Origin of the sequence: Paenibacillus polysaccharolyticus (assembly GCF_023714295.1) — a bacterium.
Classification (GTDB): domain Bacteria; phylum Bacillota; class Bacilli; order Paenibacillales; family Paenibacillaceae; genus Paenibacillus; species Paenibacillus polysaccharolyticus_A.
This window is the reverse complement of the sequence record NZ_JAMAUN010000010.1, coordinates 115,344-230,686: the sequence shown is the minus strand read 5'-3', so window position 1 is coordinate 230,686 and position 115,343 is coordinate 115,344. Positions and strand designations below refer to the sequence as shown.

The window sequence follows — 115,343 nt, the reverse complement described above, 5'->3', positions numbered from 1 at the left end:
TCTTCCTGATTTAGCTGCTTCCAGGAAGGCATATAAGGCAATACCGCATCCACATGCAGATCAGGTCTCGGCAAAGGATTCATCACTTGCTCCCGGTATTTGTTGATGACAAAATAAGTACGCTCCAGCATACTTCCAAGCACATCCGCTCGGGTACGCTCAGAGTGCTGCAGCCATTGCCCCCAGCGATGCATCGCGGCAATATCGTCCTCTACCAGCCAGATGCAGGTATCCGCCGCTTCCAGTATCCCATTGCTGCGTTCATCCCAGCCTGAATCTCCGTCCAGAATCAACACCTCATACTGTCCACAGTCGGCCAGATATCGGATTAGATCCATCGTGTCTGCTTTAGACATCTGCAACATTTCCTTGCGGTTAGCCAACGGCCAAAACACATCCGACTTCAATGGTTCATGTGGAACAACATACTCCATTGCTGCTTGCAAGCCTGAACCTCTTTCTTGTGTAGAACCGGATTCGTTCCTTACTCCCTGCCCTTGCGACTGGCCACCTGTCACTTCCTTTCGATGAGCCTTCAGATCGTATAACAGCCGTGATAAACCCGTCTCTGCGTCTGTATGTTGCCGCTGGCTGCCCTGCCTCAATCCTTTCTCCAGAAAAGGAAACGAGCTGTCCAGTGTCTCTAGATTGAGATACAACACAGCATATCCGGCAAGTCCCAACTGCTTGGCCATATGCAGAGCTACGGCCGTTTTACCACTCCCGCCCGATGCGGATAATACAGCGATGGCTACCGTTTCTTGACCCGGATGTAGACTTCGCTTACTACGTGGTTTCCTGCAAGCCCTCCTGACAGCTTCCAGCAACGCAGGCAACGGCTGATACTTCATGAGTCGCTTCGCCTCGTGTCCCTCGTCAGTCCCTTCGCTTAGCATAAGCCATGGGATACCCGAGGCATCCCCACCATTCATCAACCATGGATTCAGAAACTCCGGTTCAGCGATGATTAGATCAGGCAGCTCATGTTCATCCTGTTCCTCCATATGATTCCTGAATGCTTCCCACTGTGAAAAAGCAATAAATCGCATCGCGGAGCCTGACGAACTACTCTGCACATAGTCAAGCCAAGCACGAATATAGTCTTTGTCTCTCGATACCAGTACCGCCTTAAGTATGATCAATTTCTCCTTCCCTCCCTGCAAATAAGCACAAAAAAACACCGCCCATTACCCGCATAAGTTGCAGGATATGGACGGTGCTTCCGTCACGTGCTATGAATGTATGGATACTATAACATACAATTTTTGGACGAGCAAGGCATTTATTCTATCCCATTGATTTAGGAACCGTATGACGCGCCAAACTCGATAATATTCCGGTCCGGATCAAGGATAAAAATCTGTGCAAAACCGGCCACACTATCCGGTCTCGCTTCATATTCAATCCCTTGCTCTTCCAGCCAAGCTATCGTCTCCGAATAACTGACCACCCAAAGTGCAAAATGTCCGTCGGTTGTATCAATCCCCGCTTCCCGCAGCGTGTGACCTTCCGGATGTTGCAACAGATGAAGTTGCTGACTGCCGATCGCATACCAGATACCCGTGGAACGAAACGGAGGACGTTCAATCTCCTGCATTCCGAGCAAACCCGAATAGAATCTTTTTGCCGTTTCCAAATCTCGAACAGCCAGACTTACGTGATGAATATGTGCATATCTGATCATCTCGGCATCCCCTTCCCATTAAGACAATGATGCATTAACCTCAATAAAAATCATTCATGCCCATATTATAACACTCTAAAGAAATGCAAAAATAAAAAAACCTTTGATCCTTATCCGGTCTACCCGCAGGTATTCCGAAATCAGAATCAAAGGTGTTTAAAGCTTTACTTATTTTGCGCTGTCCAAAGCCTCTTGCGGGATTTTAATTTCCGCTACTTTGTCATGGTTGGAGAACGTAGTGTCCATTTTCATGTCCATCGTCATTTTCTGACTGTTTTGCTCCATTTCCATTACCATAGCTACATCCATCTTCTCGAGCAGCGATGTTTCTTTGTTAATCAAATATTTCATTTTCATGCTCTTGATATTCATTTGATCAAGCATAGCCTGCATTTGGGCATCTGAACCGTTTTGTTCCATAACGGACTTAGCCAATTCCTTGACATTGTCACCCGATACATCTGCGTTTAGAACATAGTTGTCGCCCTCTTCAGTAATCTTAACGTCTTCTTTTACTTTTTTGAATTGATCCAGCTCTTTTTCCGGATTCATGCTTGCTTTCATCTGCTCGATGAGTGCCTTCGTTTGCTCTTCTGGGATCGATACCCACTGGTCACCCACTTGGGAGTAAATTTTGTCTGAAGTAATATACTGTTTTATATTTTGCTTTTGTCCAGACATATCCATTTCCATCTCTTGATAGATCATCATTGGATCTTTGATGATATCCATTTTCAGGGATGTTTTTACCTGCTGATCCTGAGATTGCTCACCAGCATCCAATTTGATCTTTTGGTCGATGTTAGCTTCCGTAGTGAAGCTTTTCAGCGCTTTCGTTGCTTCACCTGTTTTGGCAAGCAATTCATCCAGTGTTGGAACAGCCGCATTCTGCTCCGCTGTATTATTGCCTTCATTCGTTGTTTCATTACCTGCTGGCGGCGTTGCAGATTTATCTGTGTCGTTTCCACATGCTGCCAAGCTCACTGCCAATAACGCCCCGATAATCATTGTTGTCCACTTCTTCAAGTTGTTATCCTCCCAATAATGTAAAAAATAATGTAACCCACAGTAATTACCCAGTAATTTCCGATATTAATCACCTTACATGAAACTTCTTTCTTATGGAAGCTTATCCTGAAAAACTGATACTTTTATACTTATAAAAATCGATCTTTAGTCTCAGGTGTAGGCAACATACATGCTCCGTCTTTCCCAAACCAGCGATACCGATTGCGCGCAACCCAGTTGTATACTGCATTACGAATGAATTTGGGCACAATAACAAACACATAGAGTAGCGGATAAGGAAACTTGAGACCTTTGGCCAACCTTAACGCTGCTGTGGAGCGTGTATAGTATTTTCCATTTTCAATCAACACAAACGTATCCATGCTGTCTGTTCTCAAGCCCCCCTTCTCCAGTAGTCCTTTCGCCACATCCGACTGCAGTGAAGCAAAGTGATATTTCCCTTCTGGGTCACGCTTGATAATCCATTTCGTTATTCCCTGGCAAAAGTTACATACGCCGTCTACAAGAACAATGGGGTGTCCCTGGTGCTTTTCCTCTTGGTCTACTGTCATTTGATCATGGCCTCCTCTATGGTGCTGTTAGATTACTTACCCATTTTGAGCCAACTTTCCTCGCCTAACCTGAATTTGATCCACCAAGTTTTCTAGCAAAATAGAAAAAAAGCGCAGGCTCAGTGCCTACGCTCATAACTGTCCGACAATTACTCAGCCAGTGCTTTTTCCATCCACTCGTCGTTAATCATTTGTTGATGCAGGTCACCTGACCATTGATCCATACATTTGCAGATGAAGTCTTTACGACATACAGGGCAAGGTGTTTTCTGCAGACGGCTGATCGCAGTCATTTTCCAATCCGGAGATTTGGAGTAGAATACACGGCACTGTGTACCATCCACCAGTTTCATCGTAAATTCGTACAATCCGTCTTTTTCGTTTTTGCTGGCTACTTGCAGTTGTGCAATGCTTGGTCTATAAGACATGGATATCACCCGTGAATTCAAATTTGGTTCATGCTAATGACACTGACACTTTCAGTACTAAATCATATTAAAGAAATTTCAGGTCGATGTCAACTCACGCATGTCTATCCGCCGAACAGAATATCCAGAATCGTACCAACTTGTCCCTGTTTCTTGCCTTTCAGCACATCCGGGTTACACACTTCCACATATCCACAGGCCGTACAGCCTACAAACAAATAATGATTATGCTGAATATCAAATACTTTGCTGAGCCCCGCTCCTGACATGGAAACCTCCTTGATGTTGCATTCCGTGCCCCGGCATTTGGTGCATACAAATTTTCGCTCAATCATCTCTTCAATACTCATCGCCGTTCCCCCTTATGGAATATGTAGCATGAAGTGACTGTACATTATGTAAAAAAGTACAACCTAACCCAAGGAAATTCTTCCCTGTTTCAGATTAGGTGATTCTTGGGTGTCATATGTCGGAAAACAAAACCCTGCTGAGCTACCAGCAGGGCTTGTGTGCTTGAAGATCAGATATCACTGGATACCTTGCTCTTTATTTCACCTATCACTCTCAAACAGAAAGAGTCAGGAATGATCCTATCTATTAAACGACGTTGAGTACAACGTCGATGTTACCGCGGGTTGCTTTTGAATACGGACAGAAGTCATGCGCCTTGCGGGCAAGATCCTCAGCCTGGCTGTGATCCACTCCCGGCATACTCACATCAAGACGAACCGCTAGCTTGAATCCGTCATCCGTTGGATCTTTGCCGATCGATACGTTGCTGGTTACAACGACGTTCTCCAATTTCACACCTGCTTTGCGTGCCACGTTAGCCAGAGCGCTCTCGTAACATGCACCGTATCCAGCTGCAAAAAGTTGCTCGGGATTTGTGCCTTCTCCACCTGCACCGCCCAGTTCTTTCGGCATTTTCAGATCATGTTGCAGTACACCGTCCGAAGAAGCCACCGAACCTGTTCGTCCACCTTTTACCGTCGCTGTTGCTGTATATAAAGCTTCCATCAGAATCTCTCCTTCGTTAATAAAGTTTTAACTGCCTACAATTCATTTTAAACTTCTGGCTCAATTTGAAACGTCTGATTGTGTACTTTATCAGCTTTTACATTTGGCTGCATTTCATGCGCAACTGGTAAAAGTCGTATCTTTTTACGTATTGGGTACTATACAAAGAGGTTATGAAAAGATAACGTCTGATTCGCCTCAAATTTTGTCCAGATACACAAAAGTTGCACTAGACAAAAATTATTGAGGGTGTACAATGTAAACATGAACATAAAATTTTAGATATATGAGTCCCCGTACTCATCCCGTTCATTTGCCGCAGTATTTGTGCCAGAGCACATTCTAACAATGAATTGATTCCGGCTACATGCCGGCCACATCTTATTGTAAAGTCAGGTGATCCATGTATGAGTCAAAAAAATCCGTTCAATTCTCCATCCAGCGAATATGCGTCTGCTTCACCAGCTACGATGGCCCCTTCGCTAGGTGAGGCACACAGTTCCATGAAAGTACCCCAGAATGCGGCATGGTGGAAAAAGTTCCTCGCTTTTGTCGGCCCAGGTTATCTTGTCGCTGTTGGTTATATGGACCCCGGCAACTGGGCTACGGATATCGCAGGCGGCTCGCAATTCGGATATACGCTATTGTCCGTCATCCTTTTTTCCAACATGATGGCCGTGGTGCTCCAATCCCTCGCGGGCAAGCTAGGTATTGTCACTGGGCGTGATCTCGCCCAAGCCTGCCGTGAACGTTTCAGCGCTCCCGTTGTCATGATGTTATGGATTCTATGCGAACTGGCTATCGCGGCTACGGATCTCGCTGAAGTTATCGGCTCAGCAATCGCTCTTAAACTCTTGTTTAACATTCCCATGTTGTACGGAGTGATTATTACCGCCGTGGATGTATTGCTCATTCTCGTACTACAAAATAAAGGATTCCGTGCACTGGAAACACTCGTCATCGTGCTGATGGCAACCATTGCTCTTTGTTTTGGCATCGACCTATTCTTGGCAAAACCGGATATGGGCGGTGTTCTTCACGGATTCGTTCCCAGCACCGAAATTTTGCAAAACCCGGCCATGCTCTACATCGCCATTGGCATCATCGGGGCTACCGTTATGCCACACAATCTGTATCTGCATTCATCCATTGTGCAGACCCGCCAGATTGAGCAGACGACCCAGGGCAAAAGAGAAGCTATTCGCTACACCACGATGGATTCAACCATTGCTCTGACGTTAGCCCTGTTCATTAACGCAGCCATCCTGATCGTATCTGCAGCTGTATTCCACAGCGCCGGCATGACACAGGTAGCAGAGATATCCGATGCCTATCATCTGCTAACTCCGCTTCTTGGCACAACCATCGCCAGCGTCCTGTTCGGCGTAGCTTTGCTCGCATCCGGTCAGAACTCAACGCTTACAGGTACGCTCGCAGGACAGATCGTCATGGAAGGATTCCTGAATATCCGTATCCCGGCCTGGTTGCGTAGACTGGTCACCCGACTGATCGCCATCATCCCTGCTGTCATCGTCACTGCTATTGCCGGTGAGCGCGGCACAGAAGAGTTGCTGATCTTGAGTCAGGTCATCCTGTCCCTGCAACTGCCATTTGCCGTCATCCCGCTTGTGATGTTCACAAGTGACAAAAAAAGCATGGGGTCTTTTGCAAACAAACTGTGGCTCAAAATCGTTTCCTGGACTATCGCGGCTATTATCGTTGTTCTGAATGTGTATTTGATTGTTCAGACCATCATGCTGTTCTAAGCTTATATATGAAAAGGCCGATTCGCTGTTGGTATTGATCCCAATGCAAATCGGCCTTCTGTATAACTTTATTTTGTATACTTCATTGCTCACATACATTTAATTTAATCCCATACGATCTAACCTGAGACTCATATAGATTTACCTGCATTCAGATCAGGTATGAGCAATGGCAGAAGTTCATCCAGCGACTCCACCGTCCAGTCCGCTCGCTCGCTATCCGAGAGCTCTGGCTGGAACCTTCCGTATCCCTGCAAAATACGAATGGTGTGTAAACCCAAACTACGTGCTGGCATGATATCATTATCGATTCGATCCCCAATCATAACCGCTTCTTCGGGTGCGCATCCAGCTTGCTTCAGAGCAACCGCATACAACTCCGGGTCAGGCTTGGACACCCCTTCTTCTGCCGAGCAGGCCAGGACATGGACATATTTACGAAGCCCGTAGCTTTCCAGCCTTGCTTCAGTCCCAGGACTCTGATTCGCGATGATGCCAATACGATAGTGATGCGAAAGCTGTTCAAGCACCTTCGTTGCAGAAGGAAACGGTTGCTCCAATTCTTTATGGAATTTCAGCTTGTCCTGAATCTGAATACGATGATCTTCATCATGAATATATGTACGTATGGCCACTTTCATAGGCCACTGTTCATAATTACGGTAACAGGTAGCAAACAGTTCCCTTACCGCCTCAATCTTTACTGGATAGCCGTAATCATTCGCCTCCCGAACGAACTGCCCAATAATATCATCTACAGGCTCCCATTCGTCCACCAGCGTATCCCCCACATCAAAAAACAACCACTTCAATCCGGCAATATCCGGCACGCTGATTCCTCCTCGTAAGCTACAGGTCACCCCTAGCTCCCATTCTGCGATACGGTTTCCATAAAAAAAGAAGACCCACGACAAGCATGAGTCTCCTCAAATTCCGTTAGTCTATACCTGCAATTATAACAGGCGTCCTACCTTGGATCAATGTCAATCACAAGCTACTCACTTCAGCTTCCGGTTTATTGCAACTATTGAGAAGAAATCCCACTTCTCCATTCAGTGAATATACAATTTTATCCGCGCCCATTCCACGATAGATCCCTTTAGGATGGCTCTGCTCTGTGATCACGCACAAGGACTTTGATGTCCAAGAGCGACAAATTTGAAGATAGCGGCAAGTCAAATTCAAACTGTTCTCAAAAATGAACACATTGCCTACACTGCCTTGCGGCAAAAACCATTTCTCAGCAGCTGCTGTATTCATACGGATGACGTGTTCTACACCAATACGGCGAAGTTTGCGCTCCTCATCAGCACTGTTCGTCAGAACGGCAAATGGCATTTTTTTATACATCAGCAATTTCACAAATTTACGTCCTGCTTCATTAGGAGCAGTTACCAAAATCATCTCTTTATCCATTCTTCGTTCCTCCCTTGGCGTGAAAAGACAACAAAAAAAGAAGCGTGGGGACCAAGGCCTCCGAAACGCTTCTTAAATAATCCATGACAAAAGCGCCATGAACCAGCGTGCGGTTTGTTGCCTCTCCCTTTAACGCTTACGAGGTTAGCTGACGGATTCGGGCGCGAGAGTCGCCCTATTTCGGCTTTCACCAGAAAATTCACCCCATGAATGTCTGCTGCTGTCATACAGCCCATTCTGTTGGTTCCCCCGTTTTCCACCCATAATTGAATGGAAACTCAGCGATTAAAACATCGTTCGTACATCTTGATTATAAGACCGATCGATATTATCGTTTGTTACGTTTTTCAGGTACAATTTAATTAAAATTCAAATTACGCTATGAATCATACACCCCGTGCCATGATCATGTAAAGTGCATAAAGATCACCGAATCGCCAGATTTCCGGCAATAACCGCCTATAATAACGCTTACAATCAGGTTATACGCTATCCCTCTCTTCCAAGCTATCTAATTCTCATCCGTACAAAAATTGATTCCGTGCATACCTCTCACATCTCGGAACCCAGCAAGCTAATGGTTATAACAACGATAAATCAAAATAAATTTTGCATTACTTAATTGTTTAAAATATAATAAGTATATTAAGAATAAAAGGATGGAGGTTTTTCCCATGTCAGTCTATGAATACAAAGTAAACACCCTCCGCGGGCAAGAGATCGAGATGTCTCAATATCGCGGCAAAGTGTTGTTAATCGTGAATACAGCAAGTCAATGTGGACTAACACCTCAATTCAAGGGCTTGCAAGAGTTGCAGGATAAATTCCAGGATGCACCGTTCGAAGTACTTGGTTTCCCAAGCAACCAGTTCGCGCAGGAAAAAGGATCTTCCGACGATATTGCTGAATTCTGTCAGATGAATTATGGCGTAAGTTTCCCGATGTTTGAAAAAATTGACGTTAATGGTTCCAGCGCTCATCCGCTCTTCCAGCACATTACAAAAGAAGCACCCGGCTTGCTCGGCTCCAAAGCCATCAAATGGAATTTCACCAAATTCCTTGTCGATCAAGATGGTAAAGTCGTGAAAAGATATGCTCCCCAGACTACACCAGACAAAATCGAAGAGGATATTCAGAAGCTGATTAACAAATAAACGTAGACTTTCGAACAAAAAAAACAAGCCACCTACAAAGCAAAGAGCCAGACACTGCTCTAGTTTTTTCGGTGGCTTTTTTACGTTTCCTTCCAACACGTCTTCATCCCCAATAATTTCACCTCTGCTGCTAATAAAACAAAAAGAAGCTCTCCATCACGGAAAGCTTCTCTCGTAACTCTTCATATAATGCGGTCGAGAGGACTCGAACCTCCACGGGCGTACGCCCACTACCCCCTCAAGATAGCGTGTCTGCCATTCCACCACGACCGCATGTCGTAAATTATCGGCAACAGAATTGATTATACCGGATTTTCAAACAAAAGTAAAGTCTTTATTAATCACTTTATGAATGACATTTTTCTGGAACCGGGTTTAGTCTAAATCAATAACCGTTTTTCTTCCCCTCCAGGCCACACTTCCTGCAAAATACAGTCATATTTCCTCGAAAAATACATATCATTAATCCGATTCCGTAAGAAAGGCCCGATGATTTTAAACATAAATATATAACACAACTAGAATGTTTAATGTAACTATATATAACATAAATTGAAAAAAATTTAGTTATACTTTTATTTTCTTCTAAATCATTGACAAAACACGGATATTTATGTGAATATATATATCATATAATTCGGATTTGCACATTAAACTAAAAAAAAGATTATCACACGTCACTAAAATTAACACAAAAAAATACAGGAGGCGAAAGATCGTGAACCGTGGGAATAAGCTACTCGATTATGCGAAACTGCTTGATCCCTCTGTCCAAGTGGGAGGATTCACCCATTTCTTCGGCATGGACACCCACATCAAGGAAGGTACCATTCGGACAGCTGAGGAACTCGAATCGTTTATGCGCTGCCAGTTACACCCCAGTCTCGTTCGTCTCGAAGGTATGGCCATTAAAGGGATTTATACTGCAACAGATCATAAGGACACTTGGCGAATTGCACTGATCGACAAACTTGTGCATGTACAGCGAACCCCACCTGAACTGAGGGAGCAAGCAACAATCATAGGTAAACGTTTAATCAAACTTTCTCGCGCTTTACATCCTTGGATCGACTTCAGCCCACTTGAACAAATGTTCGCAAAATACAATTCAGTAGGCTCTCTCCCCACCGTTCACGCCTGGATTAACCACCACCTTGATATCCCCGTCGAGGAGGCAGTTCTCGGTTACTTACATTCAGCCATGAATGCATGTGTATCCGAAGCTTTCAAGATTATCCCCCTAGATGAAAATACCTCTCGGGAATTGTTGGCTCGCCTGACCGCAGACCTCGAGAATGAATGGACTACCGTGAGCGCCTCCTCACCGGATGCACATCTGCACCCTACGTCCATGTCTATGAAATCGTTATTCCCCAGCTTCCACATGCTTGGAGCAGGCCTTCATGCTTACAGAGCATAAATTCCACACTCCTCTAATACTTTCTTCATAGCACATCAAAACACGCCGCAACCCCCTTGCTGGCGTGTTTTTTTATATTTCAGCACACATAAATTTACGTATTTACGTCATTATAATTCATAAAATACACTTATTTCCGTATTTTTTAATTGTTAGATGACGAATTTGCGTATATAATGGAGATCACAGCACGTATTTCTATCCATATTACACGAAGAAGGACCTGCTGAATACTATAAAATCCACTCAGGGGTGAACCCTAATGAACAAGAAAAAGCCAGTCACTCCGTTCGGATGGGCTATCAAACGACGGCTAACCGAACTTCAGGTCGACCAGAAAACCTTTTGCGAACAACACGGCATTCCGCCTTACCGTCTATCCAATCTTATTCATGGCACACGCAAAGCAACCCGATTCAGACATCAGGTCGCTGACATTTTGAATATCCCAGAGGAACTGAGATAAGATCACTTTCATCCATCATAAGGAGGACTTCTCCCATGAGACCTATTATATCCGACCTTGAAAGCCTATCGTTCCAAGCCACCAATCATCAGTTGATCATTATTGATCATCAATGGATGATACGAAGTTGCAATCGGGCCTGGCAGCACGGGCTTCATAAACTCTTCCTACAAGCTGCCAGCCCCCATAATCATTACCTTCACCTGATGGAAGCTTGGTCAGCGCAACAGAAGAACCTCTATCCAAGCAAGTTCGCGAGGTATCTCAGGCATAACGTTGTTCCTTTTAACAAAACCCATACATACGATATCTCTGTTACTACGCCTCTCAACGAAGAGAAATGGTATCGCGTAGAACTCACCCCCTTACAGGACGGGCCTGCAACGGATACAAAACTCGCTTTGGTTGCTCACACAGATATTTCAGAACAGAAGAAGACAGAGTTTCAGCTGCGACAAGCCTTGACTGAAGCACGAACCCTTTATGGACTGCTGCCAATTTGTGCCGTCTGCAAACATATCAAAGATGAGTCAGACGAATGGAACAGCGTTGAACGTTATCTGGAGAAACATACATCTGCGGAGTTCACCCATGATATCTGCCCAGATTGTATTCGTCAGTTGTACCCCCAATACTCCAACATACTTGATCAGCATCACTAAGCGGATATCTTCTACATAAAAAAACCTCCATTTGTACCGAAGGTTATTCTCTACGGCACAAATGGAGGTTCTTTGTCATCCAGAGGCACTTACGCCCCTTCCTACTCTGACTTATTTTCGTCTTCCGATTCAGGTTGGTAAAGGTAGTTTCCGGCATCTTTACTCTCTTTAAATTTGCGATAACGAGTGAACTCGATATATTCACTAATAAAAGACTGTTCCACAGTCGATAATTCACTCTCTTGGCAATTCAATTGCCGCAACACGTTAAAAAAATAATCTTCCCGCTTTTCACGCACAATGGCTTCTTTCGATAAACGTCCAATCATCAACCAGTCTAGACTTACATCAAAAAATGAAGCAATTTCAATCAGTTTATTTGTACTTGGGATTGATTTACCACGTTTCCAATCACCCAGATTGCCTGTGCTGATCTTCAGCTGTTGACAGAAGGCCTTCTTAGTCATCCCTCTTTCGGCAATCAGGTGTTCAATTCGCTCATAGATTGACTGCATGCAAGAACCGCCTTCCAACCGTAATAATCAACTCAAATGCCATATGATTGAATTATAGCACAATATTTCTGAATCCTCAGCCCTTTTATCCAGACGATCAGAGCCCTAACCAAACTTGAAATAAATACAAAATATAATTATAATTACCATTATATTTACTGGAAGAGTCCTAACATACATTTTATATCATGCTGAATAATACTTATAAAAATCAACGATATTCATTTTTTTCATGACAAAGATAACTACAACACATAGATGACCCCAACATAATAAACTAAAATATCATTTTAGGAGGGCACAATATGAAAGCGCTTCACCCATTAGAGATGGACTATTACTATACCCCTCAAGGAGAACCGAATCCTGAAGTACAGGCGCTTGGAAATTGTTATACCCGCAATATTTTCTTCATGTTAAAGAAAGAATTAAAAAATTCAAATCTTTCGTATAAAATGTTTCTCGATGATTTTAATCTTAAAATCGTAAAAGACCTAGCGAATTATCCTCTTGACGTTAAATTAAACGACATCAAATCTCCAGAAGATTATGTAATTAAATCAAACAAACACGCCTTTAACAATGATGCTCCATCCGCCATCGATAAATTAGAGACCCTTCTAGCTAACGGCGAGGTTGTGTTTGTTAACACTTTTATGAAGAAAGTCCCCTATTACAAAACATATGAATTAAATTCAACTTCTGAAACAGAAGCCGCTATTGACGGACATATATTCTTGGTTCTGGGACAAACCGATACAGACTTTTACTTTTTAGATAATTACATAAACTATAATCCACAATTCTTCAAACCCTACCTCGTCAACAAAGGCATTGGCCAAGATACCAAACATTCATTTATGAATGCCTTTAATCAGCAATTCAATTGTTTTACGATACACCCTAATCAAAACGAGCTCCAAGATTTACCTGATAGAGCACCCATGATTTTTAAGAGAACATTGGAAAATTATTATAGGTCCAACTCCGTTGTTGATGGACATATCGAATGTTTTGGAAGATCAGCGATTGTGGAATTGAGCGACTTATTGGCTAGCGGCCTCATCCCCCTTAATAGAAAAATACCTAACCGCACACATGATACCTATTCTCTGCTTCATACCATTTTAAACCGACACTCGGACAGAAAAAAAGTTCTACTATCGCTACTAAGTTCATCCACGAACCCCAATACATTAAATGAAATTTTTCAAACTACACAACAAACCATCAAACAATGGGATCTTTTGCGAAAATATTTGACCAAACAATATTTAACAAATAATTTCACACTCTCTCATTCGTTCGAAGAACGTATGAACAACGCACTTCTTGCAGAGGATCAATTTTTTCAATCCATTGAAAAAAATATAGATACCTTAAATAGAATCTAAGCTACAAATTTGTCCATAAACCATTTCTTTGATAAACAACTTTGAATTTCATAAAATAAAAAGAAAAAACCCTGGGTACCCAGGGTTTTTTCTTTTTAATCCGATGCGGTCGAGAGGACTCGAACCTCCACGGGTATACACCCACTACCCCCTCAAGATAGCGTGTCTGCCATTCCACCACGACCGCATATATAATTGTAAATGGTGAGCCATGAAGGGCTCGAACCTTCGACACCCTGATTAAAAGTCAGGTGCTCTACCAACTGAGCTAATGGCTCTCAATGTAATTCCACCTGATGTTATGCCATGCTTCCTATCGAATGTTACAGAGCAGTGACTTTCCAAAGAAATTCTGATTAAAGACGAATCTCTTAACGGTGAAAAATGAGGTAATACGATGACCCGTAGGGGATTCGAACCCCTGTTACCTCCGTGAAAGGGAGGTGTCTTAACCCCTTGACCAACGGGCCTCATGAACATTTTGTTTTCTTGGCGACAAGAATGAGTATATCACAGAAAAATAGAATAGTGCAACACTTTTTTAATAAACTTTTAAATTCCAAATTTTAACTTACATTTAAAGATCACTTTCCTTATCCAAGCGACTACCTCTCGTCCACTTATCTCACTTCCAGTTTATTTTAACTCTTTAAATCTTAAATCATATGCGTGTCATGACTATACTTTAAATTTGTAAATTAATGATCAAAAAACTTACAAAAACTTATTTAAACTTAAAACATTGCAGATCACATTATAATTACTTATAATTAATCTATAGTACAACGCACGGTCATCCATGAATATAAGGAGGCTTTACGTTTGTTTCAAGAAGAACGCATGCAACTCATTATTGAGCACCTGCGCAAGCATAATCGCATCTCAGCAGATGAGATCGTTTCTTTATTTGATGTCTCACGAGATACGGCACGACGCGATCTGATTAAACTTGAAGAACAGGAAGCCATTATTCGTACACGCGGCGGTGCCATCCTCCCCTCTCCTCCACAAGAATTCAAGTCTTATCAGGACAGGCTAAAATATGTTTCCGAGGAAAAAAGAGCTATTGGCAAACTGGCTGCGGCTCTAGTTCGTTCAGGAGAAACGATCATTTTGGATTCCTCTACAACCGTTCAATCCTGCGCTGAGAATTTGAATGGAAAATCCTGTACGGTCATCACCAATTCAATACACTCGGCTGACCTTTTATCTAATCACAGCGCAGTTCAGATTCGACTCTTAGGCGGCCAGTTAGATAAGGAACAGCGTTATGTTTATGGAACACCCGTTATTGAGACACTCTCCCACTACTATGTGGATAAAGCCTTTATTGGCATTGGCGGTTTCACGATGGATGGTTTCAGCGCTTCCGAAGAAGAAGGCAAGATCAAACATCAAATGATGAAATCCGCCAAAAAGATCATTGTGCTCGCCGATCATTCCAAGATGGGCAAACGTTACGGTTATCGCTTTGCAGATTGGTCACTGGTAGATGTATTAATTACAGACCAATGGCCCGATCAGGAATGGCTAGATTTTTTAAACGAGCACAAGGTTGAGATTTTAATTCCCGAACCTACACAAGATAAGGAGTTGTAAAGATATGAAGTTATTTGCCACCGATTTAGATGGAACATTGTTGAATCGAGACAGCCAGATTAGCCGTGAAAACGCCGATGCCATCCAGAAGGCGCAACAGGCAGGCATGAAAGTCACCATTGCGACCGGACGCGTATATTCAGATGTTGTGGCGATTAGCCGTCAAGGTGGAATCAAAACACCGATTATTGGCTCCAACGGCGCGACCATCCATGACGAGAATGGAGAACGCTTATTCCACCTCCCTCTGGAACGTGAAACAGCCGCTTCTGTGATGCAATGGCTGGAAGATCAGCATATCTACTATGAAGCTTCAACTCAGATGGGCATCTTCGCTGCAATCAGTACTCACGAAACGATGCTCGCGGAGCTGGAACGTGTCCTAGGCTCAAAACCCGGTGAAGACATCGAGCGCATGATCCATTCGATCAAGAAACACTACACTAAAAAAGACTATCATCGTGTGAACAGCCACCTTGAAATTCCGGCAGAAGCATGCATATACAATATTATGGCCTTCTCGATGAATCCTGAAAAAGTGCAACTCGGACGTGAATACTTCTCTTCCAGAACCGATGTTGCGATGGTTGTCTCCTTTGAGCATAACTTTGAAATGCAACATCCGGATGTATCCAAAGGCAATGCCCTCTCCAAACTGGCGGAGCACTTGAACATTTCAATGAAAGACACGGCCGCTATCGGGGATAATTTTAATGATGTTTCCATGTTGCAAATGGCTGGGCTAGGTATCGCAATGGGCAACGCCGAACCCGAAATTCGCGCAATGGCTAAAACGATAACACGTACCAACGTGGAGCATGGCGTCGCTCATGCGATTCATAGCCTGTTAGAAGGTAAACCGATTGCGCCTGAGGAAACCATTGTCTCGGAAGGCTGATAAAGTACCATTCAAAAGTTAGTAACATTAGTGAAATGAAAACAAGCACAGCAGTCTCGTTAACCGAGCCAGCCTGTGCTTGTTTTTTTGGTTCCGTAACATGCCAAGGAGTGCATCTCTCACTTAACCTCTCGCTCGACCTCTTATTTGCCCTCTTACTCAATCTCATCAGCCATTTATTTCTATGCCCGAAAATTCTCACCTTGTCTCTTCCCAAGTCCGTAATAATGCCTGAAATTATAAATCAACGGATGCCATTGCTTTGGATCAATCTTATTGAAATCTGAAATCAAATGAGAATGTGCATGCACCTTCACCGCTTTCACTTCTACAATCGCCATATTCGGCGTATGCTCCGGGATACGTATATGTTGTACAGCCGCTTCAATCTGAAGCGGGCATTCAGCTATTTTATCTGGCGCTACTTGAACTGAACTTTGAGAGGTCAGACCTACAGCCCTAAATTTATCTTGGCAAAACGTATATCCCATTTGTTTTTTAACTTCTGGCACGGGAGAGCTTCCCGTCAACCGCCCCAGCGCTTCAACTTTTCCCCACATCGAGTCATCCGGCAGATTAATAACACATTCAGGATGATGACAGAGATTCTCATAAGCCTTGCCCTGTGTACCTATCCCCAGTACCAGACAATCCCCCAGCGCCCAAGAAGACGATAATGGGGAAAGATTCGTAGACCCATCTTCGTTTAAAGTACTAAGGATGATCACGGGGGTGCCATAGTATAGAATACTGGGATTAATAGTCTCGTGCTGATTCACCCGAGCCGACTGGGTGGTTTGTTTTGTGCTATACTGCTGCATATCGTTGCTCACCTTATACCTCTCCTGTTCAATTCATGAATTGAAACCAATTGTAATACAGCATTATTTCAACTATCATCGAAGTATGAATGCATATCCGAATATCACTGTTATTGCTTCACTTATTGCTGATACAAGCCGTTCAATATTTCTCTCCGCTTTGCTAGATGGAAGGGCGTTGCCCGCCGGCGAGCTGGCCTATATGGCCGCAGTCAGCCCACAGACCGCAAGTAATCACCTTGCTAAACTTGTAACGGGAGGACTATTGGAAGTAGAACAGCAAGGTCGTCATCGGTATTATCGTCTCGCGAACGAGGACATTGCGGATCTGATTGAGAAAATGGCCAGCATTGCCCCAGCGGTACAGGTTCGCTCATTGAAGCAATCCAATCAATTGCAACATTTAAGCTATGCTCGCACCTGTTACGGTCATCTGGCTGGAAAACTCGGGGTTCTACTCTGCGAAGCATTGCTCAAGAGAGGTTATCTGGTTGAACCTAAAGAAGCGCAAGGTAAGGACTACCTAATTACAGAGGAAGGATCACGGTGGTTTAGCTCATTTGGAATTAAGCTGCAATTGAAGCCAGGATCACGCCGGGCCATCGCTCGTAAATGCCTGGACTGGAGCGAACGCCGTCATCACCTGTCCGGCTTGCTTGGCGAACAGCTCGTTCAACGATTACTTGAACTGGATTGGATTCGTCAAAAAACAGGAAGTCGCTCTGTAGAAGTAACCGAGGCTGGAAAATCAGGTTTGTACGAGCTTTTGGGTATTTCCCTGTAAACAGCTCAGATGCTAAAAAACCAAAAATCCTCTTTACATGAAGAATTTACTCATTCATGTAAAGAGGATTAAAAGTGTATATTCAGAACGGAGAGAGAGGGATTCGAACCCTCGCACCGCTTACGCAGTCTAACCCCTTAGCAGAGGGTCCCCTTATAGCCACTTGGGTATCTCTCCAAGAAATGGCTCCCCGAACAGGACTCGAACCTGTGACAACTCGATTAACAGTCGAGTGCTCTACCAACTGAGCTATCAGGGAAAATTAACTTGAATAACATTAATTTATCATGATTAATAATTCAAGTCAACCTGCCCTTGACTCCCTGTTTACAACAAATTATTCCTAGTGTTCGTCAGATGGTTTGAAGTGTCAGTTTGCCTGAACATCGACCGCAGCGATAACGCTTGGGATCTATTTTCCGTTTACGCAAATATTCCATCCCACAACTCTTGCATACCAGCTTGTACCGATACGGTAGCGGTTTTCTGCCCTTGTCTCCGGGGAGAGACTGACAGAACCTTGAACCACCTACTTTTTGCAAAAGTGCCTTGAATTCCGGGTCTCTATGCTGGTATCCCCGCCCTCGAATATGCAGATGATAGTGGCACAGTTCGTGCTTAATAATTTTCTCAACCTCGTCTTTTCCATAAACTTCAAGCTGATGTGGATTTATCTCGATCCGATGACTTTTGAGCATATAGCGCCCACCTGTTGTCGTCAGACGACGGTTGAATATCGCTTCATGAGTAAACGGAACTCCGAAATGTTCCAGAGAAATCTGCTCAATCCATTGTTGTAATTCCTTATTTTCCATCATTCTCCTCTCTCTCCACCCGCTCGGCCACATTGTTTTTCCCGTACAATACTTGAATTTTAACCGTTTCGTAGGCTACACTGTCAAGTAGAATGTATGAGGGGAGATTATTACTCGTTATGCCTACAATGCGCTATGTTATCCTGCAGCAGGAGCAACAATTACAGTTTGTCGAAATGCCCGCGGACTATGCTTATCAGCTCAGTGCGCTTAATCTGCGTCTGCACAAGGAAATTGACAAACTAACGGCAACAGATGTACCCGTTCTACCTTGGGCTATTGCCGAATGTGATCATCTCGATCTGTTAAACGAAAACTTGTCCATCATTGGCGGCCTTGATTATATCAATGCCCTTGAAGAGGGTTTTGCCGCTCTGCGCGAAAGCAATTATCCTTTGATTTCCCTGCTTACCGAGATCCGGGCACTACAGGCCCAATTGGAACAATGGTACGAAGAAGAGATGGAGTAGTTCTCCTTCATAGGGAAATTACTTCGGTTCAAAACCTGATGTATGACCATTTATGAACCGCAATATTGTAATTTTTCTCTTTTGACCGGTAAAATTCAATACAATACAAAAGGCGCACTTCCTCCATAGGGAATGTGCTTTTTTTCGTTCTGGTTCAACAGATTATGATCATTTTCAATGGACATGGAGTTATCTCGCACAGTCCAGGCTATTGCCACATATGCTAACGTACAGATGAATTAGCAAAAGGAGGAGATTCCTTTGCCTCAATGGCTCTGCAACCAACTCATGCGAGCGTTCCACAAAAAGGACAGTCGTCAAATCAAGCTGTTGAACGAATGCTGGTACTTCTATCGTAACAAACCTGCCGGCGGTTCACAGCGCAACATGGAGAACGAAATCTAAGCCTGTATGTTAACCAAACCAATCCATACCCGTGCATCATATTGGATAATACTTAACAGCAAACAGCCTTCCCCATGCGGGAAGGCTGTCCCATTATACGTGTACACGCTATACTTCTATAGCCGTATGTTTTGACATCACATTATGATGCCAAAACGCGATAATTAATCATGAATTTGCAGATGCAGGTTTTTTCATCGTCAGGCCAACACGACCTTTTTTCGTATCCACATTCATCACCCAGACGGTCACATTATCGCCAACGGAAACAACATCCATCGGATGTTTAACGTACCCGTTACTTAATTGAGAGATATGGACAAGCCCATCACTTTTGATGCCGATGTCAACGAAGGCACCAAAGTCAATGACGTTGCGAACGGTCCCTTGCAGTTCCATACCTTCTACCAGATCTTCAATCTTGAGAACATCGGTGCGGAAAATCGGCAACGGCATCTCTTCACGAGGGTCACGACCCGGACGCTGTAAGCTGTCCAGAATGTCACGTAATGTAGGCACACCGACATCCAATTTAACGGCCAACTGCTCGGTCTGCTGTTCAGACAAAAGAACAGACAATTCTTTGCTTCCGAGTTTGTCTAATTCGACCTGAAGCTCCATGAAGAGCTGATCAACCACCTTATACGATTCAGGATGAATTGGCGTACGATCCAGTGGATTCTCTCCTTCAGAGATACGCATGAAACCTACGCATTGTTCATATGTCTTTGCGCCCAGGCGCGGTACTTTCTGCAACTGGCGACGACTTGTGAAACGGCCGTTCTCTTCACGGTATTTAACGATGTTTTTGGCAATCGTTGCATTAACACCTGCAACATAAGACAACAAAGAAGGGGAGGCTGTATTAACATCCACGCCAACATGGTTAACTGCCGATTCTACAACGGCTTTCAGACTCTCTTCCAGAACCTTCTGGGATACGTCATGCTGATATTGACCGACACCAATCGCTTTTGGATCAATTTTAACGAGTTCAGCGAGCGGATCCTGCACCCGGCGAGCAATAGAAGCCGCACTACGCTCGGCAACATCGAGATCCGGGAATTCTTCCTGAGCTAGCTTGGAAGCAGAATACACACTAGCACCAGCCTCATTTACAATCAGGTAAACCAAACTCTCATCGCCATTTTCCTGAATGATCTCAGCTACAAACTGCTCTGTCTCACGCGATCCTGTTCCGTTACCAATAACGATCAACCCAATATCGTACTGCTTGATCATCCGGTGGAACACTTCAGCCGCTTCACGCTTCTTGTTATGCGGAGGTGTCGGGTAAGTAACAGCTACTTCGAGCAATTTCCCTGTATCATCGACAACTGCCAGTTTACAGCCTGTCCGGTATGCCGGATCGACACCCAGTACACGTTTGCCATGAATAGGCGGCTGTAACAGCAGGTTACGAAGATTCGCGGAGAACACCGAAATCGCCTGATTTTCCCCTTTTTCCGTCAACTCGGCTCGCACTTCACGTTCAATCGACGGTGCGATCAGACGTTTGTACGCATCTTCAACGACGGAACGCAAAATATCCTGGACAGCAGAAGCTCCGCGGATAATCTGCCCTTCCATATGACGATGAGCCGGTTCGGCCTGCACGTCGAGACCCACCTTGAGAATGCCTTCACGTTCCCCGCGGTTAATCGCAAGAATACGGTGCGGCGGCATCTTTTTGGCCAATTCCCGATAATCATAATAGTTCTCATAAACGGATTCCTGCTCGGCATCCTTGGCTTCTGAAGTCAGCATGCCGTGATCCAGTGTATACCTGCGAATCCAGGCACGAATAGCTGCATCATCGGCAATATTTTCAGCGAGAATATCCTTAGCCCCTTGGAGAGCCGACTCTGCATCCTCCACCCCGAGTTCTGCATTAATATAACGGGAAGCCTCCTGAAGTACATCGCCTTGTTTTGGCTGTTCCCAGATCCATACGGCGAGCGGCTCCAGACCTTTTTCCTTGGCAACACTAGCCCGTGTCTTCCGTTTCTGACGATAAGGACGGTACAGGTCTTCCACTTCCTGCAACTTGACCGCTTGCGTAATGGATTTCTGTAACTCTTTGGTCAGCTTGCCCTGTTCCTCTATAATACGGATAACTTCCAGTTTACGGTCTTCCAGATTACGCAAATACACCAGGCGTTCTTCAATCTGCCGCAGCTGGTTCTCATCCAATTCTCCAGTCATTTCTTTACGGTAGCGGGCGATAAACGGAATCGTATTGCCTTCGTCCAGAAGCTCCGATGTGGTGCGAATCTGCTTCAAGGACAGTGACAGTTCCTTGGCTACCTGTTTGATGATTCGTTCTTGGCGTTCCGCCTTTAGTGTTTCTTCATTGGGTTCCAGAACCGTTTCCTGTTCAGACAAATAAATCCCTCTTTCCTTCCTGAATCGTTCATAATACTCATTTCAGGGCAGCTGTGCTGCATAATAACAGTATGGTCGATCATCCGAAGTTGATCTCGAGCTTTCCAAGCTCTAAATAACACTCTTCTCTATATTATCACAAAATCATGTTGAAATTTCTATCATTCCTACTGCACGTCTGTCATTTGCGTTATTACACTCCTAACATCCTTCCCCGTTTAACGAAAAAAAGACCGAGAACGTCATCATGACATCCTCAGGTCTTCTTAAAAAATATCTAATTCATCTAAATAAGTTGAGAGTTTCTTTTACACGTTAACGGAGGGGACAGAAAAAAACTGGAAAAGCGAAGCGTTCGCCTAAAAGCTTTCTGCAGGAAAGCTGCATCGGAAGCATACGTTTATCACCGGATTTTCCCCTTTGGAAAAGGGAATCAAAAAATCTGGGGATAACAGCGAATGGAAGGTTATTCTGTCATCGGAGTGGACTGTGTAAAATCTCTAGTTCAACTTATCTACACCCGCTCAAACCGGAACATCTCGCTCAGGTAGTCTCCAGATTCACTACCCACAGCAATACCGCCATACATCAAGGCATCGCCTGTAAACGTCTCTGAGCCGCCTTTCAGGCGATAATCCGCGTTTGGATCAAGCCCTTTCAGCTTCAGACGCTGAAGCGGTGCATTCGGTTCAGAAAGTACACGGAAATAGAATACAATCACTTCGCTGCCATCTGGCGCAATGAACATCCATGCCGTTTCATTGCCTTCAAACGGACTCAGCAAACGACGGAAAGTACCGTATTGTACCGTACTGCGAATCTCTTTGTACAGCTCAACCTGTGCTTTTACAATCGCATTCTCTTCGTCTGTAAACTTCGTCAGATCCAGCTCATATCCAAAGTTGCCCGACATCGCAACATGACCGCGAATCTCCAGAGAAGTGATCCGGTTCACCTGATGGTTTGGCACAGCCGAAATATGTGAACCCATGGAACTTACAGGATATACAAGGCTTGTACCGTATTGAATCCGCAAACGGGAGATTGCATCCGTGTTATCGCTGGTCCATGCTTGAGGCATGTAATACAGCATTCCCGGGTCAAAACGTCCGCCGCCACCAGAGCAGCTTTCGAACAAAATATGCGGGAAGGAGGTAACGATACGCTCCATCACTTCGTACAGTCCGAGCATATAACGGTGCGCCGTTTCGCGCTGTCTGTCCGCCGGAAGCAATGCAGAGCCGACCTCTGTCATGTTCCTGTTCATGTCCCACTTCACGTAAGTAATCGGTGCAGAGCCCAGAACATCGGACAACATCCGAACGATCTCGTCACGCACATCCTGACGGGAGAAGTCGAGCACAAGCTGTTGTCTTCCTTCGGTACGGCGGCGATCAGGCACATGCAGACACCAGTCCGGATGCTTACGATACAGCTCACTATCCGGGGAGATCATCTCTGGCTCGAACCACAGCCCGAACTGCATGTCCAGACCTGTGACACGGTTAGCCAAGTCATCCAGTCCTTGAGGCAACTTGTTTTTGTCCACAATCCAGTCGCCCAAGGATGAATTATCGCTGTCTCGGTGACCGAACCAACCGTCATCCAGCACGAACAACTCAATGCCGAGCTTCTGCCCTGCACGTGCGATCTGCTCAATCTTATCGGCATTAAATCCGAAATATGTTGCCTCCCAGTTGTTCACCAGCACAGGACGCTCAGCATTGCGGAATTGTCCACGCGCCAGACGTTCGCGGTACAATTCGTGGTAGGATTGAGACATGCCATCCAGGCCCGTAGCCGAGTAGACCATAACAGTCTCAGGTGTCTGGAACGACTCCTGCGGTTCAAGCTTCCAGCTGAACTCAAACGGATTAATACCAACAGATACACGAGTGGTATAGAACTGATCCACTTCTGCCTGTGCAGTAAAGCTACCGCTATATACTAAACTGAATCCATACACTTCGCCTTGATCTTCATCCGTTCCCGGTGTCATCAGGGCAATGAACGGGTTTTGCTGGTGACTGCTGGAGCCACGGCGGCTCTCGATTCCTTGCAATCCGGAAGCGAGTGGACGACGAACGATGTCACGTTCACGAGTCCAAGCACCCGAGAGTTGCAGCAATTCATAATCTGCATGTGGCAGGTCTACAGAAGAGCTGAGTGCTCGCAGTACATTTACCACGTTAGCGCTCTCATTCACGATACGCATCGAGCGTGTAATGGCATTAAAGGCAGTAAACGCGGTATACGTTAACTCAATTTTCACACCCGACACCTGATCTTGCATTTCAATAATAAGCGTATCCGCTTCATCTTCGGATTCTACATACGTTGCCGGAAGTCCCGTTAACGCCTCTTTTCCCTTGACCAAACGATGGCCTGTATACGTAAACTCGGATACCGATGAACCGTTCTCCAGTTCCAGCTGGATAGCCGGGTTGCGAAAATCGCTCGTTCCATAGACCGGCAGTTCCACTGGCAGGGTGTCAAACGAAATCGTACGATCCTCCGGCACCGGATTTGGACTAAAGGATGCTCTTTCCGTCCGAACATGAAGCCAGCTTAGGTCGGTATCACGCAATTTTTTGCCATAATACAGATGTACCAAATATCCCGAAGGCAATACCTGCAACACGTAGCTCGCCTCGCGGGTCTGTAAATGAAACTGAAGTTTCTCCTGATTGATGTAAATGCTCATATGTCTCCTCCATCTATCTATATAGGTCTTTCGGGTAAACGGTTTCTCAGGTTCCATTATAACGAAAAGATCATCAATGTTCTACGCTTTCACCAAGTCTTAACCAAAAGAGCGCACAACACCCATAAAGGTATCGTACGCTCTTAAGGTAACATTCTGAAATTGTGTGTTCCTTCCAGGAACATCCGTTGTCGACGGACAGGCACATCAACGGATAAAATACCGTTCTGCCGCCCTAAAAATCAATTAAGCCCAGGCTGATCTGCAAGGCCTCGTTGACCAATTTCATGGTCTCCTCGTCCAAATGCGTAATCTTGTCGGTCAGCCTCTGCTTATCGATCGTCCGAATCTGTTCGAGCAAAATTACCGAGTCCCGGTCAAAGCCATGCGCCGCTGCATCAATCTCGACATGCGTCGGCAGCTTTGCCTTCTGAATCTGGGCGGTAATCGCCGCCACGATACAGGTTGGACTGAACCGGTTGCCGATATCGTTCTGGATGACCAGAACCGGCCTGACGCCACCTTGCTCAGAACCGACAACGGGAGAAAGATCCGCAAAAAAAACGTCACCACGTTTTACGATCACTGTCTACACCCCGCTAACTAAGCGGTCCAGAGTGCTGTCCGCATCTTCCTCCGCGTGAAAGGCTTCGGATGCCATGGTCAGGTTAATTTTCGCCATCTCCATGTACCCTCGCTGCATTGATTCACGGATGTAACGTTTCTTCCGTTCGGTCAAGTACAGCTTCATTGCTTGCCTAATCAATTCGCTGCGGTTGGAATTCTCCAGCGCTACGATGCCATCCACTTCCTGCAAAAGATAATCAGGCAAACTGATCATAATCCGCTTGGTGTTCTGCAAGTTGGCCACCTTTCTTCCACCCCCACAAACCTTTCGCCATTGTGAACCAGTATTACGCTTTTCCAGAACTTTTATACAAAGGAATATATATGCCCCGCGTATATCAAGTATGCTGTACTCCATTATAAACACGGGAATCATTATTCGTACAGACTAAACATCGCATTTCAGGATTTAATTCCTGACATCGTACATATTTCGAGATACTGCGACAGTATTCCTTCTGTTCTGAAAAAAACTTTACTGGTAATCGTGTCCAATTTGCGAATTACGTTGTCAAAAGGGGATTGATTCTGGCGACTACCTCTCCTCCCCGGGTATAGACCCGAGGAATACGATGTGCCATCATGCAGATCACTTCATAGTGAATCGTACCAAGCTGGTCTGCCACTTCACTAGCGGTAATTACACCACCAGACTGGTGACCGATGAGAACAACCTCTTCGCCGGCTTGAATTGCTTCCGCTTCTTCCGCGAAAGATTGTAGCGACACCATACACTGATCCATGCAGATCGTACCAACGACAGGAACGCGGCGGCCACGTACAAGCACTTGTGCTTTGCCTGTCAGCATTCTTGAGAATCCGTCTGCATAGCCGATAGGCAAGGTCGCTATTCGTTCATTTTCATGTGTAAAATAACGGGTTCCATAACTGACTCCCCAATGGGACGGCAGTGTTTTGACCAGAACCGCTTTTGTCTTCAGTGTCATTACCGGGAGCAGTTTCACTACCTGGTGATTCACCTCTACCGAAGGATACAGTCCATACAAACTTATGCCCACACGTACCATATCATAGGATAATTCAGGTGTATCAATAGTAGCGGCACTGTTCGCCGTATGTATAATCGGGATGACACATCCCTGATTCCGAAGCGTCTCTGTAACGCTTTGAAACCGTCGATACTGTTCCAGTGTATAGGTCTTGTCTTGTTCATCTGCTTTGGCATAGTGAGTAAACATACCTTCCAGCATTACCTGATCAAGTGAGGAAACCTCCTGTATAAAGTCAATGGCCTCATTGCCAGGTAGCAGACCCAATCTGCCCATGCCACTGTCGATCTTGATGTGAACTTTCAACTGATTTGCGAATGTGCCTGGATTCACCTGTTTGATTGCCTCAAGCACTTCTCTGCTAAACAATGTAATCGTCACATCATGTTGCCACGCTGCAGCGACCCCTTCGGGCGGCGTATACCCCAATACCAGAATGGGGCTTGTGATGCCGTGCAGACGCAGTTCAAGAGCTTCGTCCAGGAACGCTACACTTAAATAATCCACGCCTACTCGTTCCAATTCTCTGGCTGTCTCTACTGCACCATGCCCGTAAGCGTTGGCCTTTACACAAGCGAGAAATCTCGTACCCTGAGGTAACGCCTTACGAAAGGCGGTTACGTTGCCTCGCAAATGATCCAGATTGATTTCCGCCTGAGTCGGCCGATATTGTCCTTGCACGTTAAGTCACCTTCTCTAATCTTCTTAATCCGGCTCACGTCAGACTCCATCGTAATGCCCCAGCATGTCACTGTCAAATAAGCAGAAATTTCGCTTCTCAGATCATATGCTGTAATAGCCTTCAGAGAACCATAATCAAGTGCAGAAGACGGCCGATAAGCACAGTTATTACAGTCCGCTTGAGTCTCAATATACAGCTGTATATTACTTGCTTACATCAGCTTATTACCCGGTTCACTGCGCGTAGAAGCGTATTTTGTATTTTTAGACTGAACTAGGCATGTTCTTGGGCACTGTAAAAATAGATAAAGCACCGGAGAATTGAATTCTCCGATGCTCTATAGCATTCCTTGGGATAGCACGGCTATGCGTTCTCGTTTTATTTACCTGACTCTTCCTGCATGGAGGTCGCTATACGTACCATCTCATTCTCAGGCAGATCCGCGCTTGTAATTCGGTATTCCACGCCATCAGAAGTCCAGGTCAGCGTCTGCAAAGCATCTCCGCTAATCATACCCGCTGTAAATCCAAGATCAACCAGACGGGAAGGGGCAAGGGATACAGCACGATCCTGAGGTCTTGCTTCAAATATGGAGTAGTTATAGGTACCCTCATACCGGAGCAGAACAGAATAATTACCAGACTCCTCCAGAATTTGATCATCCTTCAACTTAACACCTTCCGGAGCATATGTCGGTTGGATGACACCAAAGCTCTCGCCTTCTTGCGGTTCAGCCACAGTAGGTTCTTCGGTACCCTGCCCACTTGCTGCCCCTTCTGAACCTCCTGCTCCTTGTGTTCCTTGTTGATCCGTACCCTCACTTACGCCTGTCTGCCCATCAACAGCTCCCCCGGTTCCCTCGGAGCCTGGCGTAGCCTGAGGATTAGCAGGTTGTTGTCCGGCGGCGTCATCCGTTTTCTCCGCTGGAGCCGCACCAGCATCAGTGCCTGTCTTATTTCCTTCTTCGGTTGCAGCCGTCATGTTGCGTTGCATATCAAAGGCATCTTTTCCAAATTCGGCTCCGAACTTGAAGCTGTCAAACTTCACGTCCACCACCACATTGGCATTGGAGTCGGACACCTCTACTTGTTTTGGTGCGTAATCACTCTTGTTCAGCCAGATTTTTTGTCTTACGAGAGCATGTGTATTGTAGTTGGCAGCAACATCGAATACATAGCTTTCCTTTTCATCTGCAAACTGACGGGTCGTATCCCCTGTAATGCTTCGAATCAACGTTTCATACAAGTAAACCTGACCCTGGTTATCTGGCCAATCACTTTGGAAACGGAAGCTTTTATTCTGGCTCGGTGTCAGTACAAACACACCTTCATCGTTACGAAGTACAATTTGCGTAACATCTTTCTTAGCATTGGTTAACGCAATGCGGTAATACGAAGGCTTCTGATGCCATACCTCGACCTTGTACTGCTGCGGTGTTTCTCCGGTATGCAGCGTCATAACGCCTTCTCCCTGGTAACTTTCCATCTCTCCAACGACTTCGTTCAGATCTTTGACCACAGCTGCCGCATCCTTCTTCCCGCAGGCGGCAAGTAAGGCCGATAAGACCAATACCATGGCAAGCATCCATGATATTCGGCGCATGACATCATCCCCTTTAGCACATGTTTTCACTTCAGGATTGTGCGTACAGCAGAACCCCTACTTGATTAGTACATGTTATGAGGGACTTGTTCGATATATGCGGACTAGTTTGACAAGCATGGCATGAAACGTTGTTGAAACGGATTTCTTGTCTACCACAGCGGGATATACACCGGATAACTTGTCTCCGTATTCGGCGCATCTGTTTTTCTTTTAATCCAAAGTTGCCGCAAATCCGGCAAACCATAGCCTGAAATTTTGTAATTCCGTAGCGAGACATCATGGGCGTGCACTTCTTTGAAAGCATATACCGGCAGTATAAGCGCCTCTTCAACCAGCCGCCCCTCCAGTTGAATTAATCTTTCCATACGTAGCACAGGTTCCTGAATCATAACGATATTTTCACATGCTTGGGCAAGCTCGGCTCTCCAATAATCATTCATTGCAAGCAGAAATAACGTATTTCCGAATGTATACATCGTTATCAGACTCCGCATCACATGCTCATCAAATACTTCTCCCGTATAGATCATCTCATAAGGCTGCAGTTCGTCATGATAGACCATATGAACAGGATCGCCAGTCACAACAGTTATGTTTAAACCCACTGTTTCACAACGCTTGGCAAACCAAGCCATATCTGCCTCCATCTGCTCCCCTTCTTCAACCCAGACTCGCAACGGTTGTCCCTGGTAAGCACTGCGCTCAAGCAACGTTGCTGCCTGTACAAGTCCCGACTTGTCCGATCCCGTCTGACCTGTCACAGCCTCTTCAGAAGGAATTACATTTTGTTGCTCCCGTGCTCGAACATGATTCAAACGATCGACCTTCTCCATGTAAGGATTATCCATTGATTCAACCAACTGATCCGAATCGAGTAACAGCCGGACAGCTTGACGGAAATAAAGATCATGATGCGGGCCTTCCTTTTGCATATTAAACGTCATAAATACACCGCCCTGAATCTCATGCTCCACAGAACGAAGTTCACCGTCTGAAAATAGACGCTTCTTAACTAAAGATTCAGTCAAGTCTGCTTGAGGAAGCTGCAAGAATTCAACCCGATCAATATATGCTCGGCCTCGGAAATAAGTCGGGAATACCTCCATTACCAACAAGGTCGCGTCATGATGCGTAATTCGATAAGGTCCTGTTCCAATCGGACGAAGGGGTTCCATCTGTACATCCCTAGGTACAATCGAAGCACACAAACTGCTCAGCAGATCAGGCAACATGAAGTTAGGCTTATGTAGCACAAAGCGTACGGTCAGGTTGTCTATCAATTCAACATGTTGAATTGAACCAAACATGGTTTTGCAAGGATTATCCGGATCAGTAACGATACGATCAAACGTAAATTTAACATCTGCTGCTTCCATCACACGACCATGATGAAACTGAACGCCTTTGTTCAGATAAAACGTCCACTCTCTACCCTCCTGATCACTCTCCCACGCTATAGCCAGACTTGGCTCACATTGCTGCCGCTCTGCATTGTAACGAACCAGACGGTCAAAAACCTCAGTGATAATAAAACCTTCCCCCCACATCGCCGTCTGCGTTGGGTCAAAGGTCTGGAAATGAGTATTCTGCGGAATTCGTAATGTATCCGTTCTACCTGCAACCCCTTCAAAGGAACGTAGTCCAAATTGAAGTTGCAGACTATGCAACAGCCTCTCTCTTAACTGAGGTGGCAGGGATGAGGACATTTCATAGGCTTCTTCCATCCTGTTTGCATGCAGAAGCTGATCAAAACGTTCTGCAGCAACTTCTGCCACTGGCTTGCAAAAGACCAGAATGGACTTTTTTCCTCTTCCGCGCTGCGGGCTCCATCTTGCCCAACCATGCTCCTGAAACTTGTTCATAATCAGATTCATGTTACGCATCGTACAGCACAGATAATCCGCAAGTTCACCCATAGTGATGTAAAGCTCTTGATCATCACGTACATGCTTAAGCTTCAAGCGCAATTGTATATAATGCTCCGATATATCCATGCGATTTATGTCCCTCCGAATGGTCCATTTTCTTTGTTCCCTAAAATACGAAACATGAACGACCATGTATACAGTTTTTCTTCAGGTTTTATTTTATTATACTCGATAATATCAACATGACCACAGGAAGGAAGACATACTTGCTATGAAATTTGCTGATTTGCACTCGAATATTAAAATTCGAATTGTTACTGATTTTTTTACTGATCTGACACAAAAGACTGTTCTTCCGTTTATGGGGATTTATTTGAGTATACAGATTGGCGTTGGATGGGCAGGGCTCCTACTGACCGTTAATATTGCTGCTTCCATGCTGGCGGGACTTGCCGCTGGATACTTGTCTGATCGAATGGGACGTAAAAAACTGATGGTCATCGCCCAAAGTCTGCAGGTATTTTCTCTATTCTGGCTCGCAGCTGCCAATTCACCCTGGATGAATTCTGTCACACTTACATGTCTTATGTTTCTACTTAGCAGTATCAGTTCAGGGATAACCGCTCCGATTGCAAGTGCCATGATTGTTGATGTAAGCAGTGAGCAGGAACGTCATTACATCTATGGTTTGCAGTACTGGACAACCAATGTAGCCATAACTTTCGGTGCATTGCTGGGAGGCCTTTTATTTGAATCATTTCGTTTTCTACTGTTTAGTCTGGTATGTGCGGAAAGTATCGTAACCTTGCTAATTCTACTATTTCTAATTCATGAAACAATGGTAAATAAACATTACGTTTCAATTAATTCAGCAAATGACCCATCTGTATCTCCACCATCTGAACCCTCTGGACAATTGAAGTCAGCTTTACAAAACAACATGTTAAACACGTACAAAAAAATACTTCGCGATAAACGTTTTATGGGCTTTTTTACAGCAACCGTTCTTGCAGTTGCCCTTGAATTTCAGTTGGATAAATATATTGCCGTAAGGTTAAAAAATGAATTTGCTTCAGAATTTCTCGGCTTTCATATATCGGGCCTTCACATGTTCAGCATAGTCATAATCATCAACACAGTAATGGTTGCCTTAATTGCCATTCCATTCGGCAAGTACATCAGACGCATCAGTTCCAAAACGATCATAACAGCCGGAATGCTCCTCTATACCTCTGGTTTTGTCGTTCTGGCTTTCAGTAACTGGGCATGGTTGCTTATAACTTCTGCTGTACTGTTCACCATTGGGGAGCTTATGTATTCACCTGTGCGTCAGGTTCTTCTAGCCGGCATCATTCCCGATTCAAACCGCGCGGCATACCTGGCAGCTGATGGACTCAGCTATAATGTTGCCGCTCTGCTGGGAAGTCTTGGCCTGGCAATAGGAGCTCTCTTCCCTTCATATGTGATGGCCGGTTTATACCTGACAGCAGGTTTGGGAGCCCTTTTCTTTTTTCGAATGTCACTTCGAGCAGAGGCCAAACGCAATCCAAACACTTCCTTTGCAGATGCCTCTTAAGCAATATCTATCCATAGACGCAAATAAACATTTGAGAGCCTTTCGGGGCTCTTTTTTACGTTTATTCGAGTTCTTTCATCATCTTTAACAGTAAACAATCATATTCATTTTGTATATTATACTTTACATTTAGTCGATTATCATATACATTGTATTCATGGAGGTGAGTACATGGAAGAATTACACAATCACGTTCGGGAGTTACGAGCCAGAGACCGATTGTCTCAGGCAGAGCTGGCGAAGCTCATCGGAGCATCAAGGCAAACCATTGCTCTGATTGAACGCGGAGATTATTCTCCCTCGGTCGTTCTGGCATTAAAAATAGCTCATGTGTTCGGCGAATCTGTTGAAAAAATATTTGAATTGAAAGGTGGAAATATAGATGAATCCAACCGCTAATACCTCATCCAAAAAAAGAAGAATGCGTCTTCCGCTCTATGCCGCTGGCGGTGCTGTTGTCGGATTTATTTCCTCAGCCGCAATCACCAAGCTTCCCTCTGATCTGAACTGGACCCTGTCCGTTTATTACGATTACGACCTGCTGTTTGCCCTGATCGCTCTGGCGGTGCTTGTTATGACCATTTGGAACAGCATTAGTCTGGCTCGTACTCCTTCTGCCCGTCCTGAAGAAGATGAAGCGGATGATGTAAGTGACCATCCCTCCTTGATGTCCCCTGCTGAACGTTCGCTGGGAAGCGCCATGATGCTTAGCACGTTCAGTGTGATTACTTCATTTGCATGGGTCGCCCTTGCCTTGTCGTTATACGCATCGAGTAGAGACTTGCCCAAGTCTAGCAATCTGTTTACGCTTGGAAATTTGGTCGCCGCCTGCATCGCTGTAATCATCGTCGTTGTCCTGCAGAGCGTGACGATCAAACGTTACAATCGCTACTTCCCTGATCGCGCACTGGACTTGAACTCCCGCAACATGCAGAAAAATCACTTCGAAAAGCTGGATGAGGGGGAGAAATGGATCGTGTATCGCGCAGCCTATCGCTCGTTTCAGATGATGAATCTCCTGCTTGGCGTCGGTATGGCCGCTTTAGTCGTATATTCGATCTTATTTTCCTTTGCCGCTTTCCCGATCATACTGCTGTCAGTCATCTGGATCATCAACATCGGCGTTTATTTTCGTGAAACTTATCGTGCTCAGAAGCAGTAATACACAGTGAACTACCTACTTTGGTAAAAATGACTAAAGGAGTGATGATGTGTATTTATTCAATCGAAATACCCGGTCCAAATGGACGGCGCTGACCAGCGCATGTATGGCAGTTGTTCTTTCTCTCAGCCTCTGGGCTCCCCAGGTTCAGGCTCAGACAGGGGCAACAGCCCCTGACTCTGACGGTTCGAAGCAGCCTGTAACACTGAATGCCGAATCGGCTAATGCTTTTCTGGATAAGTTCTTTGCCTCATCTGAAACCAAACCCCATTATGTTGGTGCATCTGTTGTCGTTGTGAAGGATGGTCAAGTTATTGCTGAAAAAGGATACGGTCATGCCGATCTGGACAAAAAAACACCTGTCGATCCGAAAAACACCGCTTTTCGTGTCGCCTCAGTCTCCAAAACCTTCACAGCTGCTGCGGTCATGCAGCTTGTTGAGCAAGGCAAGGTCGACCTGAAGGCTGATTTTCAGACCTATGTGAAGGGTTTGCACTTCGAGAATCCATTCGATGCGGAAGTAACCGTAGAACATCTGTTGACACATACCACCGGGTTTGAAATCCGTGATCCACAGCCGGAAGACATCCACACAGACCAAGGCAAGTACATAACGATGGAGGAATACGCCGAGAAGCACATGCCTCCTGTTGTGCGAAAGCCTGGTAGCGCCTACATGTACGATAACTTCTCGTTTTTGCTACTCGGGTTGATCGTGGAAAATGTCAGCGGCGAGCCGTTTGAAACGTACATGCAGGAAAATATTTTTAAACCACTGGGCATGAACAACAGCAGTTTTATGCTAGATGAAAAATTCCAGAAACAGCTTGCCACTGGTTATGATGCAGCTCACAATCCGGTTGACATGTACTTCATTGATCCCAATCCATTGCCACAAGGCGGCATGCTGTCTACCGCGGATGACATCGGCAAGTTTATGATTGCCTTTCTGAATGACGGCAAGAAAGATAACCAGCAGATTTTGAAACCAGCAACCGTGAAAAGTATGGAGCAGTATCGCTCTTCCATTCACCCGTTGCTGCCGGATAGCACGTACGGATTCGAAGCACCATTTCAGCTCCCTGGGGCGGGAAGCAGTTCCAAAGTAATCACCAAAGCAGGAGACCTGTCAGGTTACAGCTCTTATCTATTTTTTATTCCTGAGCAGAACACAGGCGTCTTCCTTACCTATAATCAGAATGGAGCTCTGCGTAACCTGCTCTACTCGGCCTTTATTCAAAACTTCTTTCCTCAGTACGCTAAACCCGTACAATTCAAGGATTACACACCGCAACCTGCGGAAGAGTTGCAACGTTTCAACGGTTTTTATGCCGACCTTCGGATCAGTGCACTCATCAGCAAATTGCAAACTGGCGGTGAAACGTCCAGTCAATTAAGCATTAGTGATCCGTATCTGGGTGAACGTAAGCTGATTCAAGTGGAAGACAATCTGTTCACGGATGAATTAACAGGACAGTTCACAGCCTTCAAAACCTATGAAGATGGAACAACCTACATGAGAGAGCCGTATCTCAACCCATTCGGATATGCCAAAAAAGGGCAAAAAGCGGCGGGCTTCCTGGATGTTAAGAAGAACAATCCTTATGCTCAAGCGATCCATAGCTTGCAATCGCTTGGATATTTCGATAATGAAGCTAACCAGTCTTTCATGCCTAAAACGACTGTAACTCGTGCGGAATTTATCGAGGATATTCTTAAATTAAGTGGACTCAAGCCTAGCAAAACACCAGCACCTGCAGACACCGACTGGGCTAGCCATGCCTCAGCTGGCTATATCCAGCTTGCTTATGAAATGGGTATGATTACAGGTGCAGACGAGAAACAGTTTAAACCCGATCAAGCCATTGTTCGGCAAGAAGCAGCAGTTATGATATGGAGAGTATTTCAGCTGCAGTATCCAAGCGAACTGTTTAAGGACGTTAAACTTGCAGGCCACACAGATGCTTGGGCTGTGCCTGCAGTGCAAATGATGGTGAAGCTGGGTATCTACGGCCCTGAGGTCAAAATGCTGGAGGACAATGCTTCAGATTACCTCTCACGCAAACCTCTCATTCGTCAGGAACACGCTGCGATCATGTATGCGTTAATCACACAGCCGACCGATCGTATTGTCGCTGAATTGATGGCTGCACAGCAACCAGAGCAGGCAGGATCTGAGAAGATTACTAAAGAAGCCGCGACGCCAGAGAGCAAAGCTGAGAATACGCCTAATCAAGCGACAGAAAGCGCTCCTCCAGCAACATCCGTTCAATAAATATGCCGTAAAAGCTAACAACAAAAAGGCTTGTTCGCAAGGGATTCCCCTTCACGAACAAGCCTTTTAAATTATGCAATTAACGAGGATACATGTGTGTTTCCGTTGCGCTGATCAAACTTGGCTGCCGTAGCTTGGGCATACTCTTCAAAGTAATCCGCAAGTTTGAGAAGATCTCCCGGGTCTCCCTCATATGGGAATGAAGCCGGCAGGCGCAAGCGATACCCTTCTGAGTCCTTTTCTTCAGCCCAGCGCCGCAATAACGAAGCTGCCTTCGCATAATACATCATTTTGGCATACGCATCCTCATGATCGGCTGCGAGCACCAGTGTTTCTTCAAGGATATCAATCCCTTTGGCAGGATTCGTAAGTGCGAGATACTCCATCTGCTCTGAAAAACTCTGCACGAAATCATTTTCACCTTTGATCAAACGATATCCTTTAACCTGATGTTTATCTGCCTCATCCTTCCGTCCCAAACGATACAGTGGCATCAGAACTTCGGACAAGGTCAGATGTGGGATCTCCGCACAGCTCATGCGTCCTTTGAGAATCGGCTTGGCGACTTCCAACACCTTCTCGTCGTCTCCCTTTAACATAAAATAACGCAAAATCTCGTCCTGCTCACACGCCTCGCAGTCACTCATGAAGTCACGGTCTAACGCTCTAAACTTGTCATAACTGCGCCCCGCTTCTTCCAGCTCTCCGAAATCCATAAAAATGCGGAAACGGTAGTACCAGTAAGAACGCTCGCTGTACCCATAGGACTTAAACCTTGCTCCGAAATCCTCGAGCAGCTCCATGATCTTTTCACGTGAGATTTCCGGGAAATCGGGCATTTTGCCAAGAATCCATTTATAAGACCACAATAACGTTTCTTCATCATACAGCTCTGGTTGCTGATCAAACTTGCCTAGTTGCCAGGAGAAAGCGATCAAAGCTTTCATCGGATATCCACAGAAGGTGGCGACATCCACAATCTCTGAACGTGCTTCGTATGCCTCCTCAACCATACCATTGAGATCAGCCACCCGCGCTGCTTCCTCCAAAAAACCAAGCTTTGCGGAACCATTCGGCAGCTGATAGGCCTCTTCCATCAAATCTTCGAAATCCATCTCTGTCTTCATCAGGCATCTCCCTCATGATTCGTATTTGCGCTTAAACCCCAATCAATAAACCGTACAATTCCCTGGTTCAATACTTCAAGCTCCTGCTTGTTCATGGCATAATGCCCCATCATCAGTGCGTTGACATACAACATTTCAATAGCAATCGGTGTCATCTGATTATCTGGTGACGTCAACACCCGTTTAATGATCGGATTGTTCACATTCAGATACAACGTTGAGTACCCTGCCGAATGAATGCCTGACGACAACGAACCAAGAACAGAGGAAAATAAATCCGTGCTCTCTTCGCTGGCCTTTTCCAGCGCACGCAGCGTGGATGATTCCTGAGAAAGGGTGAACAACACCGGCAAGTCAGCGGGCTTGAATCCTTTTACTTCTGCGCGGCAGCGGAAACGTTGTAACGCCGAATCTGCCAGACGCAATGCATCATAATATTGGTTGCGCTCAGCTGGTGCAATATCTGTGAACGTCATCGATACTTCATCTGGCTCGATTCGCTCTGTCTCTACATTATTCAGTATGACAGGCAACATCCCCATCAGTTCTTTATCGTAGATGTAACCTGCGTTAACGACCAACATGGACTGTGCAGAAGCCACATGGTTAATCTGGCGGTATTCATCAATGGTGCTGGTGTAGTACAGTGTCTCTCCTTCATCAATCAGTTCACCCAGCTCCCGGTGTCCACGCGTTGTTTCGAAAGGCAACCAGCGATGAATCATCGCGTAAAATTGCTCATCCTGAACAGCCAGCGCCTTCATCGAGAGAGCATGCAGACGAATCAGCTTCTGCAGACGTTCAGTCTGCTGTTCAGCCATCTCGGCCAGTCCCATCCGCAGGGCGTCTCCGAGCTCGGAGCGCACTTCTTCCAGCTTTTCATTTTCATAAAAATGCTCTCTTGATGCGGTCGGCTGCAGCTCGTCGGTCCAGATCAGACATTTTACAAAAAACGCCCACTCCGGCAAAATATTCTCGGCCTTCTCCGAAATCAGCATTCGCTTCAGATAGACCCGGTGAGAACGCTTGGCATTCAAATTCACGGCGTGCGGCAACACATAGGCAATGCCTCCCGTGCGCCCCGAAGCTGTTGTCAGCGGGATGAAATCCTGGAACTTCTCTCCCAGCAGACGTTCGCCAAAAGCAAGCACTTCCGCGCGGCAGGAACGAGCAAGCTCTGGACGTGTTAACCAGATTGGAGAATCCTGATTAACAACAGTCTGCTTCCCGTCATGAATCAACGTGACCGGATATGGAAGAAGCGCACCATAATAAAATAAAGCTTCTTTCACATACTCCGCTTCAAAATAATGTGCCGCTTCCGGCGTACAACGCAGATATACTTTCGTTCCGGGAGACAATTGCGTGTCCAGCTGCCTGATCGTATATGTACCATCCGGCTTGCCGCGCCACTCCATGGAAGGGCCGCCCTTCACCGATTGAGTCAGCATGACAATTTCATGACTGACCATGAAACAACTCAGCAGACCAATACCAAAACGCCCAATAAACGATGTCTCGCCATCCAGCAATGCCTGTTGTCCCCGCTTGGAGGATTGTCCAATCATCGCTAGAAACTCATGGATGTCGGCTTCAGTCAAACCAACTCCGTTATCCTCCACCATCATCGTCAACTGATCTCCGGTTCCGGTTAGCTCAATACGGGCTTCTCCCTGGTATCCCGGCTCCACTTCCTTGCGTGCCGTGATCGCATCTGTTGCATTCTGCATAAGTTCACGCAGGAAAACTTTTGGACTGCTGTATAAATGATTCGATAAAATTTGGATCATTCCGCTCAGGTTGACCTGAAAACGGTATTCATTGGGTGTACTCATGAATCACTTCACCTTTCCTTTGGGTCTAACACAGCGCTCAGGTGACTTTAATACCTTCACACTGAGTAAATGAATGTGTTAGACGAACTCATTATGTATATATTGGCCTATACTCTATTACTCCATTATCTATAGTAATGAAACAGCAATCAAACGGCCTTCATACCTTCTTTTCAAGGATACATTGTACAGCCTGCCAAAAAAACAAACCTTAGACCCGATTTGGTGGAATTTCCCGGGGAATTATGCACTAGGATTTCAGGACTATTGAAGCAATAATATATTTCTTTAGTCCTTAGTTGAACGATCAGGCACCGCTAGACGTATAATCATCAAATTAGAAAATGGACGGTGATTATACATGATTAAGGTACAGGATATAAATAAACATTTTGGTGAGCAGCAAGCTTTGCAGGAAGTCAGCTTTACGATTAAACAAGGCAGTATAACCGGGCTTATTGGCCCAAACGGCTCGGGTAAAACAACCCTCATTCGGATCATGAACGGAGTTCTGGGCGCAAACAGCGGGCAGGTTACCATCCAAGGCATGGATACATCGATAGAAACAGAAAAGGTGCTGGGAATCTGCGGAACGCTGACCGAGCAAAGCGGCTTGTACGAAAATATGAGTGGGCGGGATAATCTTCTATTTTTTGCGGATGCCTTTGGGCTAAAACGTGCAACTGAACGCATCGACGAGTTGGTGCATCTCCTTGAAATTCAGGATTACCAGCATCGTAAGGTCGGTACCTATAGCACAGGGATGAAGAAACGTTTAGGTCTGGCACGGGTGCTGTTGCACCGCCCTTCGATTCTGTTTCTCGATGAGCCGACCAACGGTCTCGATCCTGACGGAATCCAGATGGTTCTTCGTATCATTCGTCAGTTAAATACGGAGCTGAACCTGACGATTCTCATCTCCTCACACGTGCTTACTCAGCTTTCCGCCGTGTGTGATCATTATATTTTTATGGAAAAGGGTCGTGTTGTTGAGAAAGGGACTGAACAGGAGATCATTCAGCGTTATCAATCCGCACCTCGGCTAGAGGTCGAAGCAGATATGCCAAACGGTTGGAAGACGGGGATTTATTCGCCTGAGACGGTTACAGCACATACAGCAACATACCAACTCTCGTCTCGAGAGCATATTCCGTTGCTGCTTCGGGAGTTGACCGGGCATGGTCAGGTTTATCAGGCACGTATGGAAGGCAATGATCTGGAAAGCATCTATTTTGCGATAAGGGAGGCGAATGCACATGAATAATCGTCAGGCGATACGTGCACTCATTCGTAAAGATATTCGTTCTGTCACATCCAGTGTGCAACTATGGCTGCCTATGCTGATTGTACCGCTAATTATCGGAATCATTGTTCCCTCTGCTATGTTGTGGGTTGCATCCCGCGTGGATCTACACTCGATTAGTAACTTAAATGTTGTATTGGACACATTAGACAAGCTCATTCAGAGTGGACAGATGCCCTCCCTTGCTACCATGAGCACAGACAATCAACGCATTGTTTATTTTCTTGGCTTGTATATGTTCGCCCCCTTGTTTCTCATCATTCCAGTGATGGCTTCCAGCATCCTGACTGCCAACAGTTTCGCTGGCGAGAAGGAACGCAAGACACTGGAAGGTTTGCTATTTACACCAATGAGCATGAGTACACTGTTTAGAGGTAAAGTTCTGGCTGCTTTCATTCCGTCAGTGTTGTTGTCCTGGGTGACCTTCATCATCTATGGGGTCATTGCCAACATCCTGATGTACCCGATCTTCGGCACACTGATGTTTCCGAACTGGAACTGGATCATTCTGATCCTTTGGGTGGTCCCTACATGCAGTTTAGCCGTTATTCTCCTCAATGTGCTGATCTCGGCTAAAGTACGGGGATTTCAGGAAGCTTACCAGCTTGGCGGACTTGTTGTCTTGCCCCTGATTGCCCTGATTGCTGGTCAGGCTACCGGCATGTTAATGATTGGGCCATGGATGTTGCTGGGCACCGGTACAGCGATGCTGCTCACGAGCTTTATTTTACTCCGCCTCGTAACCATGTGGAACCGCCGTCAGCAACTTGCGGAGAGTCAGATCTGATTGAGAAATAAATAGACGCGAGTTATGATGTGGAGACATGTACTTGGGATGATTATAGAGAGGAATGGAACAACAGCATGGAATACAACCTACTCCAGAAATTAAAATATGCTTCATCATTAACGGCACAGGAGAAGCATATTGTGGACTTTATCCTGAACGACCCCGAAGTTGTATTCCACTCTACAGCCCATGAACTGGCTCAGCAGACTTATACAAGTGCGTCCACTATTGTTCGCCTATGCAAAAAGCTGGGTACCAAAGGGTACCCAGACTTTCAGTTAAAGCTTGCGCTAGAATATCAACAACAACCCTCTTCCCCCTTACGGACGCCGGATCATACAATCACAGAACAAGGCAATGTACTGGCTGCGATCGACTCGGTTCCCTACCTATATCACCAGGCGCTGGATGAGACACACCGTATGTTAAACGCTCCTGTTTTAGTACGAATCGCGAATTGGGTCAAAGAATCCGCACGGATCGATATCTACGGTAGCGATATGAATTATTATTTGGCACAGCAAGCTTGTGCCAAATGGAACGAGCTTGGCATTGCGGCGGTGGCACACAATGGTCCCAACATGCATTATTTAAATACAATGAATACCAGTCAGTTCATCCTGTCTTTTGTCATATCTCATACGGGAGAGAACTCATCCATGATTGAAGCCGCCAGAGTACTGAAGAATATGCAACGTAAAGTCATCGCCGTGACCGAAAACAATCTTTCAACACTGTCCAGACATTGTGATGAAACACTGCTAAGCTATGGTTATAACGAACAATTGAGGTTATCCAAAATGTCTTCCATGATCTCGGTACTCTATCTGTTTGATATGCTGTATATGGCGAGCATCAGCGACAACTACTGAGATTTATCCATAATTATTTATCCGCGGCAAACACAATTCCCGCATGCTTGCGAGCCTCCGCAAGTACGATCATTACAGAACGGCTGTGTTCGAGCAGTTCATAACAACGCTTATGATCTCCAGCTGAATAAATGTCTCTGAACGCTTCCCACTCATAGTACAGCCAATTGGCTTTGTTCTGCGCACTATACTCCTCAGATGGCTCTTTCCCGATCTGAAGCTTGATTTCCCGGCAACCGTTCGCTCCTCCTACAACCTGAAGGTACCCTTTTTCTCCCTGGATTAGCACAAAGTTCATGCCATTCGTATCTTTAGCACCTACACATTCTGCAATGAACTCGGGATACTTGAGGACCACAACTCCTGATGTATCAATGCCGTTCGCATGCTGATTCGCTGTATACGATACGGTATTCGGACTGCCAAACAAACTCATAACCAGATGCAGATTGTAAATGTTGATATCCATCAGCGCTCCACCAGAGAACTCGGGATTAAATACGTTCGGTGTCTGCCCCGCTAGAAGATCATTGTATTTACGGGAGTATTGACTGTAGTTACACTGAATCAGTTTGATCGCACCAAGCTTTGGTAGTTGCTCCTCGATGATTTTGATATTGGGCAAATGAATGTTGGAGATGGCCTCAAACAGCAGCAGGTTCTTTTCTTTTGCAAGTGCAATCAGCGTTTCTGCTTCCTGAAGCGTGGACGTGAACGGTTTTTCACATACAACATGTTTACCATGTTGAAGTGCCTGATAGGCCTGTTCATAATGCATACTATTGGGCGAAGCAATGTAAACGAAATCTACATTTTGATCCGAAAGTAAGGATTCCAGGTCTGTATAGATTGTACTTATCCCATATTTATCTGCAATCTCTTGTGCTGTCTCTCTCTTTCGGGAGTACATCGCTGTGACCATGACATCATGCAGTTCATTGATCGCGGATAAAATGGCATCTACAATGGAACCTGTACCTATGGTTGCTATCTTCATCATATCGTTTCTCTCCTGTCGTTGATGGTTCAGTCACAACCATGTTACCACGACCAAATTAGGTGGAGAATATTTCAGGGCGAGAATGGTAGCATCATGCGCAAATGGATTTCACGTTGAACCGAGTATGAAATTCAATTTCAATCTCTTGCTTTTTCTCCTTCTATCCCCGCTCTCATCCCCACTCTAGATCTAACATAAATTCCATAGTTTACCGATATAACATAAGAAATTGACGACATATATATCTAAGGGGAGGAAGCAAGAATGAATACAGGGTATACATACGTACAACGCACCCTCTGTGCATTGCTGTTATTTACACTCATTACAGCAGTTACATTAACAGGCGGAACCGCTGCCCAAGCAGCTTCGCTAAGCCAGTCAACCGTCTATTATGAATCTGATGGCGTACTTTACAAAGTATCCGGAGATGGTAGCAATCCAGCAGAAGTATTAATTGATTTTGAAGGCGTAGATTTGACTGCAGCGGGATCATATCTCTACTACACTCAGTCCTCTACTTCCACAACATTACTTCGCGTTCCAAATGACGGTTCCAGTGATGAACCAGAGACATTCGCTTCCGATGTCATCAATTATTATGCGGATAACGGATTTATCTACTACATAGACTCCAAGAGAAGCATATATCGTGCCAATGGCGACCAAGGTATATCATCTGCAACCAAAATTGCGGACAAAGTTAATACGGACTATCCACTTCTAATCGTGACCAAAGGACGTGTGTACTATAATGCCTTGGTTGGCGGGAATACGTGGGTGGCTTCCAAAGCATCAAACGGTACTGGAAACGTACAGAAACTGGCCCAAGGTGCTGTAGAGAGTCGTTATTTTGTGAATTTTGCCAAAAATGAATTACAATTCATGGTTAACACCAATCCTGATGAGCAATATTATTCTACGAAAGCGATTGTGATGTACAAGGCCAACTACAACACAGGTAAAGGCGCGGCCGTGAATGCAAAAGCCAAGCTTGATGTAAATGCCGTTTATTCCGGTGGCTGGAGCAACAATCTATATGTGTACAATAGCGGTATTAAGCTGGACAGCAACAAGGATTATAACTATACCCTGGGCAAAGCTTATGCATTGACAACATCCGGTAAAACATTTCAGCTTCACTCCAAAAGCGTGCGAGAAGTCAGTGCAGTTGGAACAGACAAGGTGGTAATCATTGATGCGGATCAAAAAGCGTACGCCAAAACGGTTACTGCGAGCAAGGTGAGTAAAACGTCTAATCTCAACTTGAGCAACGTAACCTACGTTACGAATCAATGGATGAATGATAAACCGGAGGTTGTCTACATTTCTGGCAAAAATGGTCTTTATGCAGTCAATCCCTCTCTAAAAGTAAGCAAAATAGCCGCTGACGAATGGGAAACGTTCCACTTGCGTGATGATGTCCCGGGAATTTTCTACATCCACGCGAAAGATGAGTTCCGTTTATATCATTCAGCAGCCAATGGAACAGGACAACAAGCACTAAGTGACATTTTTCTGGACAATATTCTTTTGATTACAACGAAATAAGTTCGTTCCAGTTCTCTTTCGATTTTCAGGTTTGATTAATAATGTAAGGATAAGATGGCTCTTCAGCTTTGGTGCTGTGTGTCATCTTTTTTTGTGCTTATATTTAACCTATACCATTTTGCATTTTTATCGTGTTTTCTAATTTGTCGAAACTAATTTTCCAAAATGCCTTCCATTTGAGAATGATAATTGTTATCATTGAGAAAATAAGACAAAAGGATGGTCCGTATGAATGAATCGTTTCCCGTACTAACCGAAACCTCTTCTTTACCGCTACTCTCTTCCATGTGCCGAGTATGTCGCGGGAAAAACTTCCGTATACAAGGCATTACGGTAAGCCGGGCCATACTTTGTCTTATTTTAAAAGGCAACGGTATTCTGGTTCTGGACGACAGCGTGTATGAAGCACAAGCTGGTGAACTATTTCTAATCAAACCCGGCGTGACCATCGATGCAGTGGCTCACTCAGGATTCACTGAATTCCTCATGTTGAGTATGGAGCAAGTCCATATGCAGCGAGTACGAGGCGAGTGGAAAATGACGACCTCTTCCTCTCTTCCATTGGAATGGCAGTCGGGCAAAATGCGCATCCGGCATGAACAGCAAGCAGCAGAACGAATGGCCAAGTTGTATGCTTCCTATCGAGGAGAACATGCAGATCACTATGTCAGCATACATAGCCAGTTACATGAACTGCTGCAATTCCTGTCAGAACACCGACTGGAAGAAAACCTTGAAAAGGTAGATCCAGCACTGGAGCGGAGCATTTATTATATGCGTCGTTTCATGAGTGAAGGCATCAGTATGGATCATCTAGCCAAAATTGCAGGGCTGACACCAAGCTCATATTCCCGTAGCTTCAAAAAAGCAAAAGGCATGTCACCTACCGATTATCTCAATCGGATACGAATTGAAGAAGCCAAAAAACAACTGACAGAGGAAAATTGTGTTCTCAAAGAAGTCGCAGAATCCGTTGGTTATGGCAATGAATATTATTTTAGCCGAAAGTTCAAGCAGATGCTCGGCATTGCACCTAGTATATATATGAAGAAACATCGTTTACGTGTAGGCATAGTATCTAGCGCTGGCTTTGATGAGCACCTACACTCCTTGGGATTGAAGCCAGTTGAATCACTGAATTTGGGCCATAGTCAGAATAAGAAGACAGCGGAGCAAGAACGTAATCTAACGAACCAACTGGAACAACTTCGCAAAGCTAAACCTGATCTGATTATTGGTGACGTGTCCTGTCAACCTTATACTGATCAACTGAAAGGTATTGCCCCTGTCGTCATTGTCGAAGTGACCGATGATTGGAAAGAAACTCATATTCGGTTGGCAGAGCTTATCGGGCGTGAGAAGCAAGCAAAATTGTATTTCAAGGAACTCGCACTTCATCGTTTGGAAGTCAGTCCATCCCCTACACTTACATCAAGTCGCGACCAGAAGCATGTCGCTTGGACGGACCAAATGAATACTCGGCATATTCATTCACATTCCAAAGACTCCACATTGCGAATTCCCTCACAACATATACAACGGAAAAAGAAAAACCTAATAAAGCCCGTTGTCATGCATCCTTCTACGGCACCGACACACGAAAACTTGAGTGTCATTGGGCGATAAAAAGAAAAGGGACCCTTCCTGACGGAATGGGTCCTTTGTTTCGTTCTTATAACTGTTCTTTCATTTCTTCTTTTGGAACAAGCTTATAGATTTCTTCATCTTCCATCGCATCAATAAGCCTGTCGAGCCATCGGTAGTATGCTTCCGCTTGCAATACTTTACGCTTGTCCTCATGTAGTACTCGCAGAAGATCGGCATCCGCCTGCTCATCAAGCTGGTCGATCAACCGATTCATCTCGTCAATGGATTTGCGAAGAATCTGAAGGTTACTCTCCACCGCTTTTCTCCATTTAATAGCGAAAAAATCAGTAAACGTCTGATGCCAGTCATACTCCACTTCATATAGATCTTTTCTGGAGCCTTTGCTCCACACCTTATTTACCATTTTCAGATCCAGCAGAGTTCGTACTCCGGTGCTCATGCTTGTTTTGCTCATTTCCATTTCCCGACCCATATCATCCAGGGTCATCGGTTTTTCTGCAAAAAATAGCAATCCATATAAATGTCCCGTGGACAACGTTACGCCGTATAGATCCATATTTCGTCCAATGGCTTCGATAACGCGTTTACGGATCTTCAGCACCGCTGTCTGCTGATCCTCTTGCAAATGGTCCAAGCTCATGCTTGCAACCTCCATTCTGACATTCCAGTCTTGGCAAAAAATCAACATGTTCAAGCTCTGCTTACATGGGAAAGCATGCAACTGGATATTCTATAAGCTAGAAAACACCTCACCCAATGGATTATATTGGGAACTTTACCATGCTTCAATTTGCCTACGATGTTCATTTAACCAAAAAAATAAGCTTTATTCAGCTCATTTTCTATTGTAGGAAAAGCAATAATAAATGTAAAGATGTCTGATTAGCCAGAAAAAGGAGATAAACAGAGCATTTGGGAGGAAAACTTTGTACAGTTTTTACTGTATAAACATTATGTACTGTTTATTCGGTTGCTATACTGGTTAACTATTGTTAGAATACAAACCGTTACCCAGAAAGACGGGAAGCGAAGCAAAAATTACCGGATTTCGTGGCTGGGCGCACAAGTGTATGGGCTTGTGACTGCTAAAAGCCGTTCGAAGTGCACAACACATCAGAAGGGGTGAAAACATGACCATACTTGAAGTGAAAAACGTAAGTAAACTGTTTGGCCCCCAAACCGAGCAAGGTCTGGAATTACTGGAGCAAGGTTGGGGCAAAGAAAAGTTGGCCAAAGAAAAACAGATAACGGTTGGTGTCAATCGGGTCAACATGGAAATCAAAGAAGGTGAAATTTTCGTAATTATGGGCCTGTCCGGTAGTGGTAAGTCCACACTCGTTCGGATGTTCAATCGTCTGATTGAACCAACATCCGGAGAAATTCTGGTTCATGGCAAAGATTTGCGAAAAATGAACAAAGAACAATTGCGAGAAGTACGCCGGAAAACGATAAGCATGGTATTCCAGAAGTTTGCATTGTTTCCGCACCGCACTGTTCTTGATAATGTGGAATATGGTTTGGAAGTTCAAAAGGTAGATAAGGACGTTCGCCGTGAGAAAGCCAAGACCTCACTCGAACTCGTTGGCCTCAAAGGCTGGGAAGATAAAATGCCGGATGAGCTGAGCGGCGGGATGCAGCAACGTGTCGGTCTTGCTCGCGCACTGGCGAATGACCCGGAAGTACTGCTGATGGACGAAGCTTTCAGTGCGCTTGATCCATTGATTCGTCGTGATATGCAAGATGAGTTGATTGAGCTTCAGGATAAGATGAAAAAGACGATTATTTTCATTACCCATGACTTGGACGAAGCGCTGCGCATTGGCGACCGGATTGCTCTTATGAAAGACGGCGCCGTTGTGCAGATCGGTACACCGGAGGAAATTATGATTCAACCGGCCAACTCATACGTGGCCCGCTTCGTCGAAGACGTGGACTTGTCCAAGGTCCTCACAGCATCACACGTTATGCGCCGTCCTGAGACCATTACAACCGATCGTGGTCCTCGTGTTGCTCTTGAGTTGATGCGTGAACGCGGGATATCGAACCTGTTTGTCATTGATCGCTCTAAAAAATTGCTGGGTGTCATTACAGCAGAAGACGCAACCCGTGCAATGCGCGAAAATAAAGTATTAAACGACATTCTCATTACAGATGGGCCGACAGTGTCTCCGGATACCCTGATTCATGAATTGTTTGAGATTGTAAGTTCAGCCCATGTGCCGCTCGCCGTTGTTAGCGAAACTGGCCGTCTGCAAGGTGTTATCGTTCGCGGTGCCCTGCTCGGTGCCCTAAGCGGTGAAGTTGCAGAAAAGGAGGAAGCTCTGAATGATACCCAAAATACCACTAGCATCGTGGATTGAATCCATCGTTGACTGGATGAGCTCCTCGCTCTCCGGATTGTTTAAAGTGATCTCTGTCGTTATTCAGGACGTGGTTGGATTTTTCTCGGGGCTGTTTATGCTTCCTCATCCACTTCTGTTCATCGCCATATTAGGCGTACTAGCTTTTCTGGTAGGCAGGTTGCCACTTACTCTGTTTACCGTTATCGGATTCCTTCTCGTGGATAACCTGGGCTACTGGTCCCAATCGATGGACACACTCGGTCTAGTTATAACGTCAGGATTGATCTCAATTCTGCTCGGTGTGCCTGTTGGTATCTGGCTCGCATACAGCAAAACAGCCGCGCGCATTATCACGCCTCTGCTGGACTTTATGCAGACGATGCCTGCATTCGTTTATCTGTTGCCAGCCGTTACGTTCTTCAGTCTAGGCGTTGTTCCCGGCGTTATTGCATCAGTAATCTTCGCTATCCCGCCAACCATTCGTCTTACTCACCTGGGGATTAAACAGGTTTCGAGCGAACTGGTTGAGGCGGCAGATGCTTTCGGATCAACTTCGGCTCAGAAATTGTTTAAGGTACAGCTTCCACTTGCCCTGCCTACGGTAATGTCCGGTATTAACCAGACCATCATGTTGTCCCTATCCATGGTTGTTATTGCATCCATGATCGGTGCACAGGGTATCGGTGCTGAAGTATACCGTGCTGTAACGCAGCTACAGATTGGTAAAGGATTTGAAGCTGGTCTCGCTGTCGTAGTTCTTGCCATCGTACTTGACCGCTTCACGCAAAACCTGTTTATGCCTGGCCGCAAAAAAACGTCCCGTTTCTCCGCGAAACAAAAAGCTTGGATTACTGCGGCAGCAACACTCGTTGTGTTGGTCGCTGGCTTCTCTCAATACTTCACAGGCAGCACAACATCTGCTGGTGGCAACAACGGGGCAGCCAATGCTGTAGGCAAGGAAGTAAACTATCAGATTATTGGTATTGATCCAGGTGCGGGCATTATGAAATCAACCGCCAAAGCCATCAAGGATTATAACTTGTTTGACTGGAACCTGATTGAAGGTTCGGGTGCCGCTATGACAGCTACACTTGACAAAGCAATCAAAAACGAACAACCGATTATCATTACTGGTTGGACTCCTCACTGGATGTTCAACAAGTATGATCTGAAATATTTGGAAGACCCCAAAAAATCGTTTGGTGATGCCGAAGAAATTCATACCATCGCTCGCAAAGGTCTGAAGGAAGATCATCCCGTGGCTTATGAATTCCTGTCTCGCTTCAAATGGACTTCGGATGAGATGGGCGAGATGATGATTGCCATTCAGGATGGAACATCCCCTGAACAGGCTGCCAAAGATTATGCAGAGAAACATGCGGATCAGATTGACGAATGGACAAAAGGTCTGACACCTGTCAATGGTGATGCGTTTAAACTGAGCTATGTTGCATGGGATTCTGAGATTGCAAGCACCAACTTGCTGAAATACGTCATGGAGAACAAGCTTGGATACAAAGTCAACGCACTTCAAGTTGAAGCTGGACCTATGTGGACAGGTGTGGCCTCAGGTGACGTAGATGCATCTCCTGCAGCATGGTTGCCACTGACACATGCTGACTACTGGGAACGTTACAAAGATCAAGTTGAGGACCTTGGAGCCAATATGACAGGTGTACGCACAGGTCTGGTTGTTCCTAAATATATGACGGACGTTAACTCGATTGAAGATTTGGAAACGGGGGCTTCAACTTCTGGTTCATCCTCTGAACCTACGGCAAATGCCAACGTTGGAGATGAAGTCAACCACCGGATTATCGGTATTGACCCAGGTGCCGGTATTATGAAATCCACCGCCAGTGCCATTGAAAAGTATGGCCTGACCAACTGGAATTTGGTAGAAGGGTCCGGCGCAGCCATGACGGCTACGCTGGACAAAGCTTACAAAAATAAAGAACCGATTATCATTACAGGCTGGACTCCGCATTGGATGTTCAACCAATATGACCTGAAATATTTGGAGGATCCCGATAAAGTCTATGGAGATGCCGAAGAAATTCATACGATCGCTCGTAAAGGTCTGAAAGAAGATCATCCGGTAGCTTATGAATTCCTGTCCCGCTTCAAATGGACTTCGGATGAGATGGGTGAGATGATGATTGCCATTCAGGACGGTACGTCACCGGAACAGGCTGCCAAAGACTATGCTGAGAAACACAAAGATCAGATTGATGAATGGACGAAAGGTCTGACACCCGTGAACGGTGATACGTTCCGTCTCGGTTATGTTGCCTGGGACTCCGAGATTGCTAGCACAAATCTACTGAAATATGTGATGGAAACCCAACTTGGATATAAAGTCAACGCATTACAAGTTGAAGCCGGACCAATGTGGACGGGTGTTGCGTCAGGCGACGTGGATGCTTCTCCGGCTGCATGGCTTCCTCTGACACATGCTGATTATTGGGCTAAATACAAGGATCAATTGGATGACCTTGGTGCCAATATGACAGGTGTAAAAACGGGGCTTGTTGTTCCAGCATACATGGATATCAAATCTATCGCAGACTTAAAGGATAAATAAATCTTTTCTCTTGTTCAAACGTTCATTGCAGTAAGTTGATTTTGTTCTTATAACGTTGTTCTTTCTATGAAAACCACCTATCTCGAATGTACGAGATAGGTGGTTTTCGTTTAACTAACAAAAAGACGAAAAGGACCTTTGTGCCTCCTTCGTCTCTTTGTTATATCATTTTTAGGTTTACGCGTAATCCCTTAGGTGTTAATCGCTTGATTATTTCCCTGTGCCAAGAAATCCTTCTTTGAAAATATTCAATACATAGTCGAGCGTAATCGGGTCACTGTACGTCACCGCTTTGGTATCGAGCTCGATAACCTGTTTATTCTGAACGGCCGGAATTTTACTCCAGATTCCCGATTTCATAATCTCGTTATCCCGAGTCATGTCTCTACTGAGCACGATGAAGTCACCCATGTACTCCGGAAGAACTTCAAGTGACAAGGAATGATATCCATCTTTTAACGTATCATTCTTTACTTTTTCAGGCATATTCAACTTCATCGCTTGGTATAGCGCTTCCGTTCCACGTGCCCAGTGATCCCCCATGGCAAAAACTTCTTTATCAGCGATTTCGATGGTGGACACCGTTACTTTATCTCCATACTTCGCTTTAATCTCATTGCCGATCTCTCCGGCTCTTTTGGTGAAATCATCAATCCATGCTTGTGCTTCAGACTCTTTGTTCAGCACTTTGCCAATCTCCAGCTGCTGTTGCAGATAATCGAGTTTACCCCATGTGTATACGATCGTTGGAGCAATTTTGGACAGTTGTTCAAGATTTTTCATATGTGAACCTGCAATGATCAAGTCTGGGTTCAAAGCGGAGACACTCTCCGGATCTTCATCACTTACGATAGCAACGTCTTTTAATTTATCCTTGAACAAAGGATTTTCTGCTGTCCATTTATCTACGCCCACTGGTGTTACATCCATAGAAAGAATGTTGGGACCGTTCGTCAAAGCAACGATACGTTGCGGTTTAGCCGGAATTTCCACGGGCCCTGTCTCGGATTGATACGTTATCGTATCTGAAGTATTCGCTGCTTCACTGCTTGTCCCTTCCGTTGCAGTTGTCTCTTGTTTTCCATTGTCTGATGCACCGCTTGAAGCCCCGTTACCACATGCGCTGGCAATTATCGTAAACAACATCAGCACGATGAACGGTAAAATCCATTGCTTTTTCATCTGTATAGTCTCCCCTAATCGTTAATGATAATCATTATCAATTTAATGAACGTGTTGATTATATGATATGAGTCGATAACATGTCAATCATTTATCAAAGTCCTTGTCCGGAATTAGACACATGGATAATTAATTGTACCTACTTGAACACAACATATTTATCGCAAAAAAAATACAGCTAGCAGAATCGATCCTGCTAGCCGTATCCCATCATTTCAACTTCATTTGCAACACTCTAATTATGCTTCCAATCTGGCACGAAATCCTTATTGCTGCGATTTGTACTCATTGGCGGAAAGGATCAAAGTCACGACTTCAGCCCTCGTCGCCTCTGCCTTTGGATTAAACCTGTTACCTCCCGTCCCCTTCACTAATCCTGCTTCCTGTGCAGCAGCAATGTATGGAACAGCCCATGCAGGTACTTGTGTTGCATCTGCAAACGTCAGTGATGACTTCGAATCCAGCGGCAAGCCAAGGGCTCTCACCAGCATAACGGTCATCTCTACCCGTGATATTTTGCCTGTTGAACGGAATGTATCATCCGTATATCCACTAATAATGCCTTGGTCCACTGCCTGTGCAATGAAGCTTTGAGCCCAGTCAGGAATGGATGCTGCATCTTTGAAGGCTAGCGATTTATGGCTTGCAGGCAATTCAAATGCTCGTGCCAGCATCACAATGAATTCAGCACGTGTCGCCGGCATATTCGGACGGAAGTTCCTATCCTGATATCCATTGACAATGCCGCGGGTAATGGCTGATCTGATCGCTTCTCCTGCCCAGTGACTGCCGATATCCTTCAATTCCACGAGTGGGTTGGCTGGAGCCTTGCTACCGCCATTCCCAGGATTGCCCGGTACTCCCGGTGTAGCTGGATTTGTCGTTCCACCATGACCTGGATTACTCGGAGTTGTTGGTGTTACAGGTGTCGTTGGAGTGCTTGAACCACCCCCATCGCTGCCACTTCCCGGTGTGTTGCCATTGTTACCGCCTTCTGGTTCCCTAATACTCAGTTGTGCCAGAAGCGGGTCATGGTCACTTACTCGACCGTGTGAGGTTTCAAAGTCGGCATTGACATGTACTACTTCGATTGCTGCCGTATCCGACAGATTTTTACTCACCAGAATGTGATCCAGAGTCTGTGAATTGCCATCATAGATGTAGGAATAACGCTGATTCACAGGTAACATATCGACCAGATTATCCAGTTCGTTGCCCGCAACGATGTTTAACGTCTTGGAAAACTGGAAATCGTTAAAATCACCAAGTACGGCTACATTGACTTCTGGGTCCTTGGCAATCAACTCTTTTACAAAACCGTTCACAAGCTCAGCTTGCTTGGCCCGCTGCACTTCGCTACTCCGCGTTGCAGGCTGGATACTGCCAAATGGTTTCAGGTCTCCACCTTTGGAATTAAAGTGATTGGCAATCACAACGACTCGCTCACCATTGAATTCAAATTCCGCAGCCAGCGGTTTACGCGAGCTTGCAAATGCCTCCTCCGTCGGAGCGATACGGCCAGGATTAAAAGACAAGCTTCCGTCAGCGGAAATAGCGACTGCTTTGGACGCATTACCTTTGCCTATGCCTGCTGCCAAGGATACTCGCTCTGGCTGATACAGAAAGCCTACTCGAATGTTAGCTCCTGGTGCACCGCCATCCTTATTATTTTCCGGAGCAATTTCACTGAATTGATAAGCGGGGCCGTTATTGGTCTGAATTGCATCGATCAGCGTCTGAAAGCTTTCATTCGCTTCCGTTGTTTCCGTATCGGCTTCACCGTCGTTATCCTGTACTTCCATAACGCCGATAATATCTGGTGCTTTCAGATGGTCTACAATGATTTTGCCAATTTTTACAGCTCGCGCAGCATCCTTTTTGCTGAAATTCTCCACATTAAATGTGGCAATCGTCAGCTTGTCCTCTGCCTTTTCAATAGTCGTCACCGCTTGCTTGGTTGGGCCCGAAATGACAGGAGGCAGCGCTCCGTCCGGAGTGATTCTGAAATTTCCACTGTTATAGGTCATTACCCCAACGACGTTACCATCGAGTTTATCTCCGGTTTTGACTGCACCAGACGGTTTCTTGCCAATAAACAAACGTTGCGGATTAAGATCACTTTCAAAATGGCCTTTTCCGTTATCCGTCAAAATAACACCGCCCGCCGGGGTACGAAGCGGATTATTAACACCATTGTCTACGACGACGGCAAGACCCGGTTGGCTCGAATATGGCCCTATAATCTCGGGATTTTCAAGCTCTACTCTCATGCCCTCCAAACTTTCATAGAAATCTATGGCATCCGTCTCGGGGTTAAATACCGACAGTGAATCGCTGTCAATAACGGTTGGGATGATACGTCCATTTCTCCCCAGCAAAACAGGAGCTGGTAACGGTTGATCCTGATCGTCTACCGCAATGGAAGAAGCGACAATTTCCGTTATTGCCAATTCGGATTCAGATACAGCATACTCCTTCACTTGACCCGATACTCTCACTCTATTTCCTGTAATCATCCCGTGAGATGATTTGTATACTAGGATACCCTCCGATGTGTTGTCATCGTGGTCTTCCATCCCGGGAATCTCTTGCATATAGAATGAATTTGAATTCACCACATACGTTACAATTCCCTCAACATTTTGAACGGCTAATCCATCATATAACGAGGAATGCGACGCCCCTTGAATATCATGAATTCTAAGATTGCCCAGTTCCCGAATAACCTTGTAATTAAAACGATATACATGGCTACTTTTCCCGTCAGCTACAGCGATTGCTTTAACTACAGTATTTTCATGAATTGTGATTGGCTGGTTATACAAGGTGGATGCTGTCGTCGGATCAGCCCCATCGACTGTAAAATAAATGCTCGCACCCGCCATAGGCGAGGACAATGAGACGTTTGAACCTGTTACGATTCCACCCGAAGGTACACTAGCTGTTACAGAAAGTAGATTTTCGACAACATCTGCAGACGTGCGAGGAATTAGCTCAAGTCCATAACTGGTGTGATAGGTCATGACACCTGTTACTTTTTCGTATGTCTTGTCTGTTTGGAGTGCAGAAGGACTATTTTTGGCATAAATGATGATCTCGCCGCCTTGTGCATCTGTCGCATAAAAAGTAGAACTGCTGTTTTTCGTCACCGTAACTTCATTTACTTCGACAAGCATTCCTTCATATTTTCCTCCTGCTCCTTTTCCCCCACCTGGCGCTGGGACAAAGTCACGGGATGTAAGCTTGAGAGGCTCGGGTAAGCTTTGATGTTTGTTCAAAATTTTAATATACCCGCCTGGAAATCCAGCTTTATCTTTCTCCACTTGAAGCAGACCATTGTATAGGCTAAGCGGGCCATAGGCTTCAATCTGATCACCTGGTTCCGCACTTGCATCAGTTCCACGTATAACAATTCCTGCATTTTCATCTTGAATATACAGGTTTGCCATACCTCCGGATTCTTCTCGATAGGTAACCAACCCTTGGACGGTTAGGGGTTCATTTTCTGACTTGGTTCGGGCTTCCGAGATAGAAACAGGGGTATTGTTAACCACGGTGTAATCCAAAATTGTGAAGTCGCTATCTTCCAATCCTGTTTTATGTGCGTAAGCTTCAATGTGAGTAGCATCCGTTATCGTAATCGGGGAGGTGTAGGGGATAAATTCAGTCTCATCATTTAATCTGTAAGAGATGGAACCTCCAATCGTGGTTGTCTCCAAAGTAATCAAGGTTCCAGAGGGAACAGCGCCTGATGAAGGGTTCGCACTAACACTTGCTGCCTTCGTTTCAGGTTTTTCATCCACCTGTTGAAATTGGGTTGAAGAAATACTTCTAACGCCATGGACAGTGAAATAGGTTTCTAATGATCCATTTGTAATCCTGACTTTGGAATGATACAGGGAGGTATTGCTTTGTAATCCGAAAGTGCTACGAGGTGCATTCATAGGTACTTGTACCGGCATCATTTTACTGATATCCGTTTCTTCAGGACGATCTGCCAGAGCAAAATTAGTATCCGATGTAAAGGGTGGATTCAACTGAACGGACGATCCACCGTTGTAGTAGCCAACAACATAACCTTCAATCGTCGCCGTTGATTTATCGGAATTTTTCGCTTGTGCCTGGGCTACTGTTAATACTTCATCTGCTGCTGATGCTTTGCTGTCTAACAGCCCTGCGGGTATAGCCCCTGTCAGTAGCAACATTGTCGCCAGAAATATTCTGAACCACCTAATCATCTGCATACGATACATGTTTAACCTACCCCCATGTTTTTTAATTTAGCAATCATTTGTTCACATAGCTTGTACATTAGTTCAAATATAAGATAACTGAACGATAGAGACATGTAAATCATATTTCTGCGAAATGATAGAAAATAGAACATAACCATTACGAATGAATTAGTTTTTATTAACTTCGGGATCCATTCGTTTGCTTTCAAGGACTTAAAGAGGGCATTTTGTAGACAAAACTATAACAACTTAAGTATATAGACCTATATTGCGTTAACTTTAATAACATACACATTGATTATTACTCACGGATTCGACAGTGACTGACGTAAAACATAGCTAAATACACACACCACAATACGGCGATCAATAGGACCGCCGCATCTGGTTACGTTCTACTTCATCTCTGCTCCTCGGTAGTTACTTCTTCACCGTGCTGTTATATTGGTTGATCTTATCTGTAATCTGCTTCGCTGCCGTATCTAAAGTCTCTTGTGGCGAACCTTGTCCATTCAGCACGGTTTCAATTGCTCCTTCGACAATTTGTCTCGCTTCTGGAAAAACCCCCATAACTGCGCCGGATGTTGCTGTCGAATCAGCTGAAGCGTGTAATTGATCGACTGCTGTCTGGAACTGCGGATATTTCGTCATATTATCCTTTAATACTTGCTGATCGTAGGCTGCTGTCGTAATTGGGAAGTATCCTGTCGCTACGCTCCAGTTCGCTTGCACCTCAGGTGTAGCCAGATACTTGATAAACTCCCATGCGGCCTGCTGCTGCTCTTCCGATTTGTTGTTCATAATGTACAAGCTTGCCCCACCAACGACCACGCCGCCTTCTTTAGCATCCGCTGGACGAGGCAGGAAACCTGTTCCCAGTTCAAACTTGCCGCCTGAACCTTCAACGATTTTGCGAAGCCCTGCTGTGGAATCCAGCGTCATACCAATCTGCTGTGCCGTAAATGCTGCCGTGGTGTCGTCTGTATTGCGTCCCAGATTCGAGAGGGTTTTCTCGTCAATCATCTTTTTCCACCACGTTAACGTCTTCACACCCGCTTCGGAGTTCAGCATAGATTCGGTTGCCGCCGCGCTTCTCCCGTTTCCATTGTTTACATAATCTGCATTCTGGTTTGCGAAAAATTGTTCTATAAACCAGCCATAAATCGCCATCGACGCTCCTGGTTTACCGTCTTTGGACAGGGCCTTAGCTGCTTGCTCGAACTCTTCATACGTCTTTGGTGGATTCTCCGGGTCCAATCCGGCAGCCTTGAACATGTCCTTGTTGTAATACAAAATTGGATTCGATGTATTAAACGGCATCGCATTCAGCTTGCCATCAATTGTATAATAACGAATAATGTTCGGCTCCAGTTGGGACAGATCAAACTTGTCCTTGTCGATGAACTGTTGCACCGGTGTAATCATGCCCGAGTCAATCATAAACTTACTGCCAATCTCATAGACCTGGATCAGATCCGGCCCACTGTCGGAACCCATGGATGCTTTAAGCTTATTCAAGCTCTCATCATATTTCCCCTGGTAGATCGCTTTAACCTGAATTTCGGGATGACTTGCGTTAAAACCAGAAGCCAGTTGGTTGATCGCCTTTTCTCCTGCACCGGACATAGAATGCCACCATGTCAATTGAGTTGTTTTAGCTGCTGCCGCATCAGCTTGTGCCCCACTTGCCGGGCTACTTGTTTCTGTTTTCGTACCACAAGCCGAAATAACCAACATCAGCGCTGCTAGCATTAGTGCAAAGCTTCCTCTTTTTATCATGTCGCTCTCCTTTAGATGGCTCGCGTTCAATAAACATTTTTGAGATGCACGTTGTAGCCGTTCCGGTTACGAATCGTTCTTTCGATTGCTGTTATCCCCAGATTTCTTGAATATCCCTATACATAGGGAGAAATTCGGGGATAAAGGCAAACGCTACGCTTCTACAGAATCGATTTCGTCTCCTACACTACTAACGTGTAAGTTCTCTCACAAAAACTTTATTAAAAAGGCGAGCCTCATTTTATTCGCTCCTGGCGGTTTATTCGCAACCTGAACGGTGATGCAGGTTTCCTTTATCCCTTAAGCGCACCTGCAGCCATGCCTCGCACTAGTTGCTTTAGTCCAAAGATCAGTAGTAGCAGAGATGGCAGGATCACCATCGCAGTTCCGGCAAACACCAGATTCCATGCCGTGGATTCCTGGAACTCCAGCATAGAAATTCCGATTTGAGCCGTTCTCATCTCGGGTGTGTTGGTTACAAGCAACGGCCAGAGATACGCGTTGTACATACTGAGGAACGAGTAGATCGCCAGTGTGCCAAGTGACGGACGAGACAACGGCAAGACATGTGAGATGAAGTAACGAATGTGTCCGCATCCATCTATCTTTGCTGCTTCGAACAGCTCTTTGGGCAACTGCATAAAGAACTGCCTGAGTAGAAAGGTGCCAAATGCGGTTGCGAGAAACGGCACCGTCAGTCCCTGATAACTATCCAGCCAGCCCCAGCTGCGAATGGTCAGATAGTTCGGAATCATCGTCACTTCCCACGGAATCATCATGGTGGCCACAAACATGCTGAAGATAACGTTTTTACCTTTAAATTGCATTTTGGCAAAAGCATAAGCAGCCATACTGGCTGTAATTAATTGCCCAATCGTAGTCAACCCCGCCACCAGAAAGGTATTCCCGATGAATCGTCCAATCGGCACAATATCGAACACTTCTGCGAAGTTGGATAAATCAATGGATGTCGGGATGATATGCGGTGGATACGCACTCGCATCCTCAGGCGTCATCACCGCCATGAAGAAGGTGTACATCACCGGATACAATACCAATGCAGCGCTGATCGTCAGCAACATATAGAGCAACGTCTGATTCCATTTTGCATTCATTGGTAATGCACTTTCCTCTCTACCCATTTGAATTGAAGCAGGGTCAGTAGCATAATGACCGCGAAGAGAATTAAAGCCTGTGCACTTCCTGTCCCGAAGCGGAAGTTCACAAATGCTTCCTGATAGATGGAATACACAAACACATTTGTACTGTCCATCGGGCCGCCCCGCGTGAGAATGTTGATCTGACCGAACGATTGAAACGCACCAATGATGGATACCACCGTCACAAAGAACAACGTTGGCGACAACAGCGGCATGGAAATTTTGCGAAACGTGAGCAAAGCGCTCGCCCCATCCATCTTGGCACTTTCGTAGATCTCATCCGGAATTCCCTGTAATCCGCTGGATAGAATGATGTAGTTGAAACCAAGGTTCATCCAGATCGTCATGATGGAGATTGAAACCAATGCCCAATCGGGACTCGTTAACCAAGGAATTGGATCAATGCCTGCTTTGCCAAGCAGATAATTAAGCATCCCCAGCGTCGGATGGAAAAGAAACTTCCAGATGACGGCCGACGAGCCTACCGATAACACAACAGGCAGCGAGAAGACAAATTGGAACACACGCATTCCCTTAAAGCGGTTATGAGTCAAAGCCGCCAGAATAAGGGCTACGAATATGCCTGTCGGTATGGTGTACAGAACAAACAGTAATGTCACTTTCATGCCTTGCATAAACAGACCAGACTGGAATACCGCTTTGAAGTTATCCAGCCCTACATAAGCCGCAATCTGTCCCGTCGGGTCGGTAGAATGCAGACTCAAGTACACTGACTTGAACATGGGATAAAACAGAAACACAGCGAACAAAAGCAGCGATGGTGCTAGAAAACCGTAAGCCAGCACGTTCTCCCTCATCCGCTGCAACCGCAGCGAAGTTGTCCGACGATTGTAGGAATTCGAGGTTATACGCCGTTTTATGGCAGGCAGGCTGAACTGGTTGTCAAGATCACTCATCTGAAGTTTTTCCTCCTTGAACACCCTTCTTGGATTACACCTCTTGGGTTATGCTCTCGGTGTACAAGCTCTGAGATGAATAACTCATCTGAACTCAGCACCACGAACTCTAGTTTAATTTTCCAATGTCACAGCAATATGGAAGTTGCATCAAATTCAAGTTAATCCTTGCCCAACCGTTTTACATAACGCAACATAGAACAGGATGAATTTACCAAACTGCACAAATGTGCAAAAAACCGCAAGGAACCTCCAATCTGGAGATTTCCCTGCGGTAAATATGTGTAAATACTATATTAAACATTAACGTTATATTGATAAAACCTGCTTTACATTCATTTTCCATTACCGATTCAGATGATACGGTACCGTCGTCACAATCACATCTTTATAATTAATCAGATAAGCCCGAATCATGAAGCTGGTCTGGTTATGCAGTACATTTTGCCACCAGTGCTTCGTAATAAATTGCGGTATCAGGATAGTGATATGATCGGTTTCCGCTGTTTTCCATTCCACGGTATCAATGAACTTCTTCAGCGGGCCCATAATGCTGCGATATCTCGATTTGATTACGACCAGACGGATGCCTGGATTCCATTCTTCCCACTTCTGCTCCATCTTCCGTATAGCCTCATCATCAAAGCCGATGTACAGTGCCACCACATGATCCGACATCGTCTGGGCGTAACTGATGGTATTCATCACCACCCGAGTAATGCCAGCCACCGGAATAACGATCGTATTACCTTTCTTGGCCGGTTTATCCACCTGAATATCGATACGCAGTTCGTCTGCGATGTTGCAGTAATGGCTACGAATGCGCATGAACACATAAACGACCAGTGGCAGGAAGATAAAGATAACCCATGTCTGCGTGAACTTGGTGAAAATAAAAATCATGGTAATCGACAACGTGGTCAGCATACCGATCGTATTCACGAGCAGTTTTGTTTTCCAGCCAGACGGCTTGATTTTAATCCAGCGTATCATCATACCGAGTTGGGACAAGGTAAACGGAATGAACACCCCGACCGCATAGAGCGGAATCAGGTTTCCGGTATCCCCTTTAAATCCAACGACGAGGAGTGCCGACATGACGCTGAGAAAAATAATCCCGTTGGAGAAGCCCAGACGGTCTCCTCGCACCATGAACATATGTGGCATATATTTATCCTTCGCCATCATGAAGGACAACAGCGGGAAGGCGGAGTATGCCGTATTCGCCGCGAGGAACAAGATCAGGGCCGTAACCCCCTGGATAATAAAATACATCCATCCCCGGCCAAACGTAGCTTCGGCAATCTGGGAAATAACCGTTGATTTCGGATCAGGTTTGATGCCGTACCCAAAGGCTAACAGCGTAATGCCGATAAACATGGCACCAAGGATGCATCCCATCAGCAGCAGCGTTCCGGCCGCATTTTTCTCCGCAGGCTGCTTGAAGTTCGGAATAGCGTTACTAACCGCCTCAACCCCGGTCAAAGCCGAGCATCCAGAGCTGAACGCTTTAAGCAGCAGAAAGATGCTGACATGCGACAGACTTGTTCCAAACTCCGGAGCCGCAGCATGCATACCACCAGTCAGAAATTTGAATCCACCCGAAATAATGAGAATGGCAATCGAAAAGATAAACAGGTAAATAGGGATCGCCAGCACCGAAGCTGACTCCGTAACTCCTCGCAGATTCATAACGGTCAGAAACACAATCATAATAAGCGCAATAATGACACTATAGTCATGCAATACAGGAAAAGCGGATGTGATCGCATCGGTACCTGCGGACGAACTTACAGCCACAGTCAGGATATAATCGACGAGCAATGAACCTCCGGCAATCAAGCTCGGTGTGGTGCCCAGATTATCCTTGGCTACGATATACGCGCCGCCCCCTGTAGGATAAGCAAATATGGTCTGACGATACGAAAAAATTAAAATGACGAGCAATCCCAGCACGGCGATGGAAATCGGAACCGAGTACCACAAGGCGGCGAATCCCGCCGCAACCAGCACCAGCAAAATCTGTTCCGTACCGTAGGCCACGGATGATAAAGCATCGGAAGACAGGATGGCGAGCGCCTTCCATTTCCCCAATTTTTCTGCATCCAATTCAGCCGACTTCATTGGCTTGCCGATTAAGATTCTCTTCATTTTGCCAAGCATGATCATAACTTCCTTCCATCTCTTGTCTATAAGCTTCTTTGCTTCTCATCTGGGTAACAATGTCTGTTCTTATCTATGAAGCATAGTTATTATGCAAAATCGCAGAGCCGTTGACAATACGTCATTTCACCCGAAAATCGCCAGCGCGTGATAATGCATTCTACGATTCAATATTCGATAACAAAGCCTTTCTTGCTAAGCAAATTGAACGTTTTTGACCCAAAACGACGATTGTTTGCCTGAAAAAAGAAAAAGACCTTCGGTTCAAAGAACCAAAGGCCAAGATCAGGATTTCATATGATCAGCTTCATATAACACAATTGTCATATTAGACTTATTTACCCTTTACTTTGAATGATACCGGGACGAGGAGTTACGCCAAATTGTTCTGTAAGGGCAAGTAGTTGCTCATCCGTAATCCGCTGCCTGATATCGTGACCTGCAACAAGCATGTACACTTGTGCTGCTTTCTCGATGGTCTCAATCAGACCAAACGCTTCGTCAATCGTTGTACCTGTTCCAAAAATGCCGTGCTGCGGCCAGATCACCGCATGATACTCCTGCATTTTCTCCGCCGTTGCGCGGCCGATTTCATTCGAACCGGGCATCATCCAAGGGATGATCCCAACGCCATCTGGAAATACCACCACACATTCGGTGCACATCTGCCAGAGTGTCTTGGTAAACTTGGCCTCGTCCAGTTCATGGATGAAGGTCATGGCTAGTACATGTGTCGCGTGGTTGTGCATGACAACCCGGTGGTTCGGGTCTCTTTTCAAACGTTCAATATGGCTCATAAAATGGGTCGGCAGTTCACTTGTCGGGTTCGCGCCACTGTTCAGCCCCCACAATACCTCCAGCACCTGTCCATCCGCAGATACACGCAGTACACCCAGATTGCCTTCCGGGTCTGCCAGCACGTTTTTGAAATATTTGCCCGATGCCGTAACGATAAAATATTGTCTCGCCAGTTCTTGCACGGAAAAGGCAGGTGTGATGGTGCGGATCACATGATGAATGTCAATGTAAGGTGCAACCTCTTCCTCTTTCAGTAGGTAGCTGACATTACCGCCATTACGCTCATCCCATCCATTTTTCCACATATGCTGCGTAATCTCTGCCATCTCGCGTACAAATGGAATATTGAATCCGGCAGGTTGCTGTCTTTCGGTCTGAAGGGTCACGTTCATGTCTATCCACTCCTATGTTCAAGTATAAAATGGGGCTGTCACGATCAAATTAAGTTCCTTTTTTCACATTCATTATAACTTTGTTTCTGTTTGTTAGTCAATAATAAACACAGATTATCATTTTATTTATTTTTGTTTATCTTTATTTTATTGTAAAATGTCAAAAACAAGCAAAAAAACACCCCGCCGTCGTCCGGCAGGGTCAGTCACACATCTATTTAACACGAGAAGGGGTTTACACGAGTTATCATATCCTTCCCACCTTAATAGAAGCTGAACGCGAAATAAAAAATGCATGAAAACGACTCAAGATAAGATACCCTAGAACGTTAATCAGCGGGCAGTATTATTTTTCCGTAATCTATAGAAAGGCTTCATCACACCTGTTGCTTCATCCCGTCGCTCGTGCATTGGCTCAAATCCCAGTTGGCTCAAAATGTGACATGCCGCTTCATTATCCGGATGATGACTTGCCACCAGCGTCGCTACCTCTAATTTGTCAAAAGCATAACGAACAACAGCCTGCGCCGCTTCTTGCGCATATCCTTGTCCCCAGTGATCCCGGGTCAGCAGGAAACCCAGCTCATAGGTATTTTCTTCTGGTGTATAAGGGTACAAACCACAGCAACCGACAAATACGTCAGAACGCTTCTGAAAAAGAGCCCAGTACTGCACGCCCTCCTGCTTCTCACGCTCGATTTCCTGAGCTAGCCTCGCCTCCACTTCCTCTTCACTCAGCACATCGCTTCCGCTGATCCACTTGGTCACCTCATGATCACCCCAAAGCGCAAATGCGAGTGCCTGATCTCCTTCGTCCCATGTCGTAAATACAAGTCGCTGCGTTTCCAATATTTTGGTTTGCTTACGGTTCATATTCTATCAACCTCCCGAATCCCAGGCACAGTCTCAACGTGCGGTCTATACTATTCCATTAATCGTGTACGGTTCAGGGTAAACTCTCGGGCCCCAACATTTTATGTAGTTTGATACGCCTTCCCCTGTTTACGACAAGGCTTCAATATAAAAAAAGACCCCTGCCGACCCGGTCGGCAGAGGTTCATACGTTCTACTAACATCTGATAGATTACGCCAAAGCAACTTCAATCGTACCGGAAGCAGCACCCCCCTGGTTCGCCAGCAAAGCGAAGACCAGCACCTGACTTGCGGTAATGCTCAAACTGCTGTTCACCGGAACAATATAAGTGACAACTGGAGCATTTACACGAGTGATGACGAGAGATACCGGAAACGGTCCATTGTTGTTCACCGTAACACTTGCATTGGTGCCGCCAGACAGGTTTTCATAGTAGGATTTACCCACACCCGCTGGCAGATTGTAGAACTGTAATGGTAAAAGGATGGCCATCAAAATCACCTCCTTTTTGCTTTGATACAGTATTCTATGTTTCAAATCTAGTAAAGCCACGGTGAATTGACCCTGGTAGAACGTACATTTATAGCTAACATGCAAGTTTAATAGATAACGTATCCAGCGAAAAACAAAAAAAGCCCCACCGGATGATCCGGCAGAGCTTCTTGTCCAAGAACATACCCAGTAACAAACTAGGCATACAGCATAAAAAAGTTCAATTCATGGCCTTGTTGTTTGAGGTAATTATAGAGCTGTGAGCGATGGTGGAACACATGTGTGAGCGTTTCGATCTGCCACTGCACCTGCAAGTGTCCATGCTCTGCATAGAAAGCTTTGGTAGAGCGGTTCAGAAAGTCCTCTTCGCTAAGACTTGTAATATATGCTTTGTACGCCTCGAAATTGCTCCATAATGTCTTTTCCAGTTGCTCAATATCCTGGTTTCCAGATAAACTGTTCTCCACTTGGCCTACTTCAGCCTCACCTTTCTCTTGCATGATGACAAGATCCGAAGCCGTAATCTGGATAAAATGATGCACCAGTTCCACAAGGGAACGCATATTGTCCTGCGGACGATACGCCCAGTCCTCTGGACGAATTAGACGAATTAACGAAGCACCTGTGCGTACGCCTGTTTCCAGTTCCGTTAACAGATGCTTTCGAATTTGCAATGTTCCATTCATGATTCATTACTCCTTTGTGATAAGTCTATGATTCATAGTATAACGGAAGATACGGCCGCATCATTGTACTTTTCGGACAACATCTGTTGATGCTCCTGAACAGCAACTAGCGGTGTATCACCGTAAAACTTACGGAATTGCCTGATCAGATGCGCCTGATCGTAAAATCCGTGCGTCTGTGCCAGTTCAGCTCCGTCCGTAGCCAGGCCTTTGCGAATGCCATGCAACACCTGATGGAAACGAACAATTTCACTAAAACGCTTGGGACTGATACCCACTTGTTCGGTCATTTTGCGATGCAACTGACGTTCACTGACAGCTTCCCCCTGGGCAATGTCTTGTATACTCAAGCGACCATTATCCTTGAAGATCCGGTAGAGCACATTACGAAGCAGATCCTGATCAGCATGATGATGAATCGGGCTACTGCGCAGGGTCACTCGGCGGAGGTACGACTCCATCACCTGCACACGCTGAGCAAAATTCACCGTTTCCTCCATCTTCAACCGTAGCTCGTCCCATCGAATTGGCCAGCATTCTTCCAGCGGTATACGTCGGTCTGTAAACAAATCCAGTGACTGACCGTGTAAAAAAGGAGCTCCCCCGGGGAAAAAGCGAACCCCGAACGTATATGCTCCCGTAGTAGGCGCTGTCAACGATAACGGAAAAGCAAAAGGCTGCATGTAATTGCCGCAATAGCTATACGTATACCTTTCTTGCTCTGGATTATAATCGATCAGGATGTCAGTGCAACCATCCGGTAATACCCGGGCAGAGGCCGGAGATTTCAACCTTAAGTCATTGACCTTGATGTCCGTGTCCATTCCATCTATGCCATACTTGCCATCTTCCATATGTTCCCGAGTTCCTGACTCCCAATAACAGGCTACATAAGGTGTAAGCACAGGGGAAGGACTATTCTCTATGTAGTATGTACGGGGGTCCATCCCATTCATCTGTACCGGACGATACAATGCGTGCAGACGAGCGTCCATGCATTTCCCTGCCTTTCCCTTTTATGCGAAAAAGAGCCTCGACTAATCGGTATCTCCCGGTATCTCTCAATATCTCTTGGTTCACATTATATGATTATGCTCATTCTTCTCTCTCATCATATCATGAGTATGATCGCTCAGCTAAACATAAAAAAAGTGCCCTGCTCGGAGGACAATCCGAACAGGGCCAGTCACACATCTATTTAACACGAGAAGGGGTTTACAAGATTTATATTAATCCCTCAACCTTAAGAGAAACTGAAATCCAGATGAAGAACAGATCAAAAAATGAACGAAGGACAGATGAAAAACAGAAGAAAAATAAGGTAGGCACTAATGCTCGTCTTTTCAGCCTAAACCATGCAGTTTGCGAAATTTCTCGGGACTCATGCCCGTATGTCGTTTAAATATCGTACAGAAGTAACTCGCATTTTCATACCCTACCCGGTCAGCCACTTCATAAATTCGGAGCTCCCGCTCACTGAACATCAGCTGTTTGCTACGATTGATTCGTTCCTGGTTGACATAAAACACAGGTCTGACACGAAGTGCCTTTTGAAACAACCGACATAGATATTGAGGAGATACAACAGCCACATCCGCCAGTTCCTTCAGCGACAAAGGCTGATCCAGGTGCTCTGTAATGTAACGTAGCACGGGTTTCAACCGTTCCATCTCGTCGTTATCGTTGTCCGACACAATGAGCAAAGGCTTCAAATCCAGTAGCAAGGCATACAGGTGTTTGGAACTGTCCCGATCATCGGCAGCATTCATCGCATCCCCCGTGCCTTCCTCCCTTACAAGCAACAATTCCAAAGCGTTCAGCAGTTCGGGTTTTCTAAGCTTATATACTCCTGAACTGGTGATTCCCGCATAGGCCAGTAGCTGACTTGCCTCCCGCCCCTGAAAGGATACCCATGCCAGTTCCCAGTGATCCGTAATAGGCCTATACTCATGCGGAATATCGGGGTAGGTGATAAATACCTCCCCTGGACCAACGATATATTCTCCTTCATCCTCAATAATCAGCCTGCCTTGTCCCTGAATGACCTGATGAATCTGGTAATCGGGAAAGCCTTCCGGGCGTTCCGTTTCAAATTGATGTTCCCAATACCCAACGGTCGTCATATAGACGGGCAGACGTGCGGCTTCGTCTGTTTTACCAAAAAAGATTCGTGTATTCATGCGGTACACCACGCTCTCCAGCTTTAGTTTCATATTGTGATATATATGGGCAATATTCTTTATTTTCTAAGTACCTGATCAATTCTATACTGTGAATATATTATAACATGATCAAAGGAGCTGCTGATATGCGAAAGAAACTTGTGCACACCCCTCCGGCTAACGGATATCCGGAATGGAACAACAATCCCGAGACGTTTCAGGTGAATCGTCTGCCAGCCCATGCCAATATGGTAGCGTTTCCAACAATAGAAGAAGCCTTGTCCAATGAATTCACTTCGTCCCCTTTGTACCAGACGCTAAATGGTTCATGGAAGTTCAGCTTTGCCGAAACGCCAGAACAGCGCATTACTTCTTTTTACGAAACCAGCTACGATGCCAGCAACTGGGATGACATCGCTGTCCCGTCCAACTGGCAGTTGCAGGGCTATGATTACCCTCATTACACGAACATGACGTATCCTTGGGTGGAGCGCGAGCCTGAGTTAAAACCACCTTTTGCACCAGCCACCTATAACCCTGTCGGTTCCTATATTCGCACGTTTACAGTTCCTGCGGACTGGAAAGACCGTCCGGTCCTGTTGCATTTTGAAGGCGTTGAATCTGCCTTTTATGTGTGGGTGAATGGAGAACTTGTTGGGTACAGTGAGGATACCTTCACACCTGCGGAGTTTGATATCACGGCATATTTAACAGAAGGTGAGAACAAGCTGGCGGTTGAGGTTTATCGCTGGTGTGATGCAAGCTGGCTGGAGAATCAAGATTTCTGGCGTCTTAGCGGTATTTTCCGTGGCGTATATCTGCACTCGCCTTCACCGGTTCAGATCGCTGATTTCTTCGTTCGGACGGAACTCGATGATGCTTTGCAGAATGCAGAACTGCAGTTGGATGTAAAACTGTACAATCATAATGCTGGACAGCAAGTGGAAGGCTTAACGGTTCAAGCGCAGCTCTATGATGCGGAGCAGAAGCTTGTTTTGGATCAGCCGCTCGCGGCAGAGGTTTCTTTTGCCAATGAAGAAGAAATAACGTTACACCTCTCTACTCCAGTTGTGAACCCGCTCTTGTGGAGTGCCGAAACGCCTAACCTGTACACATTGGTGCTGTCCATCCAGAATACTTCGGGCCAAACGGTCGAGGCTGTTCGTACCCGTGTCGGATTCCGCAGATTTGAGATCAAGGACGGCTTGATGAAAATCAACGGCAAACGCATTGTATTCAAGGGTGTCAATCGCCATGAATTCTCTCCCGATTCAGGACGGGCCATCGGCCGTGAGGATATGATTCGTGATATCGAGCTGATGAAAGCCTATAACGTTAATGCCGTGCGTACATCGCACTATCCGAACCAGACACTCTGGTATGAGCTGTGTGACGAATACGGACTGTATGTGATTGACGAGACGAATCTGGAGACACACGGTACCTGGTACTATGGGCAAAAAGAAATGAACGACGACAACATCCCGGCAAGCAAGCCGGAATGGCGCGACAACGTCATCGATCGCTGTAACTCCATGTTCCAGCGGGACAAAAACCATGCGTCCATCATCATCTGGTCGCTTGGTAATGAATCGTTTGGCGGCGATAACTTTATCGCCATGTACGACTATCTGAAACAAGCCGACCCAACAAGACTCGTTCATTATGAAGGCACGTATCACTACCGCCCTACCGATTCGGCAAGTGATATTGAATCCACGATGTATATCAGCCCGAACGATATCGAACAGTATGCACGGATGAAAGGGGACAAAAAACCTTATATCATCTGTGAATACAGCCATGCGATGGGCAACTCCTGTGGCGGTCTGCACCTGTATTGGGAAATGTTTGATAAATATGAGATTTTACAAGGGGCATTTATCTGGGATTGGGTGGATCAATCCATTCGTACCAAGACAGCAGACGGTGTAGAATATCTCGCTTACGGCGGAGATTTTGGCGAGTCTCCGCATGACGGCAACTTCTGCGGTAACGGACTGATTTTGGCAGATAAAACGGTTACGCCGAAGCTGGAAGAAGTGAAAAAATGTTATCAGAACGTTCGCATGCAGGCGCTCAATCTGCAAACCGGACTAATCCGTATCACGAATCATTTCCTGTTCACGGATCTGAACGAATATGCACTCGCCTGGACGCTGTCCCATAACGGAGTATCTGTGGAAAAAGGGCATCTGGACATTGCTGCGCAGCCTGGCGAATCCGTTGAAGTCCATATCCCTTACACACCATCTTCCGACCTGTACACAGAAGCCCTTCTTACTGTCTCTCTGGAGACCAAGAAAGCTACGAAGTGGGCAGAAGCAGGACATGAGATTGGTTGGGAGCAATTCGTCGTATCTCCTCGTCTGCGTGCCATTCAGCAACCTGTTGCGGGAGCAAGTGACGCGCTTCAAGTGGAGGAACTGCAAGATGGCGGATTGAAAGTGAATGCGGGTAAAGTCTCCATAAGCTTCAGTTCGGTTACCGGCGCACTTACTTCCTATCAGATTAACTCTCAGGAGCAATTACTGGTACCCGCTCGTGCGAACTTCTGGCGTGCGATGACCGATAACGATCTGGGTAACAAACTGAATGAACGTGCCGCTTTCTGGCGTGACGCTCATGCGACCAACAAGCTAATTCGTTTTGAACATCATACGGATGCGCAGGGCTGTCATGTGACAACAGATTATACGTGGGATGCCAGCCCGGGAAGTACGCTGTCCATCACCTATCACATCAAACCGAATAGCGAGCTTGAAATCAGTCAAACCCTCGTCTCCGGTGCAGGTCTGCCTGAACTTCCTGAGTTCGGTATGCTGTTTGAATTAAAAGACAGTCTGGATACGATCTCCTGGTATGGTAGAGGGCCGCATGACAACTATATCGACCGTCAGACCAGTGCACGCCTTGGCTATTACACCGGAGCCGTTCGTGATCAGTTTGTTCCTTACCTGAAACCACAGGAATGTGGTAACAAAACGGATGTCCGTTTTGCTGAGATTACATCGGCTGTAGGCGAAGATGCTGCAAAGGGCAGCATCGGGTTGCATTTTGAAGCCAATTCGCCGTTTGAAATCAATGCACTGCCATGGTCGCCTGAAGAACTGGAAGCGAATGACCATGTCTACAAATTGCCAGTAAGTTCACATACCATGGCTCGTATCAACTACATGCAGATGGGTGTTGGCGGTGACGACAGCTGGAGTGCCCGTACACATCCAGAGTATACGCTGCAAGCCAATCGTCCATATCATTTTACGTTCACGGTAAGACCCGTATAACATCAAGCAAGCACTGCTGGCATTCTGCCGGCAGTGCTTTTTTGGTTGCATGGTTAGAGTCCTACAGTCTATATTGGAAGTTTGTCGCAGGAACATTATAATGATTGGAATATAAGGGGAATCAGATGTTATGAGTGAATTGCACTCACTTGGGATTGCTTTTCACGTGTTTGATATCATCTGCACCACATGCTGTCACCGTTAATAGAAGTAATAAAAGACAAAGATTCAGCCTACCTAGTGTACCGATCCATATCATCCATCGCAGAATCATGCATTCGTTTATGATGATCTTCATGCTGGCGAACGTCATTCTTTAACTTGGCCAGAAACCCCCATCCCGTAAAGGCAAGCAACAGTACAGTAATTAATGCATACGCAAAGCTATATAAATTCATATAGAAGTTAATGAAAATAGCAGCCAGCATCAAGCCGAGAATCCATAATGTGAACTTTGTACCCTTTCTCAATTCATTCCCTCCTCCAAAATCCATATTAACAGAAAAAACCAAACCGACAAAGAAAAACTCCATGTCAGTTTGGTTTATAGGCACTTAAAATTCTTCTATATAAATTGAACTAATCTTAGTTCAATTTATTCTAATTCTTTGAACCTTTGAATCATCGTAGCAACTTCTGCTCTGGTTGCAAGACCAGAAGGATTTAGAGTCAGATCAGAATTACCATTCATAATGCCCTTTGACACAGCCCAATAAATTGACTCTTTGGCAAAGGCTGAAATTTTATCTGCATCTTTGAAGCTAAGGGTTGAAATTTCGCTCTGCAGGCTCAACCCTTTACTCTCTGCGTATCGATAGAGCATAACCGCAATTTGCTCACGAGTGATTGAAACATTAGGAGCGAATATCCCCTTACCATATCCGTTAACGATTTTGCTTTCGTTTGCCCAAATAATAGGATCTGAATACCAACGACCACTTTGAACGTCTGAGAACACATCTGCAAATTTAACACTAGGTTGATTGTCCATACGATATAGTGCAGTAGCAAGCATTGCACGACTCATGTTCCTTGAGGGCGAAAATTCAGTTTCAGAAGTTCCTGTGAATAGCCCCGCATTATAAACATATCTAGCAGAAAAATAGTACCAATCGTCATGTGCTATATCTGTAAAAGGAGTCTTTCTTACAAATGTAACAACGACAGTTGTGTCACGACTAATCTCTGGAATGGTATAAATGTCACGACCTATGAATTTTTCGCCGTTGACAATGATATATTCTGTTTCAAACCCTTCATCAGGAATCACTCTGATTGTGGCAGAGGTTGTTGCACGAATCGTTTGATTTTCGAAGCCATCAGCAATTTTACCATTCCCACCTTTTACAGAAGCGTTAACCGTATAGTTAAGCTGATGTTTAGGGCCCCCAGAACCACTAGAAGCATTAGAATCCTCGTCCGTGATAACCCAACGTTTTGGGCCTACTATTTTCGAATTCTCAAAATTAGAAAATGCAATCTCAAGCAAATCTATTGCTTCAGAGATTTCCGTATCCAGCGCGTTTTCATCCTCAAAAACAGCCTCAGCCTTAGAGATCGCACTTCTTAGATTTTGAGCGGATTTTGTTGTATACCAAAAGTCTGGATAATATATGACTTTGGGATTATCCGCAATTGTAACTGAAGCAAGATAAGCTTTTGCAGCCTCAATGTCTTCATATAGTGAAGACTTAGAGATTTCCTTTACACCAGAACCGACCACAATTTGTACATCTTCAAACGGTTCAATTCCCCTCAGGGTTGCATCTTTATTCGTGATGAGAAAGTTACTTAAAGAAAAATCGAACGTTCCGTTATTTCTAGCTTGGAAGACGGCAGTTCCGATATTTTTCATGATTTCATCATCTTTACCGTTGGCAGTCATATCGAGATATACATAATTGATGTCACCATCGGAATAATTCATTGAAATGTCTTTTTGCATATTGACACTCGTGTTTTTTACAACATAAGAATCAAAGTGTAGCTTTCCTTGAAAACCATATACCGGCGCTTTACCCGCACCAGTATATGCAAGACTTAGTTTCACAAATATGTTCTCTCCAACATCAAATGAAGATTTTGGAGAACCAGAGCTGTCAGTTACTGTGATGTCCACACGATAACTAAGGTCAGCAGCATCGTCTGCCCCGTAGACGTATGATGGTAGAGTAGCTACCAGAAGTAGCATGCACAATATCACTTTCAATTGTTTCATCATCGTCTCAGTGCCTCCATTAGTATGAGTTGTGCATCTACAATATCAACAACACCATCACCGTTTATATCAGATCTCATCCAGTCTTCAGAAGATTTAAAGCCATTGTAGACATTATTTAATATCGCTTTTATCGTCGCCAGAACGTCTGCTCGATCTACAGTCCCACTACCATTCGTATCTCCACGAAGAAGATTAGGAGATTTCAATGTTGGTTCAAAAACAAGATTGGCTGTTAATTGTTCACCCGTGACAAGTTCTCTTGAAGAACCAATATATGCTTTTTTAAGATTGTCATACAATAGTGTTTGTTTCTTGCCGTCAATCACAACTGTTGCTTTACCCATATTGATCTCCGTATATATGGTGAACAATGAGAATCCTTGTGATTGCCGAACTTCATAACGATATCCAAGATCTTTCACACGAATATTGATTACATCTGACAGTTCTTTATAGACTATTTTTCCATTCTTATCTTCAAAAGCAGAAAGTCTATAACCAACTTTGATTGCCGTTTCGCCTGGAGCCAAAGCTTCAATGGTACCATCCTGTGAAATCTTGATAATGTTCTGATTATATAGAACATCCCATACAATATCTTCTTCTTTTAAGTCCAATTCGCCCCCCTGACGAAGACCTTTAACAGAAAGCACTGTTTTTCCGCCAATCCCAAGTTCGATCACATCAGGTTGATTCTGCGAGTTCTCAAGGTCAGATATAAGTTTAATACTCTCAAACTCTGACAATTCACGATTCACAAGATAAACGGGAACAACCGTTTCATTTCCAGCCTTGTCAACTGCTTTAAGCTGTAAAGTTTCGTTTGGTTCTTGACTTGAACTCTTGCGATTAACGACAAATGTCCCGTCTGGATGGATCACAATACCTTCTGAACTACCATCTAAAGTTAATGATGCAGATACCTCTGTTAGCCCATGGAAGCTATATCTTGAGTCCGCACTAACAAAAACAACTTGATTGCTGACTGTATTATCAACCGGCTCCTTATCAAGGCTCGGCTCTACTTCTTCACCTAAAAGTAATATCGGTGCACTTGTATCAACAGTAACACCTATTGCCCCTGATGATCTGCTACCTTGAATGGTGTCTCGATTTTCACTAACTGCAGTAAAGTCAATCAAATTCTCACCGTCTTCAAGGTTTTCTTCAAATGACCAAACCGTCTTAAATTCTTCAGGCGTGTTTTTGTTTTCCTTGTTCAAGGTCAATGTCATTTTGACCGGTCGATCAAACGTGTACGTTGCCTCTAATTGTCCAGTCCTTAAATAATAATTTTCTTTTGATTTGTCGATATTGGTTTCAACACTGACAAGCTTAGGTTTACCCATGGCAGGCATAACAAAGCTTTGCGATGATGCAACCTTGGTAGAGCTATAATATTCCGTAGCATTAAGTGCTGACTCGACAATTCTAACGGATTTTACTTTGATAAAATACTTCTTGCCTTCCTTTAATAGAGGGAGGTTGGTTTGGTCTTCTAATGGTTTCAACCTAATTTCACTGTCTACAGGAAACTGACCAAAGGAATTCTCAATCTCAACCCCGTTCTCATCTTCAATCGCCACAAAATAATGGGTTGCAGTTTGGTCACTTCCATTGATGTTAACTTTCACGTATCCATCTCCACTGTATTCCGCTGATACTGATTTAGGCTCTTGTGGAAGTAATGGATTGGTAAAAGTGATTGGAGATGCAGTGATCTGCTTACTCATTCCACCCAGGTGATTAACAAGCATTGCAACCACATAATACTTCCCTTCAGGGAAAGACTCCGGAAGTGTAAAGACATGAGAACCTGATTTAATTTCATCCAGCTCAAGATTACCAATACTAATTAATGATGATGTGTCTTGCATGTTATCTGATTCAATGGTTTGCATAATGGATGGATCTTTGGTGACATAGACATTAACTGCTCCTGAATATGCACTTTGCCCGTCCGTTGTCCAAGACACATCAAGCTCACGGCTCGTATTATTACTATGCGTAGTTTTAATGCCTGTAAGCTCCGGGATATTTTCAACACTGTTTACTTCAAAATTGTCGATATACACATTTGGTGTTGTCACTGAAATGGACCAGTTACCACCAACAATAAGTGCTGGATCAATCACTGAAATATACAACGTATTTTTACCATTCATCGATTGAACAAGATAGTTTCCATTTCCCTTATTATCGTCTTCAACCATTGTTAATTTATTACCCGCTGGATTAGTGACTATGATTTCAGATGCAGAAGGTTTGACATGGCCACGAAGTGGGATTTCAAACAGTAGTGAATCTTTTGATGCCGGGATCACTTCTTTTGTAATGCCATCTCCAGCTCTAGTTTTAGCTATTTCCTTTGTTGTGAGCCTTTTCATATTCGTTCCATATAATGCAGTGGTAGGCACAAGATTTCCGCTCGCATCCAGTTCTTCCGAGTGAACATAGTGTACAGCTTTTCCTCTAGAAGCGAGATTGATGGAACTACCAAAGTTAAAATCGCCATCCCAATAATAGATAAAGCCAAATTTTACGCCGATAACTTTCATGTTTGCACCCACAAAGTCAGATGAAACAGCTGCCTCAACGCCTCCAATTTCCTTTCCTCCTATGATGGGGACTGAAGTTGGAATGTAGAATCCTGCGTATACATAACCATAGAAATAATCTTCAGTAATTTTAATCGTTATACCACCACGAACCGCCCCGGCATGAATACTAATATTACCAAAGGCATTTAGCTGAAATGGTGATATCCACTGAACATTCATTCCCGCTTCAAGATTAAGTAATCTTCCTTCATCGTCTTTTGCCAACCGACCCGTACCTTCAAGACTAAGACCGGATAGTTTTGCCTCCAGCTTGAAGTCACCTACAATAACCAGATTTATTAATAACCTTGTTCGAAGATGAAGTGTGATGGGTGGAAGTTTGCCGTCTGATGTTCCGGAAATGGTCTCTGCAAGATTTCCGAAACCTCCACCAAGCCCTGTCATAAATACATATGGCGTAACGATCGGAACTTTCGTCGTATTACTTGCTAAGAAGAATGTAAGTTCATCAAGCATGATACTTGGAACATTATTTATAGGAACCTCTTTAAATGCCAGCGAGCCTTCTACTTCTAGCATGGTAAGAGCGACTCCGTAATCCAGTTTATAGATTCCATCAATGGTATCTATTGTTACTTCCGCCATAGCACCTACTTTATTTCCTACTAATGGACCTAGTATATCTTCTGGCAGAGCTACAGCTAGTGTCGTATTAACACCAATAAAACCGATTTTCTTATCTTTACTACCATAGCGGATATCACTAATCTCGGCAGTAAGGGAGCCCTTGTAGTCATAATGCTCTTCACCATTATTCTTATCTGCTGCTTTTAAAGGCATTGAAATCTTTCCGCCGAAGCTAATTCCGAAGTCTTCCTTATCCTGAGTCATGACACCGTACTTGATATTGATTAAAAATCCTGCAATATTTTGTAGCATAGAACCTGCATCTCCAAATTTCAGTTCTAATGCTTTAGCCTCATCCTCGGAAACAGCTTCACTATCCAAGCTGTATTTTACTCCATTTTTAACTTCATAAAACCATTTATTATGCCATACATTAACAGAGTTTATGACTTTTATGGTGCCATCGCCTTCTAATTTTGCGCCAGCGTCCGTAACCGTCATCTTAAGTGGCGTGTTGCTATCATACGTCAAGATGTTGTTAATCGTAATGTCGCCATCGGCTTTACTGGCAGAGTAATATCGATTAACACCCGTACCCATTAACCTGACTTTCCCACGAACGGTCAATAGAATTTCGGTTTCATCTTCTTCATATTTTATATTGTCATGAACAATACCATTTCTAGTGACGCTACCCTCGATGAATTTTTTCATTACATCTTCGTTTTCAAAATTAACATAATCATATAACTGTCTATGATTAGAAGAGTTTGTTATTCGAACTAGTGAAACAATTCCGTAGCTGGCACTTTTATCCGCCAGATTATTGGTTACATCTAATTGAGTCGTAGATATAATCTTTTCTTTAAACGCACTGATTAACTGTTGATTTGTAAATCTGAATTCAATGTTATACTTTCCAACGAGCAAATTTTCATTGGTCGAGAACGAAAGGGCTTGACCATCTTCAACAAAACTTATTTTTCTTTTGTCGATTAACGTAGTTGCGCCGCTTGATGCAGAGACAAGATAAAGATCCCATCCATCAATTCCTGTAATCGCTTGTTTCAATTCGTTCATATCTCCAGAAACGGTTATATTTTTGTCTCCTTCATGAAAAACTGCAGAAGGGAAAATATGTTTCATGGAGACATTAGGAAGTTCCCCTTTAATTGCGGGAATTAAAATGTTTGAATTCGCACTATACTCAACCAGTTTATGTGTGCTTGTATCCATAATTGCCGTTGCGTTTAACGAAACTGTTAATCGCTTTGCCGTAATCATGGATTGTTTCTCTGCGATGATTTCTAGATCGGGAATGTCAAATACAGTACCAATGTTTAATCCACCAGAAATTCTCACCGTATATTCTCTTGTATTCGTCGCTGCAAAAGTGAGTCCCTCATCGAGAGTAAGGGTAACCACCGGTTCGATTAGTTCTTTAGCTCCTGTAACACTATTATCAATGGTTACTGTTGCTTTAAACTTACCATCGTTTAGATATCCATCTTTGCCTTCATTCACCTGAACTTTATCTGTCTGGATCCCGATTGCTACCTCTTTCTTTTGTGTTTGATCAGAAAAGTTACCCACACCATATAACAATTCTGAAATTCTCACTGCCCCTGCCTCAATCGGTTTTTCATTCCAATAATATGCTGTCGCCGTATCAGGCACTAAATATTTGTTTGAATAGTTCGTAAAGTCAACGTTAGGATTCGGTGTATAATCGTATCTTGTATTTGCAAGATTAACCCAATGTCCAACAATAACTTTATCCACATTTACATCTTTGTTCCCACTCCAACCAGACAAAAGGGCGTAGGCCATTTTGTCTGAAGCTGAAAGAGAATCCACATATCTGATTTGTTGCGGCAGGTTTTCACCGCTGTATTCTGTTTCCACGATGGTCGGTTGTTTTGGGTTCACGAGGACATGGGGTGCATCGATATTTGAACCAAGCGCATTATCTAGAAGGAGACGAATACCTACCGTTCCCGCTTGGCTATTATTATTGACCACATCATATGAAATACCAACGTTTCCAACCCGCGAGTTATTAGGGTCAGTAGAAATGGAAACCTTTTGTGTGATTGTGTAACCCTTGATATCCCATGCAATCGTCAAAAGTCTATTTTGCTCAGAGACAACAGGTTCATGAAGCTTAGTGTCTATTCCGAACCATCCATATTCCTGACCGAAAATATAATCTTTTCCATCGATCCGAACGGTAGTAAATGATGTTCCATTGCTTCTTGCCGTATCTTCCTTATAGAGAAGCGGAATATTGTTGTCAAACGCTTTTTGTGGATGACCATCCACGGTTTCAATCGAAAATCCACCCGTTTTTGAATTGATTGAATATTTCATAAAGTCGTTTGCAATTGAATAATTCGCACTGCTTGCATCTGCACGCAATGGGAAACTTACAAGAGTGAATAGCATCGCTAGAATAAGGGATACAGCTATGCCGCGTTTTAATCGACGATCAACCATCATTGCCTATTTCCCTCCTTTGTTTGAAACATATACAGAAATATTGAAATAATCACGCTTGTCCGTTTGAATATAGATGGTATACCAACCATTTGAGACATTATCAATGGTATACACTCCGTTTTTCTCCCGCAGGACCGTTCCTTTTGTTTTCATTTGGCCTTGTGTTAAACTGCCTTTTTCATAACGTGCATACGATACTCCAGCAAAGTTTTTCAGTGAAATCTCAACTTTGTTTCCAATCACCGTTGCAACATTTGAACTGTCAGGCATGACTCCGTTCACAAGCGCTATGGTGTCATAAAGACCTACAAGACGAACTGTACGACGAATAGTCGTTTGATTTCCTGCATCATCTCTTACTGTATAGTCTATATAGTAAGGATTAGAGCGATTAAATTCATTTGCCGAGATGTTGTCCGGATTAAATACTCGCCCGCCAACATCATAGTTGATGGTAACCTTGTCAGTTAAATCAACCTTTTTATTGGCAACCATATCCCATGCTTTAAAGTCAAGAAGCTTCGATTTATTATAGGCAATGGAAGCATCTTTTTGAGGAGTCATTCCTTCAATGAAGATGAGCTCTTCGCCATTTTCAAGTGTTAACTCCGGAGCTGTTTTGTCGATGAGACCTACGTCAACACCATACGAAGCCTGCTCTCCCGTTCTTCCTTGAAGATTGAATACATATAGTCCATTGTTGCTATAGTTCATGGACTTATCTAGTTCCCAAACGTCTTTCCCTCCAACGGATTTCGTATCTTTATCCGTGGTTACAGTGACCGTGACATCCTGGTTTGTTATTGGATTTTTATCCGTTCCGACAACATATCCTTCTTCTTTTCCAGATGTATCAACGCCAACCGTAATCTTATTTTGATAATCCTGTTCTACCCACTTACCAGCTTCGTTTTTCACAAGATATTTATAAGACCAATGAATTTCTTTAATCTTTGGTGCTCCTACTTCAATTCCTTCAATCGTTAGCAGTATTTTTTGCGTTAATCCTGTTTTGTCTCTAACTTGGAAGACATGCTCCCCATTCGTTTTAACATTGATGACCGTATCTTTATAAGACACCTCATCCCCATCTTCATTTTCAACCGCTGTTGAAAGTGCATATTCATATCCTTTATAAGAAACGGTAAGGTCTTTCATATTTCTAAAGATGTCGAGCGGAACGCCATCACTGTCCCGAATTTGGTCAAATGACACATCAACGCTTAACTTATCTTTGGCTAATGTTGCGGTTGCGGTAACTTGTGGTGGTGAAGATACAATATTGGAAACAGTAATAATATCATGACCTTCGTTACCATAGTCATCGACAAAGGACATCGTAACTGTACCATTTTTTCTAAGGCGAACTGCTTTGGTACCAGGGATATGAACGATGTCCCTATAGGTCAAGCTGCCAACTGGCTCAACACCTGTGACCCGAATTGTTTTGATATCTTTGCTAAACTGTGTTAACTCCACATTGACACTTTGTGTAGTAATTTCAGTTGGTAGCGTGCTGTACGCTCTCGCAGTTGCAACTGGCGCTACTTTGTTAATATTTGAAACGGTTATTGGAGTGACCCACTTGTTTCCTGCGTAGTCATACGCTGTCACATAATAGATACCTGAGCTATCCAGTTCAACGACATATTCATTCTCAAGCGGCTCGCCTTTGAATGGGTACACGACATCGTCCTTCTTAACCTCTGCAAATGATATTTCACCTGAATCGTCTGTTAATGTGATCGTTGCATGTATATTTTGATTCGTCTTTGCTGTGTTGGATAACACATAAGAGGTTTGACCAATCGTGTTGTCAAAAAGCTTATAGCTAACCGTACGAGAATTTGTGTTTCCTGCCTGATCTCTAAACTCAAAGGTGAATGAATTAACATCTTCAGTTAGAATTCTTGAGAATGAAGCATTGTTATTAGTCATCGATAGAGTTTTCTGACCACTGATCGGCTTAACGGTTGCCATTACTCTTCTATAAGCCTTGCCATCTTCAATTGGAACCCAATTCCCTAGATAGTTCTCGTAGGTGTATTCCACCCTGTAGTGTACGTCTTCTGCAATTGGCGTTGTATCAATATTTGAAATGGTAACGGGTACGGTTGTTTCTATTCCCGCTTTGTTTGTTACTTTGAAATATACCGTTGCATTCTGTTCAAATCTTTCGGTATGAGATGCAATGGAATCAATTTGCTCAAAGTTTATCCCATCATATGAACGTTCCAGTTTCATAATCCCGCTTTCCGGGTCAGATATTGAAAGCACTGCATTCACAATTTGGTTTGTTGGCTCAGTCGTTGAATACACCACATCAGTAACAGCTGCAGTTTCATCAACGACTGAGATAGCAACATACGCATCTTCCATCCGGTCAGCTTCAACTCCTTCAGTTGTATAGACCTCGAAGTAAGCTGACTTGGTTGTCTTCCCATCTCTTAGCGCTTCAAATACAAGCTTGGAATAAGCCGTTCTTCCTTCTACCTCTGTAAATGAAGGATCAACTACACTTAGCTCCGTATTTAGTTCTAAGCCTGACAATACGGCATTTTCAACAAAGAAAAATTGTCCGGAATACTTAGGATTAGGATCAATCACATAGGTGAGCTTATCGCTTTCCTTATAGGATATAAATCCTCCATTTTGAATAGGAACTCCATTCTTCTCTACATTTCCTGTAATCTCAAATCCTTGAATGAATTCAACAGTAGGTGTGAACTTTAGAACACGATCCCTTCCAGCCTCATCCTGAACATATAGACTAATTTCGTTATTGTTCTGAATAACTAGATCATGGTCTATCGCATACTCAACAGATGTTGTTAATAGCCCTGTATACAGTTGGTTCGACCTTGCCATTTCATTCACCTTATCACCCTCATTTGGTGCATTAGGCATGATTGTTACTGGAACATTGAATGTAACCTTAACCGTTGAAGTCGTTTTTGTGATTTGAGGGTTTGCGTTAACACTTACAATGGATGCCTCCGCGTCCACCAAATTCACACTGGAGTCAACGAATACTTTTTCAGTAATATTGCCTGAATTATCCGCTGCTTTAATCCCAATTGCATAGTTGCCACTTAGCCCTTTTAAATCAATCGTATATGTTGTCTGTTTGTTTCCTTCGCCATTAACGACGGGCTGACTACTTTGCATTTTTACTGATTTACTCGAATTAAACAGCTCATAATCTTCTTCAGTAAGAATATGACTGGCTGATGGATCTTTAATAAGTGCGAATGAAACAGTTGTGTCACTCTTGTCCGAAACATCGACCGTGATCCGGCCATCTTGTCTTGCTCCATTGGTTACCATTTCGCTGGATGCTATTGCATTCGGAGCTGCCTTGTCAATATTCGAAACTGAAATCGGAACTAAAACCTGATTGCCAAGCTCGTCAGACAGTATCAGGTTTGTTGTAACGTTCTCGCTCACAGTTACTGTGAATGCACCGTTTGTATATGGAGAAACGGTAATTTTGTCCTGATCTTTTGGCTCAACCGTCAGTTTTGAAATGCCTGTCCCAACATCATTAGCTACTATTCTTGCCGTTACTGATGCGTTGGTTGGCTGAATGGTGCTGTAGTCCGGTAATTCAAAAGTTGGTGCCTGGCTATCATATAAAATTTTGACAGGTCTTGTTTCTGTTAAAAACTCTGGCCTTTCGTCAGCAGGGTGATTTAAAAGTCCAAATTGAAGATATATTGTATTGATCCCTTCTTTGAGTGCCACCGGTGTATCTAGTGTAAATGCAAACTTACCACCTGAATTATTGCTCTCTGTAAAAGTTGGAACTAACACACCCTGATCTGTCGGCATCCCGTCAATTGTTGCATAATAGACTGGATTTTGATATTTCGTTGCACTTTCGGAAGTCCAAGCTGCATGGGGTTCATATAATTCAACATCGACCTTATATGTGCCGTCATTGGTTGCACCCATTCCGTTTAGCGTCTTGGCTTGAGCATGTGCTAACGACTCAATTGTCGCAGGTCCCGACCTCATCCCAAAGTACGGGGAAATCTTTTTACTTTCCTTACCAAGAACATCCGTCGCAACAACAACAATGCTATAAGCACCCGAAGGAAGTCCTGTCATTGTTAATGTTTGATCAACTTCGAATACACCTTCACTATTTGCTGTCAGTGTTAGCGGATGATTCTGCGTATTCTCAATCTTCGTTTCTGTTTCTGGTTTAGCCAAATAATAACTTGCACTTGCAATACCACTTGCATCTGTCACTTTAACTCTAAATTGATGTGTTGACTTGAAATGATCAAGCTGATTCCCAACGATATAACTAATTTCCGGTGCTTTATTGTCGTACGTGAACTCTCGAGTAAATTCTAATGAATTGCCAGAGCGTTTATCTTTAACTCGATATTCAAGTATATATTTACCGTCCATCAAAACTTCAGTTCCGCTGCTATTACGTTTCTCAGCTGCACCAACATCATCGCTTGCATCATAGATAGTAAAGTTTTGTGTGAAGCTTGTTCCATTACGAGGATGAGAGACCCATCTATAGCTCGTTTCAATATTGGAATTACTTACATCAAATTTAATATCAAAATGTGTATTTGGTGAACCTGTATCCTTTGCAATAAGGGTGTCAGCAACAGAACCATTAAATATCTGGACTGTTTTTGTATAATACTTTGACGCTTTCTCATTTCTTGAATCGTTACCTAATGAATCCACTGTGAAATAATATAGAGTCCCGTCAAAGCTATCACCTTTGGGAACAGATAATACAGCCGTTGAACTTTCACCTTTTGAATCTACAAATGCCCACTTGCCTTGAACTGAAGAAATTTCTTCTGATCCAAGTTTGATGTCATCTACAGGCGTATTTGGTGGTGAATCCGTACCGTTCATAAACGTATAATACGTTCTAGACCAACCGCCATTACTTTGTTGATAATCTTCCATTTCAAATCTATAGTCATTTCTTTTACGAGACTGTGCATCTTGCGGCTTTACACTTTCGTGAACCGTTACACGCGGAGCCTGGTTATCCAGTTTAATATGTTCAATCTCTGAGTATCCAGCGTCTCCACCAAGTGAATTGTCAGCTTTATCCCATCCATACAAACGAAGCTTGAATTCGCCCTCTGTAGGATCAATTGGACTTAAGTTTGTACTAACGCCTTTTAATACCTCCGTACTAATAGGTGCTGTAACTTTCGTTGCGCTACCTAAACCGTCAAAGTTGGTTATTCTTGTTGTTGTCGGTTCATAGACATCCCCATTTTTCTTGTATAGCTCGTATGCCAAATAGTTTTGATTATCAATGGTGTGAGCGACATTCCCCTCAGGATAGAGTGTTTCGCTAGCCACCATATAAAATTGATGCACTTTCTTCACATTATTTTGAATGGAATTTTGACCTGTTAGATCCTGTCCATTTTCATCGGTAATTCTGATCGTTGGTGTTTTTGTGTCCACTTTATGAGTAGAAAAATAAAAACTTTGTGCTGAATTCGATTCTGGTGTGGGTCTCTCCAAATAATATGGCTGTTTTACACCCTTTTTCGTTAAAAAGGTAGATACATCATTAAGCTGTAGCCTTATGCCCTCACTCTCCACTTCGCTAACATCCATGGGTACTTTCCCCGTAAACTGAAGCGTACCATTAGGTTTACCATCCTCCCCCAATAATTTGGTCATGGTCAGATTAGTAAGTGGTGTTGTAGTACTATTTCCAAGATATAACACTGGTGTTGCTTGAAAATTAGTAATCAATTCTTCTTTAATTTCTTTTGTCATCGTTTTTCTATGAATTGAAAGTGCATCAACGGTAATATTCACATCTGTTAATTTTCGATTTAGATATCGATTGTCAGTTGCATGCGAGAACGTAGCTGTTTCCGAAATATTTTCATTGCCTAAGTCATAGATGCTGCGATAGAACGTATATGTAACATCTTTATAATAGTAATCCGCTTGTCCGATTTTTGTTGTTAAATAGGTATTAACTTGGGGATTTCCTGAAGTTGTATGGGCAAAAGTCCCTCCAAGGCTCTCAGCGTTGGTAGACTGGGCAAGAAGCGCCACCCTATAGGTTAGTGATATCTCCGCTTTATTCTGCGCAACCATTGCATCGTGAAGCTTTTTGCGGTCAATATCTAACTTGAAATTATTTGTTTTGGTTGGCTCTTCAAACGTTAACCAATCTCTACCTACAGCATCGTCCGAAACGGTATAGCTGATCACTGGAGCATCTTCATATTGCATAATATCGTAGTGACCATATTGATCCCTGACTCTTTTATCCCACTCTACACGTTCAGAGCCTGAGGAATTGGCATCCAGGTAGAACTCACCACCAAGAACATCAACGTAACCTATATCTGTGAATTTTCTTTTGGTTACATCTGAAATATCACGATACAATCTGCCCTGGTCTTTTGTCCATGTGTTTAAAGTAATGGTCTTCACCTTTGTTGGATTGGTATTCCCTTCCAGATAAGGAAGCTTCAAATCCACAGATGCACCGTACCAATCGTCACTACCAATCAGCCAAAAAACGAGTTCATTCATTCTCCATGGTGGGATATTTTGCATTTTAAAAGTACGTTCTATTTCAGACCAAGCCGGAGCGCCGCCAAAGTTTGTTACATGATCGGAGTTTGGTCCAGATTCATAGGTACTGACACCCATGATAATATCATCACCTGTTCCTCCATTTTCGTTTCCTCCTGTTTTCACACCGAACACATAGGTGTACTCTGTTGGCACATTCGCATAAACAGGTGCTACTGATGCCAGAAGTGAAATGACTAGCATCAAACTTAAAATCTTCTTCATGTAATGCCTCCTCGGTTCATTGTGCTTGCCCTTTTGACCTAACATCTTACACTCCATTTGTTACATTTTCTTTTTCAAATCTGCTATTTTGGCGGCTATCGCCTGCTGCATCGGAAGTGTACACATTAGCAGTTATACATCATGTTCGACAAATTGTGACAGTTCTTTTCATATCATATCATCATTGATTACAGGAACGGTGTTATATAAAGAAAACTTTAAGTTTCATAGATGAACATAATTGCAAAAAAAAAAAGAGACCGCAAAAATTTGGTAAACCTATGCGAACCTCTTAATGAAGAATTTAGGAACCGTTTTGATTCATTTGAGCTTTAAGGCTCATTTTAGTTAAAAATAGATTTTAGATACTTTGAACTAAGACCGATGGCTTTTAGTTCTTCTCTCATTTCATTTGCATGTTCCATTTTTTTGTTAGGAACGTACATACCCACACCATTACGATTTTTAAAACCTGCTGAATTTTTCACTTCAAAGGCAAGTGCTTGAGCAGCAGCAGTAACTTCTGATGATTTACCCATTAGATCTATAAGATCATATTGATCAAATACCCCGTCGTTTTTGCCTAATAGATCAGAGTTTTTTGCAAGGTCTGTGAGTGAGAGATCAAATGCTGCATTTTCTATTGCATGAACCAATGATTCAGCCTGAGAAAGCTTCATCATTGACATTGTTGTCTGCATGCTAGATTCAATCCCGGAATGAAGGGTAAAGGAATCTAAAATTAAACGTCCTAATCTTTCCGAGCTAATTTGTGGGTTTCGCTCCATCGCACCGATCCATGTGGAATAGTACAATCCTGCAGCGGGGATTGAATCTTCAGAAGCGATGAGATACTTGCCATAGTTTCTAAGCGCATAGGCCGTTTCAACTGTGCCCATAAGACATGCATCAAAGACGATTAAGTCGAAATACATATCTGATGCATCAATCGCCTTCGAAAGCTCCGAAACCTTCATTGTTTTTCGTCCGTTTAGCTCGTCTGCACCAAAGCCACCCATTGTACCGTACCCGTGATCCCATAAAACAAGTATATAACGATCACTTGGTGCCACGGCTTTTCCCCAAACCAGAAAATCCCTTAGTGTTTTAGGGTCTGATGCGGCGGTTTGGATGCGGCTTGGGTGCTTTTTAAGTCGTCCATCGCTAACTTCAAAGCGTTCGGATGCTCCATCCGTCATATATTTGTTGTGATATTTGAGCGTTCCACCTGTTTGAATCAGGATGTTCGTATTTTGGTTTGGCTGACCCCGATATATTTCTTCCAAGTCATTGGTTAGTTGGCCTTGTTGTGATTCAAGATCAGAACCAATGGCATATATTAGAACCGTCGTTGAATTCAGTTTTTTATCCTGCTCCAAGATCAATCTTGCCTCGTTTAAACTTTGCGTTGTAAACACATTTTTCTCTCGAAGGATCTGACCATGTGTTGCGATTTGATTTTTGGGTCTGGTGTTTAACACATAGCTACTTATTTTGGCAAGAGTTCCCCGATTGAATTCGACTTCTTTTGTAAGGTCTATTCCTAAAACGATTGAAGCGAAAGAAACCGCAGTTTCATATGTAAAGTCACCCTTTGTTTCTGAATATCCCAAAACCCTTAAAACCATTGCACTATATTGCTTTAGAGAACTTGGTTGGTTACCTCCGAAATGATGCTCATTGATTCCATTAACAATGCCATTGGCGTAGGCAAACGACACATAGGAACTTTCCCAACCCGTATCCTTAAATGGATTTTTGTTGTTTTTTTTCTGAACGTCTTCTTCCTTCCCCCACAGACGAAGCATCATCACCAGCGCTTCTGCTCTGGTAGGCACCCTCGAGAGTTCATAGCCATTCTCCGTTCCATTGAATAATCCCAAGTGGTTAAGCGCATCTGCATGACTTGTATCATGTGCCGATGCTGATGAAGTTGTTGCAAGAAATAAAAATAATAAAATGATCAAACTTCGGATATTTCTCATCACATTTCGACCTTTCAATCTGAAAATTTCCTTCTTAATATGAAAGATAAATAAGCGGCTTGATAAAACCTAGAAAACATTGTTCTCTTCGTTGCTGTTGCATAGCTACTTTAGCCTATCATGGAGGATTAGCCCCGTGTGAAAGTTAAAGAAATCTTTAAGTTCGTACTTGCAACTCACTTCTGCAATCAGCGAAAGAGCCTGATCTCCAGAGGAACAGACTCTTACCCATATCAGAAATCCTATTCAATTAAGTGGAATCACAGAAGCTTAACCAGACGCCTGATGAACTAAACATCACTTAATAGTCTTAAGTTTATTCGTGTCAGCACCCAACTGCATATTCATTATTCCAGTCATCCCTTGCCGAGCATAACCCGTAGTATCGCTTATCATCATACAAAACAAAGGACCACTCTTAATAGATATTAAGAAGTGGTCCTTGTATTATTATAATTTGTTTAATGCTTTAAAGGTTTTTACACCTCTATTACATCATGCCGCCCATTCCACCCATGCCGCCCATGTCAGGAGCGCCAGCAGCGCCTGCAGGTTCTGGCTTGTCAGCGATAACCGCTTCAGTAGTCAGGAACATTGCTGCTACGGAAGCCGCGTTTTGCAATGCATAACGTGTTACTTTCGCAGGGTCAACGATACCTGCTTCGATCATGTTAACCCACTCGCCAGTTGCAGCGTTGAAACCTACGCCAACTTGCTCTTTTTTCAGACGTTCCACGATGACGGAACCTTCTTCACCAGCGTTAGCCGCGATTGTGCGGATTGGCGCTTCCAGAGCTTTCAGTACGATGTTAACACCTGTTTGCTCGTCGCCGGACAATGCTACACCAGCAACAGCATGATATACGTTCAGAAGCGCAGTACCACCACCGGATACGATACCTTCTTCAACCGCAGCGCGAGTTGCGTTCAGGGCATCTTCGATACGCAGTTTGCGTTCTTTCAATTCAGTTTCAGTTGCCGCACCGACTTTGATTACTGCTACGCCACCGGACAATTTAGCCAGACGCTCTTGCAGTTTCTCTTTGTCGAACTCGGAAGTGGTTTCTTCCAATTGTGTACGGATTTGGCTAACACGAGCATCGATATCGGATTTGTTACCAGCACCGTCAACGATGATTGTGTTTTCTTTCGTAACACGGATTTGACGAGCTGTACCCAGTTGTTCTACAACTGCGGATTTCAGATCCAGACCCAGTTCTTCTGTGATCACTTGACCACCAGTCAGAGCAGCAATATCTTGCAACATTGCTTTACGACGGTCACCGAATCCTGGAGCTTTAACCGCTACAGCATTGAATGTACCACGCAGTTTGTTCACAACCAGCATCGCCAGTGCTTCGCCTTCGATATCTTCAGCGATCAGTACGAGCGGTTTGCCTTGTTGAACGATTTTCTCAAGCAATGGCAGGATGTCTTGAGTGCTGGAGATTTTTTTGTCTGTGATCAAGATGTACGGGTTGTCGAGAACTGCTTCCATTTTGTCCGTATCTGTGATCATGTATGGAGAGATGTATCCGCGGTCGAATTGCATACCTTCTACCACTTCAAGCTCCGTTGCGAATCCACGGGATTCTTCAACCGTGATCACGCCGTCTTTCCCCACTTTTTCCATAGCTTCAGCGATCAGTTCGCCTACTTCTTCGTCAGCTGCGGAGATTGCCGCTACTTGTGCGATGGATTGTTTAGTCTCAACCGGTTTGGAGATGGATTGCAGTTCAGCAACCGCAGCTTTAACCGCTTTGTCGATTCCTTTACGGATACCGATTGGGCTAGCGCCTGCAGTTACGTTTTTCAAACCTTCTGTGATCAGGGCTTGAGCAAGCACTGTCGCAGTTGTTGTACCGTCACCGGCAACATCGTTTGTTTTCGTTGCAACTTCTTTAACCAGTTGTGCACCCATGTTCTCGAATGCATCTTCCAGTTCGATTTCTTTAGCAATGGTTACACCGTCATTCGTGATGAGCGGGCTTCCGAATTTTTTCTCCAGAACCACGTTACGGCCTTTTGGTCCGAGCGTTACTTTCACTGCGTTAGCCAATGCATCCACACCACGAAGCATGGAGCGACGAGCGTCTTCACTGAATTTAATGTCTTTAGCCATTTAAGAAAACCTCCCTAGTATATTGTGTAAAATGGTACTGCTATATGGTTCGGTTAACCGATTAAAATTTGAAATTAGTCGAGAATCGCGTGAATGTCGCTCTCTTTCATAATCAAATATTCTTTACCTTCGAATTTGATTTCTGTACCGGCATATTTGGAGAAAATAACGCGGTCTCCTTCTTTCACTTCCAGAGCTACACGTACGCCGTCTTTCAATGCACCCGCACCAACTGCAATGATTTTACCCTCTTGCGGTTTTTCTTTGGCGGAGTCCGGAAGTACGATCCCGAAAGAAGTCGTTTGTTCTTGCTCCAGTGGTTCTACCAATACGCGTTCACCTAAAGGTCTGATCATGAAAAATAGCCTCCTTTTAAAATTATATAGCCTTGCATTTGTAGGTTGCAGCCATATGTATTAGCACTCGACAGTGTTCAGTGCTAACAACCAACTTTATGATACTCAACTTGAAGCATGATTTCAAGTCTTTTTGATGAATTCTTGCGAGAATTTAGGTTGAATTTACATCCATACGGCTTGACCACTTATATCCAATAAGCCAAATCACGCCTGGTACAGCTGGATGAATGTTACATTCACGCCTTCTATTTTACGAGATTCGTTGCCTTAGATGCAAACTTCGCCCCGTATCCCCTTTTCCATTGTATCCATCGTCCCGTATAATATGCCTGCATGTCCAAATCTCTTCTCATCTTCCAATAGAACAGAAGACCCGGATCAGAACAAAGCGTCTTCTCCGGGTCTTCAGGCGAGTAGATTCATCCTCCACCCGCACCTCATTTTTGATGCAGGCAGTATTCTCCCTCTAAATACATAAACTATAGAGTTCTCTACTTTGTATGCTGGTTGTCCTCGGTCCGCACATAACGAGCTTCAATCTCCTGATCGGCTGCAAGTTGCTTGCGATACACAATGGCGGATAGAAACACACTGATCTCATACAAGAGCAACAACGGAATCATGACAAGCAGATCAGATATGAAGTCTGGAGGCGTAATGACCACTGCAATAAAAATCAGCACGAAATAAGAAATTTTGCGCATTTTACGCAGACGAATCGGATTCAGAATGCGTAGCCCTGTCAGGAACATAATTAGCAGTGGCAACTCAAACAGCAGTGACACTGGCAATACAATGCCAAACAGGAAACTGAAGTATTGTTTCATACCGTACGTCTCGACAAGCCCCATTTTCTCCGTAATCGTTGTTGTGAACGCAAGAGCCATTGGAAAAACAACATAATACGAAAAAGCGACACCCACCAGAAAAAGTAGAAATACATAAGGCACATACTTCAGAGATGCCTTACGTTCTTGTGGCCGCAGACCAGGACTCACAAACTTCCAGAGCTGGTACACCGTAAAAGGCAACGTGATAATAATGGAAAAGAGCCCGGCAATCTTCATATAAATCCCGATACCGTCCCAGAACGAGAACGCATGCAGTACGAAGCCCTTGGCCGTCTCTGCCTTCGTCAAATACTGATAGACTGGGTCTGCCACGAAAAAACCTGCAATCAGTCCCAGAATAAAAATGCTCAATACATAGATCAGCCGCTTGCGCAGCTCACTCAGATGTTCGGTAAGCGTCATTTCTTCATTGTGCCGCGTCATGCCTGCCTCCCCTGGAATTTCAGCTTTAAAATACAAAACCCTTCCGGCAGGAAGGGGTCTCTCTCATAGCCATGAAACTTATTCCGGCAGGCGTTTATCCACAGGTTTCTCAGCGGCCGTTGTATCAGCTGCTACCGGTTTCGCTTTTTCTTGCTCTTTCCGGCTGGAAGCGTCATCGTCCGAAATAATATCACGCGCGCCTTCCTTGAACTCGCGGAACGTACGTCCCACGGCCCGTCCCAATTCCGGCAACTTGTTAGGCCCAAACAACAGCAATGCAATCACGGCCAGCAAAATAAATCCTGTTGGTCCAATTTGACTTAACATCGATCTTCCTCCTTGTTTCAAGCGTTCAACATGCACCTATCCGAAGTCATGTTCATCAGATGTCTTAACTGCATTTGGATTTATGCCCATCATACCACAGATGTAACCACTTACATAACCCGCAAATGTTATAACTGTGCTTTATTTTCTTTATTGCTTGAATTGGCCTGTTACCATCAGGAGCGCTTCCGGAAGCTGATCCATAATGGCTGCCAGATGTTCGTGCACACCCTTCGGCGTACCCGGCAGATTCACAATCAATGTGCGTCCGCGAATCCCGCACACCCCGCGGAACAACATCGCAGAGCGATTTTTGCTCATCACACTATATCTCATCGCTTCCGCCATGCCGGGAACTTCACGTTCAATTACTCGTCTGGTCGCTTCAGGCGTAATATCCCGAATGGCCAGCTCCGTTCCACCCGTTGTCAGTACGAGATCGGCGTGAAAATAATCGGTCATCTCGATTAATGCCGCAATAATCTCATCAGGCTCATCCGGAACGATCCGATACTCCACGATCTGACCACCAAGTTCCTCTTCTACAAGTTCCCGTATCACTTGCGCACTTGTATCCTCACGTTCTCCACGGGCCCCTTTGTCACTGGCTGTCAGGATTGCTGTTCTCCACACCATAAAGATCACCCTTCTCCTCTATGAAAATAAAGTTCCGTTATCGGTTGAAATCACCGTTTTTACCGCCGCTCTTGGACTGCAACATCGTCGGGCCGATGATCATGTCTTTTTGCATCGCCTTGCACATGTCATAGACCGTAAGTGCCGCAGCCGAAGCTGCCGTCAGTGCCTCCATCTCGACACCTGTTTTGCCTTCTGTCTTGACGGCGGCTTCGATATGGAGTTCGTTCACGCCGTTATCATGAAAACGAATATCCACCCCATTCAGTGCAAGCGGATGACACATCGGAATCCAATCCGACGTTTTTTTCGCTCCTTGAATACCGGCAATCTGAGCAACCGCCAGCACATCACCTTTTCCAATACGGCCTCGGCGGATAGCTTCCAGCGTCTCCGGGTTCATCGTGACTTTCGTTACAGCGACAGCGGTACGTACCGTAACATCCTTACCCGAAATATCCACCATCCGGGCTCGTCCCTGTTCATTAAAATGAGTCAGCTTCCCACTGGAAGATTGACCTTGGTTTGCTTCTGAGTTCAATCACATCACAACCCTTTATTCGATATGTAATATACCTTCGGGCGTTATCAACAGATCCAGCCGCAGATCTAGCGGGTCCATCGGAATGTCCGGCTCCAACTGGCCAGGTAATACCAAAGCAGCCATGAGAGGTCTTTTACCTTGCTTAGCACAATGGTTCTCAAGACTCGCTGCAAACCGGTCGTAATAACCGCCACCGTATCCGATACGTCCTCCTTGAAGGTCGTAACCCAGTCCGGGTACCAGCACCAGATCCAAAGCCGGCCACTCTTCGGGTTGCAACACTTCACAAGACGCCTTAGGTTCAGGTATGCCCCAAACGCCTGGTTCAATATCCTCCTGGCTCATTACTCGCCGCAGTTCCATCCGTGGCGGGTCAGCGAGCACTTTAGGAGCTAGCAACACATCCCCTTGCTTCCACCCCTCTTCAAAAAGAAAAGCGGTGGAAGCCTCACTGCCATATGACAGGTAGCTAAAAATGACCAGCGGCTCACGCTTGTGCCTGTTCTTGCTTAGCCGCAGGCGATCCAGCTCACGCTTCAGTCCGTCATTCATCCGCATGCCGGCTTGCTGACGCATCTGCTCGTCCAAACGATCGCGTAGCTGTCTAAGCCGGGTGCGAAGCTGCTTCTTCTGTTCCGCATGATCCTGCATAATGCCGACGAACCTCCTGTTGATGTGGAAGGTAAATATAAATTCGAGCCATTGCACTTATATGTTAAGACAAGATGTCATCTGGATGATCAGGTTCAAATGATTCTTTTTCTGCAAAATCGTCATGGTATAACATGCCTTCTTTCAGTTTATCACTGATTGACCAAAAAGACTACAAGCCGGAGCCGTTCCCAATCGGTGCATTTGCTCTGTTTTTCATGTAAACTGAGAAGTAAGTGTCTATTTCAGAACTCGACCTATGGAGGAACTTAATTCTATGTTGCTGCAAGTATCCGGAATTATTAAACGTTTTGGTGTCGATCCAATCTTGGACGGCGTGAACTTACAAATATTAGAACGTGAGCGCATTGGACTGGTTGGCGTTAACGGTGCAGGAAAATCGACTTTACTCAAAATCATTGCTGGAGAAATGTCTTATGACGGCGGACAAATCTTCAAATCCAAGGAAACAACGCTTGGTTACCTCGCGCAGAACAGCGGTCTGCAGTCTGATCGCAGCATCTGGGAAGAAATGATGCATGTCTTTGCTCATCTGACCCAGACCGAAGCTGAACTGAGACAGATGGAGCATGATATTGCCGACCCTGCACGAATGGAAAATGAAAAGCAATATGCGGATCTGCTGGAACGCTATGCCAGACGCTCGGACTGGTTCAAAGATCACGGCGGTTACGAGATGGAAACGCGCATTCGTAGCGTACTGCATGGTATGGGTTTCGGCGAATTCGCCCCAGACACTCCCATCAGCACACTTAGCGGCGGTCAGAAGACCAGACTCGCATTAGCCCGCATTCTGTTGCAAGCTCCCGATCTGCTCATGCTGGACGAGCCTACCAACTATCTGGACATCGCGACCCTGACATGGCTGGAAGATTATTTGAGAGGATACTCCGGCGCACTGTTAGTTGTATCCCATGACCGGTACTTCCTGGACAGACTCGTAACGACCATCGTGGAAATCGAACGTCATCGCTCCAAAAAATATACGGGCAATTACAGCCGTTATATGGAATTGAAGGCAGCCGAGTACGAGATTCAGATGAAACAATACGAGAAACAACAGGACGAAATCTCCAAGATGGAGGACTTTGTGCAAAAAAACATCGTACGCGCTTCAACGACGAAGCGTGCCCAGAGTCGTCGCAAAGCACTGGAGAAGATGGATCGTCTGGATAAGCCACTTGGCGATCTCAAGAAAGCCCATTTTTCATTCGAAACCGCTGTGATGTCAGGCAAGGAAGTCCTGCGTGTTGATCAGTTGTCCGTGGCTTACGAGGAGGGTTCACCTCTGTTCCGCAATGTGTCCTTCGATCTGCGACGCGGCGAAACCGTTGCCCTGATTGGGCCTAACGGAATCGGTAAATCAACGATGCTGAAATGTCTAACCGGTAGTCTTCGTCCTGCGCAGGGTGACATTCAGTGGGGCACCAAAGTACAGATCGGTTATTATGACCAGGAGCAGACTGGGCTGAATCCGTCCAACACGGTGCTCGAAGAACTGTGGAGTGCTTATCCGGGCATGGAAGAAGCGCGCATTCGAACCGTACTGGGTAACTTTTTGTTCAGCGGTGATGATGTGCTCAAAAAAATATCCTCGCTCAGCGGTGGAGAGAAGGCTCGTGTATCCCTGTCCAAGCTCATGCTGAAGGAAGCCAATGTGCTTATTCTCGATGAGCCGACGAACCATCTCGACCTTTTTGCCAAAGAAGTGCTGGAAGCTGCCTTAATGGATTACGAAGGAACGCTACTCTTTATCTCCCATGACCGGTATTTTCTCAACAAGATGGCGGAACGGATCGTTGAGCTTCATTCCGGCGGCACCGAGCAATATCTCGGTAACTATGACGATTACGTGGAGAAAAAGCTGGAATTGGAGGAGATTGCACGTGAGGCCGCCGAGGCTCGTCAGGCCTCTTCCAAATCCGCTTCTTCCGCAGCAGCAAGTGCAAATTCAGCAACAACCGAAAAATCCGGGGCCGCTTCCTTTGAAGCAGATAAACAAGCCAAGCGTGAAGAACGAAACAGACAGCGCAGGCAGGAAGCTCTTGAACAGCAGATTGCCGAATTGGAGTCCGAGATCACTTCGCTTGAAGAACAGATGGCTCTGCCAGAAGTGTATCAGGATTATATGAAGCTGCAGGAGTTGCAGCAGTCGTCGGAGGAGCACAAAACAAAGCTTGCAAAAGCTTATGAAGAGTGGGAAACACTGGCGATGGGCTAAGCTACGATTCCGAGCGATGATTCTGAGGATGATTCTATGTCAGGACTTTAAAAGCGTTGGCTTATAGGCTACGGTAAGGAATGAGTTACATGTAGTAATATGTACGGCAAATCGCAAAGAAATGTACAAGAGGCTCTGTGTTACGAAGGTAACGCGGAGCCTCTTGCATTCTAAAGGAAGCCAGCTATTGAGAAGACGCGGACTCACGGATAAACATAAATCCAACGCTCTCGCTAGGTAGGGATCAGAAAAACGTATTTTCACATTTGTCAAATATCCTCGGATTACGTAAAATAAATATTTGAAGACAGACCCTCTTCTTATCCACAAGTGTGAGTGATATTTCACATCCTTTTTCACGTAATCAAACGTTGGTAGAATAAGTTTTTGAAGTAAAAACCATATTTATCCACCGATTTATCCACATTATACACAGCACTGTTGGTAACTTCGACGTATTCTATCCCCTGCAAACCGTTTGTTTCGAAAACACTTGTTGCAGCACTTCACCTTAGTTACCCACAAATTACTCTGGATATGTGGATAACTATAGTCACACCTTGACAAATTTGGTTGTCACGATATAGTTTTTCACTCATTCCATGCCTCCATATTTAAACGGGCTAGTGAGCGTGGCCCTACTCTGGTCATGTCATTTAAAACAGAAAGAGGGTTCCATTCCGCCCAAACCATGGCGAGAAGAACCCTCTTTAGCTCTTTTTCGCTAGAGCATATTCATATCTCCAAGGGACCTTAGTGTACAGGCACCTCTTCACTATCCACAACAGATTCCGCTTTCAATCCAGCTGCATTACACGCTGCCACGTATGCCAAACCTGCGGCCATGACAATATCATGATGGGTTGCTGTCCCTCTGAATTCTCGTCCGGCTCGTTCTACCGTGATCACGGCTTCCGCGCTGGCTCCTTCTCCCCCACTCAAGGCATGCATCTCCATGTCTACAAATGTAATGTCATCTGAGATACACTGCCCAATGGCCTGAATTGTAGCATCTACAGGTCCTTTTCCTACAGCAGAATAAGCATGCTCTCCTGCACTCGTACGAATACGTACCGCAGCCATACGGTCTGTCATACTGCCTGCCGTCACCTGCAGTTCAACCAACTCGTAATCCTGTGCCGGGATGTTCATCGTTTGGCTGACCATTTGCAACAACTGGTCATCACTTACCACTTTTTGCTCATCCGCAGTTACTTTGAACACTTTGTACAGTTGCTCCATCTGCTGTTCATCCGGCTCAAATCCGTATTTGCGTACCCGATCCTTCAGAGCGTGACGACCGGAGTGTTTCCCCAAAATAATCATACTGCGCGGGATGCCCAGTGCTTCCGGGTCCATAATCTCATACGTATTGCGGTTCTTCAGCAAACCGTCCTGATGAATGCCCGACTCATGCTGGAAGGCATTGCGTCCAACAACCGGTTTGTTGTAAGCGATCGGAAAATGCATGGCACGGCTAATCTGGCGAGATGTCTCATACAGTTGATTCAGCTTGATGTTAGTCGTTGCTCCGATGACATCTCCACGTGTTTCCAGCGCCATAATCAGTTCCTCTAACGCGCAATTCCCCGTCCGTTCTCCGATTCCGTTAATCGTCACTTCAATCTGGGAAGCACCATTCGCAATGGCAGCCAAACTGTTCGCTACGGCAAGCCCGAGATCGTTATGGCAATGAGCACTATAGCGCACGTTATCGCCGCCCCTTGCTCCCTCACGTACGCGTCGGAACATCTCTCCATACTCATGCGGCAGCGCATAACCAACGGTATCCGGCAGGTTAATGATGCTTGCCCCCGCCTCGATGGCCACTTCAACCATTTCAATCAGATCATCCGTCTTGGTACGTGCAGCATCCATCGCTGTGAACTCCACGATATCCGTAAACTGGCGTGCATAGGAGACCATCTCCCGAGCCGTAGCCACCACTTCACTGCGTGGACGGCGCAGCTGATGCTCAATGTGAATATCAGACGAGGAAATAAACAGATGGATTCGTCGACGAGCAGCATCAGCGGTAGCCTTCACTGCAGCATCAATATCGCCTTTGACCGCACGTGCAAATCCGCAGATTTCCACCTGTTGCAATTGTCTTGAGATCGCCTGAACCGCCGCAAACTCCCCTGGACTGGAGATCGGGAATCCAGGCTCAATGACGTCAATGCCAAGCGCTGCCAGCTGGTGAGCCAGCTCTATTTTTTGCTCAGGATGCAGGCTGGCTCCGGGTGCTTGTTCTCCATCTCGCAGCGTTGTATCAAATATGTCAATCATGCGTTTGTTCGGATTCGTTGTCATATTCATTAACCTCCATTAATTTTGGGATATCGGTTCGGTTATGTTTGGTTCGTGAAAAGTTATGTTCAGTGTAATGGTTCAAAGTGTACGTCGACTTACACCTCGAACAACTGCTGTTCCGGATTTCCTGATCAGACTTGCATCCATATGGTTATTCCATTTTGCCCACCCTGCTGCCGGCAGCAAATACAAATAACCCGCCATCTCATCAAAGAGACGGCGGGTTATTCTCCCCTCCGCGGTACCACTCTTGCTTGATGGCTCAGCCTGCACTGACACCATCCACCTCGTGTTCTCCAAAAAGTCCATTAAACTCCACCCTAACTACGGCGGAACCGTAACCCTTCAGAGAAACGCCCTGTAACGGGGGTTAACCGTTGCTATGTACACATGAGTCGGCACAGTCTCGTTTAGCGACGAAAACGCTCAACCTCTTCTCATGTTTCCAAAGCTCTGTTCCCGGGCGAGATTCAAACGATCCCGGCCACTGCGTCGCACCACCCCGCAGCTCTCTGAGCGCCTTTGCCGTTTTACTGCTCCCGTTCATTACGTTTGTTGATATAATATTCATGGTTTATCGGTGGAAAAAAAATCAAAAAAGCCTGCCCTCTCCTGCATAATGCAAGAGACGACAGGCTGTTCACCTTCGCGGTACCACTCTTGTTGACCCCAAGCCTGTTCGAATAACAGCTTGAAGGCCCCCTTCATATTGTCCATCGATCTCTGCACTTCGGATTAGCGTAACGAAAGTCGTCTCCGTTTCTAATCAGAAAAATGGGATCGGGCACAATGGCCCCTTCACGGAGGCAACCCGTAACGATATACTGTCGGCTGACTTCAGCCTTCGGCCTATTGCTTGGTAGCCGTGTTCCATCGTTCCGCTTCCAGGTGAGTTTCAGGTTCCCTTCGACTGCGTTGCACCATCCCGCAGCTCTCTAATGACCCGGAGTGACCTTACTGTTCCTGTTCATCGCGTTTATCAGTTCAGGATATAATTCCTGTTTAAATTTGTAACTAATATACATTCTTCACAAACCGCTGTCAACCTTTCATTTCAAAAAAGGACAATTTCTTTCCCGAATAGGCTACGTTAAGATGCATTCCCAGAGAACTTTACGCTTCGGTTTGTACCGACCAAGCTTCCAGAGAAAGTCCAGGATCTGCCTTCGCGTCAAAATTAGTCCCCTCGCCGCGAATCCATTTCAGATGTGCTGCCGCGCCAATCATGGCTGCATTATCCGTACAATATTCCATTGGCGGGATGACGAGTTCAAGCCCTTCCTTCGCGCAGCGTTCCTGCAAGGCTGTCCGCAAACCACGATTGGCAGCAACCCCACCGCAAAGAAGTAACTGACGTGAGCCATATTCACGAACAGCACGTACCGCTTTTTCCACAAGCACTTCAACGACTGCTTCTTGAAAACCACGTGCCACCGCAGACGGATCCAACGTTTCACCACGCATCTTGGCCTGATTCAGTGCGTTGAGTACAGCCGATTTCAATCCACTCAGACTGAAGTCATAGGACCCTGCTTCAAGCCATACCCTTGGCAAAGGAACAACCTCTTCAGCTTCAGATGCCATGCGGTCTACATGCGGCCCTCCCGGATATGGACAGCCGAGTGCACGAGCCACTTTGTCATACGCTTCACCAACAGCATCGTCCCGTGTGCGTCCAATCAGCTTGAACTTGCCCTCGGACTCCAGATGAACAAGCTCGGTATGCCCGCCCGACACTACAAGAGCCATCGCCGGATATTGCAGCTCACGTACAAGGCGATTAGCATAAATATGACCCGCAATATGATGGGTTCCGATCAGCGGTTTACCCAGAGCCATCGCAAGCGTCTTCGCTGCTACGATACCCACCAGCAGTGCGCCAACCAATCCAGGTCCTTGCGTAACCGCAATCGCGCTCAGATCACGCGGACGAATACCGGACTGCTCGATTGCTTGCTCCAGCATCAGCGTGATGACTTCAACGTGCTTGCGTGAAGCCACCTCGGGTACAACTCCGCCAAACGCTTTATGCGTCTCGATCTGACTAGAGATGAGATTGGACAATACTTCACGTCCATCTTTGACCACGGCTACCGATGTTTCGTCACAGCTTGTCTCTACCGCCAGAATATAGGATGGAGTTCCACTTTGATTATCTATAAGATCATTCATGAATCCATTACGCTTCCTTCCTCTTCGCCGCTCCGGCCCGCAGGCGGAAGTACCGCCCACATGATCATTGCATCCTCTCCGTTATCAGAGTAATACCCTTTGCGCAGACCTGCCGATTCAAACCCTTTTTTCTGATACAAATTCTGAGCCACGACATTCGACACCCGAACCTCCAATGTTATTCGCTCCATGCCGAGATAAGCTGCCGTCTTCATTAGCTCATCCAGCAATTTCTCCCCCAACTTGCGGCCCTGGTATGCTTTTCTCACCGCGATATTGGTAATGTGTGCCTCGTCCATAATGGTCCACATGCCCGCATACCCGATCGCCGTGCCGTCCAGCTCCATGACCATATATTTAGCAAAATGATTATGCTTCAATTCATTGTGAAATGCCTCTTCCGTCCAAGGGAGGGTAAATGCCTCATGCTCAATCTCCATCACGTCAGGAATATCTGCCACCGTCATGAGTCTGAACTGAAACGCCGTTTCCCGTCCTTCGTTCGCTACGTTGTCCATCCGCTCTCCCTCTCCCTTCAGCCTTTGCGCAGCAGGTTGGCTTCCGCTTCGGACAGCTGGGTGTAGTTCGGCACCAGGGCATGTACGTCGTCGCGCTGACCTGCAAGCAGCGCTTCGGCGCCGAGGCGCCCAATCCAGCGGCCTTCCAGCTCATACGGGACGAGCTGGAGCGCCGTTCCTGCGGGGCAGCGAAGCTCTGCCGCTGCCGCCGCATGTTGGCCCGTCTCGCCGACGATCCAGACGGCAGCGGGCCGCTCTTCCGGCGCCGCCTCCGCCAGGCGGGCGGCGAGTTCTTCCAGCCATCCGTTCACTTGGCGGATGGCATCCGGCGCCAGCCGGCGGGGCGTGTCGCCGCCGGCGGAGGCGAACAGCGCGGTATAGGCTTGGCCGCGCCGCGCATCCACGAGCGGAACGATCCAGTGGACAGGGGCGGCACCGGTGCCGCCCTGGTCCGCGGATGGCGTTCCGCCAGCCCCGGCTGCGGCATCATCTGCCGCAGCTTGCGCCTTGGCGGCGAGGCCGCTGTGCCAGCCGCCCCAGGCGAGTGCCTGCAGGCTGGACACCCCGGCAACGGGGATGTCCCACGCCCAGGCCAGCGTCTTTGCCGCGGTCACCGCAATCCGGATGCCCGTGTACGAGCCCGGTCCAATTCCGACGGCGATCCCGTCCAGTTGGCCTGGCTTCGTGCCGCTGGCAGCAAGCAACTGCTCCATTACAGGCACGACGTGCACCGAGTGATTACGTTCTGCTCGCTCATTGCGCTCCTCCAGCAGCGACCGCTCCTCCATCACCGCTGCAGCCATCACCGCTGTAGATGTATCCAACACCAAAAACCGCTGACGCGGCTTTTTTTGCTCCTCAATCGTTCCTTCTTTTCCCGAACCCTTGATCTTTCCCTCATCTCCCAATCCTTCGACCCTTCCCTCATTACCCAAACCTTGTATCATCCTTTAACTCCATTCTGTCTGAACAGTCGGCATAGTGCGGCATATTCCTCACCATACCCATCCAGTGTTATCGTTCGATCTTCCAGGCCTGTCGTTTCAATCTGCACGTGAAGATGTTCTTTGGGTAACAACTCGGGAATGATGCTGGCCCACTCCACCAGACTGACTCCCGTACCATAAAAATACTCTTCAAGACCCAGCTCGTCCGCTTCTTCCAACGAAATGCGGTATACATCCATGTGATATAGCGGCATTCGCCCCTCGTATTCCTTGATCAACGTGAACGTAGGACTGCTTACAACATCTCTCACGCCCAAATGCCAGGCAAACTTCTGAGAAAAAGCAGTCTTGCCCGCTCCCAAATCGCCGTCCAGTGCAATGACCATGCCAGCCTGTGCCTGTGCCGCAAGTGCAGCCGCAAGCTTTTCTGTATCTGCAATGCTGTGGGAATGATACACCCACTGTTCATGCGTCTGATTCAATATACGCCCCACCTTTGACGGTCTTCCGTCTGAGTTCACTTTGAACCTTATTATATCGGTCCCTTTCCTTGCCCGCAACATCGAAGGAACATGCTGGAAAGGTTGGACTTTATAAGTATCTCTTTGCGTAATCACAGAAAGGATTCTAACCTAAAAACCGATACCTTCCGGTATCGGCCGCATTTTCATTAATTTCAAAAATGTCATCGCTTCTCTTTTGCCACATTTCTTCCTGTGTCTTTCTCAGGTATCCCTCAGTTATCGTTCCACAAACCGCTCTCCGTCACTTTATTACTAGGTATATCCTGTATTTACCCTGTACTTGTCACAATTTGTATAGTCGCTACTCTTCCAGACGATCCACTCGCACCGCTTGGGTATTTCCTGGTCTGCTGCCCACCTGTACCGTTGCCATACCATTGGCCTCGTCCACATTTTCAATCCAGACAGGCTCTCCTTCAAGCGTCACTGCGATTGTATCTTTGGAATTATAAATGGCTTTGGCACGTTTCGCATCCATCATCTTATTCGTAGTCTCCTTCCGGGTCTTCATAGTGATTCTCTTGCACAATCGTATCTGTTGTACTATCGCCAATATAACCGTTATCCTCTGTAACCTGGCCGCCGCCTAAACCCTCATTCACCATACGATCGATATCCAGCATAAATGATTCACGATCAAGTGGCAGCTTCTCTGAAGTCACTGCTTCCCAGTTTACATCTGCTGCCGGCGTATAGAACTCTTCCGCACTCTCGGCATCATCCAGAGGGTAGGGTGTAAAAGTATGCTTATGCGCCTCTTCCTCATCCCGCCTGTTTTTCATCTGGCACCTCCCCATCATGTTTCTGTTATCATCCCCGACTCTTGCAGAACCATACAAAATAACGGAACCCCTTCTGGATAATCCAATCCACCATAACAATCAAGGATTTACGACTATCCCTTACAACAGCTGCCCATACTATTACCAAAAAAGAAATTCGAAAGGAGCCGCTCTTATGCATACGGTCTGGAAAGGCGCGATCAGTTTTGGTCTCGTGCATGTCCCTGTCAAAATGTTCTCGGCTACCGAGGACAAGGATATCTCCATGCGTTACATTCATAACGTTTGCGGAAGCCCGCTCGCTTATGTACGTCAGTGCCCCTCCTGTGAGGTCGAAGTCAAATGGGAAGAGATCACCAAAGGCTATGAATATGAGAAGGGCAAATTTGTTCTTTTCGAAAAAGAAGAACTTGAGGCCTTAAACGAGTCCAGTAGCAAAACCATTACCATTCTGGATTTTGTGGATTTGACTGAAATTGACCCGATCTATTTTCAAAAAACCTATTATCTCTCTCCTGATCAGGCTGGTGGTAATGCCTATCAGCTCCTCATGAACGCCATGCGGGATACGGGTAAAATAGGCATTGCTAAAATTTCTATTCGCTCCAAAAGCAGTCTCGCAGCCATCCGTGTTTTAGAGGACTGCTTGTCGATGGAAACTATTTTTTACCCGGATGAGATCCGTCCCGTGTCACAGGTTCCTAACCTTCCTGAAGTTCAAAATGTAAACGAAAAAGAACTCACGATGGCCAAACTGCTAATCGACCAACTTTCAACTCCGTTTGAACCTGGTAAATATACAGATGATTATCGGGCAAAGCTGCTTGACCTCATTCAACACAAGGTTGCTGGTGAGGAAATCAAGATTGCTCCAGCCAAACCGGAAGCTAATGTGATGGATCTTATGGCTGCCCTTCAAGCAAGTATTGAAGCCGTCAAGCCTATCCCTTCAGACCCAGGAACATCCACGGCTAAACCTAAAAAACGCACTCCGCGCAAAACAACCGCCCAGGCTGCTGCCGGAGGAGAAACGGATGCTACCCCTGCTGCTCCGAAACGAAAAAAAGCCCCAGCTAAACCAAAAGCGTAGGCGTGCCGGTGAAGTAGAAGATGGGCCCTGCTTGTGCTTAACGGACCGTAATTGGGTCATCATGATTCAGAGACTGCCCTATCGGTTCGTTAGCAAGTGGTGGAAGCACCTTATCGCTCACCATCCTCCGCTCGCCACTATGACTCCTCCCCAATTACACTGACATCTCTGACACTGCCAATGAAACAATTTTGTTTAAGTTATTGACTAAATAGGGTTAATATTTTATATTAACTTATGAAAAGTAACTTATTTATATTTGTATAGTGATATATTTTATTTTCAAGTCATCTCCTTCAAAGCTCTAACCCTTACAATGATATGTACCTTGTTCCAATATGTAATATTTGCACGTTATAATTTGTGAATTGTTCAGATGAGAAAGCATCATAAGGAGGAAATAACCATGAGTACGACTTATCAAATTCCAGCAACAACCCATCTGGGTGAAGTCAGTCTTAAAATTAGCAATCTGGATCGTTCCATCCAGTTTTATACAGACGTCGTTGGCCTCAAACTGCTGACACGCCAAAATCATATCGCCACAATGACAGCGGACGGAAAGAGTGTGCTTCTTCGCCTTGAAGAAGTGAGCAACAGCATCACTTTGCCGGAGCGTACCCATGCTGGCTTGTACCACTTTGCCATTCTGCTGCCTGACCGCAAGTCGCTTGGACTTGCGGTTCGTAATCTTGTTGCATCCGGTATCGATATTGGTCAAGGAGACCACCTGGTGAGTGAAGCCTTCTATATCTCTGATCCGGATCTAAACGGGATTGAAATTTATGCCGACCGCCCTCGTGATACTTGGAAACGGGATGCAGACAATAATTACGTCATGGCAAGCGATCCAGTAGATGTGCAGAGCTTGTTTGATCTGTCGGCAAGTGAGACTTGGAACGGCCTGCCGGCTGGCACCGTTATCGGTCATGTTCACTTTCACGTTCGCAGTCTGGAAGAAGCACGCAGCTTCTACTCCGGTATTCTGGGATTTGATGTTGTAGGCAACTTTGCCAACATGTCAGCACTGTTTGTGTCTGCCGGAGGGTACCATCACCATCTGGGGCTTAATATTTGGGCCGGAGTTAACGCACCAATTAATCCTGGCAACGCTACGGGAATCGACTATTTCACCATTGTGTATGCCCATAACCATGAAGTTGAACAGGCCGTTGAACGTCTGCGACAGGCAGGCGTTGAACTAAGCCGGGATGGGGATGCATGGTATGCGGCAGATCCGCAAAACATCCGAATTCGCCTGATCACGGAAGCCTAAAGTGCAATTTTATATAAAAAAAGCCCGACTTTTGTTCCTCCAAAGCTTTCTCAGGAGATCAAAAGGTCGGGCTTTTTTTATACCTCTGATAAAACCTTAAATATTGGTACATCCTAACCCAGACTTAAACATTGTCAGACGAAGGAGATTTATTGAAATGATTGAAAAGGGACGTTTGACCGTCAGGCAACTCGCTTCGCTGATGTTCCTTTGTACAATCGGTGAGCAAATCCTCTTTTTCCCAACGATGATCACCTCTTATGCTCAGCAAGATGCCTGGATATCTTCCTTACTTGGCGTAGGAGGCGGATTAGGTGTACTTCTGATCATGCTTGCTGTATATCGCTTGGATCCACGTCTGAATTTAATTGAACATGTACTCCGGGTGCTGGGGCCATGGGTGGGTGCTGTTGTCAGCGTATTCTATATTTTTTATTTTCTAATTAGTGCATCGACGTTCATCCGTGAAATGGGAGACTTTATGGCGACGAACATTCTGAGAAATTCGCCATTATGGGTGTTACACCTGACATTCATCTTTGCTCTTGCCTGGGGATTGCGGTCCGGCCTCCCTAACATTGGCAGAACCGCTGAAATCCTGTTACCTCTCGTTGTCCTGTTCTTGATTATTCTTACCTTATGTCTACTCCCAAAAGCAGAATTAGAAAACATAAAACCCATTCTGGGTCAGGGTTTGCTTGATCCTTTCAAAGGTTTTATCGCTGTACTTACATATCCCTACTGTGAACTATGTATTTTCATGATGTTATTGCCATACACGGAGCAGAATACCCATCTGAAAAGAGACTTCTTACTGATGGGTATGATCGGCGGATTAATGCTAACGCTAATACTAAGTATGTGTCTACTTATTATGGGGCCGTTTGTGACACAGCATTACTGGTTCACTTCATTTAATCTGTCCCGTTTGATTAACATCGGTCACTTTTTAGAACGCATTGAGGCTATCATGGCTTCCGTCTGGATTATTGCCGTATTTTTCAAAAGTGTGCTCTTCTTCTACGGCTTTGTGCTTGGTCTTGCTCATTTGTTTCGATTGTCAAGCTATCGGAATCTCATCTTGCCGGCAGCACTGCTTATTTTAACATGTTCCATCCTGATCGCTCCGAATGAAACCTTCTATCTGAAAGTGATCATTCCCTACTGGATTGACTGGGATCTAACCTGTGGCATTTTCCTCCCGCTGCTGCTGATCCTGATTCATCGTTTGAAACATAAATCACAAAAACATTAACGCCCTCTTCGCATTTGGTTTAATCCTAATATGCCGTAGCTGGCTTAAGGAAAGGAGTAACATATGATCAAACCCGTTATACCCTTCGAACCTGTATCCCGGGATACTTTACCTGCAGGCTCCCAGTGGATTGCCCAGATTAAGTGGGATGGTGTACGCATGCTCGCCTACGAAAACGGACAAGAGTTACGGCTGGTCAATCGCAGATTACACGACCGGACAACCCAGTATCCCGAACTAGTGGAACCGCGCAATCTATGTGAGGGTACCTCTTACATTTTGGATGGTGAAATTATTGCACTCGATCCGGATACGGGGCGCCCTTCCTTTTATCATGTGCTTCGCCGGGATCGGATGAGCAAGCCGGATCACATTTCTCAAGCCAAACAGCAGATACCGATTACTTATATGGTTTTTGACATTCTTTATTACGATGGGAAATGGGTCACAGATCAGACATTATCCACTCGCCAGCAACTCCTTCACCAAGTGCTACGTACCAGTCACCAGGTTCAAGAAGTGACCAACGCACCCGATGCATCCGCTCTGCTTCACGTCTTGAAGCAACACCAGATGGAAGGCATCGTCTGCAAGGATCTCACTAGCACCTACGGAATCGGTGGCAAAGACTCACGCTGGCAGAAGGTGAAGATCATGCATGATCTATACGCCATGATCGGGGGCGTTACGTATCGCGACGGAATCGTAAACGCCGTTGCGATTGGCGTATATGACGGATCACAATTTATCTATATTGGTCATGTAGGTACGGGTAAGTTGAACATCAATCGCTGGCGGGAACTCACTTCACAGGTACAACCACTTATCATAAAGGATAGGCCGTTCCATAACATCCCAGAGCGAAGCGCAGAGACAACTTGGGTACAACCCGAGATTGGACTTAAGGTGCAATATATGGAACTGACGCATCATCGCACACTGAGACATCCTAGCATTCAAACCTTCGCAGAAGTGACACGGGAGGATTGCCTGGCGAGCCAGCTCCAACATGATTTCCAGTGAAAGGAGACGCACGGTATGCCTCACAAAATTAAAGGTTCCATCAAGATTGAAGGTGTAGAACTCACGGTTACGAATCCAGACAAGCTGTTGTGGCCAGAAGCAGGAATTACCAAAGCGATCTATCTGCAAAAGTTGGCCGCGCTTGCCCCTTACCTGCTAACCTATACTCACAACCGTTTACTGACAACCATTCGATATCCTCATGGTGCCGGCGACACGTTCTTTTATCAGAAAAATGCACCGGAGCCGTTGCCTGATTTCGTTCATACACAGGAGCATGAAGGTATCCGGTATGTTGTGATGAACGGACTGCCTGAGCTGCTCTGGCTGGGGAATCTCGCAGCACTTGAATTTCACCCTTCGCTGCATGCGATTAACAGTACGCTACCTTGTGAATGGATGATCGATCTCGACCCTTCGATGGAGCATGAACCGCGAATCATGCAGGCCGCCTTGCTTGTAGGTGAAACATTGTCTTCACTCGGATTGCAATCCGTTCCCAAAACCTCTGGCGCCACAGGTGTTCAAATCATTGTGCCAATTACTCCTGGTGTGACATTTGATGAATTACGGGATATCGGTCATTTTGTAGGTAAATATGTCACGCAAAAACATCCTGAATTGTTTACACTGGAACGGCTCAAAAAGGATCGGGGCGATCGGATTTACTTTGACTATCTGCAGCATTATGGGGGCAAAACACTGGCTGCCCCCTATACACCTCGCGCTAAGCCACGGGGAACCGTCTCCACCCCCCTGACTTGGGATGAGGTGCGCCGTGATGTCTCTATTCAGGATTATCACCTTATGAATATTATTGAACGCCTGACAACCGTTGGCGATCTGATTGCAGCGGTGCCACCGCAACCTATCGAACTGATTCTGAAACATCTCAAGAAAAAATAGCCGATATCCTGAATCACAGGATATCGGCTATTGATATAGCAGAACATTTTTTTCCCTTTGTTGTTTCATTAGCCTTGTGTCAAATCGAGCTGAAAGCTTCGCTAATGGATACCTTTTTTCTTGAAACGTCCGCCCTTCACATCGTGGATGTTACCGATGGCTACAAAAGCTTGCGGGTCCCAGTCCTCAACGATAGACTTCAGCTTGGCTTCTTCCAGACGAGTGATGACAACAAAAATGATCTTTTTCTCATCCCCGCTGAATCCGCCTTCTCCGTCCAGATACGTTACACCACGTCCGAGACGATCTGTTAACGCGGAACCGATATCACGATACTTCTCACTGATGATCCAGACCGACTTGGACTGATCTAGTCCTTCATTTACGATATCAATCATCTTCATGGCAATATAATAGGCAATCATGGAGTACAGAGCGTTCGGCCAACCGAATACGAATCCGGCACCCGCGAATATAAATACGTTGATAATCAATACGATCTGTCCCACAGAGAGCGGTGATTTCTCACTAAACAGAATAGCCACGATCTCCGTACCGTCCAGTGAACCACCAGAACGTATAACTAGACCTACCCCGACACCCAGAATTAATCCGCCGAATACGGCACCGAGAAGCGGTTCACCAGGTGTTAGTGCTGGAACTTTGTGCAACAGCGATGTTCCAATAGACATCACGACGATTCCCAGCAAAGTAGATAATGCAAAGGTCTTACCGATCTGCTTGTAACCAAGAATCAGAAAAGGCATATTGAGCAAAGTCAGAAATATCCCCAGCGGCAGATGTGTAAGCTCCGAGACCATAATCGAGATCCCCGTGATACCGCCGTCGATGACGCCGTTAGGCACGAGGAATACTTCAAGCGATACGGCCATGAGCACAGCACCGATCAGGATCATTACGATACGCTGCAGAAACTTCAGCGTAAACACGGAGCTTTTGACGCCGCGGTCGGCTTGCTTGGCCGTTAGTTCTTTCACCGTTACATTGGACATGGTATCCCCCCCGTAAAATCAGAATGTGAATCCATTTTATATATCCATTAAATTACTCCACGGGGAAGCTCCATGTAGATAATCAATTAAGACTATATTCTTCATGTACTATAACCCACCATCAAAACGGGTATCTAAAGGCGATATAAAATAGATTCAAGATGTACTGCTTGCCGGATCACACTTCCAAAAGAGAGCAAAAGGGAGCCTGTTTCCCCAGACTCCCCTCCTTCGTCACGACATGATTTATATAACTATTATATCATAAAAGATCAAATTGGAGCAAAATACTTAGCAAAAAGAAGATAAATTCAAATAAAGTGAATTTATCTTCAGAAATCTGCCCTAAATCGGCTAAAGAAGCGGAGAAAGCATGCGAGAAAGCATTTCGGCCCCTTTTTGCAGACGTGAGCGATGTTGGAATGCAAAGGTATCTATTTGGCTACAATCCTCAAGGTCACGTTCAAAATCATGTAGCAGACGTTGAATCGCAGAGCTTTCAAACAATACAGCCGTCAATTCAAAATTACAAAAGAAACTGCGCATGTCCATATTTGCCGTCCCTACTGTTGCCAATAATTCATCGACGATCATCACTTTGGCATGCACAAAACCTTTGCGATATTGATAAAATTTCACTCCGGCACGTAGCAATTCTTCAACATAAGAAAGCGATGCCAGATGCACTAGTCTTGAATCGGATTGATACGGAATAACAATTCTTACATCCACCCCACTGACCGCAGCAGTCTTAAGAGCCTCGTAAAGAGCTGGATCAGGAATGAAATACGGTGTGGTAATATATATCCGTTCACAGGCTACTGAAATCGCACCAAAGCACATCTCTTGAATGGCGTCCCAATCCTGATCGGGTCCACTGCCTAAAATCTGAATCCGTTCTCCGCCGCTGCAAATATGCGGGGGAAACAATTCTCCGAGCTGCGGCTCCATAATCCGTTTTCCCGAGGCCAGCTTCCAGTCGTTAAGAAACGTGCTTTGCAGGAAATAGACCGCATCTCCTTCAATCTGCACATGGGTATCTCGCCAAAATCCGACCTCAGGGTATTGCCCTAGATAGTCATCTCCAACGTTAATACCTCCAACAAAGCCGACCTTCCCGTCCACAACTACAATTTTTCGATGGTTTCGGTAATTGACTCTACGATCAATCGTCGCAATGAGCGGTGGCAGAAAAAAATGAAACTCAACCCCCGCATCCTGAAGCTTGCGTATAAAACTCCAACTCAGGTTATGACTACCGAGCCCATCGCAGATGAACCTGACTTTCACTCCCTCCTGCGCTTTACGGATCATCACCTGTTGAAAGCGAGTACCGATCACATCATCCCTGAAAATATAAAACTCGACATGCAGATGGTGCTTGGCCTTCTCCATTTCTCTCAGCATCGCCGCAAAAGCTTCTTCACCATTCGTGAGGACCTTGCTCCGATTACAGCCTGTAATCGGACTCTCGGACAGATGCGATAACAAATTGAATAAACGGTGCTGATGGTTGTATCGATCCCCTGGCATTTGGGTAACCTCTTCTATAATGTGCGCCTGTTTCCAGATCGTTTTGCGCATCTCCCTGAAGATGCGCGACCCGCCCTTTCGAAGTTTTTTGCGTTTACTGTAGTCCTGGGCTACGAAATAATACACGACGAATCCGATTAAGGGCACACAAAATAAGATGAACAGCCATGCCACTGCTTTGGCTGGATTACGGAACTCCAGCAGAAGAATCGTAGCCGCTTGAAAAATAAACACAAGTAAAATAATGACCAGCCAGAACATGCGGCCTCCCCCTTAGTACATACACTCAAATATTTTATTATCTATTTTGTAAAATTCCGTTATCTCGCTCACTAGCTTTGCCTTGCTTCATTCTAACCAGCTTTGACGATTATGTTGCCAGCTAATCATAGATACCCAATGTAGAGGACAATCGTAACGAATACTTAGATAAAACTTTACATAGCCTAACTTCAACACTGATTTGACAACTCCCTTTCCAGACTCTTCCTCTTTTCTTCCGGTAAAGGTGGTCTTCTTACGTAAAATTAGATATAATACTCGTTAAAACTTATTACATAAAAGGAGAAGAGTAGTGAATGGACAGTGAGAGGTATGCAATAAATTTGATTTTGGTTGCACTTTTGATAGGGTTATCGGCATTTTTCGTGGCAGTGGAATTCGCTCTCGTACGGGTTCGTCCGAGCCGAATTGATCAAATGATTGCAGAAGGGAACAAACGAGCGCTCGCTGTAAAACAGGCCGTTGCCAATCTGGACGGATACCTGTCTGCTTGTCAGCTCGGGATCACGATTACATCTCTCGGACTGGGCTGGCTCGGCGAACCCACAGTAGAGAAAATCCTGCACCCGGTGTTTGAGAGCATGAGCATTCCAGACGCACTCGCTTCATTCTTGTCCTTTGTCATTGCCTTTGTAGCGATCACATATTTACACGTTGTTGTGGGTGAACTCGCACCCAAAACGATAGCGATCCGCAAAGCCGAGACTGTCGCGCTACTGACGTCCGGTCCTATCATCTTGTTTAACCGAGTAATGTATCCTTTTATCTGGCTGTTAAACGGCTCTGCGAACCAACTGGTCAAATTGTTTGGTATCAAGCCTGCTTCAGAGCATGAAGACGCACACTCCGAAGAGGAGCTCCAGATCATTATTAACGAGAGCTTTGAGAGTGGCAAAATCAATCAGGCGGAATTTGGATATGTTAGCCGAATTTTTGCTTTTGATGAGATGCTGGCCAAAGAGATCATGGTTCCCCGGACCGACATGGTCTGCCTTTATCTAAATAAAACAAACGAGGAAAACCTCGAAATTATTCGTGAAGAGCAATACACCCGTTTTCCAGTCGTTAATGAAAGCAAAGACGATATTATCGGTATCATTAATACAAAACAATTTTTCTTAGAACTGTATGGTAATGATGATCCTGTCGACCTATCTTCCCTGATTCAGCCCGTGTCTGCCGTTCATGAGACAACTCCGGTTAAGGACTTGCTCAAAAAAATGCAGAAGGATGGCGTGCATATTGCTGTTCTCGTCGATGAGTATGGAGGCACGTCGGGTATAGTAACGATTGAAGACGTACTGGAGCAGATTGTCGGTGAGATTCGCGATGAGTTCGACGCAGACGAAGAAGAAGAAATTCAGATCGTGAATGAGCATTATATCATCATGGATGGTAAGGTTTCGCTGTCTAAAGTCAACGATATGTTCATGGCTTCGCTCGATGCGGACGAGTGGGATACGATTGGTGGATGGCTCTACAGCCACCGTCCGGAGATGAACGAACAGGATGAGTACGAATATGAGAACCTGACTTTCGTTCTGCTGGAAAAAGATAAAAATCGCTTTTACAAGGTCGCAATCGTCCCGAAAGAACCACTGAACATGTCAGACTACACCGATGAAGACGAGAAAGAAACAAACGTTTGATTTAAAAAAGGTCTGTCCACTACACAAGGACAGACTTTTTTAATGCTGACGGATGAAACATCCAGACCTCTCGTGCCACACATTAGGATTCTGCACGATCCTCAACAATGCGATTCTGGATTTTCCTAAATATAATCTTCAGAATCATATACAGCGGAATGATAATAATCATGCCGAGAATGTTGCCGAGGTCGGCTCCAACGAGCAGCAAGATCACCGTAGTCAACGGATGAATATCAAGTTGTTTGCCATACACATAAGGGGAGATAAGATTATCCTGAATTTGCTGTGCAACGACGATAATGATTAGAGACCAGAGAGCCATGGAAGGCGAGTCGATAAAAGCAACAATCACAACCGGAATCGCCGCCAGTAGCGCCCCCACATAAGGAATAAAGTTCAGAATAATAGACACTACCGTTAATAACAGCGCATAAGGCAACCCGATGAGAATAAAACCGATAAACATGAGAATGCCCAGCGCCACATTAACGATAACCCGGCCTACAATATAATTGCTTAGAGCCTCATCAATTTCGTGTACCGTTTCTTCCCCGTCTTTTCGATAATGTCTCGGCAATAACAGCGTCAGGTTGATTCCGAATTTACTACCTTCCTTGAGCATGTAATAGAGCATAATCGGAAATGTCGCCAAAATAATGACCAAGTTGGATACAACAGAAAACAGACCTGAGACATAATCCGTAACTTGCGTAATTCCCTGACTTAAATAATCGGACAATCTGGTAAATAAGTCTGAATCCTCCGGTAAGTAACGAGCAAGAAAACGATTGTTTTCCAGTGCTTTAATCTGCTCTACAAGAGATGAGACAAGCTTAGGTGTATTTTCGATAAAATTCCATAACTGCTCCCGCAGGGAAGGCCATACGAGAACGCTGAATCCTGCGATGAGGAGTCCGACAACGACATAAATAATCAGGACAGACAGCGCCCTTTTGATTTTATGGCGTTCCATGAAGTCCACGAGCGGGCGCAAAAGATAATAGAAAAATCCTGCGATCAGCAGCGGGATAATAATGATATGAATCAGCGAAGTGAGAGGGCGGAAAATAAAGTTGACTTTATCCCCCAAATACACGATCAGCAGCAGTAAAATAATTGCCGTGCATATGCGGTAAAATTTGTTGTTAATCAAGAAGCGTGATCCCTCCATCCGCTGCCATGCCAAGGTGACTGCGACGATAATATAATACTTAACATTACAATACCAGTATGTACCCTGAATGAACAGCTATGCCACATGCAAACAAAAAAAAGAGGCAGGAATTAACCTGCCACATCTCTTTTGTTAAATACAACCCAGGATATCACCATAAAGACGACATAATATACAGCGAGAACGGCTAAGGAGAACCCGAGACTCATCCCTTCACTTGCACCATTCATTAAGCTCATACCTGACGGTGAGTCCATATATTTACTCAGATCCATATTGTTGAACAGCACATATTTCGCCCAATCATACCGATCCGGATTGAAGATCAGTGAGAATATGTTTTGCGTGAACATAATAAACAGGGACAACCCGATTGCAAGTGCACCGGAGCGAAATACAGAAGAAACCATAAAAGCGATCGCGAGTGTAATGAAAAGGTCGATATACAGATAGCTCCACCTCGTAAAGGCATCGCCTGCCAGTACACCACTCTCTACCGAAACATCATGAGAAAACAGAATATAAGAACTGAGCATGGCCATACCAATGACCAATAGTGTACTTAATATACTGAAACCCACTACCGTCAGATACTTGGAAGCCAGAATTTTGCTGCGTGACCATGGACGGATGAGTAACAGTTTAATGGTTCCCCACGTAAATTCACCCGCCACCGATTCCGCTGCAACGACGACACAAAAAATCGTATTCAGGAAAAATACAATCTGGACTGTCGTAGCCGCAGGCTGCCAATATAGCACATCACTTGTCCCCGAGCCCTGCTTCATTAAAAAGGGCATTAGCAGCGAGATCAGAACAAGAATAGCTAACATAACCCAGGTACGTACACGACGGAACACCTTCATATTTTCATTCAGTAGCAGATTGCCGAAACTACCCAATGCCGCCACCTCCAGTCACTTGCAAGAATTGATCTTCCAGCGTACGGGTCACACTACGAATGGCATAAACTTGCACGCCTTCACGAACCAGCTTGGCATTGACCTCGGGAATCTGTTCTCGTGAGAGAGACGCCACGATAACCTTACCCTGAATAACGGCCTCTCCTCCCATAAGTTCAACAGCACGTTCAGCGTCATCGACTTCAAACGCAACTTCAATTAAAGCATCTGAACCTTGCTCATCCCGCAGATTTCGAACATCAATCAGTTTACCGTTCTGAATAATTGCTACGGTGTCACACATCAATTCCATCTCGGACAACAAATGGCTTGATACAAAAACAGTAATCCCTTCTTCATGGGTGAGAAGCCGCAGATAATCTCTTAACTCCCTTATGCCCTGAGGGTCGAGACCGTTTGTTGGCTCATCCAGAACTAACAGCTTAGGTCTATGTAATATAGCCTGTGCGACACCAAGGCGCTGACGCATACCCAAAGAATAGGTTTTTACCTTGTCATGAATCCGCGCTGTTAGGCCCACACGCTCAATGGTCTCTGCAATACGTTCCTTGGTAACACCAGGTGACATACGGGCAAAATGCACCAGATTCTGATATCCGGTCAGAAACTTGTACATCTCCGGATTTTCCACAATTGCCCCCACCTGGGCTATCGCCTCTTCAAACTCATTCTTCACACTGTGTCCAGAGATGAAAATATCTCCTTTACTAATGGACATCAAACCTACCATCATTCGAATCGTTGTCGTTTTCCCCGCGCCATT

Annotated in this window: 90 protein-coding genes, 6 tRNA genes, 1 riboswitch and 1 other annotated feature (2 of these 98 cut by a window edge); of the genes, 30 read left to right on the top strand and 66 right to left on the bottom strand. The window is 45.1% G+C overall.

The window, feature by feature from the left end:
- The 7 genes from M3629_RS21825 to M3629_RS21795 form a co-directional block, all read right to left on the bottom strand.
- Positions 1–1,142: the 5' portion of a hypothetical protein gene (locus M3629_RS21825; RefSeq protein ID WP_251510191.1), read on the bottom strand. The gene continues 127 nt to the left of window position 1, outside the view; 1,142 of the gene's 1,269 nt are visible here — the first part of the coding sequence; it begins with the start codon at positions 1,140–1,142; the stop codon falls past the left edge of the window.
- A gap of 158 nt (positions 1,143–1,300) precedes the next feature.
- On the bottom strand, positions 1,301–1,684 hold the full coding sequence (locus M3629_RS21820; protein WP_251510190.1) for a VOC family protein: 384 nt from the start codon (positions 1,682–1,684) through the stop codon (positions 1,301–1,303).
- A gap of 168 nt (positions 1,685–1,852) precedes the next feature.
- On the bottom strand, positions 1,853–2,710 hold the full coding sequence (locus tag M3629_RS21815; protein ID WP_251510189.1) for a DUF6612 family protein: 858 nt from the start codon (positions 2,708–2,710) through the stop codon (positions 1,853–1,855).
- A gap of 131 nt (positions 2,711–2,841) precedes the next feature.
- Positions 2,842–3,264 (bottom strand): thiol-disulfide oxidoreductase DCC family protein, encoded by a 423-nt coding sequence (locus tag M3629_RS21810; protein WP_251510188.1) that lies wholly within the window; start codon positions 3,262–3,264, stop codon positions 2,842–2,844.
- Positions 3,265–3,413: 149 nt separating this feature from the next.
- Positions 3,414–3,692: a hypothetical protein gene (locus tag M3629_RS21805; RefSeq protein ID WP_090918103.1), complete on the bottom strand. Its 279-nt coding sequence runs from the start codon at positions 3,690–3,692 to the stop codon at positions 3,414–3,416.
- Positions 3,693–3,796: 104 nt separating this feature from the next.
- On the bottom strand, positions 3,797–4,042 hold the full coding sequence (locus M3629_RS21800) for a zinc ribbon domain-containing protein (RefSeq protein WP_251510187.1): 246 nt from the start codon (positions 4,040–4,042) through the stop codon (positions 3,797–3,799).
- Between the two features lie 247 nt (positions 4,043–4,289).
- Positions 4,290–4,709 carry an organic hydroperoxide resistance protein gene (locus M3629_RS21795; RefSeq protein ID WP_090918107.1) on the bottom strand — a complete coding sequence of 140 codons (420 nt, stop codon included), beginning with the start codon at positions 4,707–4,709 and terminating at the stop codon, positions 4,290–4,292.
- 470 nt (positions 4,710–5,179) lie between these two features.
- Between M3629_RS21795 and M3629_RS21790 the strand changes: the two genes are divergently transcribed.
- A complete protein-coding gene (locus M3629_RS21790) occupies positions 5,180–6,475 on the top strand; it encodes an Nramp family divalent metal transporter (RefSeq protein WP_435368257.1) in 1,296 nt (431 codons plus the stop codon).
- A 131-nt stretch (positions 6,476–6,606) separates the two neighbouring features.
- On the opposite strand, the gene M3629_RS21785 is transcribed toward M3629_RS21790, so the two are convergent.
- Together M3629_RS21785 and M3629_RS21780 are read right to left on the bottom strand one after the other, a co-directional pair.
- Positions 6,607–7,305 carry an HAD family hydrolase gene (locus M3629_RS21785; RefSeq protein ID WP_251510185.1) on the bottom strand — a complete coding sequence of 233 codons (699 nt, stop codon included), beginning with the start codon at positions 7,303–7,305 and terminating at the stop codon, positions 6,607–6,609.
- Positions 7,306–7,462: 157 nt separating this feature from the next.
- Positions 7,463–7,891, bottom strand: a complete 429-nt coding sequence (locus M3629_RS21780) for a hypothetical protein (protein ID WP_123063301.1) — start codon at positions 7,889–7,891, stop codon at positions 7,463–7,465.
- Positions 7,892–8,009: 118 nt separating this feature from the next.
- Positions 8,010–8,185, bottom strand: a riboswitch (cyclic di-AMP (ydaO/yuaA leader).
- Between the two features lie 380 nt (positions 8,186–8,565).
- Between M3629_RS21780 and M3629_RS21775 the strand changes: the two genes are divergently transcribed.
- Positions 8,566–9,045, top strand: coding sequence for a glutathione peroxidase (locus M3629_RS21775; RefSeq protein ID WP_251510184.1), 480 nt, complete (start codon positions 8,566–8,568; stop codon positions 9,043–9,045).
- Between the two features lie 190 nt (positions 9,046–9,235).
- On the opposite strand, the gene M3629_RS21770 is transcribed toward M3629_RS21775, so the two are convergent.
- Positions 9,236–9,318, bottom strand: a tRNA-Leu gene (locus M3629_RS21770).
- Positions 9,319–9,763: 445 nt separating this feature from the next.
- Between M3629_RS21770 and M3629_RS21765 the strand changes: the two genes are divergently transcribed.
- The 3 genes from M3629_RS21765 to M3629_RS21755 all read left to right on the top strand — a co-directional run bounded on the left by M3629_RS21765 (position 9,764) and on the right by M3629_RS21755 (position 11,593).
- Positions 9,764–10,465: an urease accessory protein UreF gene (locus M3629_RS21765; RefSeq protein WP_251510182.1), complete on the top strand. Its 702-nt coding sequence runs from the start codon at positions 9,764–9,766 to the stop codon at positions 10,463–10,465.
- Positions 10,466–10,727: 262 nt separating this feature from the next.
- Complete coding sequence (locus M3629_RS21760; protein ID WP_123063298.1) at positions 10,728–10,931, top strand: XRE family transcriptional regulator; 204 nt, start codon at positions 10,728–10,730, stop codon at positions 10,929–10,931.
- Positions 10,932–10,966: 35 nt separating this feature from the next.
- Entirely contained in the window at positions 10,967–11,593 is a 627-nt protein-coding gene (locus tag M3629_RS21755) for a hypothetical protein (RefSeq protein WP_251510181.1), read from the top strand.
- A 101-nt stretch (positions 11,594–11,694) separates the two neighbouring features.
- On the opposite strand, the gene M3629_RS21750 is transcribed toward M3629_RS21755, so the two are convergent.
- Positions 11,695–12,108 carry a helix-turn-helix domain-containing protein gene (locus M3629_RS21750; RefSeq protein WP_251510179.1) on the bottom strand — a complete coding sequence of 138 codons (414 nt, stop codon included), beginning with the start codon at positions 12,106–12,108 and terminating at the stop codon, positions 11,695–11,697.
- Between the two features lie 305 nt (positions 12,109–12,413).
- Between M3629_RS21750 and M3629_RS21745 the strand changes: the two genes are divergently transcribed.
- On the top strand, positions 12,414–13,502 hold the full coding sequence (locus tag M3629_RS21745; RefSeq protein WP_251510177.1) for a hypothetical protein: 1,089 nt from the start codon (positions 12,414–12,416) through the stop codon (positions 13,500–13,502).
- Positions 13,503–13,606: 104 nt separating this feature from the next.
- On the opposite strand, the gene M3629_RS21740 is transcribed toward M3629_RS21745, so the two are convergent.
- From M3629_RS21740 to M3629_RS21730, 3 genes are all read right to left on the bottom strand, one after another.
- Positions 13,607–13,689: transfer RNA gene (locus tag M3629_RS21740), tRNA-Leu, on the bottom strand.
- Positions 13,690–13,704: 15 nt separating this feature from the next.
- Positions 13,705–13,780: transfer RNA gene (locus tag M3629_RS21735), tRNA-Lys, on the bottom strand.
- Between the two features lie 120 nt (positions 13,781–13,900).
- A tRNA-Glu gene (locus M3629_RS21730) sits at positions 13,901–13,972 on the bottom strand.
- A 352-nt stretch (positions 13,973–14,324) separates the two neighbouring features.
- On the opposite strand from M3629_RS21730, the gene M3629_RS21725 reads away from it, so the two are divergent.
- Complete coding sequence (locus tag M3629_RS21725) at positions 14,325–15,101, top strand: DeoR/GlpR family DNA-binding transcription regulator (RefSeq protein WP_251510175.1); 777 nt, start codon at positions 14,325–14,327, stop codon at positions 15,099–15,101.
- Between the two features lie 4 nt (positions 15,102–15,105).
- A complete protein-coding gene (locus tag M3629_RS21720) occupies positions 15,106–15,999 on the top strand; it encodes a Cof-type HAD-IIB family hydrolase (protein ID WP_251510173.1) in 894 nt (297 codons plus the stop codon).
- A gap of 182 nt (positions 16,000–16,181) precedes the next feature.
- Here the strand turns inward: M3629_RS21720 and M3629_RS21715 are convergent, their stop codons facing one another.
- Positions 16,182–16,820 carry a flavin reductase family protein gene (locus tag M3629_RS21715; RefSeq protein ID WP_251510316.1) on the bottom strand — a complete coding sequence of 213 codons (639 nt, stop codon included), beginning with the start codon at positions 16,818–16,820 and terminating at the stop codon, positions 16,182–16,184.
- 85 nt (positions 16,821–16,905) lie between these two features.
- On the opposite strand from M3629_RS21715, the gene M3629_RS21710 reads away from it, so the two are divergent.
- Positions 16,906–17,604: an ArsR/SmtB family transcription factor gene (locus M3629_RS21710; protein ID WP_251510171.1), complete on the top strand. Its 699-nt coding sequence runs from the start codon at positions 16,906–16,908 to the stop codon at positions 17,602–17,604.
- 88 nt (positions 17,605–17,692) lie between these two features.
- Here the strand turns inward: M3629_RS21710 and M3629_RS21705 are convergent.
- From M3629_RS21705 to M3629_RS21695, 3 genes are all read right to left on the bottom strand, one after another.
- Positions 17,693–17,781 (bottom strand) — tRNA-Ser (locus tag M3629_RS21705).
- A 6-nt stretch (positions 17,782–17,787) separates the two neighbouring features.
- Positions 17,788–17,863: transfer RNA gene (locus tag M3629_RS21700), tRNA-Asn, on the bottom strand.
- Positions 17,864–17,957: 94 nt separating this feature from the next.
- Positions 17,958–18,419, bottom strand: a complete 462-nt coding sequence (locus M3629_RS21695; RefSeq protein WP_154958617.1) for a SprT family protein — start codon at positions 18,417–18,419, stop codon at positions 17,958–17,960.
- 119 nt (positions 18,420–18,538) lie between these two features.
- Between M3629_RS21695 and M3629_RS21690 the strand changes: the two genes are divergently transcribed.
- A complete protein-coding gene (locus M3629_RS21690; RefSeq protein WP_251510169.1) occupies positions 18,539–18,889 on the top strand; it encodes a hydrolase/acyltransferase in 351 nt (116 codons plus the stop codon).
- 261 nt (positions 18,890–19,150) lie between these two features.
- Positions 19,151–19,294 (top strand): cortex morphogenetic protein CmpA, encoded by a 144-nt coding sequence (gene cmpA, locus M3629_RS21685; RefSeq protein ID WP_251510167.1) that lies wholly within the window; start codon positions 19,151–19,153, stop codon positions 19,292–19,294.
- A 168-nt stretch (positions 19,295–19,462) separates the two neighbouring features.
- Here cmpA and M3629_RS21680 read toward each other — a convergent pair whose 3' ends face one another.
- The 7 genes from M3629_RS21680 to M3629_RS21650 all read right to left on the bottom strand — a co-directional run bounded on the left by M3629_RS21680 (position 19,463) and on the right by M3629_RS21650 (position 30,301).
- Positions 19,463–21,679: a Tex family protein gene (locus M3629_RS21680; RefSeq protein ID WP_285888966.1), complete on the bottom strand. Its 2,217-nt coding sequence runs from the start codon at positions 21,677–21,679 to the stop codon at positions 19,463–19,465.
- Between the two features lie 514 nt (positions 21,680–22,193).
- Positions 22,194–24,383, bottom strand: a complete 2,190-nt coding sequence (locus M3629_RS21675; RefSeq protein WP_251510165.1) for an alpha-galactosidase — start codon at positions 24,381–24,383, stop codon at positions 22,194–22,196.
- A 235-nt stretch (positions 24,384–24,618) separates the two neighbouring features.
- On the bottom strand, positions 24,619–24,969 hold the full coding sequence (locus M3629_RS21670; protein ID WP_024630714.1) for a type II toxin-antitoxin system PemK/MazF family toxin: 351 nt from the start codon (positions 24,967–24,969) through the stop codon (positions 24,619–24,621).
- Between the two features lie 3 nt (positions 24,970–24,972).
- The gene (locus M3629_RS21665) at positions 24,973–25,254 is read right to left on the bottom strand and encodes a CopG family ribbon-helix-helix protein (RefSeq protein WP_024630715.1); all 282 of its coding nucleotides are present in this window, start codon (positions 25,252–25,254) and stop codon (positions 24,973–24,975) included.
- A 259-nt stretch (positions 25,255–25,513) separates the two neighbouring features.
- Entirely contained in the window at positions 25,514–26,701 is a 1,188-nt protein-coding gene (gene alr / locus M3629_RS21660; protein ID WP_251510164.1) for an alanine racemase, read from the bottom strand.
- Between the two features lie 379 nt (positions 26,702–27,080).
- Positions 27,081–28,304 carry an outer membrane lipoprotein-sorting protein gene (locus M3629_RS21655; protein ID WP_251510149.1) on the bottom strand — a complete coding sequence of 408 codons (1,224 nt, stop codon included), beginning with the start codon at positions 28,302–28,304 and terminating at the stop codon, positions 27,081–27,083.
- A 152-nt stretch (positions 28,305–28,456) separates the two neighbouring features.
- Complete coding sequence (locus M3629_RS21650) at positions 28,457–30,301, bottom strand: ABC transporter substrate-binding protein (protein WP_251510135.1); 1,845 nt, start codon at positions 30,299–30,301, stop codon at positions 28,457–28,459.
- A 145-nt stretch (positions 30,302–30,446) separates the two neighbouring features.
- On the opposite strand from M3629_RS21650, the gene M3629_RS21645 reads away from it, so the two are divergent.
- From M3629_RS21645 to M3629_RS21630, 4 genes are all read left to right on the top strand, one after another.
- On the top strand, positions 30,447–31,751 hold the full coding sequence (locus M3629_RS21645; RefSeq protein ID WP_154890871.1) for an MFS transporter: 1,305 nt from the start codon (positions 30,447–30,449) through the stop codon (positions 31,749–31,751).
- Positions 31,752–31,922: 171 nt separating this feature from the next.
- A complete protein-coding gene (locus tag M3629_RS21640) occupies positions 31,923–32,150 on the top strand; it encodes a helix-turn-helix transcriptional regulator (protein ID WP_090918145.1) in 228 nt (75 codons plus the stop codon).
- A complete protein-coding gene (locus M3629_RS21635; RefSeq protein ID WP_251510129.1) occupies positions 32,134–32,913 on the top strand; it encodes a DUF3169 family protein in 780 nt (259 codons plus the stop codon). Before M3629_RS21640 ends, M3629_RS21635 begins: the two co-directional genes overlap by 17 nt.
- Before the next feature lie 49 nt (positions 32,914–32,962).
- Positions 32,963–35,188 (top strand): serine hydrolase, encoded by a 2,226-nt coding sequence (locus tag M3629_RS21630; RefSeq protein ID WP_251510127.1) that lies wholly within the window; start codon positions 32,963–32,965, stop codon positions 35,186–35,188.
- 71 nt (positions 35,189–35,259) lie between these two features.
- On the opposite strand, the gene M3629_RS21625 is transcribed toward M3629_RS21630, so the two are convergent.
- Positions 35,260–36,315, bottom strand: a complete 1,056-nt coding sequence (locus tag M3629_RS21625; protein WP_251510126.1) for a hypothetical protein — start codon at positions 36,313–36,315, stop codon at positions 35,260–35,262.
- Positions 36,315–38,150 carry an HSP90 family protein gene (locus tag M3629_RS21620; protein ID WP_251510124.1) on the bottom strand — a complete coding sequence of 612 codons (1,836 nt, stop codon included), beginning with the start codon at positions 38,148–38,150 and terminating at the stop codon, positions 36,315–36,317. Before M3629_RS21620 ends, M3629_RS21625 begins: the two co-directional genes overlap by 1 nt.
- A gap of 361 nt (positions 38,151–38,511) precedes the next feature.
- Between M3629_RS21620 and M3629_RS21615 the strand changes: the two genes are divergently transcribed.
- From M3629_RS21615 to M3629_RS21605, 3 genes are all read left to right on the top strand, one after another.
- Positions 38,512–39,414 carry an ABC transporter ATP-binding protein gene (locus M3629_RS21615; protein WP_251510122.1) on the top strand — a complete coding sequence of 301 codons (903 nt, stop codon included), beginning with the start codon at positions 38,512–38,514 and terminating at the stop codon, positions 39,412–39,414.
- Positions 39,407–40,240, top strand: coding sequence for an ABC transporter permease subunit (locus tag M3629_RS21610; RefSeq protein WP_251510120.1), 834 nt, complete (start codon positions 39,407–39,409; stop codon positions 40,238–40,240). Before M3629_RS21615 ends, M3629_RS21610 begins: the two co-directional genes overlap by 8 nt.
- 77 nt (positions 40,241–40,317) lie before the next feature.
- Positions 40,318–41,115, top strand: a complete 798-nt coding sequence (locus tag M3629_RS21605; protein WP_251510119.1) for a MurR/RpiR family transcriptional regulator — start codon at positions 40,318–40,320, stop codon at positions 41,113–41,115.
- A gap of 13 nt (positions 41,116–41,128) precedes the next feature.
- Here M3629_RS21605 and M3629_RS21600 read toward each other — a convergent pair whose 3' ends face one another.
- The gene (locus tag M3629_RS21600; protein ID WP_251510312.1) at positions 41,129–42,112 is read right to left on the bottom strand and encodes a Gfo/Idh/MocA family protein; all 984 of its coding nucleotides are present in this window, start codon (positions 42,110–42,112) and stop codon (positions 41,129–41,131) included.
- 267 nt (positions 42,113–42,379) lie between these two features.
- Here M3629_RS21600 and M3629_RS21595 point away from each other — a divergent pair, with 267 nt between their 5' ends.
- Together M3629_RS21595 and M3629_RS21590 are read left to right on the top strand one after the other, a co-directional pair.
- Positions 42,380–43,666, top strand: coding sequence for a DUF5050 domain-containing protein (locus M3629_RS21595; RefSeq protein WP_251510117.1), 1,287 nt, complete (start codon positions 42,380–42,382; stop codon positions 43,664–43,666).
- A gap of 228 nt (positions 43,667–43,894) precedes the next feature.
- Complete coding sequence (locus tag M3629_RS21590) at positions 43,895–45,292, top strand: helix-turn-helix domain-containing protein (RefSeq protein WP_251510115.1); 1,398 nt, start codon at positions 43,895–43,897, stop codon at positions 45,290–45,292.
- Positions 45,293–45,338: 46 nt separating this feature from the next.
- Here M3629_RS21590 and M3629_RS21585 read toward each other — a convergent pair whose 3' ends face one another.
- On the bottom strand, positions 45,339–45,914 hold the full coding sequence (locus M3629_RS21585; RefSeq protein WP_251510114.1) for a GbsR/MarR family transcriptional regulator: 576 nt from the start codon (positions 45,912–45,914) through the stop codon (positions 45,339–45,341).
- 490 nt (positions 45,915–46,404) lie between these two features.
- Between M3629_RS21585 and M3629_RS21580 the strand changes: the two genes are divergently transcribed.
- A complete protein-coding gene (locus M3629_RS21580) occupies positions 46,405–47,634 on the top strand; it encodes a quaternary amine ABC transporter ATP-binding protein (RefSeq protein ID WP_251510113.1) in 1,230 nt (409 codons plus the stop codon).
- Positions 47,600–50,200, top strand: coding sequence for a glycine betaine ABC transporter substrate-binding protein (locus tag M3629_RS21575; RefSeq protein WP_251510112.1), 2,601 nt, complete (start codon positions 47,600–47,602; stop codon positions 50,198–50,200). Before M3629_RS21580 ends, M3629_RS21575 begins: the two co-directional genes overlap by 35 nt.
- 210 nt (positions 50,201–50,410) lie before the next feature.
- Here M3629_RS21575 and M3629_RS21570 read toward each other — a convergent pair whose 3' ends face one another.
- From M3629_RS21570 to M3629_RS21515, 12 genes are all read right to left on the bottom strand, one after another.
- Positions 50,411–51,382: an ABC transporter substrate-binding protein gene (locus tag M3629_RS21570; protein WP_251510111.1), complete on the bottom strand. Its 972-nt coding sequence runs from the start codon at positions 51,380–51,382 to the stop codon at positions 50,411–50,413.
- Between the two features lie 266 nt (positions 51,383–51,648).
- Positions 51,649–55,635, bottom strand: a complete 3,987-nt coding sequence (locus M3629_RS21565) for an S-layer homology domain-containing protein (RefSeq protein WP_251510110.1) — start codon at positions 55,633–55,635, stop codon at positions 51,649–51,651.
- A gap of 402 nt (positions 55,636–56,037) precedes the next feature.
- The gene (locus tag M3629_RS21560; RefSeq protein ID WP_251510109.1) at positions 56,038–57,396 is read right to left on the bottom strand and encodes an ABC transporter substrate-binding protein; all 1,359 of its coding nucleotides are present in this window, start codon (positions 57,394–57,396) and stop codon (positions 56,038–56,040) included.
- 293 nt (positions 57,397–57,689) lie between these two features.
- Positions 57,690–58,511, bottom strand: coding sequence for a carbohydrate ABC transporter permease (locus M3629_RS21555; protein ID WP_251510108.1), 822 nt, complete (start codon positions 58,509–58,511; stop codon positions 57,690–57,692).
- The gene (locus M3629_RS21550) at positions 58,508–59,374 is read right to left on the bottom strand and encodes a carbohydrate ABC transporter permease (protein WP_251510310.1); all 867 of its coding nucleotides are present in this window, start codon (positions 59,372–59,374) and stop codon (positions 58,508–58,510) included. Before M3629_RS21550 ends, M3629_RS21555 begins: the two co-directional genes overlap by 4 nt.
- Positions 59,375–59,818: 444 nt before the next feature.
- Positions 59,819–61,636, bottom strand: a complete 1,818-nt coding sequence (locus tag M3629_RS21545; RefSeq protein WP_251510105.1) for an APC family permease — start codon at positions 61,634–61,636, stop codon at positions 59,819–59,821.
- Between the two features lie 338 nt (positions 61,637–61,974).
- The gene (rhaD, locus tag M3629_RS21540) at positions 61,975–62,826 is read right to left on the bottom strand and encodes a rhamnulose-1-phosphate aldolase (RefSeq protein ID WP_251510104.1); all 852 of its coding nucleotides are present in this window, start codon (positions 62,824–62,826) and stop codon (positions 61,975–61,977) included.
- Positions 62,827–63,159: 333 nt separating this feature from the next.
- On the bottom strand, positions 63,160–63,699 hold the full coding sequence (locus tag M3629_RS21535) for a GNAT family N-acetyltransferase (protein WP_251510103.1): 540 nt from the start codon (positions 63,697–63,699) through the stop codon (positions 63,160–63,162).
- A 211-nt stretch (positions 63,700–63,910) separates the two neighbouring features.
- Positions 63,911–64,192: a hypothetical protein gene (locus M3629_RS21530; RefSeq protein ID WP_090918184.1), complete on the bottom strand. Its 282-nt coding sequence runs from the start codon at positions 64,190–64,192 to the stop codon at positions 63,911–63,913.
- 197 nt (positions 64,193–64,389) lie between these two features.
- On the bottom strand, positions 64,390–64,878 hold the full coding sequence (locus M3629_RS21525) for a DinB family protein (RefSeq protein WP_251510101.1): 489 nt from the start codon (positions 64,876–64,878) through the stop codon (positions 64,390–64,392).
- A 32-nt stretch (positions 64,879–64,910) separates the two neighbouring features.
- Positions 64,911–65,873, bottom strand: a complete 963-nt coding sequence (locus M3629_RS21520; protein ID WP_251510100.1) for a helix-turn-helix domain-containing protein — start codon at positions 65,871–65,873, stop codon at positions 64,911–64,913.
- Between the two features lie 348 nt (positions 65,874–66,221).
- Positions 66,222–67,058, bottom strand: coding sequence for an AraC family transcriptional regulator (locus M3629_RS21515; protein WP_251510098.1), 837 nt, complete (start codon positions 67,056–67,058; stop codon positions 66,222–66,224).
- Between the two features lie 128 nt (positions 67,059–67,186).
- Here M3629_RS21515 and M3629_RS21510 point away from each other — a divergent pair, with 128 nt between their 5' ends.
- Positions 67,187–70,327, top strand: coding sequence for a glycoside hydrolase family 2 TIM barrel-domain containing protein (locus M3629_RS21510; protein ID WP_251510086.1), 3,141 nt, complete (start codon positions 67,187–67,189; stop codon positions 70,325–70,327).
- Positions 70,328–70,560: 233 nt separating this feature from the next.
- Here the strand turns inward: M3629_RS21510 and M3629_RS21505 are convergent, their stop codons facing one another.
- From M3629_RS21505 to M3629_RS21450, 12 genes are all read right to left on the bottom strand, one after another.
- A complete protein-coding gene (locus M3629_RS21505; protein WP_090918193.1) occupies positions 70,561–70,797 on the bottom strand; it encodes a hypothetical protein in 237 nt (78 codons plus the stop codon).
- Positions 70,798–70,922: 125 nt separating this feature from the next.
- The gene (locus tag M3629_RS21500; RefSeq protein ID WP_251510072.1) at positions 70,923–72,548 is read right to left on the bottom strand and encodes an S-layer homology domain-containing protein; all 1,626 of its coding nucleotides are present in this window, start codon (positions 72,546–72,548) and stop codon (positions 70,923–70,925) included.
- Entirely contained in the window at positions 72,545–78,235 is a 5,691-nt protein-coding gene (locus tag M3629_RS21495) for a dockerin type I repeat-containing protein (RefSeq protein ID WP_251510064.1), read from the bottom strand. Before M3629_RS21495 ends, M3629_RS21500 begins: the two co-directional genes overlap by 4 nt.
- A 3-nt stretch (positions 78,236–78,238) precedes the next feature.
- Entirely contained in the window at positions 78,239–85,057 is a 6,819-nt protein-coding gene (locus M3629_RS21490; RefSeq protein WP_251510062.1) for a hypothetical protein, read from the bottom strand.
- A 344-nt stretch (positions 85,058–85,401) separates the two neighbouring features.
- Positions 85,402–87,060, bottom strand: a complete 1,659-nt coding sequence (locus tag M3629_RS21485; RefSeq protein ID WP_251510060.1) for a clostripain-related cysteine peptidase — start codon at positions 87,058–87,060, stop codon at positions 85,402–85,404.
- 472 nt (positions 87,061–87,532) lie between these two features.
- A complete protein-coding gene (gene groL, locus M3629_RS21480) occupies positions 87,533–89,164 on the bottom strand; it encodes a chaperonin GroEL (RefSeq protein ID WP_090918203.1) in 1,632 nt (543 codons plus the stop codon).
- A 74-nt stretch (positions 89,165–89,238) separates the two neighbouring features.
- Positions 89,239–89,520, bottom strand: coding sequence for a co-chaperone GroES (gene groES, locus M3629_RS21475; RefSeq protein WP_090918205.1), 282 nt, complete (start codon positions 89,518–89,520; stop codon positions 89,239–89,241).
- Between the two features lie 494 nt (positions 89,521–90,014).
- Positions 90,015–90,797 carry a twin-arginine translocase subunit TatC gene (gene tatC / locus M3629_RS21470; RefSeq protein WP_251510058.1) on the bottom strand — a complete coding sequence of 261 codons (783 nt, stop codon included), beginning with the start codon at positions 90,795–90,797 and terminating at the stop codon, positions 90,015–90,017.
- A gap of 78 nt (positions 90,798–90,875) precedes the next feature.
- On the bottom strand, positions 90,876–91,124 hold the full coding sequence (gene tatA / locus M3629_RS21465; RefSeq protein WP_090918211.1) for a twin-arginine translocase TatA/TatE family subunit: 249 nt from the start codon (positions 91,122–91,124) through the stop codon (positions 90,876–90,878).
- Between the two features lie 150 nt (positions 91,125–91,274).
- Positions 91,275–91,760 (bottom strand): MogA/MoaB family molybdenum cofactor biosynthesis protein, encoded by a 486-nt coding sequence (locus tag M3629_RS21460; RefSeq protein WP_017690080.1) that lies wholly within the window; start codon positions 91,758–91,760, stop codon positions 91,275–91,277.
- 37 nt (positions 91,761–91,797) lie between these two features.
- Entirely contained in the window at positions 91,798–92,301 is a 504-nt protein-coding gene (gene moaC / locus M3629_RS21455) for a cyclic pyranopterin monophosphate synthase MoaC (protein ID WP_285888965.1), read from the bottom strand.
- Between the two features lie 15 nt (positions 92,302–92,316).
- A complete protein-coding gene (locus M3629_RS21450) occupies positions 92,317–92,955 on the bottom strand; it encodes a 5-formyltetrahydrofolate cyclo-ligase (RefSeq protein WP_251510056.1) in 639 nt (212 codons plus the stop codon).
- A gap of 277 nt (positions 92,956–93,232) precedes the next feature.
- Between M3629_RS21450 and M3629_RS21445 the strand changes: the two genes are divergently transcribed.
- A complete protein-coding gene (locus M3629_RS21445) occupies positions 93,233–95,197 on the top strand; it encodes an ABC-F family ATP-binding cassette domain-containing protein (RefSeq protein ID WP_251510055.1) in 1,965 nt (654 codons plus the stop codon).
- 753 nt (positions 95,198–95,950) lie between these two features.
- Here the strand turns inward: M3629_RS21445 and M3629_RS21440 are convergent.
- The 8 genes from M3629_RS21440 to M3629_RS21410 all read right to left on the bottom strand — a co-directional run bounded on the left by M3629_RS21440 (position 95,951) and on the right by M3629_RS21410 (position 102,453).
- Entirely contained in the window at positions 95,951–97,510 is a 1,560-nt protein-coding gene (locus M3629_RS21440; protein ID WP_251510054.1) for a 2-isopropylmalate synthase, read from the bottom strand.
- A gap of 209 nt (positions 97,511–97,719) precedes the next feature.
- Positions 97,720–98,066: a binding site (T-box leader), on the bottom strand.
- Between the two features lie 11 nt (positions 98,067–98,077).
- Complete coding sequence (locus M3629_RS28860; RefSeq protein WP_435368256.1) at positions 98,078–98,227, bottom strand: hypothetical protein; 150 nt, start codon at positions 98,225–98,227, stop codon at positions 98,078–98,080.
- Between the two features lie 396 nt (positions 98,228–98,623).
- A complete protein-coding gene (gene tsaD, locus M3629_RS21435) occupies positions 98,624–99,682 on the bottom strand; it encodes a tRNA (adenosine(37)-N6)-threonylcarbamoyltransferase complex transferase subunit TsaD (RefSeq protein ID WP_251510053.1) in 1,059 nt (352 codons plus the stop codon).
- The gene (gene rimI, locus M3629_RS21430) at positions 99,679–100,200 is read right to left on the bottom strand and encodes a ribosomal protein S18-alanine N-acetyltransferase (protein ID WP_251510052.1); all 522 of its coding nucleotides are present in this window, start codon (positions 100,198–100,200) and stop codon (positions 99,679–99,681) included. Before rimI ends, tsaD begins: the two co-directional genes overlap by 4 nt.
- A 17-nt stretch (positions 100,201–100,217) precedes the next feature.
- Positions 100,218–101,147, bottom strand: a complete 930-nt coding sequence (gene tsaB / locus M3629_RS21425; RefSeq protein ID WP_285888964.1) for a tRNA (adenosine(37)-N6)-threonylcarbamoyltransferase complex dimerization subunit type 1 TsaB — start codon at positions 101,145–101,147, stop codon at positions 100,218–100,220.
- Positions 101,144–101,629 (bottom strand): tRNA (adenosine(37)-N6)-threonylcarbamoyltransferase complex ATPase subunit type 1 TsaE, encoded by a 486-nt coding sequence (gene tsaE / locus M3629_RS21420; protein ID WP_251510049.1) that lies wholly within the window; start codon positions 101,627–101,629, stop codon positions 101,144–101,146. The genes tsaB and tsaE overlap by 4 nt, the downstream gene beginning before the upstream one ends.
- 343 nt (positions 101,630–101,972) lie before the next feature.
- Positions 101,973–102,149 (bottom strand): H-type small acid-soluble spore protein, encoded by a 177-nt coding sequence (locus M3629_RS21415; RefSeq protein WP_251510305.1) that lies wholly within the window; start codon positions 102,147–102,149, stop codon positions 101,973–101,975.
- Positions 102,150–102,153: 4 nt separating this feature from the next.
- On the bottom strand, positions 102,154–102,453 hold the full coding sequence (locus tag M3629_RS21410) for a hypothetical protein (RefSeq protein WP_251510047.1): 300 nt from the start codon (positions 102,451–102,453) through the stop codon (positions 102,154–102,156).
- Between the two features lie 175 nt (positions 102,454–102,628).
- Here M3629_RS21410 and M3629_RS21405 point away from each other — a divergent pair, with 175 nt between their 5' ends.
- The 5 genes from M3629_RS21405 to ligD all read left to right on the top strand — a co-directional run bounded on the left by M3629_RS21405 (position 102,629) and on the right by ligD (position 108,003).
- Positions 102,629–103,543, top strand: a complete 915-nt coding sequence (locus M3629_RS21405; RefSeq protein WP_251510040.1) for a Ku protein — start codon at positions 102,629–102,631, stop codon at positions 103,541–103,543.
- Between the two features lie 406 nt (positions 103,544–103,949).
- The gene (locus M3629_RS21400; protein WP_251510039.1) at positions 103,950–104,819 is read left to right on the top strand and encodes a VOC family protein; all 870 of its coding nucleotides are present in this window, start codon (positions 103,950–103,952) and stop codon (positions 104,817–104,819) included.
- 157 nt (positions 104,820–104,976) lie between these two features.
- Positions 104,977–106,074: a GerAB/ArcD/ProY family transporter gene (locus tag M3629_RS21395; protein WP_251510037.1), complete on the top strand. Its 1,098-nt coding sequence runs from the start codon at positions 104,977–104,979 to the stop codon at positions 106,072–106,074.
- Positions 106,075–106,137: 63 nt separating this feature from the next.
- Positions 106,138–107,097: an RNA ligase family protein gene (locus M3629_RS21390; protein ID WP_251510035.1), complete on the top strand. Its 960-nt coding sequence runs from the start codon at positions 106,138–106,140 to the stop codon at positions 107,095–107,097.
- Positions 107,098–107,112: 15 nt separating this feature from the next.
- On the top strand, positions 107,113–108,003 hold the full coding sequence (gene ligD / locus M3629_RS21385; protein ID WP_251510033.1) for a non-homologous end-joining DNA ligase: 891 nt from the start codon (positions 107,113–107,115) through the stop codon (positions 108,001–108,003).
- Between the two features lie 101 nt (positions 108,004–108,104).
- Here the strand turns inward: ligD and M3629_RS21380 are convergent, their stop codons facing one another.
- Both M3629_RS21380 and cls read right to left on the bottom strand, forming a co-directional pair.
- Positions 108,105–109,016 carry a YitT family protein gene (locus M3629_RS21380; protein ID WP_145333276.1) on the bottom strand — a complete coding sequence of 304 codons (912 nt, stop codon included), beginning with the start codon at positions 109,014–109,016 and terminating at the stop codon, positions 108,105–108,107.
- Positions 109,017–109,370: 354 nt separating this feature from the next.
- Positions 109,371–110,810 (bottom strand): cardiolipin synthase, encoded by a 1,440-nt coding sequence (gene cls / locus M3629_RS21375; RefSeq protein WP_251510032.1) that lies wholly within the window; start codon positions 110,808–110,810, stop codon positions 109,371–109,373.
- Positions 110,811–111,127: 317 nt separating this feature from the next.
- Between cls and M3629_RS21370 the strand changes: the two genes are divergently transcribed.
- Entirely contained in the window at positions 111,128–112,480 is a 1,353-nt protein-coding gene (locus tag M3629_RS21370) for a hemolysin family protein (RefSeq protein WP_251510030.1), read from the top strand.
- 82 nt (positions 112,481–112,562) lie between these two features.
- Here M3629_RS21370 and M3629_RS21365 read toward each other — a convergent pair whose 3' ends face one another.
- The 3 genes from M3629_RS21365 to M3629_RS21355 form a co-directional block, all read right to left on the bottom strand.
- Entirely contained in the window at positions 112,563–113,636 is a 1,074-nt protein-coding gene (locus M3629_RS21365) for an AI-2E family transporter (protein ID WP_251510028.1), read from the bottom strand.
- A gap of 131 nt (positions 113,637–113,767) precedes the next feature.
- A complete protein-coding gene (locus tag M3629_RS21360) occupies positions 113,768–114,559 on the bottom strand; it encodes an ABC transporter permease (RefSeq protein ID WP_251510027.1) in 792 nt (263 codons plus the stop codon).
- Positions 114,552–115,343, bottom strand: partial view of an ABC transporter ATP-binding protein gene (locus M3629_RS21355; protein WP_251510026.1) — the 3' portion only. It continues 120 nt past the right edge of the window; 792 of the gene's 912 nt are visible here — the last part of the coding sequence; its start codon lies off the right edge, out of view; the stop codon is at positions 114,552–114,554. Before M3629_RS21355 ends, M3629_RS21360 begins: the two co-directional genes overlap by 8 nt.

Bases quoted from the DNA above. Each gene is read 5' to 3' on its own strand.
- M3629_RS21820 (WP_251510190.1), bottom strand. From the start codon at position 1,684: ATGATCAGATATGCACATATTCATCACGTAAGTCTGGCTGTTCGAGAT.
- M3629_RS21810 (WP_251510188.1), bottom strand. From the start codon at position 3,264: ATGACAGTAGACCAAGAGGAAAAGCACCAGGGACACCCCATTGTTCTT.
- M3629_RS21805 (WP_090918103.1), bottom strand. From the start codon at position 3,692: ATGTCTTATAGACCAAGCATTGCACAACTGCAAGTAGCCAGCAAAAAC.
- M3629_RS21800 (WP_251510187.1), bottom strand. From the start codon at position 4,042: ATGAGTATTGAAGAGATGATTGAGCGAAAATTTGTATGCACCAAATGC.
- M3629_RS21795 (WP_090918107.1), bottom strand. From the start codon at position 4,709: ATGGAAGCTTTATATACAGCAACAGCGACGGTAAAAGGTGGACGAACA.
- M3629_RS21790 (WP_435368257.1), top strand. From the start codon at position 5,180: ATGGCCCCTTCGCTAGGTGAGGCACACAGTTCCATGAAAGTACCCCAG.
- M3629_RS21780 (WP_123063301.1), bottom strand. From the start codon at position 7,891: ATGGATAAAGAGATGATTTTGGTAACTGCTCCTAATGAAGCAGGACGT.
- M3629_RS21775 (WP_251510184.1), top strand. From the start codon at position 8,566: ATGTCAGTCTATGAATACAAAGTAAACACCCTCCGCGGGCAAGAGATC.
- M3629_RS21760 (WP_123063298.1), top strand. From the start codon at position 10,728: ATGAACAAGAAAAAGCCAGTCACTCCGTTCGGATGGGCTATCAAACGA.
- M3629_RS21755 (WP_251510181.1), top strand. From the start codon at position 10,967: ATGAGACCTATTATATCCGACCTTGAAAGCCTATCGTTCCAAGCCACC.
- M3629_RS21750 (WP_251510179.1), bottom strand. From the start codon at position 12,108: ATGCAGTCAATCTATGAGCGAATTGAACACCTGATTGCCGAAAGAGGG.
- M3629_RS21745 (WP_251510177.1), top strand. From the start codon at position 12,414: ATGAAAGCGCTTCACCCATTAGAGATGGACTATTACTATACCCCTCAA.
- M3629_RS21720 (WP_251510173.1), top strand. From the start codon at position 15,106: ATGAAGTTATTTGCCACCGATTTAGATGGAACATTGTTGAATCGAGAC.
- M3629_RS21715 (WP_251510316.1), bottom strand. From the start codon at position 16,820: ATGCAGCAGTATAGCACAAAACAAACCACCCAGTCGGCTCGGGTGAAT.
- M3629_RS21710 (WP_251510171.1), top strand. From the start codon at position 16,906: ATGAATGCATATCCGAATATCACTGTTATTGCTTCACTTATTGCTGAT.
- M3629_RS21695 (WP_154958617.1), bottom strand. From the start codon at position 18,419: ATGGAAAATAAGGAATTACAACAATGGATTGAGCAGATTTCTCTGGAA.
- M3629_RS21690 (WP_251510169.1), top strand. From the start codon at position 18,539: ATGCCTACAATGCGCTATGTTATCCTGCAGCAGGAGCAACAATTACAG.
- M3629_RS21675 (WP_251510165.1), bottom strand. From the start codon at position 24,383: ATGAGCATTTACATCAATCAGGAGAAACTTCAGTTTCATTTACAGACC.
- M3629_RS21655 (WP_251510149.1), bottom strand. From the start codon at position 28,304: ATGCGCCGAATATCATGGATGCTTGCCATGGTATTGGTCTTATCGGCC.
- M3629_RS21650 (WP_251510135.1), bottom strand. From the start codon at position 30,301: ATGGATATATCGGAGCATTATATACAATTGCGCTTGAAGCTTAAGCAT.
- M3629_RS21645 (WP_154890871.1), top strand. From the start codon at position 30,447: ATGAAATTTGCTGATTTGCACTCGAATATTAAAATTCGAATTGTTACT.
- M3629_RS21640 (WP_090918145.1), top strand. From the start codon at position 31,923: ATGGAAGAATTACACAATCACGTTCGGGAGTTACGAGCCAGAGACCGA.
- M3629_RS21635 (WP_251510129.1), top strand. From the start codon at position 32,134: ATGAATCCAACCGCTAATACCTCATCCAAAAAAAGAAGAATGCGTCTT.
- M3629_RS21625 (WP_251510126.1), bottom strand. From the start codon at position 36,315: ATGAAGACAGAGATGGATTTCGAAGATTTGATGGAAGAGGCCTATCAG.
- M3629_RS21620 (WP_251510124.1), bottom strand. From the start codon at position 38,150: ATGAGTACACCCAATGAATACCGTTTTCAGGTCAACCTGAGCGGAATG.
- M3629_RS21615 (WP_251510122.1), top strand. From the start codon at position 38,512: ATGATTAAGGTACAGGATATAAATAAACATTTTGGTGAGCAGCAAGCT.
- M3629_RS21610 (WP_251510120.1), top strand. From the start codon at position 39,407: ATGAATAATCGTCAGGCGATACGTGCACTCATTCGTAAAGATATTCGT.
- M3629_RS21605 (WP_251510119.1), top strand. From the start codon at position 40,318: ATGGAATACAACCTACTCCAGAAATTAAAATATGCTTCATCATTAACG.
- M3629_RS21600 (WP_251510312.1), bottom strand. From the start codon at position 42,112: ATGAAGATAGCAACCATAGGTACAGGTTCCATTGTAGATGCCATTTTA.
- M3629_RS21595 (WP_251510117.1), top strand. From the start codon at position 42,380: ATGAATACAGGGTATACATACGTACAACGCACCCTCTGTGCATTGCTG.
- M3629_RS21590 (WP_251510115.1), top strand. From the start codon at position 43,895: ATGAATGAATCGTTTCCCGTACTAACCGAAACCTCTTCTTTACCGCTA.
- M3629_RS21585 (WP_251510114.1), bottom strand. From the start codon at position 45,914: ATGAGCTTGGACCATTTGCAAGAGGATCAGCAGACAGCGGTGCTGAAG.
- M3629_RS21580 (WP_251510113.1), top strand. From the start codon at position 46,405: ATGACCATACTTGAAGTGAAAAACGTAAGTAAACTGTTTGGCCCCCAA.
- M3629_RS21575 (WP_251510112.1), top strand. From the start codon at position 47,600: ATGATACCCAAAATACCACTAGCATCGTGGATTGAATCCATCGTTGAC.
- M3629_RS21570 (WP_251510111.1), bottom strand. From the start codon at position 51,382: ATGAAAAAGCAATGGATTTTACCGTTCATCGTGCTGATGTTGTTTACG.
- M3629_RS21565 (WP_251510110.1), bottom strand. From the start codon at position 55,635: ATGTATCGTATGCAGATGATTAGGTGGTTCAGAATATTTCTGGCGACA.
- M3629_RS21560 (WP_251510109.1), bottom strand. From the start codon at position 57,396: ATGATAAAAAGAGGAAGCTTTGCACTAATGCTAGCAGCGCTGATGTTG.
- M3629_RS21555 (WP_251510108.1), bottom strand. From the start codon at position 58,511: ATGAATGCAAAATGGAATCAGACGTTGCTCTATATGTTGCTGACGATC.
- M3629_RS21550 (WP_251510310.1), bottom strand. From the start codon at position 59,374: ATGAGGGAGAACGTGCTGGCTTACGGTTTTCTAGCACCATCGCTGCTT.
- M3629_RS21545 (WP_251510105.1), bottom strand. From the start codon at position 61,636: ATGCTTGGCAAAATGAAGAGAATCTTAATCGGCAAGCCAATGAAGTCG.
- rhaD (WP_251510104.1), bottom strand. From the start codon at position 62,826: ATGAACGTGACCCTTCAGACCGAAAGACAGCAACCTGCCGGATTCAAT.
- M3629_RS21535 (WP_251510103.1), bottom strand. From the start codon at position 63,699: ATGAACCGTAAGCAAACCAAAATATTGGAAACGCAGCGACTTGTATTT.
- M3629_RS21530 (WP_090918184.1), bottom strand. From the start codon at position 64,192: ATGGCCATCCTTTTACCATTACAGTTCTACAATCTGCCAGCGGGTGTG.
- M3629_RS21525 (WP_251510101.1), bottom strand. From the start codon at position 64,878: ATGAATGGAACATTGCAAATTCGAAAGCATCTGTTAACGGAACTGGAA.
- M3629_RS21520 (WP_251510100.1), bottom strand. From the start codon at position 65,873: ATGGACGCTCGTCTGCACGCATTGTATCGTCCGGTACAGATGAATGGG.
- M3629_RS21515 (WP_251510098.1), bottom strand. From the start codon at position 67,058: ATGAATACACGAATCTTTTTTGGTAAAACAGACGAAGCCGCACGTCTG.
- M3629_RS21510 (WP_251510086.1), top strand. From the start codon at position 67,187: ATGCGAAAGAAACTTGTGCACACCCCTCCGGCTAACGGATATCCGGAA.
- M3629_RS21500 (WP_251510072.1), bottom strand. From the start codon at position 72,548: ATGATGAAACAATTGAAAGTGATATTGTGCATGCTACTTCTGGTAGCT.
- M3629_RS21495 (WP_251510064.1), bottom strand. From the start codon at position 78,235: ATGATGGTTGATCGTCGATTAAAACGCGGCATAGCTGTATCCCTTATT.
- M3629_RS21490 (WP_251510062.1), bottom strand. From the start codon at position 85,057: ATGAAGAAGATTTTAAGTTTGATGCTAGTCATTTCACTTCTGGCATCA.
- groL (WP_090918203.1), bottom strand. From the start codon at position 89,164: ATGGCTAAAGACATTAAATTCAGTGAAGACGCTCGTCGCTCCATGCTT.
- groES (WP_090918205.1), bottom strand. From the start codon at position 89,520: ATGATCAGACCTTTAGGTGAACGCGTATTGGTAGAACCACTGGAGCAA.
- tatC (WP_251510058.1), bottom strand. From the start codon at position 90,797: ATGACGCGGCACAATGAAGAAATGACGCTTACCGAACATCTGAGTGAG.
- tatA (WP_090918211.1), bottom strand. From the start codon at position 91,124: ATGTTAAGTCAAATTGGACCAACAGGATTTATTTTGCTGGCCGTGATT.
- M3629_RS21460 (WP_017690080.1), bottom strand. From the start codon at position 91,760: ATGGTGTGGAGAACAGCAATCCTGACAGCCAGTGACAAAGGGGCCCGT.
- M3629_RS21450 (WP_251510056.1), bottom strand. From the start codon at position 92,955: ATGCAGGATCATGCGGAACAGAAGAAGCAGCTTCGCACCCGGCTTAGA.
- M3629_RS21445 (WP_251510055.1), top strand. From the start codon at position 93,233: ATGTTGCTGCAAGTATCCGGAATTATTAAACGTTTTGGTGTCGATCCA.
- M3629_RS21440 (WP_251510054.1), bottom strand. From the start codon at position 97,510: ATGACAACGAATCCGAACAAACGCATGATTGACATATTTGATACAACG.
- M3629_RS28860 (WP_435368256.1), bottom strand. From the start codon at position 98,227: ATGGACAATATGAAGGGGGCCTTCAAGCTGTTATTCGAACAGGCTTGG.
- tsaD (WP_251510053.1), bottom strand. From the start codon at position 99,682: ATGAATGATCTTATAGATAATCAAAGTGGAACTCCATCCTATATTCTG.
- rimI (WP_251510052.1), bottom strand. From the start codon at position 100,200: ATGGACAACGTAGCGAACGAAGGACGGGAAACGGCGTTTCAGTTCAGA.
- tsaB (WP_285888964.1), bottom strand. From the start codon at position 101,147: ATGATACAAGGTTTGGGTAATGAGGGAAGGGTCGAAGGATTGGGAGAT.
- M3629_RS21415 (WP_251510305.1), bottom strand. From the start codon at position 102,149: ATGGATGCGAAACGTGCCAAAGCCATTTATAATTCCAAAGATACAATC.
- M3629_RS21410 (WP_251510047.1), bottom strand. From the start codon at position 102,453: ATGAAAAACAGGCGGGATGAGGAAGAGGCGCATAAGCATACTTTTACA.
- M3629_RS21405 (WP_251510040.1), top strand. From the start codon at position 102,629: ATGCATACGGTCTGGAAAGGCGCGATCAGTTTTGGTCTCGTGCATGTC.
- M3629_RS21400 (WP_251510039.1), top strand. From the start codon at position 103,950: ATGAGTACGACTTATCAAATTCCAGCAACAACCCATCTGGGTGAAGTC.
- M3629_RS21395 (WP_251510037.1), top strand. From the start codon at position 104,977: ATGATTGAAAAGGGACGTTTGACCGTCAGGCAACTCGCTTCGCTGATG.
- M3629_RS21390 (WP_251510035.1), top strand. From the start codon at position 106,138: ATGATCAAACCCGTTATACCCTTCGAACCTGTATCCCGGGATACTTTA.
- ligD (WP_251510033.1), top strand. From the start codon at position 107,113: ATGCCTCACAAAATTAAAGGTTCCATCAAGATTGAAGGTGTAGAACTC.
- M3629_RS21380 (WP_145333276.1), bottom strand. From the start codon at position 109,016: ATGTCCAATGTAACGGTGAAAGAACTAACGGCCAAGCAAGCCGACCGC.
- cls (WP_251510032.1), bottom strand. From the start codon at position 110,810: ATGTTCTGGCTGGTCATTATTTTACTTGTGTTTATTTTTCAAGCGGCT.
- M3629_RS21370 (WP_251510030.1), top strand. From the start codon at position 111,128: ATGGACAGTGAGAGGTATGCAATAAATTTGATTTTGGTTGCACTTTTG.